At 71.8% G+C, this 83,874-nt stretch carries 80 protein-coding genes and 2 pseudogenes (1 of these 82 only partly in view); 40 read left to right on the top strand and 42 right to left on the bottom strand.

The window, feature by feature from the left end; genetic code table 11:
• A partial coding sequence (locus AC0IWM_RS19100; RefSeq protein ID WP_471757529.1) for a dTDP-4-dehydrorhamnose 3,5-epimerase family protein occupies positions 1-326 on the bottom strand: 326 nt, incomplete at its 3' end.
• A gap of 239 nt (positions 327-565) precedes the next feature.
• Here AC0IWM_RS19100 and AC0IWM_RS19095 point away from each other — a divergent pair.
• Positions 566-1,135, top strand: coding sequence for a hypothetical protein (locus AC0IWM_RS19095; protein WP_471757527.1), 570 nt, complete (start codon positions 566-568; stop codon positions 1,133-1,135).
• A gap of 18 nt (positions 1,136-1,153) precedes the next feature.
• On the opposite strand, the gene hpxZ is transcribed toward AC0IWM_RS19095, so the two are convergent.
• The 6 genes from hpxZ to AC0IWM_RS19065 all read right to left on the bottom strand — a co-directional run bounded on the left by hpxZ (position 1,154) and on the right by AC0IWM_RS19065 (position 6,495).
• The gene (gene hpxZ / locus AC0IWM_RS19090) at positions 1,154-1,534 is read right to left on the bottom strand and encodes an oxalurate catabolism protein HpxZ (RefSeq protein WP_471757525.1); all 381 of its coding nucleotides are present in this window, start codon (positions 1,532-1,534) and stop codon (positions 1,154-1,156) included.
• 11 nt (positions 1,535-1,545) lie between these two features.
• Positions 1,546-2,970 carry an AtzE family amidohydrolase gene (locus tag AC0IWM_RS19085; protein ID WP_471757523.1) on the bottom strand — a complete coding sequence of 475 codons (1,425 nt, stop codon included), beginning with the start codon at positions 2,968-2,970 and terminating at the stop codon, positions 1,546-1,548.
• The gene (locus tag AC0IWM_RS19080; protein WP_471757522.1) at positions 2,967-3,167 is read right to left on the bottom strand and encodes a DUF4089 domain-containing protein; all 201 of its coding nucleotides are present in this window, start codon (positions 3,165-3,167) and stop codon (positions 2,967-2,969) included. Before AC0IWM_RS19080 ends, AC0IWM_RS19085 begins: the two co-directional genes overlap by 4 nt.
• 59 nt (positions 3,168-3,226) lie before the next feature.
• Complete coding sequence (locus tag AC0IWM_RS19075; RefSeq protein ID WP_471757520.1) at positions 3,227-4,843, bottom strand: regulator; 1,617 nt, start codon at positions 4,841-4,843, stop codon at positions 3,227-3,229.
• Between the two features lie 72 nt (positions 4,844-4,915).
• On the bottom strand, positions 4,916-5,590 hold the full coding sequence (locus tag AC0IWM_RS19070; protein WP_471757518.1) for a cysteine hydrolase family protein: 675 nt from the start codon (positions 5,588-5,590) through the stop codon (positions 4,916-4,918).
• A 164-nt stretch (positions 5,591-5,754) separates the two neighbouring features.
• Positions 5,755-6,495, bottom strand: coding sequence for a GntR family transcriptional regulator (locus AC0IWM_RS19065; RefSeq protein WP_471757516.1), 741 nt, complete (start codon positions 6,493-6,495; stop codon positions 5,755-5,757).
• 333 nt (positions 6,496-6,828) lie between these two features.
• On the opposite strand from AC0IWM_RS19065, the gene AC0IWM_RS19060 reads away from it, so the two are divergent.
• The 9 genes from AC0IWM_RS19060 (at position 6,829) to xdhC (ending at position 18,757) form a co-directional block, all read left to right on the top strand.
• The gene (locus AC0IWM_RS19060; protein ID WP_471757549.1) at positions 6,829-7,803 is read left to right on the top strand and encodes a hypothetical protein; all 975 of its coding nucleotides are present in this window, start codon (positions 6,829-6,831) and stop codon (positions 7,801-7,803) included.
• An 86-nt stretch (positions 7,804-7,889) separates the two neighbouring features.
• A complete protein-coding gene (locus AC0IWM_RS19055) occupies positions 7,890-9,251 on the top strand; it encodes an 8-oxoguanine deaminase (protein WP_471757514.1) in 1,362 nt (453 codons plus the stop codon).
• Positions 9,252-9,255: 4 nt separating this feature from the next.
• Positions 9,256-10,857 (top strand): ABC transporter ATP-binding protein, encoded by a 1,602-nt coding sequence (locus AC0IWM_RS19050; protein WP_471757512.1) that lies wholly within the window; start codon positions 9,256-9,258, stop codon positions 10,855-10,857.
• Complete coding sequence (locus tag AC0IWM_RS19045) at positions 10,847-11,923, top strand: ABC transporter permease (RefSeq protein WP_471757510.1); 1,077 nt, start codon at positions 10,847-10,849, stop codon at positions 11,921-11,923. The genes AC0IWM_RS19050 and AC0IWM_RS19045 overlap by 11 nt, the downstream gene beginning before the upstream one ends.
• Entirely contained in the window at positions 11,920-12,846 is a 927-nt protein-coding gene (locus tag AC0IWM_RS19040; protein WP_471757508.1) for an ABC transporter permease, read from the top strand. The genes AC0IWM_RS19045 and AC0IWM_RS19040 overlap by 4 nt, the downstream gene beginning before the upstream one ends.
• Before the next feature lie 32 nt (positions 12,847-12,878).
• Entirely contained in the window at positions 12,879-13,955 is a 1,077-nt protein-coding gene (locus tag AC0IWM_RS19035; protein WP_471757506.1) for a BMP family ABC transporter substrate-binding protein, read from the top strand.
• 137 nt (positions 13,956-14,092) lie between these two features.
• A complete protein-coding gene (gene xdhA / locus AC0IWM_RS19030) occupies positions 14,093-15,589 on the top strand; it encodes a xanthine dehydrogenase small subunit (RefSeq protein ID WP_471757504.1) in 1,497 nt (498 codons plus the stop codon).
• Entirely contained in the window at positions 15,582-17,942 is a 2,361-nt protein-coding gene (gene xdhB, locus AC0IWM_RS19025; RefSeq protein ID WP_471757502.1) for a xanthine dehydrogenase molybdopterin binding subunit, read from the top strand. Before xdhA ends, xdhB begins: the two co-directional genes overlap by 8 nt.
• Positions 17,943-17,962: 20 nt before the next feature.
• Positions 17,963-18,757, top strand: a complete 795-nt coding sequence (xdhC, locus tag AC0IWM_RS19020) for a xanthine dehydrogenase accessory protein XdhC (protein ID WP_471757500.1) — start codon at positions 17,963-17,965, stop codon at positions 18,755-18,757.
• 16 nt (positions 18,758-18,773) lie between these two features.
• On the opposite strand, the gene AC0IWM_RS19015 is transcribed toward xdhC, so the two are convergent.
• The 3 genes from AC0IWM_RS19015 to uraD form a co-directional block, all read right to left on the bottom strand.
• On the bottom strand, positions 18,774-19,025 hold the full coding sequence (locus AC0IWM_RS19015) for a hypothetical protein (RefSeq protein WP_471757498.1): 252 nt from the start codon (positions 19,023-19,025) through the stop codon (positions 18,774-18,776).
• A 39-nt stretch (positions 19,026-19,064) separates the two neighbouring features.
• Positions 19,065-19,292: a hypothetical protein gene (locus AC0IWM_RS19010; RefSeq protein ID WP_471757496.1), complete on the bottom strand. Its 228-nt coding sequence runs from the start codon at positions 19,290-19,292 to the stop codon at positions 19,065-19,067.
• Between the two features lie 131 nt (positions 19,293-19,423).
• Positions 19,424-20,305 carry a 2-oxo-4-hydroxy-4-carboxy-5-ureidoimidazoline decarboxylase gene (gene uraD, locus AC0IWM_RS19005; protein WP_471757494.1) on the bottom strand — a complete coding sequence of 294 codons (882 nt, stop codon included), beginning with the start codon at positions 20,303-20,305 and terminating at the stop codon, positions 19,424-19,426.
• A 166-nt stretch (positions 20,306-20,471) separates the two neighbouring features.
• On the opposite strand from uraD, the gene AC0IWM_RS19000 reads away from it, so the two are divergent.
• Positions 20,472-20,876 (top strand): hypothetical protein, encoded by a 405-nt coding sequence (locus AC0IWM_RS19000; protein ID WP_471757492.1) that lies wholly within the window; start codon positions 20,472-20,474, stop codon positions 20,874-20,876.
• On the opposite strand, the gene AC0IWM_RS18995 is transcribed toward AC0IWM_RS19000, so the two are convergent.
• Positions 20,867-22,831 (bottom strand): alpha/beta hydrolase domain-containing protein, encoded by a 1,965-nt coding sequence (locus AC0IWM_RS18995; RefSeq protein WP_471757490.1) that lies wholly within the window; start codon positions 22,829-22,831, stop codon positions 20,867-20,869. The two genes, AC0IWM_RS19000 and AC0IWM_RS18995, sit on opposite strands and share 10 nt — an antisense overlap.
• A gap of 236 nt (positions 22,832-23,067) precedes the next feature.
• On the opposite strand from AC0IWM_RS18995, the gene AC0IWM_RS18990 reads away from it, so the two are divergent.
• The 3 genes from AC0IWM_RS18990 to AC0IWM_RS18980 all read left to right on the top strand — a co-directional run bounded on the left by AC0IWM_RS18990 (position 23,068) and on the right by AC0IWM_RS18980 (position 25,863).
• Entirely contained in the window at positions 23,068-24,372 is a 1,305-nt protein-coding gene (locus tag AC0IWM_RS18990) for a nucleobase:cation symporter-2 family protein (protein ID WP_471757547.1), read from the top strand.
• A gap of 34 nt (positions 24,373-24,406) precedes the next feature.
• Complete coding sequence (pucL, locus tag AC0IWM_RS18985) at positions 24,407-25,249, top strand: factor-independent urate hydroxylase (protein ID WP_471757488.1); 843 nt, start codon at positions 24,407-24,409, stop codon at positions 25,247-25,249.
• 362 nt (positions 25,250-25,611) lie between these two features.
• The gene (locus tag AC0IWM_RS18980) at positions 25,612-25,863 is read left to right on the top strand and encodes a hypothetical protein (protein WP_471757486.1); all 252 of its coding nucleotides are present in this window, start codon (positions 25,612-25,614) and stop codon (positions 25,861-25,863) included.
• Between the two features lie 42 nt (positions 25,864-25,905).
• Here the strand turns inward: AC0IWM_RS18980 and AC0IWM_RS18975 are convergent, their stop codons facing one another.
• From AC0IWM_RS18975 to puuE, 7 genes and pseudogenes are all read right to left on the bottom strand, one after another.
• Entirely contained in the window at positions 25,906-26,385 is a 480-nt protein-coding gene (locus tag AC0IWM_RS18975) for a flavin reductase (RefSeq protein WP_056471228.1), read from the bottom strand.
• Positions 26,386-26,477: 92 nt separating this feature from the next.
• On the bottom strand, positions 26,478-27,257 hold the full coding sequence (rutD, locus tag AC0IWM_RS18970) for a pyrimidine utilization protein D (protein WP_471757484.1): 780 nt from the start codon (positions 27,255-27,257) through the stop codon (positions 26,478-26,480).
• A gap of 9 nt (positions 27,258-27,266) precedes the next feature.
• Positions 27,267-27,656 carry a pyrimidine utilization protein C gene (gene rutC / locus AC0IWM_RS18965; protein WP_471757482.1) on the bottom strand — a complete coding sequence of 130 codons (390 nt, stop codon included), beginning with the start codon at positions 27,654-27,656 and terminating at the stop codon, positions 27,267-27,269.
• 243 nt (positions 27,657-27,899) lie between these two features.
• Positions 27,900-28,652, bottom strand: coding sequence for a pyrimidine utilization protein B (gene rutB / locus AC0IWM_RS18960; RefSeq protein ID WP_471757545.1), 753 nt, complete (start codon positions 28,650-28,652; stop codon positions 27,900-27,902).
• Positions 28,652-29,752 (bottom strand): pyrimidine utilization protein A, encoded by a 1,101-nt coding sequence (gene rutA, locus AC0IWM_RS18955; RefSeq protein WP_471757480.1) that lies wholly within the window; start codon positions 29,750-29,752, stop codon positions 28,652-28,654. Before rutA ends, rutB begins: the two co-directional genes overlap by 1 nt.
• A gap of 253 nt (positions 29,753-30,005) precedes the next feature.
• Positions 30,006-30,656: an HTH-type transcriptional regulator RutR gene (gene rutR / locus AC0IWM_RS18950; protein WP_471757478.1), complete on the bottom strand. Its 651-nt coding sequence runs from the start codon at positions 30,654-30,656 to the stop codon at positions 30,006-30,008.
• Between the two features lie 18 nt (positions 30,657-30,674).
• Positions 30,675-31,565: pseudogene (gene puuE / locus AC0IWM_RS18945) on the bottom strand (allantoinase PuuE); the annotation flags it as partial.
• 219 nt (positions 31,566-31,784) lie between these two features.
• Between puuE and AC0IWM_RS18940 the strand changes: the two are divergent.
• From AC0IWM_RS18940 to ureG, 5 genes are all read left to right on the top strand, one after another.
• A complete protein-coding gene (locus tag AC0IWM_RS18940) occupies positions 31,785-32,405 on the top strand; it encodes an urease subunit gamma (protein WP_056471139.1) in 621 nt (206 codons plus the stop codon).
• Positions 32,406-32,409: 4 nt separating this feature from the next.
• Positions 32,410-34,137, top strand: coding sequence for an urease subunit alpha (ureC, locus tag AC0IWM_RS18935; protein WP_471757476.1), 1,728 nt, complete (start codon positions 32,410-32,412; stop codon positions 34,135-34,137).
• A 166-nt stretch (positions 34,138-34,303) separates the two neighbouring features.
• Positions 34,304-34,846 (top strand): urease accessory protein UreE, encoded by a 543-nt coding sequence (locus tag AC0IWM_RS18930; protein ID WP_471757543.1) that lies wholly within the window; start codon positions 34,304-34,306, stop codon positions 34,844-34,846.
• Positions 34,839-35,513, top strand: a complete 675-nt coding sequence (locus AC0IWM_RS18925; RefSeq protein ID WP_471757474.1) for an urease accessory protein UreF — start codon at positions 34,839-34,841, stop codon at positions 35,511-35,513. Before AC0IWM_RS18930 ends, AC0IWM_RS18925 begins: the two co-directional genes overlap by 8 nt.
• Before the next feature lie 20 nt (positions 35,514-35,533).
• Positions 35,534-36,151: an urease accessory protein UreG gene (gene ureG / locus AC0IWM_RS18920; protein WP_200930031.1), complete on the top strand. Its 618-nt coding sequence runs from the start codon at positions 35,534-35,536 to the stop codon at positions 36,149-36,151.
• 87 nt (positions 36,152-36,238) lie between these two features.
• On the opposite strand, the gene AC0IWM_RS18915 is transcribed toward ureG, so the two are convergent.
• The 8 genes from AC0IWM_RS18915 to sfnG all read right to left on the bottom strand — a co-directional run bounded on the left by AC0IWM_RS18915 (position 36,239) and on the right by sfnG (position 44,448).
• Positions 36,239-37,924: a methyl-accepting chemotaxis protein gene (locus AC0IWM_RS18915; protein ID WP_471757472.1), complete on the bottom strand. Its 1,686-nt coding sequence runs from the start codon at positions 37,922-37,924 to the stop codon at positions 36,239-36,241.
• A 216-nt stretch (positions 37,925-38,140) separates the two neighbouring features.
• A complete protein-coding gene (locus AC0IWM_RS18910; RefSeq protein WP_471757470.1) occupies positions 38,141-38,881 on the bottom strand; it encodes a molybdopterin-dependent oxidoreductase in 741 nt (246 codons plus the stop codon).
• A complete protein-coding gene (locus AC0IWM_RS18905; RefSeq protein ID WP_471757468.1) occupies positions 38,874-39,614 on the bottom strand; it encodes a cytochrome b/b6 domain-containing protein in 741 nt (246 codons plus the stop codon). The genes AC0IWM_RS18910 and AC0IWM_RS18905 overlap by 8 nt, the downstream gene beginning before the upstream one ends.
• A complete protein-coding gene (locus tag AC0IWM_RS18900; protein ID WP_471757466.1) occupies positions 39,611-40,198 on the bottom strand; it encodes an SAM-dependent methyltransferase in 588 nt (195 codons plus the stop codon). The genes AC0IWM_RS18905 and AC0IWM_RS18900 overlap by 4 nt, the downstream gene beginning before the upstream one ends.
• Before the next feature lie 12 nt (positions 40,199-40,210).
• Positions 40,211-41,422 carry an acyl-CoA dehydrogenase family protein gene (locus AC0IWM_RS18895; protein WP_471757541.1) on the bottom strand — a complete coding sequence of 404 codons (1,212 nt, stop codon included), beginning with the start codon at positions 41,420-41,422 and terminating at the stop codon, positions 40,211-40,213.
• A 114-nt stretch (positions 41,423-41,536) separates the two neighbouring features.
• Positions 41,537-41,818 (bottom strand): hypothetical protein, encoded by a 282-nt coding sequence (locus AC0IWM_RS18890; RefSeq protein ID WP_471757464.1) that lies wholly within the window; start codon positions 41,816-41,818, stop codon positions 41,537-41,539.
• Positions 41,819-42,016: 198 nt separating this feature from the next.
• On the bottom strand, positions 42,017-43,276 hold the full coding sequence (locus tag AC0IWM_RS18885) for an SfnB family sulfur acquisition oxidoreductase (RefSeq protein ID WP_471757462.1): 1,260 nt from the start codon (positions 43,274-43,276) through the stop codon (positions 42,017-42,019).
• A gap of 44 nt (positions 43,277-43,320) precedes the next feature.
• Positions 43,321-44,448 carry a dimethylsulfone monooxygenase SfnG gene (gene sfnG, locus AC0IWM_RS18880; RefSeq protein WP_471757460.1) on the bottom strand — a complete coding sequence of 376 codons (1,128 nt, stop codon included), beginning with the start codon at positions 44,446-44,448 and terminating at the stop codon, positions 43,321-43,323.
• Between the two features lie 580 nt (positions 44,449-45,028).
• On the opposite strand from sfnG, the gene AC0IWM_RS18875 reads away from it, so the two are divergent.
• The 3 genes from AC0IWM_RS18875 (at position 45,029) to AC0IWM_RS18865 (ending at position 47,878) form a co-directional block, all read left to right on the top strand.
• Entirely contained in the window at positions 45,029-45,451 is a 423-nt protein-coding gene (locus AC0IWM_RS18875; protein WP_471757458.1) for a response regulator, read from the top strand.
• 197 nt (positions 45,452-45,648) lie between these two features.
• Entirely contained in the window at positions 45,649-46,995 is a 1,347-nt protein-coding gene (locus AC0IWM_RS18870; protein WP_471757456.1) for an L-serine ammonia-lyase, read from the top strand.
• Between the two features lie 508 nt (positions 46,996-47,503).
• Positions 47,504-47,878: a hypothetical protein gene (locus AC0IWM_RS18865; RefSeq protein ID WP_471757454.1), complete on the top strand. Its 375-nt coding sequence runs from the start codon at positions 47,504-47,506 to the stop codon at positions 47,876-47,878.
• A gap of 81 nt (positions 47,879-47,959) precedes the next feature.
• On the opposite strand, the gene AC0IWM_RS18860 is transcribed toward AC0IWM_RS18865, so the two are convergent.
• A complete protein-coding gene (locus tag AC0IWM_RS18860; protein ID WP_056478182.1) occupies positions 47,960-48,757 on the bottom strand; it encodes a lytic murein transglycosylase in 798 nt (265 codons plus the stop codon).
• 275 nt (positions 48,758-49,032) lie between these two features.
• Here AC0IWM_RS18860 and AC0IWM_RS18855 point away from each other — a divergent pair, with 275 nt between their 5' ends.
• On the top strand, positions 49,033-49,170 hold the full coding sequence (locus AC0IWM_RS18855; protein ID WP_471757452.1) for a hypothetical protein: 138 nt from the start codon (positions 49,033-49,035) through the stop codon (positions 49,168-49,170).
• Positions 49,171-49,183: 13 nt separating this feature from the next.
• On the opposite strand, the gene AC0IWM_RS18850 is transcribed toward AC0IWM_RS18855, so the two are convergent.
• On the bottom strand, positions 49,184-49,414 hold the full coding sequence (locus tag AC0IWM_RS18850; protein ID WP_056478179.1) for a hypothetical protein: 231 nt from the start codon (positions 49,412-49,414) through the stop codon (positions 49,184-49,186).
• 214 nt (positions 49,415-49,628) lie between these two features.
• On the opposite strand from AC0IWM_RS18850, the gene AC0IWM_RS18845 reads away from it, so the two are divergent.
• The 4 genes from AC0IWM_RS18845 to AC0IWM_RS18830 all read left to right on the top strand — a co-directional run bounded on the left by AC0IWM_RS18845 (position 49,629) and on the right by AC0IWM_RS18830 (position 54,156).
• Positions 49,629-50,936, top strand: coding sequence for a lytic murein transglycosylase (locus AC0IWM_RS18845; protein ID WP_471757450.1), 1,308 nt, complete (start codon positions 49,629-49,631; stop codon positions 50,934-50,936).
• Between the two features lie 98 nt (positions 50,937-51,034).
• Positions 51,035-51,874 carry a glycosyltransferase family 32 protein gene (locus tag AC0IWM_RS18840; protein ID WP_471757449.1) on the top strand — a complete coding sequence of 280 codons (840 nt, stop codon included), beginning with the start codon at positions 51,035-51,037 and terminating at the stop codon, positions 51,872-51,874.
• Between the two features lie 31 nt (positions 51,875-51,905).
• Entirely contained in the window at positions 51,906-52,928 is a 1,023-nt protein-coding gene (locus tag AC0IWM_RS18835; RefSeq protein WP_471757447.1) for a glycosyltransferase family 4 protein, read from the top strand.
• A gap of 115 nt (positions 52,929-53,043) precedes the next feature.
• Complete coding sequence (locus AC0IWM_RS18830; RefSeq protein WP_471757445.1) at positions 53,044-54,156, top strand: NHL repeat-containing protein; 1,113 nt, start codon at positions 53,044-53,046, stop codon at positions 54,154-54,156.
• Positions 54,157-54,160: 4 nt separating this feature from the next.
• Here the strand turns inward: AC0IWM_RS18830 and AC0IWM_RS18825 are convergent, their stop codons facing one another.
• Positions 54,161-55,084, bottom strand: coding sequence for a LysR family transcriptional regulator (locus AC0IWM_RS18825; protein WP_471757443.1), 924 nt, complete (start codon positions 55,082-55,084; stop codon positions 54,161-54,163).
• Positions 55,085-55,270: 186 nt separating this feature from the next.
• Here AC0IWM_RS18825 and leuC point away from each other — a divergent pair, with 186 nt between their 5' ends.
• Both leuC and leuD read left to right on the top strand, forming a co-directional pair.
• Positions 55,271-56,719: a 3-isopropylmalate dehydratase large subunit gene (gene leuC, locus AC0IWM_RS18820; RefSeq protein ID WP_471757441.1), complete on the top strand. Its 1,449-nt coding sequence runs from the start codon at positions 55,271-55,273 to the stop codon at positions 56,717-56,719.
• Positions 56,720-56,721: 2 nt separating this feature from the next.
• Positions 56,722-57,330, top strand: a complete 609-nt coding sequence (leuD, locus tag AC0IWM_RS18815; protein ID WP_471757439.1) for a 3-isopropylmalate dehydratase small subunit — start codon at positions 56,722-56,724, stop codon at positions 57,328-57,330.
• A gap of 24 nt (positions 57,331-57,354) precedes the next feature.
• On the opposite strand, the gene AC0IWM_RS18810 is transcribed toward leuD, so the two are convergent.
• Complete coding sequence (locus AC0IWM_RS18810; RefSeq protein ID WP_471757437.1) at positions 57,355-58,452, bottom strand: branched-chain amino acid aminotransferase; 1,098 nt, start codon at positions 58,450-58,452, stop codon at positions 57,355-57,357.
• 255 nt (positions 58,453-58,707) lie between these two features.
• On the opposite strand from AC0IWM_RS18810, the gene AC0IWM_RS18805 reads away from it, so the two are divergent.
• From AC0IWM_RS18805 to AC0IWM_RS18795, 3 genes are all read left to right on the top strand, one after another.
• Positions 58,708-59,154, top strand: coding sequence for a MarR family winged helix-turn-helix transcriptional regulator (locus tag AC0IWM_RS18805; protein ID WP_471757539.1), 447 nt, complete (start codon positions 58,708-58,710; stop codon positions 59,152-59,154).
• Positions 59,155-59,257: 103 nt separating this feature from the next.
• Positions 59,258-60,664: an alpha/beta hydrolase gene (locus AC0IWM_RS18800; protein ID WP_471757435.1), complete on the top strand. Its 1,407-nt coding sequence runs from the start codon at positions 59,258-59,260 to the stop codon at positions 60,662-60,664.
• Positions 60,661-62,211, top strand: coding sequence for a GMC family oxidoreductase (locus tag AC0IWM_RS18795; protein ID WP_471757433.1), 1,551 nt, complete (start codon positions 60,661-60,663; stop codon positions 62,209-62,211). Before AC0IWM_RS18800 ends, AC0IWM_RS18795 begins: the two co-directional genes overlap by 4 nt.
• 64 nt (positions 62,212-62,275) lie before the next feature.
• Here the strand turns inward: AC0IWM_RS18795 and AC0IWM_RS18790 are convergent, their stop codons facing one another.
• The 3 genes from AC0IWM_RS18790 to AC0IWM_RS18780 form a co-directional block, all read right to left on the bottom strand.
• Positions 62,276-63,154 carry an SDR family oxidoreductase gene (locus tag AC0IWM_RS18790; RefSeq protein ID WP_471757431.1) on the bottom strand — a complete coding sequence of 293 codons (879 nt, stop codon included), beginning with the start codon at positions 63,152-63,154 and terminating at the stop codon, positions 62,276-62,278.
• Between the two features lie 95 nt (positions 63,155-63,249).
• A complete protein-coding gene (locus AC0IWM_RS18785; RefSeq protein ID WP_056478157.1) occupies positions 63,250-63,453 on the bottom strand; it encodes a hypothetical protein in 204 nt (67 codons plus the stop codon).
• Positions 63,454-63,538: 85 nt separating this feature from the next.
• Positions 63,539-65,344, bottom strand: a complete 1,806-nt coding sequence (locus tag AC0IWM_RS18780) for a glycoside hydrolase family 15 protein (protein ID WP_471757429.1) — start codon at positions 65,342-65,344, stop codon at positions 63,539-63,541.
• A gap of 311 nt (positions 65,345-65,655) precedes the next feature.
• On the opposite strand from AC0IWM_RS18780, the gene AC0IWM_RS18775 reads away from it, so the two are divergent.
• Genes AC0IWM_RS18775 through AC0IWM_RS18760 form a run of 4 tightly spaced genes read left to right on the top strand, consistent with a single transcriptional unit; the run spans position 65,656 to position 70,897 of the window.
• Positions 65,656-65,889 carry a hypothetical protein gene (locus AC0IWM_RS18775; protein ID WP_471757427.1) on the top strand — a complete coding sequence of 78 codons (234 nt, stop codon included), beginning with the start codon at positions 65,656-65,658 and terminating at the stop codon, positions 65,887-65,889.
• A 2-nt stretch (positions 65,890-65,891) separates the two neighbouring features.
• Entirely contained in the window at positions 65,892-66,530 is a 639-nt protein-coding gene (locus AC0IWM_RS18770; protein WP_471757425.1) for a TetR/AcrR family transcriptional regulator, read from the top strand.
• Positions 66,527-67,765 carry an efflux RND transporter periplasmic adaptor subunit gene (locus AC0IWM_RS18765; RefSeq protein WP_471757423.1) on the top strand — a complete coding sequence of 413 codons (1,239 nt, stop codon included), beginning with the start codon at positions 66,527-66,529 and terminating at the stop codon, positions 67,763-67,765. Before AC0IWM_RS18770 ends, AC0IWM_RS18765 begins: the two co-directional genes overlap by 4 nt.
• 48 nt (positions 67,766-67,813) lie before the next feature.
• A complete protein-coding gene (locus AC0IWM_RS18760; RefSeq protein WP_471757421.1) occupies positions 67,814-70,897 on the top strand; it encodes an efflux RND transporter permease subunit in 3,084 nt (1,027 codons plus the stop codon).
• A gap of 40 nt (positions 70,898-70,937) precedes the next feature.
• Here the strand turns inward: AC0IWM_RS18760 and AC0IWM_RS18755 are convergent, their stop codons facing one another.
• From AC0IWM_RS18755 to AC0IWM_RS18740, 4 genes are all read right to left on the bottom strand, one after another.
• Positions 70,938-72,260, bottom strand: a complete 1,323-nt coding sequence (locus AC0IWM_RS18755) for an MFS transporter (RefSeq protein WP_471757419.1) — start codon at positions 72,258-72,260, stop codon at positions 70,938-70,940.
• 109 nt (positions 72,261-72,369) lie between these two features.
• Positions 72,370-73,302, bottom strand: coding sequence for a hydroxymethylglutaryl-CoA lyase (locus AC0IWM_RS18750; protein ID WP_471757537.1), 933 nt, complete (start codon positions 73,300-73,302; stop codon positions 72,370-72,372).
• Positions 73,303-73,310: 8 nt separating this feature from the next.
• A complete protein-coding gene (locus tag AC0IWM_RS18745; RefSeq protein ID WP_471757417.1) occupies positions 73,311-74,504 on the bottom strand; it encodes a CaiB/BaiF CoA transferase family protein in 1,194 nt (397 codons plus the stop codon).
• 153 nt (positions 74,505-74,657) lie between these two features.
• Positions 74,658-75,566 carry a LysR substrate-binding domain-containing protein gene (locus AC0IWM_RS18740; RefSeq protein WP_471757415.1) on the bottom strand — a complete coding sequence of 303 codons (909 nt, stop codon included), beginning with the start codon at positions 75,564-75,566 and terminating at the stop codon, positions 74,658-74,660.
• 722 nt (positions 75,567-76,288) lie between these two features.
• On the opposite strand from AC0IWM_RS18740, the gene AC0IWM_RS18735 reads away from it, so the two are divergent.
• Positions 76,289-76,837: an acyl-CoA thioesterase gene (locus AC0IWM_RS18735; protein WP_471757413.1), complete on the top strand. Its 549-nt coding sequence runs from the start codon at positions 76,289-76,291 to the stop codon at positions 76,835-76,837.
• 88 nt (positions 76,838-76,925) lie between these two features.
• Here the strand turns inward: AC0IWM_RS18735 and AC0IWM_RS18730 are convergent, their stop codons facing one another.
• The 4 genes and pseudogenes from AC0IWM_RS18730 to AC0IWM_RS18715 form a co-directional block, all read right to left on the bottom strand.
• On the bottom strand, positions 76,926-77,705 hold the full coding sequence (locus AC0IWM_RS18730; RefSeq protein WP_471757411.1) for a response regulator transcription factor: 780 nt from the start codon (positions 77,703-77,705) through the stop codon (positions 76,926-76,928).
• 786 nt (positions 77,706-78,491) lie between these two features.
• Positions 78,492-78,749, bottom strand: coding sequence for a hypothetical protein (locus AC0IWM_RS18725; protein ID WP_471757409.1), 258 nt, complete (start codon positions 78,747-78,749; stop codon positions 78,492-78,494).
• A gap of 126 nt (positions 78,750-78,875) precedes the next feature.
• Positions 78,876-79,517, bottom strand: a pseudogene (locus tag AC0IWM_RS18720) (DUF4142 domain-containing protein).
• Between the two features lie 276 nt (positions 79,518-79,793).
• Positions 79,794-80,036 carry a hypothetical protein gene (locus AC0IWM_RS18715; RefSeq protein ID WP_471757407.1) on the bottom strand — a complete coding sequence of 81 codons (243 nt, stop codon included), beginning with the start codon at positions 80,034-80,036 and terminating at the stop codon, positions 79,794-79,796.
• Positions 80,037-80,038: 2 nt separating this feature from the next.
• On the opposite strand from AC0IWM_RS18715, the gene AC0IWM_RS18710 reads away from it, so the two are divergent.
• Positions 80,039-80,386 (top strand): hypothetical protein, encoded by a 348-nt coding sequence (locus tag AC0IWM_RS18710; protein ID WP_471757405.1) that lies wholly within the window; start codon positions 80,039-80,041, stop codon positions 80,384-80,386.
• 92 nt (positions 80,387-80,478) lie between these two features.
• Positions 80,479-81,897: a phosphatase PAP2 family protein gene (locus AC0IWM_RS18705; RefSeq protein WP_471757403.1), complete on the top strand. Its 1,419-nt coding sequence runs from the start codon at positions 80,479-80,481 to the stop codon at positions 81,895-81,897.
• A 40-nt stretch (positions 81,898-81,937) separates the two neighbouring features.
• On the opposite strand, the gene gcvA is transcribed toward AC0IWM_RS18705, so the two are convergent.
• Positions 81,938-82,822: a transcriptional regulator GcvA gene (gene gcvA / locus AC0IWM_RS18700; RefSeq protein WP_471757401.1), complete on the bottom strand. Its 885-nt coding sequence runs from the start codon at positions 82,820-82,822 to the stop codon at positions 81,938-81,940.
• Positions 82,823-82,916: 94 nt separating this feature from the next.
• Between gcvA and AC0IWM_RS18695 the strand changes: the two genes are divergently transcribed.
• On the top strand, positions 82,917-83,874 hold the 5' portion of the coding sequence (locus tag AC0IWM_RS18695; RefSeq protein ID WP_471757399.1) for an MFS transporter. The gene runs 278 nt beyond the window's last position; only the first 958 of its 1,236 coding nucleotides appear in the window; it begins with the start codon at positions 82,917-82,919; the stop codon falls past the right edge of the window.

The raw sequence follows: 83,874 nt of genomic DNA, 5'->3' as shown, positions 1-83,874 counted from the left end.
TCGCCGGCTTGCGCATCGAGGCGCACGGCCACGTGCCGGCCGAAGGTGGGCGAGGCGCGGCGCAGGTCGACGGCGACATCCAGGATGGCGCCGGACAGCACCCGGATCAGCTTGGCCTGGGCCATGGGGGCGCGCTGGAAGTGCAGGCCGCGCACGGTGCCGCGGGGGGCGGAGAAGGACTGGTTGTCCTGGATGAAGACGTCCGCGATGCCCGCCCGCGCCAGGATGTCGGCCCGGTAGGTCTCCGAGAACCAGCCGCGTTCATCGCCGAAGCGCGTCGGCACCACCCACCGCACCGCCGGAATCTCCGTCTCGATCACCTGCATGCCGGAAAGACCTCGAAGGCGTGGACCTGATCCGTCCTTGGCAGGTCTCGATCCCGAGCTGTCAAGGGTCGCAGCAGGCTGTTCGACGTCGATCCTATCTCCACGGCAATCGGAGGTCGAATGCGATCCCGGGCGCGCGCCCTGTTTCCGACACAGGACCTCGCGACACCAGACGACGTTCGACGTTGATGGACCTCTCAACCCCCGGGCATCGGGATCGGCCCGGACGGAAAGTACCGATGATCGCCATTCAGATCACCGCCGGAACCTTCGGCCCTGGGCCGGGATCCTACGAATTCGGCGTCTTCGGCTTGCCCGACGGAAGCCTGCGGGGGGTCGAGGACCTCGAGGCCCTGGTCCTCGCGCCGCCTGAGCGGCAGGCACCGCGGCGCAGCGGCATCGCGCGGGGCTTGCGGGAGGCCCTGGCGGCCACCGGCCCTCTGCCGAACCCGCTGGGCCTCGCCGCTGCCGTCGCGCAGGCCGGCCTCGACGTCCTCGGCGGCGACGCGCGGCCGGCCTGGTCCGTCGAGATCCGGTTCCGGGACGGCGCTTCCGCGCTGGTCTTGACCGACGCCGAGACGGCGGCGCAGATCGAGCGGGACCGGGAGGTGGTTCGGCGTGCCGGCCTGCGCCTGCCGCCCCTCGCCATGGCCCCGTCCGGGACGGAGGCCCCGACGCATGAGGCGGACGGGGAAGGCACCCCGGCCGATGCCTCCGCGCCCGATGGACAGAGCCTCGCTGCGCTCTTCGCCTACGAGAAGCGCGGGGGACGCGTGCGCCGCCTGTCCAAGGCGCTCGACGGCGCCTGATCCGCCGCCGCCGACGGATCAGCCCTCGATGACGCTGACATGGGCGGCGACCACCTTCCAGCCGTCGGGAAAGCGGATCCAGGTCTGGCTCTGGCGCCCGATGCGGCCCGGCGCGCCCGGCCGGGTGAACAGCGTCATGGCGATCCCGGTATCGGCACCGTAGGTGGTGATGACCGTGTCCCTGAGCGCGCGGGCCAGGCCCTCGGGCGAGCGCGCCCGGCGGAAGGCCCGGATCGCGTCCATCCCATAGAGGTTCTCACCTCCGCCGTAGCGGATCGTCCGCGGATCGTCGTGGAACAGGGCCTCCAGGGTCGGCACGTCGTTGCCCACCAGGGCCGCCTCGTAGGCCGCGAAGGCGGCCTCCACCTCGGCCTTCACGGCCGGATCGTCGACGATCATCGCGGCCTCGCTCACAGGTTCGCCACGGGGGCCCGGACCACACCGTCTCGCTCCAGCTGGTGGGCCACCCGCAGGGCGTGGTCCTCGCGCCAGGGGGCCGCGACGACCTGGACGCCCAGCGGCAGCCCGTCGTCGAGGCGCACCGGCACCGCCACCACCGGCAGGCCGATGAAGGAGATCGGCTGGGTGAACACGCCGATATTGGCCCGCACCGGTAGGGTCACCCCGTCGAGGACGAAGCTGGTCTGCCCCGAGCGGGGCGCACGGCACGGGGTGGCGGGCGCCAGGATCACGTCGACCTCGCGGAGCAGGTCGAGCACGGCGGCCCGGTACCAGCGGCGGAAGCGCTGCGCCCGCTCGACCAGCGGGGCGGGGATCATGGCCCCGGCGATCAGCCGGTCGCGCACGGCCGGGTCGAAGTCGTGCCCGCGCGTGCGCAGGCGGTCGAGATGGAGGGCCGCCCCTTCCGCCGCCGTGATGAGGTAGGCCGCCGCCCGGGCGCGGGCCGCCTCCGGGATCTCGACCGTGCGCGCGGCGCCGAGGGCCCGGGCGACGGCGGCCACCGCCGCGAAGGCCTCGGGGTCTCCGCCGCGGGCGAAGTAGCCGCCCGCCACCGCGACGCGCAGGCCGCCGAGGCCCTCGCCGAGGCCGGGCAGGACCGGCTCGGCGGCCCGCGTCGTCGCCACGGGATCGTCCGGGTCCGGCCCCTGCATCGCGTCGTAGCCGAGGGCGAGGTCCGTGACGCTGCGGGCCATGGGGCCGAGATGGTCGAGGCTGCCGACGAAGGGGAAGCTGCCCGCCCGCGTCAGGCGCCCGTAGGTGGGCTTGAGGCCGAAGCAGCCGCAGAAGGCGGAGGGCACCCGGATCGAGCCGTTGGTGTCGGAACCGAGCGCGATCGGCACCAGGCCGGCCCCGATGGCGCCCCCCGAGCCCCCGGACGACCCCCCCGACATGCGGCCGAGATCGTGCGGGTTGCGGGTCGGCCCGTCATGGACGTTCTCGCCGGTGAAGTCGTAGGCGTACTCGCCCATGTTGAGGCCGCCGACCAGGATCGCGCCCGCCGCCTCCAGCCGGCGCACCAGGGCGCCGTCGCGGGCCGCCGGGGCGCGGTCGCGGTTGATCTTCGCGCCGGCCCGGGTCGGCAGGCCGGCGATGTCGAACAGGTTCTTGACCGCGAAGGGCACGCCGGCCAAAGGCCCCGCCGGCTCTCCGCGGGCCTGGGCCGCGTCCAGGGCTTCGGCGCGGGCCCGCGCGCGCTCCGCCAGCACGTCCGTGAAGGCGTTCACCGCGCCGTCGACCCGCGCGATGCGCGCCAGGGTCGCGGCGACGTTCGCGGCGGCGGTCGTGGTTCCGTCGCGAAACGCCGTCGCCAGCGCCTCGGCCGTCAGCGTGCTCGGATCGGGCCGCTGGTCTGGCATCGTGTCCGAACCGCTCATGCTTCGTAGACCGGGGCGGCGTCCGCCTCGTCGGGCAGGGGAAACGCGGCCACGTGGTCGGCCGCCGCGCGCAGGACCGCGAGGTTGCTGCCGATGGCGCCGACCCAGGCCGGATCGAGGGGAATGGCGAGCAGCCTGGCCGCCGCGTCGATGTAGGCGTCGAGGCCGCCGGGCGGCGGGTCGTTGGGCTCCGACATGGGCGTCCTCCCGAAATGTCCCTCCGCGTGGCCGGACTCCCGGCCGCGCGGAGCGGCGTCTATTCTGCCGGCACGGCGGCGTGTGTCGAGGGCGGCCCGGCGGGTGCGGCCGCCGTGGAGCGCGCCGCGGCGTAGAGCAGGGCCGCCACCATCGCGTACGCAAGCGCCAGGCCGGGCGTCACCGCGATGCCGACGGCGGGGCCGTGCATGAAGCCGAAGAAGGTGAGCGCCGCCCCGGCGAGGGCGAAGGCGGCCGCCTTGGCGAAGTCGCGCTCGATGATGAACACCGCGATGGCGCCGAGGATCAGCCCGCCGAGGATCGCGCCCTCGCCGAGGACGCCGAGGCCCTCGTAGAGCACCCCCGCCTGCCCCAGCTTGGCGAGGCCCACCGCCGCCGCGCTGGTGCCGGCCGCGCCCAGCGCCCCGTCGATCAGGGTCTTGGCCCAGGCGGCCAGGTGCGGCGCGAAGGCGAGCACGATGGCCGGCGCGTGGGAATGGGGCGTCTCCTGGAAGGCCTGCGCGCCGATCAGCATGCCGATGTAGAGCAGGATCGGGGCGATCGCGACCACGGGCACGAGGCTGGAGAGCAGCGAGACCAGGTTGAGCCAGCACAGGAGCAGGACCACCGCCCCGGTGGCGAAGGAATAGCCGATGCGCCCGCCCATCGCCTTCCAGCCGGGATGGCCGATATAGACCGCGTTGATGAAGGGGTTGCCCATCAGGCAGCCGATCAGGCTGACGACGCCGTCGGCCGTGAGCACGCGGGTGGTGGGATAGGGGTCCCCCGCCACCTCGGCGCTCTCGACGTTGTCCATGGCCTCCACGAGGTCGTAGATGCCGAACGGGATCGCGGTCACGAGGATGATCCCGATGAAGTCGAACCCCGAGAAGACGTGACCGACGGCGGGCAGCGGCACCGAGAAGCCGATGCCCTGGAACGCCGCCGCCAGGCCGGGGCCGCTGACGCCGCCCATATCGAGGCCGAACAGCTTGGCTCCCCAGGCCACCACCATCCCGAACAGGATCGCCACCAGGCCCGCCGGCAGGCGGCCCGGGTAGCGCAGGCCCCCGAACCAGGCGAGCAGGATGATCGCGAAGGCCACGACGCCGATCACCGGGGTGGTGATGAGCTCGAGGGCCGGGCGCATGGCGATGAAGGTGACGGAGACGCCGGCCAGCGTGCCGAGCAGCGCCGCCCGCGGGGTGATCCGACGGATCACCGGGGCGGCGAATCCGCCGATCATCAGGATGAAGCTCTGGATGAAGACCCAGGCGAGGCCCGCCTCCCAGGCCTTCAGCGGATCGCCGGTGGCGAGCTTGATCGGCAGCATGATCACGAAGACCACGATGAACATGTGCGGCACGCTGATGCCCGACGGCAGCGCGCAGACGTCGTCGCGCCCCGTCGCCTTGGCGAGCCGGTAGGCGAGCCAGCCGTAATAGGCCGTGGAGAGGCAGAGCATCAGCCCGATGGCCGGCAGGATGCGCCCGAAGGTGATCGCGTCGGGCATGCCGAGCACGAAGCGCAGGAGTCCGGTGAGCACCAGGAGGTTGACGAGGATGTTGGTGCCGAAGCCGAAGAAGGCGTTCCAGTCGCCCGGCACCCAGAGCCCCGGACGGAAGCTCCCACCGATGCCGGATGCCGCCGGCCCCGTCCCGTGTGTGTCCGCCGCCATGACCTGGGTCCTTCCTTGGTGTGCCGCTCCCGCGTGCCTGGACATCGTGTCGGTCGGGCGCCGGACCCGTGCTCAGCGCGCGGCGCCGAGGACCGCGATCACCGCCGACGAGGCGGCGACCCAGCCGAAGATGCCGCCCTGTGCGGCGATCATCGCGAGGCCGACCCGGTGGAATTCGGGAAAGTACGAGGCGCACCCGTCCCCGATCGCCACGCAGCGATAGCCGCGGTCGTTGCCCTCGCGGATCGTCGTGTGGACGCAGACCTCGGTGGTGACCCCGCAGACCAGCAGGGTGCCGATCCCGCGGGCGGCGAGGACCGCCCCGAGATCGGTGGCGTAGAAGGCGCCCTTCCCCGGCTTGTCGATGACCACCTCGCCCCGCATCGGCGCCAGTTCGGGGACGATGCCGTGGCCCGGTTCGCCCCGGATCAGGATGCGGCCCATCGGACCCGGCGCGCCGATCCGCGCGGAGGGCTCGCCCCGCTCCAGCTTGGCCGGCGGCGCATCGGAGAGGTCCGGCTTGTGGCCCTCCCGTGTATGCACGATGAGGAGTCCGGCCCGGCGCGCGGCGGCGAGGACGGCGCGGATCGGCGGCACGGCCGCCTGGAGCAGCGACACGTCGTTGCCCAGGGTCTCGCCGAAGCCGCCCGGCTCCAAGAAGTCGCGCTGCATGTCGATGATGACCAGCGCCGTGGTGGCAGGATCGATGGGCAGGGGGGCGGGTTCGGCCGCGAGGATCTGGGACATGCCGGGGCACCGGGTCGGAGGGTCGTTCCCGGCGACGGGCGTGCAGAGGCTGCGCCCGACCGCGAATCTGCCCCGATCATGTATGCACCGGTGCCGCGCGACACGCCCAAATTATGCCCGATCCTGCCTCGTTGTCCGGCAGGCTGCGACATTCGACGGCGCGCTCAGCGGCGCAGCCGCTCCAGGCTGAAGCCGGCCGGTTCGCCGGCCGGACGCTTCCGCCGGTCCGGGGCCTCGCGGGCCGTCGCACGGTCCTGGGCCGGGACCGCGTCCACGGTCTCGAACGCGTCCTCGACGATGCTCATGTGGATCAGCATGGTGGCGTTCGCCGCGGACGCATCCCGCGACAGCACGGCGCGGACGACGGCACCGTGCTCCGCATGCGAGCGGTGCAGGCGCCCGGGCGCCCGGAACTGCGCCCGCCGATAGGGCGTGAGGCGCTGCCGAAGGGAGATGGCGATCTCCTCCACCACGCTGTTGTGCGCGCCCGTGTAGAGGGCGCCGTGAAACGTCTGGTTCGCGTCGGCGTAGCCCTCCCGGTCGCCCGCCTCGGCGAGGCGGCCCATCGCCTCGTGCAGGTTCTGCAGGGCGGCCCGCTCGGCGGGGGTCATGCTCAGGGTGGCGAGGCGCGCGCAGGTCGCCTCGACCTCGCCCATGGCGATGAAGAGCATGTCGAGTTCGTCGGGCGTGATCGTCCGCACCGTGGCGCCGATGCGGGGGCGAAGGTCGATCAATCCGGTCCCGCTGAGCAGGCGCAGGGCATCGCGCACCGGCGTGCGCGAGACGCCGAAGCGCCTGGCGAGGACCTGCTCGTCGAGGTGAACGCCCGGTGCGAGGGCTCCTGCGAGGATGTCGCCGGCGATCGCGTCCGCCAGGCGTTCGGCACGGGTTTGGGACGCGGGCACGGGCTCTCGATGGACTCGCCTTCGCGGCCACGAGGCAAGCCGGAGGTCGTGGACGCATCCTAGTGCGGGTTTCGCGAAGCACCAGGGCGCTGCGCCGGCGGATGCGGCGATTCGGCCCCGGCCCCGCGTGGTTCCGGCGGCTCCGGCCCCGAAACGGGGAGGCCGCCCCCGCCTCCGCCCGGGCGCGGCCGATGCGATTGTTGCAGATTTGTCCACGGCGCGAACCAACGCCCGGACGGCTCGCGCGCTGGCATACCGGTTGCTGCGGGGCACTCCCGACGGGCAAGCAAGCCTCCGGGGGACGACATGACCATCACGAAGTTCGCTCTGCCCATGGCGGCCGTGGCCCTGTGCCTCTCCGCCCTCGCGCCGGCCGCCGGTGCCGATCTGAAGGCCGAGAAGGCTCCGGTGGCGCCCGCCGAGGTCCCCTCCGCGTTCTTCCTGTTCTCCGACACGCAGGTGAGCTACCGCTACCAGTTCCCGGCGGCCAGCCCGGGCAGCCAGGTCCAGCGGGCCGATGGCAGCTTCCGCAACCAGGACGCGCCCAAGCACATCCTCAACATCTCCCACGCCGATGCCTGGGAGTACGGCACGAACTTCTTCTCCCTCGACATCCTGAAGTCGGGCGCCCAGTTCCCGGCCGGCAGAACCGACGGCTTCGGGGTGCCGACCTTCTACGATTACGGGAACACCGAGGCCTACGGCCTCTATCGCGGCACGCTGAGCCTGAACGCTCTCACCGGCACCAAGGCCTTCGTGGTGCCCGGGATCGTCAAGGACGTGTCCCTCGCCTTCGGCTTCGACGCCAACGCGCAGAACGACGCCTTCGGCTCGAAGAAGCGCGACGTGGTGGGGGGCTTGAACTTCGCCTTCGACGTGCCGGCGGGATTCCTCAACGCCTCGGTGCACGCCTACAAGGAGTGGAACCGCAACGGATTCAACGTGGCGCCCAACCGCGACGTCAGCTTCGACGTCGTGCCGGAGTTCGAGATCGTCTACAACTTTCCGCTGACCTTCACGGGCCTGCCCCTGAGCATCGCGGGCTTCAACAACATCGTCCTGCCCAAGGGACGGGGCGTGAGCGATCCGGGGGCGTTCGCCTTCAATCCGAAGACGGGCCTGGAGTTCCTGTCGCGCACCAACCTGGTTCTCGACGTGGGCAAGCTGATCTACGATCAGCCCAACCGGGTCGATGTGTTCGTCGGGTTCCAGTACTGGCACAACAAGTTCGGCAACATCGAGCGCTTCAACTTCAAGGGTACCGAGGAGAAGAGCTTCCTGGCCGGTGTCGCCTTCCACGTGCTGTAGGAGGGGGCCTCGCATCGACCGATCCTCGCTCGCCATGCAGGATGTCCGCGCCGGCGCGCGCGGACCTTGAGGAGAAGACGGACAGAATGGTCGAAGCCAGCCCATCGAAGCGTCTCTGGATCCGCAACCCTCTGGCGATCCTGGCCCAGGATTCCGGCGGCGGAATCGTCGTCGAGGGCACCCGCATCGTCGAGCGGGTGCGGGCGGGCGCGGCGCCCGCCGCCCCGGTGGACGAGACCTTCGACGCCGCGCGCCACGTGGTCATCCCGGGCCTCGTCAACACCCACCACCACTTCTTCCAGACGCTGACCCGCGCCCATCCGGTGGCGATCAACAAGCCCCTCTTCCCCTGGCTGAAGGCGCTCTACACCGTCTGGGACCGGATCACCCCGGAGGCGTTCCGGCTGGCGACGCGGCTGGCCTACACCGAGCTCCTGCTCTCCGGCTGCACCACGGCGGGCGACCACCACTACCTCTTCCCCAAGGGGCTCGAATCCTCCGTCGACATCCAGGTCGAGGAGGCCGGGCCGCTCGGCATCCGCGCCTTCGTCACCCGCGGCTCCATGAGCCTGTCCGAGCGCGACGGCGGCCTGCCCCCCGAATGCCTGACGCAGGACGACGACACCATCCTGGCCGACAGCGAGCGGGTCCTGCGCCTGTTCCACGACCCGAAGCCCGGCGCGATGGTGCAGATCGGGCTGGCCCCCTGCTCGCCCTTCAACGTCACGAAGCGTCTGATGCGCGAGAGCGCGGCGCTGGCGGACGCCCACGATTGCCGCCTGCACACCCATCTCGGCGAGACGCTCGACGAGGACCGCTACTGCGTCGAGATGTTCGGCCAGCGCCCGGTGGACTACCTGGAGGAGGTGGGTTGGATGGGGCCGCGCACCTGGCTCGCCCACGGCATCCACTTCGACGATGCCGAGGTGGGGCGCCTCGGGGCGGCCGGCGTCGGCGTGTGCCACTGCCCGACCTCGAACATGACCCTGGCCTCGGGCCAGTGCCGGACCTGCGAGCTGGAGGCGGCCGGTTCCCCCGTCGGCCTCGGGGTCGACGGCTCGGCCTCCAACGACAGTTCGAACCTGATGGAGGGCGTGCGCCACGCCCTGATGATCAACCGCCTGACCTACGGGGCCGAGGCCGTGACCCATCTCGACGCCCTGCGCTGGGCGACGGAGGGCTCCGCCGCCTGCCTCGGGCGCAGCGACATCGGCCGGATCGCGGAGGGCCGCGAGGCGGACCTCGCGCTGTTCACCCTCGACGAACTGCGCTTCTCCGGCGCGCACGATCCCCTGGCCGCCCTGGTGCTCTGCGGCGCCCACCGGGCGGACCGGGTGATGGTGGCGGGCGCCTGGCGCGTGGTCGACGGCCAGCCCCTGGGAATCGAGACCGGGCAATTGCGCGAGGCCCATACCCGCCTCGCCCGCACGCTGTTCGGGACGCTCTAGGGTGGTGCCCGTCGCGCCCCCGGGACGGACGGAGGGGCCGACGCCCCTGTTCGGCGCCTACGGCATCGTCAAGCGCTTCGGCGACTTCACGGCCAATGACGGGGTCGATCTCGAGATCCGTGCGGGCGAGATCCACGCCCTTCTGGGCGAGAACGGGGCCGGCAAGTCGACCCTGATGAAGATCCTGTACGGGCTCCTGGAGCCCACCGAGGGGGTGGTCACCCATCGCGGCGACGTGGTGCGTCTGGCCAACCCGGAGGCGGCCCGGGCGCTCGGCATCGGCATGGTGTTCCAGCACTTCTCCCTGTGCGAGAATCTCACCGTCGCCGAGAACATCGCCCTGGTGATGCCCCCGACCCCGAGCGGAGGGACCCTGAAGGCCCGCATCGGCGCGGTCGGCGCCACCTACGGCCTGCATCTCGATCCCGACCGTCCGGTCTGGTCGCTCTCGGCCGGCGAGCGCCAGCGCATCGAGATCATCCGCTGCCTGCTGCAGGACCCCAAGCTCCTGATCCTCGACGAGCCGACCTCGGTGCTGACGCCGGGCGAGGCGGAGCTGCTGTTCACCGTGCTGGAGCGCCTGCGGGACGAGGGCCGGGCGCTCCTCTACATCTCGCACCGGCTCGACGAGGTGCGCCGGCTCTGCGCGCGCGCCACCATCCTGCGCGGCGGCCGGGTGGTGGGCACCTGCGATCCGCGCGCCGAGACCGCCCGCTCGATGGCCGCCCTGATGGTGGGCGCGCAGGTGGGCGAGGTGAAGCCGCCCTCGGGGATGCCGGCCGGGCCCGAGCGCCTTATCCTGTCCGGGCTCACCCTCGCCGCCCCGGGCCTGCACGGCACCGCTCTCGACGGCGTCTCGCTCACCGTGCGCGGCGGCGAGATCGTGGGCATCGCGGGCATCGCCGGGAACGGCCAGGCCGAACTGTTCGATGCGCTCTCGGGCGAGGCCCTGGCGCCCGAGCCCGGGATGGTGCGGTTCGACGGCGTCGCGTCCGGGCGCCTCGGCATCACGGCCCGGCGGCGGGGCGGAGCCGGATTCGTGCCGGAGGAACGCAACGGCCACGGCGCGGCCCCGACCCTGAGCCTGTCCGACAACGCCATCCTGTCGCGCCACGCGACGGCCGGCTTGAGCCGCTTCGGATTCCTGCGCCGCGCCGCCGCGAAGGCCCTAGCCCAGGCCGTGATCGGCGCCTTCGACGTGCGCAAGGCCGGACCCGACCCCGCCGCCGGCACCCTGTCGGGCGGCAACCTGCAGAAGTACCTGATGGGCCGCGAGATCCTGGCCGAGCCCGGCATCCTCGTGGTCAACCAGCCGACCTGGGGGGTCGATGCGCTGGCCGCCGCCCATATCCGGCAGGCGCTCCTCGATCTGGCCGGGCGCGGCGCCGCCGTCCTGGTGATCAGCCAGGACCTCGACGAATTGTTCGAGATCGCCGGGCGCATCGCCGTGCTGCACGACGGCGCCCTGTCGCCGGCCGTGCCGGCCGCCGAGACCACCCGCGAGACCCTGGGCCTGCTCATGGGCGGGGGGGAGCCGGTGCCCCCGGCCCCGCCGCCGGCGGCGGTCACCCCGGACCTCGCCCGGGAGCCGACCCATGCGCATTGACCTGACGCCGCGCACCGACCGCTCGGCCCTGATGGACGCGCTCTCGCCCGTCCTGGCCTTCGCCGCCGCCCTGGTGGTCGGGGGCCTCGTGGTCGCCGCCATGGGCCGCTCCCCGGCCGCCGCCTTCGTCACCTACTTCGTGGCCCCCTTGAGCGAAGTCTGGTCCCTGCAGGAGGTGGCCCTGAAGGCGGCGCCCCTCGCCCTCATCGCCACCGGCCTCGCCTTCTGCTTTCGCGCCAACATCTGGAACATCGGCGCCGAGGGCCAGTTCGTGGTCGGCGGCCTGTTCGGCGGCTGGATCGGCGTCGCCACCCACGGGGCTGCCGGCAACACCCTCTGGGTGCTGCCCCTGATGCTCGTCGTCGGCACGGTGGCCGGCATGCTCTACGGGCTGATCCCGGCCCTGCTCAAGGTCCGCCTCGGGGTCTCCGAGATCCTGACCAGCCTGATGCTGGTCTACGTCGCCGAACTGCTCCTCGACTACATGGCGCGCGGTCCCCTGCGCGATCCGGCCGGCTTCAACTTCCCCCAGAGCGTCACCTTCGATGACGCCGCCCGCCTGCCCTACCTGATGGAGGGCGACACGCTGCATGCCGGCGTGGCGATCGCCCTCGCCGCCATCGTCGTCGCCACCCTGGTGCTCGCCCGCACCCTGTTCGGCTTCTCCGTGCGGGTGGTGGGCGCCAGCCCCCGCGCGGCGCGCTTCGCCGGCTTCAGCGACGCCCGCCTGACGCTCGCGGTCTTCGCGGTTTCCGGGGGCGCGGCGGGGCTCGCCGGGATCGCCGAGGTGGCGGGCAAGATCGGCCAGCTCCAGCCCTCGATCTCGCCGGGCTACGGCTTCACCGCCATCATCGTGGCCTTCCTCGGCCGGCTCTCCCCGGTGGGAATCCTGGTGGCGGCCCTCGTCATCGCGCTGACCACCATCGGCGGCGAGGGCGCGCAGATCGACCTGAAGCTGCCCCTCGACCTGACCCGGGCCTTCCAGGGCCTTCTGCTCGCCCTGGTGCTCGGGGCCGACGCCCTGTCGCGCTATCGGGTCCGCCTCGTGCCGGGAGCCGCCGCGTGAGCCTCGACATCGTCCAGATGGTGCTCGTCACCATCGTCGCCGCCGCCACGCCGCTGATGATCGCGGCGCTCGGCGAACTCGTCGCCGAGCGCGCGGGCGTGCTCAACCTCGGCGTCGAGGGCATGATGGTGCTGGGCGCGGCCACCGGCTTCGCGGTGGCGGTGGAGACCGGCTCGACGCTGGTGGGCGCCGCCGCCGGCGCCGGGGCGGGCCTCGCCCTCTCGGCCCTGTTCGGCATCCTCACGGTGGTGCTCAGCGCCAACCAGGTCGCCTCCGGCCTCGCCATGACGATCCTCGGTCTCGGGCTCTCGGGCCTCGTCGGCGCCTCCTATGTGGGCCTGAAGCGCGAGCCGGCGCCGCATCTCCGGATTCCCGGCCTCACCGACCTGCCCGGCATCGGCCGCCTGCTCTTCGGGCAGGACGGCTTCGTCTACCTCGCCTTCGCGCTGGTGGCGGGCGTGGGGTGGTTCCTGTGGCGGACCCGCGCCGGACTGATCCTCCGGGCCATCGGCGACGACCACACCGCCACCCATGCCCTCGGGCTCAAGGTCCGCAAGGTGCGCTTCCTCGCCGTGCTGTTCGGGGGCGCCTGCGCGGGTCTCGCAGGGGCCTACCTGTCCCTGGCCTACACGCCGTTCTGGGCGCCCGCCATGACGGCCGGGCGCGGCTGGATCGCCCTCGCCCTCGTGGTCTTCGCCTCCTGGCGCCCCCTGCGGGTGCTGGCCGGCGCGATGCTCTTCGGCGGCGCCACCGTGCTCCAGCTCCATGCCCAGGCCGCCGGCCTCGGCCTGCCGGGACAGGCGCTCTCCGCCCTGCCCTACCTGGCCACCATCCTGGCCCTGGTCTTGCTCTCCCTCGGCAGGCGGCAGGGCGGCTCCCTCGCCCCGGCGGCCCTCGGCCGGGTCTTCACCCCGCACCGCTAGGCGTGCGTCACACCTCGAAGGACATCGGATCGATGCGGATTGTGCAGTGTGCCCTGTTGGCCGTTCTCGCCCTCGGGATCGGTGGAGCGCAGGCGCAGGAGAAGAAGCCCGGCGAGAAGCTGAAGGTCGGCTTCGTCTATGTCGGCCCGGTGGCCGATTACGGCTACTCGTTCCAGCACGACCAGAGCCGCAAGGCCCTGGCGGCGGCGCTCGGCGACCGGGTCGAGACCAGCTTCCTCGAGAACGTGCCCGAGGCCGACAGCGAGCGCTCGATCGAGAGTCTGGCCCGCTCCGGCCACGGCCTGATCTTCACGACCTCGTTCGGCTTCATGGAGCCGACCCTGAAGGTCGCCAAGAAATTCCCCAAGCTGAAGTTCGAGCACGCCACCGGCTACAAGCGCGCGGCGAACGTCTCGACCTACTCGGCCCGGTTCTACGAGGGCCGCTACATCTGCGGCGAGATCGCGGGACGGCTCTCGAAGACGGGCACGCTGGGCTACATCGCCTCGTTCCCGATCCCCGAGGTGGTGAGCGGCATCAACGCCTTCATGCTCGGCGCGCAGTCCGTGAACCCCAACATCAAGCTCAAGATCGTCTGGGTGAACACCTGGTTCGACCCGGGCAAGGAGGCCGAGGCCGCGAAGGCCCTGCTGGCCCAGGGCGCCGACATCCTGTCGCAGCACACCGATTCCGCCGCGCCGTTGCAGGAGGCGGAGAAGCAGGGCAAGCTCGCCTTCGGACAATCCTCCGACCAGATGCGCTTCGCCCCGGAGGCCCAGCTGACCTCCATCGTCGACGACTGGGACGGCTACGTCATCCAGGAGGCCAAGGCCGTCCTCGACGGCACCTGGAAGAGCCACGACACCTGGGGCGGCATCAAGGACGGCATGGTCGTGCTGGCGCCCTTCGCCAACATGCCCGACGACGTGAAGGCCAAGGCCGAGGCCAGCAAGAAGGCGATCGCGGACGGCACGCTGCACCCGTTCCACGGCCCCGTGGTCAAGCAGGACGGCACCGAGGTGGTGAAGGCGGGCGAGAACGCGCCCGATCCGATGATCCTGGGCATGAACTGGTACGTGAAGGGCATCGAAGACAAGCTGCCGCAATAGGCGGATCGAGAACCCTCCCCCCTGCGCGGGGCAGGGAGGTCGCGGAAGCGGACCGGGAGCGGGGGGACGTCTCCGGCCCCGGTGCTCCCCTCTTCCGCTCTGGGGAGAGGGATCCGCGTTCCACCATGAGAGGCCGCATGAGACACGCCATCCGCTTCCTCCTCGGCCACGAGGCGCGCACGATCGAGGCCTGCGACCCGACCCTGACCGTGCTCGACTGGCTGCGCGGGTCCGAGCGGCTGATCGGCACCAAGGAGGGCTGCAACGAGGGCGATTGCGGGGCCTGCACGGTGGTCGTGGTGCGTCCCGAAGGCCCGGTCGGCGCCGAGCGCCTGCGCTACCGCACCGTCGATGCCTGCATCACCTTCCTGGGCATGCTCGACGGCTGCCAGCTCCTGACCGTGGAACACCTGCGCGCGGCCGACGGGACCCTGCACCCCGTGCAGCGCCTGATGGTGGAGGAGCACGGCTCGCAATGCGGCTTCTGCACGCCGGGCTTCGTGATGTCGCTCTTCGCCCTGACCAAGGACCTGCCCGCGGCGGCCGGTGAGGTCTGGGTCTCGCCGAGCCCCATCGACGACGCGCTCGCCGGCAATCTCTGCCGCTGCACCGGCTATGCCCCCATCGTGCGCGCCGCCGAGCGGGCGCTGGCCGCTCCCGAGGCGGACGCCTTCGACGCCGCCCACGCCGACACCCTCGCCCGGCTGCTGGCCCTGCGCGACGACGAGACCGTGGCGGTCTCCGGGCCGAAGGGCCGCTTCCTGGCGCCCGCCACCACCCCCGCCCTCGTGGATCTCGTGGCCGAGCATCCGGAGGCGACGATCGTGGCCGGCGCCACCGATGTCGCCCTCTGGGTGACCAAGGGCCTGCGCGTGCTCGACCCGGTGATCTGGCTCGGGCGGGTGCGCGACCTCGCGACCATCGCGCGAACGCCGCAGGGCCTGCGCATCGGCGCGGGCGTGACCCTGGCGGCGGCCGGCGCGGCCCTCGCCGGACTGCACCCGGATCTCGGCGAGCTGTTCCGGCGCCACGGCGCGGCCCAGACCCGCAATGCCGGGACGCTCGGGGGCAACATCGCCAACGGCTCGCCCATCGGCGACGCGGCGCCCGCCCTGATCGCGCTGGGCGCCACGCTCCACCTCGCGAGCCGGAGCGGCACCCGCGACCTGCCGCTCGAAGACTTCTTCGTCGCCTATGGCCGGCAGGATCGGGCCGCCGGCGAGATCGTCACCGGCTTAACCGTCCCGGCGCTGCCGCGGGGCGCGCGCTTGGCGGTCTACAAGGTCTCGAAGCGCTTCGACGAGGACATCTCCGCCGTGCTCGGCGCCTTCCGCCTGACCCTCGACGGCGGCCTCGTCGCAGAAGCGCGCATCGCCTACGGGGGCATGGCGGGAACTCCGAAGCGGGCCGCGCAGGCCGAGGCCGCCCTGGTGGGCCACCCCCTCGACGCGGCCATGGTCCCGGCCTTCAAGGCGGCGCTGGCCCGGGACTTCACCCCGCTCACCGACATGCGGGCCTCGGCCGCCTACCGCCTCAGGGTCGCCGGCAACCTCATCGAGCGCCTGATCCACGAGGCCGCGCCGCGGGCGCCGGAGACCCGTCTGGCTCCCGTCGGAGCCCTGGCCCATGCCTGATCGCGCGCGCCCTGCCCCCAGGGCGGACGACCGGATCGCGGGCGGGGCCCACACGCCGCGCATCCACGACAGCGCGGCGCGCCACGTCAGCGGCTCGGCGGTCTATATCGACGACATGGCCGAGCCGGCCGGCCTGCTCCACGTCTGCCTGGGACTCAGCGAGCGCGCCCATGCCCGCCTCGCCTCGGTGGACCTTTCCCGGGTGCGCGCCGCGGAGGGCGTGGTGGCGGTGTTCACGGCCGCCGACGTGCCCGGCGTCAACGAGATCTCCTCCTCGCACCGGGACGACGAGCCGATGCTGGCCGACGACACGGTGTCCTATCTCGGCCAGCCGATCTTCGCGGTGGCGGCCCTGACCCGGGACGCCGCCCGCCGCGCCGCGCGCCTCGCCGTCATCGCCTACGAGGACCTCACCCCCATCCTGACCTACCGGCAGGCGCGGGCGGACGGAACGCTGGTCTGGCCGCCGATGACGCTGGCGCGCGGCGATTCCGACGCGGTCCTGGCGGAGGCGCCCGGCATCGTCCGGGGCCGCCTCGCCATCGGCGGCCAGGAGCATTTCTACCTCGAGGGCCAGATCGCGCTGGCGATCCCGGGCGAGGACGACGAGGTCACGGTCCACACCTCGACCCAGCACCCTTCCGAGGCCCAGGCCCTCGTCGCCAAGGTGCTCGGCACGGTGAATTCCGCCGTGACGGCGGAGGTCCGCCGGATGGGCGGCGGCTTCGGCGGCAAGGAGAGCCAGTCGAACCTGTTCGCCTGCGTCGCCGCGCTGGTCGCCAAGAAGACCGGCCGCGCCGCCAAGATCCGGCCCGACCGCGACGACGACATGGTCATCACCGGCAAGCGCCACGATTTCGAGGTGGACTACCTCGTGGGCCACGACGCGGACGGCAAGATCCTCGCCGTGGACATGCAGCTCGCCGCCCGCTGCGGCTGGGCCGCCGACCTGTCCGGGCCGGTCACCGACCGGGCGCTGTTCCACGCCGACAATTGCTACCACTACCCGGCGGTGCACCTGACCTCGCGGCCCTACCGCACGAACACCCAGTCCAACACCGCCTTCCGGGGCTTCGGCGGACCCCAGGGCATGGTGGCGGCCGAGCGGGTGATCGAGGAGGTGGCCTATGCCTGCGGCCTCGATCCGCTCGAGGTGCGCAAGCGCAATTTCTACGGCACCGAGACCGACAACGTCACGCCCTACCACCAGACGATCTCCGACAATTGCATCCGGGACCTGGTGGGCAAACTCGAAGCGGATTGCGACTATGCCGGCCGCCGCGCCGCCCTGCACGCGGCCAACGCGACGAGCCCGGCGATCAAGCGCGGCATCGCCCTGACGCCGGTGAAATTCGGCATCTCCTTCACCTCCACGGCCTACAATCAGGCCGGCGCCCTGGTGCACATCTACAACGACGGCTCGGTGGGCCTGAACCACGGCGGCACCGAGATGGGCCAGGGGCTCTACGTCAAGGTGGCGCAGGTGGTGGCCGAGGAATTCCAGATCGACGCGGACCGCGTGCGCATCACCGCGACCACGACGGGCAAGGTGCCCAACACCTCGGCCACCGCCGCCTCCTCGGGGGCCGACCTCAACGGCATGGCGGCCCGCGCCGCTGCCCAGACCCTGAAGGGGCGCCTCGTCGCCTTCGCGGCGGAAGCCTGGAGCGTGCAGCCCGAGACGGTGCTGTTCCTGCCCAACCGGGTCCGCGTGGGAAACCAGGAGATCGCCTGGGGCGAGCTGATCCACAAGGCCTACCTCGCCCGCATCCAGCTCTCCGCCACGGGCTTCTACAGGACGCCGACCATCCACTGGGACCGCGACGCCGGCCGGGGCCACCCGTTCTACTACTTCGCCTACGGCGCGGCCTGCGTGCAGGCGGCGGTGGACACCCTGACCGGCGAGTACCGGATCGAGCGGGCCGACATCCTCCACGATTGCGGCCGCTCCCTGAACCCGGCCGTGGACAAGGGCCAGATCGAGGGCGGCTTCATCCAGGGGCTCGGCTGGCTCACCACCGAGGAATTGTGGTGGGACGGCAAGGGCGCCCTACGCACCCACGCGCCCTCCACCTACAAGATCCCGGCCTGCGGCGACCGCCCGCGCATCTTCAACGTGGCGCTCTACGAGAACGAGAACCGCGAGGAGACGATCTACCGCTCGAAGGCGGTGGGCGAGCCGCCCCTGATGCTCGGCATCGCCGGCCTGCACGCCCTGTCGGACGCGGTGGCGAGCGTCGCCGGCCATCGGCACTGTCCCCGCCTCGACGCGCCGGCGACGCCCGAGCGCGTCCTCGACGCCGTCGACCGGATGCGGGCGCTGGCCGAACACGCCCCATCCGCGCAGCCGTGAGTTCCGGCCCCTCGGAGACTTTGTCGGAGGTTCTGGCGACCGCCCTCGCGCTGGGCGAGCCGGCGGCCCTCCTCTCCCTCTCGGAGGCGCTGGGCTCGACGCCCCGGGAGGCCGGCACCGCCATGCTGGTGATGCCGGACCGCGTCGCCGGCACCATCGGGGGCGGTACCTACGAGTGGGCGGGCATCGCCCGCGCCCGGGAACTCCTGGCAGCGCACGCGGTCGAGGCCTCCCTGCGCATGCCGCTGGGGCCCGAGACCGGTCAGTGCTGCGGCGGGCACGTGACCCTGGCGATCCGCCGGGCCGATGCCGAGACGCTCGCCGCCTTGCAGGCCGGGGAGGCCGAGGGCGCGGCGCAGGCGCCCCTGGTGACGATCTACGGCGCCGGCCATGTCGGCCGCGCCCTGGCTCTGGCCCTCGACCCGCTGCCGTTCCGCACGCGGATCGTCGACGAGCGCCCCGAGGAGATCGCGCGGGTCTCGGGAACGCGCGTCGCGCGCATCGTCGGCTCCGCCAGCGCCGCGGCGGAATCGGCGCCCCCGGGGGCCGCCCATGTGGTGGTGACCCACAGCCACACCCTCGACAGCCTGATCTGCGCCAGCCTGCTGGAGGCGAACACCTTCGCGTATCTCGGCCTGATCGGGTCCGCCACGAAGCGGGCGACGTTCCTCTCGGCCTTCCGGGCGATGGGCCTCGACGAAGCGGCGCTGGCCCGCCTCGTCTGCCCGATCGGGGGGCGCCAGGTGCGCGACAAGCGCCCCGCCGTGATCGCCGCCCTGGTGGCGGCCGAACTCATCGCCGCCTTCGCGGCCTGACTTCGCGGCCTGAGCGTCAGGGACGCGCGGGCGGGGCCTCGGTGCCGCGCGCGGGCATGTCCTCGGCCGGAACGCCGCCGGCCGGGGGCGGGACCGGGATCGCTTCGCCGCTGCGGATCGCCTCCGCCTCGTTGCGCGGGCCGGCCCGGCCCTCGGTTCCGCCCGGCGCGGTGGCGCCCTCCATGCCGGCCGGCGCGCCGACGCTCTGGGCCAGGACCGGGCCGGCAAGGCCGAGGGAGAGAACGAGAAGGCTGAGGACACGGGTCATGCGGTCTTGTCTCCGGAGGGCCGGCGGGTCGGGGACGATTCAGCGGTGGCGGCGGTGGGGCATCGTCCTGTGACGGGCCTTGTGGCGCTGGCGCAGGGCGGCCCGTCCGCGCAGGCCGCCCGGGGCGGTGACCCGGGGCTGGCCGCCCGGCGCGATCAGCGTGCCCTGGGCTCGGGCGGCCGGGGCGAGCGCCAGGAACCCGATCGCGAGGAGCGCGGCGGCGGCGCCGCGCCCGATCAGGCTCCGGACCGAAAACCAATGGATCAAGGCCCGTCCTCCCCGCGTCTCGCCCGACCGGCCGTCGATCAGGTTGCACGCAAAGAATATGCCGGAGCCGGCTGGAATCGCAGGGTTTTGCGGGATCGGCGTGACGCGGGCGATCTGGGAGCCGACGGCGCTCAACTGCCGCGGTAGGTCTGGTAGCTCCACGGACTCGCCACCAGCGGCACGTGGTAATGCCCCTCCGGATCGGCGACGCCGAAGCGCAGCGTCACGATGTCGAGGAAGGGCGGCTCGGGCAGATCCGGGCAGCTGGCGCGGAAGTGATCGCCGATGCGGAAGCGCAACTCGTAGGCGGCGATCGGCACCGGGCGGCCGCCGATCAGCGGCGCGTCGGTGCGCCCATCGGCATTGGTCACGGTGCGGGCCACCAGGGCGGTCTCGGTGTCGGTCACCCACTCGTGGAGTTCCACCGGGACGCCCGGCGCCGGCCGGCCCGCGACGGTGTCGAGGATGTGGGTGGAGATCCGGCCCGTGACGCGGGGTGCACCCGGCCCGCTCACCAGGGCGCAGAGGCGGAGGGCGGCGATGCGGAACACCTCGGACAGGGCGGTCCGGCGCTCCGCCTCCGGATCGGCGGCGAGGCGCGCCTGGAAGGTTCGCAGCAGCGAGGCGCGGCCGTGTCGCTTGATGCAGAGGATGAAGGGAAACCCGAAGGTCCGGCCATAAGCCGCGTTCAGGGCCGCGAACCGCTCGTACTCCGCCTCCGACAGCCGGTCGAGACCGGCGCCGGCCTGCTCCGCCAGGGAATCGGGCGCGATGGTCCCGGCGCGGGCGGCGCGTCCGGCGAGCTCCGGGTGGTTGGTGAGGAGCGCGTGGCGCGCCGCCTCGGGCGCCGCCTCCACCGCCCCCTGCATCGCGGCGAGCAGGGCCTCCACCGTGGGGAACGGCCGCTGCGCGGCGACGGCCTCGGCGACCCAGGGCGCGTGCTCGAACACCGCCCCGAGGGCGGCGACGACATCCCCGCGCGGGGCCTGGTTCAGGTCGTCGAGGGTCGGCATCGTGATCCTTCCTGCGCGGGGCCGGCGGCCGGGTGGGCATAGCAGGCAACGGGCCATCCGGGGCCGGCTTCCCGCCGCGCATGGATCGCCAGACGCGCGAAAATGTGGTCTGGGCGGCGATCATCCCGCCCGGCCGATGGGCGCCCGACAGGCAGCAAGACCAGCCATGATCCGCAAGACGCATCTCCCGCCCGACGCGACGCTGATCCAGGTCGCGGGCGACCTGGCCGAGCCCGAGGCGTACCTGCGCCGGCTCCTCGGGAACATGCGCTTCTGCCAGAAGCGGCACGGCGACGCCCTGGTGCGGATCGGGGTCACCGGCAAGGGCAGAGGATCGGGCAAGGGAGCGGGCCTCGCCCCGTCCTACCGCATCGACTACCGGGTCGACGGCGTCGAGACGGTCTTCAACGGCTTCGGCGGCAGCTCGCACAGCGCCTTCACCGAGACCAATGTCCGCGAGACGAACTGGAGCCGGGGATCCGCGACGATCCAGGAGGTCCAGCGCCTCTACGACGACCTGCGCAAGGAAGACCTGCGCAAGGGAGCGCCCCGCGCATCGGATCAGGGTTGAGCCTCCGCCGCGCGGACCGCGGCGACGAGACGCTCCGCGTCCTCCCGCAGGAGCAGCCGCTCCGCCACGAGGCCGTCCGCCGCACGGGCGAAGGCCGCCGTGCGGTCGCCCCGGTCCGGGTAGCGCTCGGCCAGTGAGCGGCGCGGGTCGCCCTTCGCCTCGCGCTCGGCCCGGGTCTCGGCCAGGGGCAGGCGGCTGCCCTCGCGGTCGCAGAGCTCGCCCGCCGGGAAGGGCTCGGCGTAGAGGTTCCACCCGGTCTGGGTCGCGAGCGGCGCGGCGACGTCGGGCAGGCGGATGCCGGCGATGTCGTGGCCGTCGGCATCGACCTTCGGCACCAGGGGCCGGTACTGCGGACCGCTCTCCGGATGGGGATCGACGGCGCTCGCGAAGCGGGCGATCGCGTTCGGGGCATCCGGCAGGCGCAGGCCCGGAATGTAGGGGAAGCCCGTCTCCGCGGCCGGCACCAGCGTCCCGTCGGCGAGATTCGGCACGCGGCTCGGCGGCGGTGCGACCCCGCGGGAGACCCATTCCTCCAGGGCGACCAGGAGGGCGCGCAGGGCCGGGGCCGGGCTGAGCGTGTTGCGCGGATGGAGGCACGGCCCGCGGCCCGCGTTCAGGCCGGCGCGCCCGTAGTGAAACCCGCTGGAGACGAGATAGGCCCGGGCGGTCTCCGGCAGGGCGGTGTCGCTTCGGCCCAGGGGATCGGTGGTGAGGAGCGAGGCCCCCTTCTGCCAGTACTCGGTGCTGGTGTTGACCTCCATCAGCAGCGGGTCGAACCCGTCCCCGCGCAGCAGCGAGCCGGTCCGGCCCGTCACCGGATCGTGCTGGGGAGCGGCCGAGAAGGGAAAGGCGTTCTCAGGGTAGAGGTGGTCCTCGTGCTGGGTGTTGGTGCGCGAGGGCTGGCCGAAACGGGCGTTCAGGTACACGCCGCCGATGCCGGAGATGTGCAGCAGCATCCCGTCGAAGACGCGCCGGCCGTCCTCGTCCTGGTTGAAGCCCTGATGCACGTAGTCCCGCAGGAAGCGCCCGCTCTGCGAGATGCCGAGCGCCACCGCGTGGCGGATCGCGCCGCCCGCCGGGTTCCCGGGCGAGGCCGGCCCGCGCAGATGGGCGACGACGTCCCGGGTGGCGGCGAACCCGATGCCGAGCACCTTCGGGTTCGCCGCCGGGTAGGTCAGGGTGTAGAGCGTGCCGGGCTCCGGCTTGACGGCCGCGGGCAGGAGGCGGAGTTCCCCGGGCCCGGCGAAGGTCCAGGCGCCGTCCGGGACGGGGCGCGGCGTGTCCGCCTCCCGGCGGCGAACGGTGAGGCGGGCGCCCGCCCTGTCGGTGTTCGCCGCCTTGAAGGTCAGGAAGAACGGCGCCTCGGGCGGCCCCCGGGTGGCGCTCACGAGCTCGTCGCGCACGGTCTCCACGATGGGCGCCCCGCCCTGGGTCGCCACCGGCACGTCGATCGCCATGCCGCCCTGCTGGCGCAGGGCCTCCGCCTCCCAGCCCGACCAGACCACGGTGTCGCCCCGGCGCAGGACCAGGGCGGTGCCCGCATCCTGGGCGGTGCGCGGATCGTTCACTGCCTGGGCCGCCTGCGGCGGCGCGTCGAGGACCCAGTTGAAGAGGAACTTCCGGCCGCGGTTGAGCACCTCGTAGAGCAGCGTGCCGCTGGCGCGGGCCGGATCCTTCGGCCGGAGCATGAAGAAATCGGTGCTGTATTCCACGAGCCCGCGCGCGTTCCGGGGCGCCCGTACGAGGTCGACGATGCCGGCGTTGCGCGGGTCGGCCGGGTCGAGCTCCCCGCGCGCGACGCCGATCACCCGCTCGTAGGCGCCGGCCTCGCCGAAGCTCTGGCCGTCGGCGAAGGGCTCGACGGTCCGGATCTCGAGGGCGGTGACCCGGGCGAGGGCCGGCTGGCCGAGGCCCGCGCAGAGGAGCGCTCCCGCGAGAGCGGTGATCCTGATCATGTCCCTGTCCTCGCCCGACCAGCGTCAAGCCGCGCTGTTGGGCCGGATCTTACACCGGAGCGCTGCGCGGTCGAGGGCGCCCGCGCCCCCGGAACGGCGGCCGGGGATGGCACGTGGCTTGCGGACTTCGGGAGCGGCAGCCCCACGGGGCTCGCGGGACGGGAGACCGACGCGTGGATCACGGCTCTGCTCAGACCATCCCGGCCGCGCCGGCCGCCCGGGTGCCGCCGGTGGCCATGGGCCTGCTCGGCCTCCAGCACGTCCTGGTGATGTATGCCGGGGCCGTCGCGGTGCCGCTCATCGTCGGGCGCGCCCTCAAGCTGCCGCCCGAGCAGGTGGCGATGCTGGTCAGCGCCGACCTGTTCGCCTGCGGCCTCGCCACCCTGATCCAGAGCTGGGGCCTGCCCGGCATCGGCATCCGCATGCCGGTGATGATGGGCGTGACCTTCGCGGCGGTGACGCCCATGATCGCCATGGGCACCAACCCCGCCCTCGGGCTCGCCGGCATCTACGGCGCGGTCATCGTCGCGGGCCTGTTCGCCCTCCTCGCCGCGCCCCTGGTGGGACGCCTTCTGCCCCTGTTCCCGCCGGTGGTGACCGGCACCGTCATCCTGGTCATCGGCATATCGCTGATGCGGGTCGGGGTGAACTGGGCCGCGGGCGGGGTCGGCAACCCGCGCTACGGGGCCCTGCTCTATCTCGGCCTCGCGCTGTTCGTCCTCCTCGTCATCCTGGCCCTGACCCGGTACGCCCGCGGCTTCGTCGCCTCGGCCTCGGTGCTCATCGGCATCGTGGTCGGCATGGCGGCGGCGGGCGCCTTCGGCCTCGTCGACCTGTCGCGGGTGGCGGCCGCGCCGTGGTTCGACCTCGTGCACCCCCTCGCCTTCGGGATGCCGAAGTTCGACCTGGTGGCCAGCCTCACCCTCTGCCTCGTCATGGTGGTGGTGATGATCGAATCGACCGGCATGTTCCTGGCGCTCGCCGAGATCACCGGCGAGACCGTGGACGAGAAGCGCCTGATCCGCGGCCTGCGGGCCGACGGCCTCGGCACGATGCTGGGCGGAGTGTTCAACACCTTCCCGTACACCTCGTTCTCGCAGAACATCGGCCTCGTCGGCATCACCGGCGTGCGCTCGCGCTGGGTCACGGTGATCGGCGGCGTCGTGATGCTGGTCCTCGGCCTGATCCCGAAGCTCGCCGCCCTGGTGGAGGCGGTGCCGCAATGCGTCCTCGGCGGGGCCGGGCTCGTCATGTTCGGCATGGTGGCGGCCACGGGCACGCGCATCCTCGGTGCGGTGGATTTCGCCGGCAACCGCAACAACCTGTTCGTGGTCGCGGTGTCGGTGGGCTTCGGGCTCATCCCCCTGGTGGCGCCCGCCTTCTTCAAGCAAATGCCCGACGTGCTGCATCCGCTGCTGGAATCCGGCATCCTGCTGGCCGCCCTGTCGGCGGTGACCCTGAACCTGTTCTTCAACGGGCTCGGCAGCCGGGCCAGCGCCCGGGCCGAGGCGGCCCGCCTCGCCCACGCCGCCGAGGCGTGAGATCCTCGCATCCCATCACCGGAGGAGACCCATCATGGCGCTGACGAAGGCACGCTACGGCAAGGGCCGCGTGCGGGTGCTCCGGCTCGCCCGGGCGAGCACGCGCCACGCGGTGCGCGAGCTCGCCCTCACGGTGCTGCTGGAGGGCGATTTCGGGGCGGCCTGGACGGCGGCGGACAACCGCCAGGTGATCGCCACCGACAGTATCAAGAACATCGTCAACATCACGGCGGCCCAGTACGTCGAGGCCGAGACCGAAGCCTTCGTCGGACACGTCGCCGCCCTGTTCCTGGAGCGCTACCCGCAGGTCGCCGCCGTCACCATTGAGGCTCTGGAGACGCGCTGGCTGCGCCGGGCGGTCGACGGCGCGCCGCATCCCCACACCTTCACCCTCGACGGCAACGGCCAGCCCTTCGTCCGGCTGGTGGCCGACCGGGACGGGTCGGTGCTGCAATCGGGCCTGCGCGGCTACACCCTGATGAAGACCACCGAATCCGGCTGGTCCGACTTCGTCGACGACGCCTTCCGCACCCTGCCGGACACCGACGACCGCATCTGCGCCACCAGCATGGACGCGACCTGGACCTGGACCGCGCCGCCGGACGATCCGGTGGCGGCCAACGCGGCCATCCTCGACACGCTGATCACGGTCTTCGCCACCACCTACAGCGCCGGCGTCCAGGACAGCATGTACCGGATGGGCGAGGCGGTGCTGGCGGCCCGCCCCGACATCGCCGAGCTCCAGTTCGCGATGCCCAACAAGCACTACATCCCGATGAACCTCGCGCCCTTCGGCATCGCCCATGGCGGACAGGTCTTCCTGCCCACCGACGAGCCCCACGGCCAGATCGAGGCCACCATCGGCCGCGCCGGCTGACGGCCGGCCGTCCGGGGACGAGGCGAAGCGCCCGATTCCGGTCTGCCTGTGCGCGTTTCTCGGGCCGCGTGAGGGCGGACGCGTGTGCCGTGCCGCACCTGCCGCTCCAAGATCATGCCAACGCGCCGCGAAGGCTGCGGGAATAAGAGGCATTCGCGCAAGGGCTTGATCGAACGCGAGAAATTATAGGACGACAGATCTGGGCCTCGCGACTGGCCGGGCTATTGCCGGCGTAACCACGCTTCATTGCACAGTCGGCAAGCATTCTCTGTTGTTTCATGCGGCGGACATGCACAAATTCTAGGAACTCGGCGGGTGCGCCTCGCGTCTCCACGGCACCCGTTCAATCCAGGATGACCGCCATGATCCATCGCCGTCTCACCGCCGCCCTCGCCGTCGCCCTGGGCCTGTCCGCCTCGGGGGCCCTCGCCCAGAGCTACAATGCCCCCGCCGGCATCCCCGCCGCCGTGGCGCCGGGTGGCCTCGAAGGGCAGGCTGGCGCCCGCAATGTCCACGAACTGCGCGACGGCCGCGCCCGGGCCGCCGTTTCCCAGGGCTACCAGGACGAGATCAGCACCGGTTCGGTCCGCGCCCGCCGCGGCGACCGCTGGTAGGCCTCGCCTCGGCGCGGCCGGACCGCTGCGGCGGACCGGCCCTCAGGCGGCGGCCTCCCGCGGGGCCGCCGCGCCGAGCGGCACCGTGTGATAGCCCCGGTCGGCGTAGACGAGCCCGTGCCCGTCGCCCGGCTCGGCGAGGCCCACGACCTCGCAGTAGAGCACGTCGTGGGTGCCCACCGGGTGACGGCCGACGATGCGGCAATCGAACGCCGTCAGCGCGCCGAGAAGGGCCGGCGCGCCGGTGATCAGGGTGGTCCAGGTGCCGGCCTCGAAGCGCGCCGCCATTGGGGTCCGCCCGCCGAAAGCGGCGGCGACCCCGGCCTGGTCGTGCGCCAGGGTGTTCACGCAGAGGCCTTCGTTGGCGCTGACCGCCGCGTAGGCGGAGGACGACCGGTTGATGCAGACCAGCAGCGTCGGCGGCCCGTCGCTCACGCTGCACACCGACGAGGCCGTGAAGCCGGCCCGGCCCCCCGCGCCGTCGGTGGTGACGAGGTGGACCGCGCTGGCCACGCGCGCCATGGCGCCGCGGAAGGCGCCGGGCGCGACGGCACAGGCGTCGGCCTCGACGGATGTGGGCGCCGCCTCGCTCGGCCTCGTCTGGCTCACGGTGATCACTCCTGTCGGTCGAGGAACGCCACGAGCGTCCGGTTGAAGGCATCGGCGCGGGTGACGCTGTGTGCGTGGCCGCCGCTGGGGACCCGGTCGAGGTGCGCGTTCGGCAGGCCGCGCGCAAGGTCCTCCGAGCACAGATAGGGCACCAGGACGTCGTCATCCGCTGCCATCACCAGGGTCTCGTGCCCGATCGCCTCGAGATCCGCCGTCAGGTCGAAGGCCTCGAGGGCGGCGATCCGGGCGAGCACGGTCTCGCGGCCGGGGAAATGCGCCAGGGCATGCGCCTCGTCCTCCGCCACGCGGGCCGCGTTCTGCGAGAGCCACGGCGCCGGGTAGAGGAAGATCGCCTGGGCGCGGACATACGCCTCCGGGCTCTCGGCCAGCAGCACCTTGCGGGCGGCAAAGCAGCGCTTCGTCGCGGAATCCGCCCTCGCCCAGCCGTTGACCACCGCGAGGCGGCCGACGCGCTCCGGATGGGTGCGGGCGAGTTCGAGGCCGATCAGCCCGCCGAGGGCGTGCCCGACGACGTCGCAGCGGGCGACGCCGCAGGCCTCCATCACCGCGAGGGCGTCGCGGGCCATGGCGGCGATGTCGTGTCCGGGTTCGAGGGGGCCGCCGGAGCGGCCGGTGCCGCGATGGTCGTAGGTGACGACGCGGAACCGCTCGGTCAGCGCCGCCATCTGCGGCGCGAAGTAGGCGGCCGAGCCGCCGAGGCCCGGCGACAGCAGCACCGTGCGGTCGCCGGTACCGTGCACGGCATGGTGGATCGCGCTGCCCATCGCGAAGCCTCAGGCCCCGCCCACATGCGCCACGGAGGCGATCTCCACCAGGGCGTCGGGCTTCACGAGCCCGCACTGGATGCAGTAGCGCGCCGGCTTCTCGCCGGGGAAGTACTCGGCATAGACCCCGTTGATGGCGGCGTAGTCGGCCCAGTCCTTGAGGAAGACGTGGTTGAAGGTGACGTCGTCCATGGTGCCGCCCGCGGCGGTGACCACGCCCTTGATCGTCTCCAGCACGTGCCGGGTCTGAGCGGCGGCGTCGCCCGCGTGGACGACGTTCGCGTCGGCATCGAGGGGCAGCGTGCCCGAGACGTAGAGCACGCCGTCCGCCAGGGTGCCGGGCACGTAGGGCGCCAGCGGCTTGCCGGTGCCGGGCGGGATGATCACGGTCTTGGGCATCGTCGGGGACTCCTGGAGGGCGACTCGATCGGCCCGGACATCGGCCGGGCTTGGCGGTGGCGGGACGCGCGACGGGGCACTCATGCCCCTTGCCGGCGCGCTGCTTCAGACGTTCTTCTCGGCCGTCCGGACGAACCCCGCCCGAGGGCCTGTCCTTCCCCCCGCAGAGGGGAGTGGGACACGCGCGGTCCGCCTCCACGCTCGGGAGCGGACAGGCCCCCGCGCGAGGACGGATCGACCGCCCTATTCCGCGGCCTCCGTCCGTCGAAGGTCCGGCCCGAGAGCCGCCTCGAAGGCGGCGACGTCCGAGACCCAGCCGAAGAAGGTCTCGATGTTGGAAAGCGCCCCCGCCTGCAGGGCCGGCGGACCGGCCTGATGGGTGGCGTCGGCCAGTACGATGCCGAAATATTCGAGGAAGAAGCCGTCGCGCAGGGTCGATTCCACGCAGACGTTGGTGGCGATGCCGGTGAAGACCAGGGTGCGGATGCCGGCCGCGCGCAGCAGGCTGTCGAGCTGGGTGTTGTAGAAGCCGCTGTAGCGCGGCTTGCCCAGCACGATGTCGCCGTGTTCGGGCTTGAGGGCATCCACCAGGGCGTAGTCCCAGGTGCCCTTGGCGAGGAGGCGTTCGTTCATGCCGGGCCGGGCCCGCATGGTCTTGAGGGCGTTGGACTTGTGCCAGTTCGGCGAGCCCGGTCCCCCGGCCTCGACGTAATCCGGGTCCCAGCCGTTCTGGAACCAGACGATCCGGATGCCGGCCGACCGCGCCGCCCGCACCGCGCGGGCGATCTGCTCGACCACCGGCCCGGTGCCGGAGACGTCGAAGCCGGCGAGATCGAGGTAGCCCCCCTTCGTGGTGTAGGCGTTCTGCATGTCGACGACGATGAGCGCGGTGGCGCTCGCGTCGAAGGCGATGGGCTCGGGCCGGGCCGCCAGGGTGAGGCTCCCCTGGCGCCCAGCCGCGTCGGTGTAGCCGGCGGGCTTGGCCACCGTCTCCATCACGCCACCTTCGCCATCGGCTCGGCGCTGGGCACTACGTGCGCGCGGCTCGTCATCAGGGGCTGGATGCGGGTGCCGTAGGCATCGAGGCCCTTCAGGAAGTCGTCGAACACCAGGAGCACGCCCTCGGTGCCGGGCACCGTCGCGACCGCGTCGAGCATGCGCGCCACCTCGGCGTAGGAGCCCACCAGCGTGCCCATGTTGATGTTCACGGCCGAGGTCGGGTCGGCCATCTGGCGCACGTTGGTATCGGCCCCCGACTTGGTGTCGGCCGCGCCCTGGACCCCGAGCCAGGCGATGGCCTCCTGGTCGGCTCCGGCCTTGTAGTGCTCCCAGGTGGCGCGGGCGGCCTCGTCGGTCTCGTCGGCGATGATCATGAACAGCACGTAGGAGGAGACGTCGCGGCCCGTGGCGGCTTTCGCCGCCTCCAGGCGCTCCACCGTGGGGGCGAAGGCCGTGGGGGTGTTCACGCCCTTGCCGAAGCAGAAGTTGTAGTCGGCGTATCGCGCCGTGAATTCCATGCCGGCCGCGGACTGGCCGGCGCAGATGATCTTCATGTCGGCCTGCGGGCGCGGGCTGAGGCGGCAATCCTCCATCTGGAAGAATTCGCCCTTGCGGTCGCAGACGCCGGTCTCCCACAGGTCGCGCAGCACCTGGGCGTATTCCGAGAGGTACGCGTACCGGCGTGAAAAGTACTCGTCCCCCGGCCAGAGGCCCATCTGCGAATATTCCGGCCGCTGCCAGCCGGTGACGAGGTTGAGGCCGAAGCGCCCGTTCGAGATCGAATCGATGGTGGCGGCCATCCGCGCCGTGATGGCGGGGGGCATGCACAGGGTGGCGGCCGTGGCGAACAGCTTGATCCGGCTGGTGACGGCCGCCAGCCCCGCCATCAGCGTGAAGGATTCGAGGTTGTGGTCCCAGAACTCGGTCTTGCCGCCGAAGCCCCGCAGCTTGATCATCGACAGCGCGAAGTCGAGGCCGTAGCCCTCGGCCTTGAGGACCACCTGCTTGTTCAGCTCGAAGCTCGGCTTGTACTGCAGCGCGTTCTCCGAGAGAAGCCAGCCGTTGTTTCCGATCGGGATGAAGACGCCGACATTCATGGCAACCTCGCTCGCACGGGCCTGGCCCGGATAAAGACAAGACTTTGAGAAAGCGTGACCCGGACAGTTCAAGTCCAGGGATCGTCGAACACGGTGCGGAGACTGTGAATCGCCCCCGGCTGCGATGATCCAATCCCATTCGGACCGAATGGTCAAACTCTCGCGGGCGGTTTTGGGCCGCTTGCCTAAACTCTCTCCGTTCTGCCGGCCGTTTGGGCGCTCCCTGCCCAGGCCGGGGGCGGCGTTTCGGGGGTCAGCGCAGGCCGAGGCCGGCCAGGATCAGGGCCTGGGTGCTGGCGACCACGCCTTCGAAGAAGTCCGGGTCGTCGAGCCCGCGCCCGGTCACGGCATCCACCTGCACGGCGAAATCGGCATAGTGCTGGGTGATCGCCCAGATCGAGAAGATCAGGTGGTGCGGGTCGTGCGGGCCGATCCGGCCGGCCGCGCTCCAGCCCCGGATGATCGCGGCCTTGGCCGCGACGAGGTCGCGCAGGGGTCCCTCGAGCTCCGGCCGCAGCAGCGGCGCGCCCTGGACGATCTCCAGGCAGAACAGCCGCGAGGCCTGGGGTGCGTCCCGCGACAGGGTGAGCTTGGCGCGGATGTAGCCCCGGAACGCCGCGGCCGGCTCGCTGTCGGCATCGAGGGACTGGAGGGGATCGAGCCAGACCGCAAGCACCCGGCGCAGCACCGCGACGTAGAGCGCCTCCTTCGAGGGAAAGTAGTAGAGCAGGTTGGTCTTCGAGAGGCCGGCGCGCTCGGCGATGCCCTCGACGCTGGCCCCGTGCAGCCCGAGGCTCGAGAAGACTGCGAGCCCGGCATCGAGGATGGCTTCCCGTCGCGCCTCGCCGTCCTTGCGGCGGCGGCGGGCGGGGGGTGGGGCGGCGTCCCTGCGGATCTCTCTCATGGCGGAGCCTCAGGCCGGCGGGTGGTGCCGGATCCAGTGCTCGGCGATGTCGATGCGGCGGGCGACCCAGACGTGGTCGTGGGCGGCGATGTGGTCGAGGAAGCGGACCAGGGCGCCGATCCGCCCCGGCCGGCCGACGAGGCGGCAATGCAGGCCCACCGACATCATCTTGGGCGCCTCCGCGCCCTCTTCGTAGAGCGCGTCGAAGGTGTCGCGCAGGTAGGTGAACAGGTGCTCGCCGGTGTTGAAGCCCTGGATCGCCGCGCATTTCATGTCGTTGGCGTCGAGGGTGTAGGGCACCACGAGGCCCCGGCCGCTGGGCTCGTCGATCCAGTACGGCAGGTCGTCGGCGTAGGAATCAGCGAGATACGTCATCCCGGCCTCGATCCCGAGGTCCAGGGTGTGGGGCGAGGAGCGCCCGGTATACCAGCCGCGCGGCCGTTCGCCCGTGATCTCGGTGTGGATGCGGATCGCCTCGTCCATGTGCGCCTTCTCCTCGGCGCGGGTGAAGTTCCGGTAGTCGATCCATTTGAGGCCGTGGCAGGCGATCTCCCAATCGGCCTCCCGCATGGCGGCGGCGACATCGGGATGGCGGGCGAGCGCCGTGGCGACCGCGAAGGCGGTCACGGGGATGTTGCGCGAGCGGAACAGCCGCCAGAGCCGCCAGAACCCGGCGCGCGAGCCGTACTCGAACAGAGATTCCATGCTCATGTGGCGCTGGCCCGGCCAGGGCTGCGCCCCGACGAGCTCCGACAGGAAGGCCTCGGAAGCCGCATCCCCGTGCAGGATGCAGTTCTCCCCGCCCTCCTCGTAGTTCAGCACGATCTGCACCGCGATGCGCGCCCCGTCCGGCCAGCGCGGATGCGGCGGGTTGCGGCCGTAGCCGACGAGGTCGCGGGGATAGGTCAACGGCCGGCCCTTGGCTTGCGACGAAGATCGGCTTCGCTGTTCGGCCGGGGAGCCGCGTCCTGTCAACCGGCGGGCGGGCCGCGGGGCGCTTGCGCTCGCTCGCCAGGGATGCATCCATGCGCGCCGCGTCGCCGAGGCGCGGCCCCGCCGCGCACGGTCCTTGCCTTCCCCCGAGACGTCCGCGTCAGAGACGTCCGCGCCCAAGCCCCGAGGTTCCCCGTGCTCCTGACCCCACGCGAAAAGGACAAGCTCCTCCTCGCCATGGCCGCGCAGGTGGCCCGCAACCGGCTCGGCCGAGGCGTGAAGCTGAACTACCCGGAGGCGGTGGCGCTGATCAGCGACTTCGTGGTCGAGGGCGCCCGCGACGGGCGCTCGGTCTCGGACCTGATGCAGGCCGGCGGGCACGTGCTGACGGCCGAGCAGTGCATGGACGGCATTCCCGAGATGATCCACGACATCCAGGTCGAGGCGACCTTTCCGGACGGCACCAAGCTCGTCACCGTGCACCACCCGATCCGGGGGGCGGCCTCGGCCGAGGTGCCCGGCACCGTGACCACGCTGCCCGGCGAGATCGTCTTCAACGCGGACGCGCCGCGCACCCTGCTGAGCGTGTCCAACGTCGGCGACCGGCCGATCCAGGTCGGCTCGCACTACCACTTCTACGAGGTCAATCCCGGCCTGACCTTCGAGCGCGAGAAGGCCCGGGGCCAGCGCCTCGACATCGCGCCCGGAACGGCGGTGCGCTTCGAGCCCGGCGTGACCCGCGACGTGGTGCTGGTGCCGCTGGGCGGAGGCCGCACCGTGTACGGGTTCCGCGGCGACGTGATGGGAGCGCTCTGACACCATGGCCACCCTGCCCCCCCGCGCCGCCCTCCCCCGCGCCGCCTATGCCGACATGTTCGGCCCCACCACCGGCGACCGCATCCGGCTGGCCGACACGTCCCTGGTGATCGAGGTCGAGCGCGACCACACCACCTACGGCGAGGAGGTGAAGTTCGGCGGCGGCAAGGTCATCCGCGACGGCATGGGCCAGTCCCAGTTGACCAACCAGGACGGCGCTGTCGACACCGTCATCACCAACGCGGTGGTCCTCGACCATTGGGGCGTGGTGAAGTGCGACGTCGGCCTCGTGAAGGGCCGGATCGCCAGGCTCGGCAAAGCCGGCAACCCGGACATCCAGTCGGGCGTCGACATCGTGGTCGGCCCCGGCACCGAAGTCATCGCCGGAGAGGGCAAGATCCTCACGGCCGGCGGGTTCGACAGCCACATCCACTACATCTGCCCGCAGCAGATCGACGAGGCCCTGTGCTCGGGCGTCACCACCATGCTGGGCGGCGGCACCGGCCCGGCGCACGGCACCTTCGCCACCACCTGCACCCCCGGCCCATGGCACCTCGCCCGGATGATCGAGGCGGCGGAATCGTTCCCGATGAACCTCGCCTTCGCGGGCAAGGGCAACGCCGCGCGGCCCGAGAGCCTCGTGGAGATGATCCGGGCCGGGGCCTGCGCGCTGAAACTGCACGAGGATTGGGGCACCACGCCCGCCGCCATCGACACCTGCCTCACCGTGGCCGACCTCCACGACGTGCAGGTGATGATCCACTCCGACACCCTCAACGAATCCGGCTTCGTCGAGGACACGATCAAGGCCTTCGCGGGCCGCACCATCCACGCCTTCCACACCGAGGGCGCGGGCGGCGGCCACGCGCCGGACATCATCAAGGTGGCGGGGCTCGCCAACGTCCTTCCCTCCTCGACGAACCCGACGCGGCCCTACACGAAGAACACCATCGACGAGCATCTCGACATGCTGATGGTCTGCCACCACCTCGACCCGGCCATCCCCGAGGACCTCGCCTTCGCCGAGAGCCGCATCCGCCGCGAGACCATCGCGGCGGAGGACATCCTGCACGACATCGGCGCCCTCTCGATGATGTCCTCGGACAGCCAGGCCATGGGCCGGGTCGGCGAGGTCGTCATCCGCACCTGGCAGACGGCCGACAAGATGAAGCGCCAGCGCGGCGCGCTGCCCGGCGACACGAGCGGCAACGACAACCTGCGCGCCCGCCGCTACGTGGCGAAGTACACGATCAACCCGGCGATCGCGCACGGCGTCTCGGCGCATATCGGCTCGGTCGAGCCGGGCAAGCTCGCCGACCTCGTGCTGTGGACGCCCGCCTTCTTCGGGGTGAAGCCCGACCTCGTGATCAAGGGCGGTGCCATCGCCACGGCGCCCATGGGCGACCCCAACGCCTCGATCCCGACGCCCCAGCCGGTGCATTACCGCCCGATGTTCGGGTCCTTCGGCCGGGTGCCCTTCGCCACCGCCCTGACCTTCGTCTCGAAGGCGGCGATCGAGGACGGCCTCGGCGAGCGCCTCGGGCTGCAGAAGCGCCTCGTCGCCGTCGAGAACGTGCGCGGCGGCATCTCGAAGAAGAGCATGCTCCTCAACGACGCCACCCCGACCATCGAGGTCGACCCCGAGACCTACGATGTCCGCGCCGACGGGGAACTGCTGGTCTGCGAGCCCGCCGACGTGCTGCCGATGGCGCAGCGGTACTTCCTGTTCTGAGCGAGGGTGGCTCCGCCGCGGGGGAGCGCCCTTCCGGAGACACCGGCCCCTGTCCCGGGGCGCCCATCCTGGACGAGGATTTAAGACCCTGGCCGCCTCGAACCCGACCCCGCAGGACCCCGCCGCCTCAGCGCGCGAGACCATGCTGAACGCTCCTTCCCCAGCCCTGATCCGCGCCACGAAGGTCCTGCGCCGCGACGCGCTCGCCGGCGAGATCGTCGACCGCATCGTGCTCGACCACGGGGACCGGCACCGCCGGCGCATGGCGATGCGCACCGTCGGCGGCCTGGCGTTCCTGCTCGATCTGCAGCAGCCCGCGATCCTCGACGACGGCGACGCCCTGGTGCTCCAGGATGGCCGGCTCGTCTGGGTCGAGGCCGCGCCGGAGCCTCTGCTGGAGATCCGCGCGCCCGACGACCACGCCCTCAAGCGCCTGATCTGGCACATCGGCAACCGGCACATCCCGGCCGAGATCGGGGCCGACGCGGTGTATATCGGCTTCGACCACGTGCTCGCCGAGATGGTGCGGGGCCTGGGCGGCAGCGCCGAGGCGGTGGAGCGCCCGTTCCGGCCGGAGGGCGGGGCCTATGCGGGCGAGGCCGCCGGCCATCACCACCACGGCCACGCCCATCCCCACGACGCCCATCCCCACGACGCCCATCCCCACGACGCCCAGTCCCACGACGGACATCACCACGACCATGATTGAGGCCCTGCGCCTGATGGCGTGGCTGTCGCCGGGCTATCCGGTGGGCGCCTACGCTTATTCGCACGGGCTCGAGGGCGCGGTGGAGAGCGGCGAGGTCGGCGACGAGGCCTCGCTGACGGACTGGCTCGCCGACGTGCTCGAACACGGCTCGGGCCGCAACGACCTGATCCTCCTGGCAAAGGCGCACGCGGCGGCGCTCGCCGGCGATGCGCCGGCGCTGGCCGAGGTCAACGACCTCGCCCTGGCGCTGGCCCCCTCGCGCGAACTGCATCTGGAGACGAGCCAGCAGGGCCGAAGCTTCCTCGACGCCACCGTGGCGGCCTGGGGCACGCCCGGGCTCGCGGCCCTCGCGGCCGGCCTCGACGGCGCGGTGGCCTATCCCGTCGCCGTCGGCCTCGCGGCGGGCGCCCACCGCATGGCGCCGGCCCCGGTGCTCGCCGGCTTCGGCCTCGCCTTCCTGCAGAACCTCGTCTCGGCGGCCCTGCGCTGCGCGCCGATCGGCCAGAGCGCGGGCACCCGGGTCATCGCCGCCCTGACGCCGCGGGTGACGGCGCTCGCCGGCACGATCCCGGGCCTGACCCTCGACGATCTCGGCAGCGCCACCCTGAACCTCGACCTCGGCTCGTTCCGGCACGAGACCCAGTATTCGCGCATCTTCCGCTCCTGAGGATCTGTCTTGAGGACCCTGTGATGACCTCTCCCAACGGCCCCCTCCGCGTCGGCATCGGCGGCCCCGTCGGCTCCGGCAAGACCGCCCTGATGGAGCAGCTCTGCAAGCGCTTCCGCGACACCTACGAGATCTGCGCGATCACCAACGACATCTACACCAAGGAGGATGCCCGCCTCCTCACCGTGGCCGGCGCCCTGCCGGAGGAGCGGATCATGGGCGTCGAGACCGGCGGCTGCCCGCACACGGCGATCCGCGAGGACGCCTCGATCAACCTCGCGGCGGTGGCCGAGATGCGCCGGCGCTTCCCGAAGCTCGACCTGATCCTGATCGAGTCCGGCGGCGACAACCTCGCGGCGACGTTCTCGCCGGAGCTCGCCGACATCACCCTCTACGTCATCGACGTGGCGGGGGGCGAGAAGATCCCCCGCAAGGGCGGCCCCGGCATCACCCGCTCGGATCTCCTCATCGTCAACAAGACAGACCTCGCCCCCCTGGTGGGAGCGGATCTCGGGATCATGGAGGCGGACACGAAGCGCATGCGCGGCGCCCGGCCCTACGTGTTCGCGTCGCTCCGCGACGGCCACGGGGCGGATGCCATCGCGCGCTTCGTGGTCGAGGCCGGCGGCCTGAACTAGGGCGTCGGCCGAGCCCGAAACGCCGAAGGGCCCGGCTTACTCCGGGCCCGTCCCGTGCCGAGGGTCGTGCGGCCTCGGGCGAGGCCCTCAGGCGGCGCGCACGGTGGCGAGGAAGCGCTGGACCTCGGCGCTGAGATGCTCGGACTGGCGCGACAATTCGGAGGCGGCGCCCAGCACCTGGGCGGCGGCCGCGCCCGTCTCCTCGGCCGCCCCGGCCACGCCCGCGATGTTGGTCGTCACCGCCCCCGTGCCCTGCGCCGCCTGGGCCACGTTGCGCACGATCTCCTGGGTCGCCGCCCCCTGCTCCTCCACCGCCGCCGAGATCGAGGTGGCCACGCCGCTGATCTCGCGGATGCGCGCCGCGATCCCGCCGATCGCCTCCACCGCCTGGCCCGTCGAGCCCTGGATCTGGGCGATCTGCCCGCCGATCTCCTCGGTGGCCCGCGCCGTCTGGTTGGCGAGTTCCTTCACTTCCGCCGCCACCACCGCGAAGCCCCGCCCCGCCTCGCCGGCCCGCGCCGCCTCGATGGTGGCGTTCAGGGCCAGCAGGTTGGTCTGGCCGGCGATCGAGGTGATCATCGTCACCACGTCGCCGATGCGCGCCACCGCCGTGTTGAGGGTCTGCACGAAGGTCGCGGTCTGGGCGGCCTCGGCCACGGCGGTCTGGGCCATGGCGGCCGAGTTGCTGACCTGGCGGCCGATCTCCTGCACCGAGGAGCCGAGCTCCTCGGCCGCGGCCGCCACCGTGTTGACGTTCGAGGCCGCCTCGTCGGCGGCCGCGGCCACGCTGGTGGACTGGTTGGCCGTTTGGGTCGCGGTGCCGGCCATGCTCTGGGCCGTGGCCTGCAGCTCGGTGGCCGAGCTCGTCACCATGCTGATGATGCCGCCCACCGCCCCCTCGAAGCTCTCGGCCATCGCCCGCATCGCCGCCTTGCGCTGCGCCTCCGCTCCGGCCCGCGCCTGGACCGTCTCCGCCTCAAGCTCGCGGGTCTGGATGAGGTTGTCCCGGAACACGCTCACGGCGGCGGCCATGTCGCCGATCTCGTCGCGGCGGGTCCGGGACGGAATGTCCACGGCGGTGTCGCCGCCGGCCAGGCGGCCCATGGTGCGGGTCATGCGCTCGATCGGACGCGCGACGCCGAACAGGCTGAACAGCATCGCGCCGATGGCGGCCACCACCGAGATCGCCATCGCGATCCAGGCCGTGAGCATGGCCGAGTCGGCGCTGGCCATGCTCGACGCAGTGCTGCGCTCGGCCCCGTCCCGGTTGAAGTCGACGGCCCGCTGCAGGGCCCTGATGGCGCCGTTGTTCAGGTCGGCCATCTCGGCGCTGGTGGTGAGCGCCAGGGCGTCGGCCTTCCGGCCCGCGTTCATGAGGTCGATGACCCTCTGCTGGCCCTCGATGTAGCGCATCCACAGGGGCGTGAAGGCGTCGTAGATCGCCTTCTCCTCGGCGGAGCCGATCAGCGGCTCGTAGGTCCGGCGCAGGCCGTCGAGGGTCTTGAGGGCGGTCTTCAGGCCCGCCTCGTTCTCCGCCAGCGCCTGCGGCGTCTCCGAGGCGACGACGAAGCGGTACAGCTTCACCCGCACGTCGCGCGTCGCCGTGCTGATCGTGTTCACGACGTTGACGGAAGGAAGCCAGTTCGTGGCGACCTCCTTCACCTCGCGCTCGATCGTCCTGAGCTTCACGACGCTGACCACGCCCTGACCCGCCGCGGCGACGCCGAGCAGAGTTATGGAGCCGATCAGGATGGATTTCAGAGACACGCGCATCGTTATGGGACCGTCCGGATTTGAATTCCGACCGGAGGAAACAGCTTCATGTTTAACACGGCGTTATCGAACGGACATGAAACGTAACGATGACTGGTTGGTTCTGTTTCCAACGATCGATACCGCTGGAGCGGTTACGTACCCATCGGGGCGTTCAACGATGACCGGACCTCGCTATACGATCCGGGGACTCGCGGTTACGGCCGCCGCGGGACGTCAGATGCCCGCGTACCAGGGGAAGCCGAGCTCGGCGACCATGCTGCCGCGGCCCTTGCCGAAGCCGTCGACCCGTTCCACCGCCTCGATGCCGCTGACGTACTTCAGGCTCTTGTAGCCGAGCTGGCGCTCGACCCGCAGGCGGACCGGCGCGCCGTGCGCCACCGGGAGGTCACCGCCGTTCATGCCGTAGGCCAGGATCGTCTGCGGATGGAGGGCGTCGAACAGGTCGTAGCTGTCCCACCAGCCGTCGACGCTGCGCACCACGACGAAGCGCGCCGCCGGCTTCAGCCCGACCTGGGCGAGGAGATGGGCCAGGGGCACCCCGGTCCAGCCGCCGATGGCCGACCAGCCCTGCTCGCAGGAATGCAGGGTGATCTGGGTGCGGGCGGGCATCGCCTTCAGGTCGGAGAGCGAGAAGGCGCCGGGCCTGTCCACGAGGCCGCTGACCGGCAGCCACCAGTCCGAGAAACCGATCGCCTTCGAGCGCCGGTAATCCGGGTTGTCGGGGTCGGTGGTGTTGATGGTCGGGAACACCGCCGAGATCGATTCGGGTCCGAACTCGCGCACCAGGGGCTGGTGGCGCTGGAGCCAGCGCTGGACCGCGAAGGTCAGCCCGTTGCTCCAGTCGTAGGGGGAGGCGAGCCGCGACAGGGCCGGGGCATCACAGCCGCCGAGGAGGCCGACGCCGATCAGGCTGCCCGAGCCGGTGAGGAGGCGGCGGCGCGAGAGGTCACGCATCGGGAGTCTCCGTCAGGGTCTTCCGAGTGGTCTCCGGGGGAACGCGGAAGCGGCCGGTAATCATCGCGCGCATCAGGTTGCCCACGCCCCCGACGAAGACCTGCGCCACGTGAACGATGAGGAAGAGCACGAGCAGGCAGGCGACGAGGAAGTGCAGCGTGCGCGCCGATTGCCGGCCGCCGAACAGGGCGAAGAGCTCCGGATAGGCGGTCGTGACGCCCGGGGACATGGTCAGCCCGGTGAGCACCATGAGCGGAAACAGCACGAACAGGACGACGAGATAGGCGAATTTCTGCAGGGCGTTGTAGCGCAGGGCCTCGCGCCCGCGCGCCGGTTTCAGGCGGGCGTGATCGGCGATCTCGCGGGCGAGGTGGCGCGGGGCCAGCTGGTCGCGGTCCGGCACGAGGTCGCGGGCGAAGTGGCCACCCACGAAGGCGACGATGAGGTAGACGATCCCGTTGAGGACGAGCACCCAGGCGGCGAGGAAGTGCAGGTTGCGGCCCCAGCCCGTCTGCTCGAGGTTCAGCGGCAGCGGCAGGTCGAGGGCCGCCGGCGCCCCGTTGGCCCCGGTCTCGCCCCAGAACAGCCGCGGCAGGGCGAGCAGGATCGCGACGCCGCTGACCGCGAGAGCCAGGAACGCGACGGCGTTGAGCCAATGGGTCAGGCGCACCCAGGCGGCGTGCCGGTGGACCAGGGACGGGCCGGGCTCCTCCGCCCTCGGCGTCCGGCTCACGCGGGCGCCCGCAGCACGTCGAGGCGGTAGCGCTCGGTGCGGCTCCGGTGGCCCGGCTCAAGATGGCCCCGGGTGAATCCGATCAGCGTCTCGACCGCCGCGTCGGCGCTCAGGGGGAAGTTCGTCTCCCCCAGCCAATGGACGAGGACGACCTCGCCGCCCGGGTTCAAGGCCGCCGCGAGGTGTGCGGCGATGCGGGCGAGATCCTCGAGCGTGAAGAAGTACAGCACCTCCGAGAGCACCACGAGGTCGAACCGGCCGGGGGGCCACGCTTCCGGCACCGCCGCGCGCAGGAAGCTGACATGCGGGCACGGGGCGCAACGGGCCCGGGCGGCGTCGAGGGCGGTGTCCGCTACGTCGATGGCGAGCAGGGCCGCGCAGCGGTCGGCCAGCCGGCGGCTCAGCACGCCGATGGAGCACCCGACCTCCAGGGCCTGCGCGTAGGTCTCCCGGCCCAGGGCGGCCAGGGTGGCGTCGTACTTGGCGTGTTCGTAGGGGCTGGTGGCGAAGTCCCACGGATCGGGGTTCGCGGCGTAGAGCTCCGTGAAGTAGTCCGGCGGCAGCGTGTGCGGGGAACGTGGCATGGACGTCAGCGCCTACAGATCGGCCGTAACCTCGTCAGGCATAGGCACCCCGGCGGGGTTGCGCCAGAGGAGGTCCGCCGGCCGGCCCTCCGCGAGAACGTGGGCCGCCGCGCTGGTCAGGGCCCGGTCGGGGCCGGGCTGGCGCAGGTAGGTGGCCAGATCCCGCGCCAGCCGCTCCAGGGGATGCGGGCTGAGGAAGCCCGCGAGCCCCACCGAGCGCTGGGCTCGCTCCAGGACGTCGAGCCCGGCCCGCTCCACCGCGAGGCGGGTGAGATTGACGTAGGCGATCACCCGGTCGGGCTCCGCCTCCGGGTCGGCGGCGAGGCGCGCGGCGTGCCCGACGAAGAGGCGGGCGCCCTCCACCGCGATCGCGGCCTCGCCGAGGCGGGCCGCCTGGTGCGGGTCGCCCCCGCGTCCGGTGGTCCGCAGATGCGACCGCAGGGCGTCGAACACCGCCTCGATGCCGCCCAGCTGCACGGCGGCGAAGCGCCAGGCGCCGCCGGAGAAGTGCGGCTCGGAGAAGTAGTCGTCGGGGCCGCCGATGAAGCTGCCGGAGCCGGCGGGCAGGCCGGTGAAGTCGAGGACGCCCGAGGTCGAGGCCCGCATCCCCTGAGCCCGCCAGCCGGACAGGTCGGCGCGGGTGCCGGGCTCCAGATCCACCACGAGCATCTGCTGGCGGCCGTCCGGCCGGCGCGCGGTGACCAGGGGCCGGGTCACGGCCCCGGCACCGGAGGCGAAGGACTTGACCCCCGCCAGGATCCACGTCTCGCCCGCCGGCTCGAGTCCGAGGTCGCCGACGTCCTGGAGGCTGAGGCCGCCCGCCTGGGGCTGCGTGTTCCAGACTCCGAAGAGGTGTCCGGCACGGACATCCGCGGCCAGGCGCTCGGCCACCGCCGGCTCGGCGTAGCGCAGCACCAGGGCGAGGGCGTTGACGTGTCCTTCGTAGAGCCGGCCGAGGGCGAGGCTGCCGCGCCCGACCTGCGCCAGGAGATCGGCCAGGACCGGCGCCCGGTGGGGCGCATCGAGGCCGGCGCCGCCGAGCGCCACCGGCAGGGGCGCCGCGAGCAGGCCCGCCGCATGGGCGTGGGCGACATCCTCGGCCGGAAACCCGCCGTCGCGGTCGAGGCCGTCGGCCCGTTCGGCCGCGAGGCGCGAAACCGCGCGTGCGGCGGCCGCGATCCGTGCGCGGCTGGTGTCGATGCAGTCCTGCGGAAGGGCATTCATCATCGAGACATGGATCACGGACGCGCGACCGCCAGGGGCAGGTTGCGTACCAAACCGACCTGTCCCCGCGTCAAAGCGCGTCGGCGCCCGTCCCGATCGGCGGCCGATGGCGCGTTAGCGAGGCTCGGAGACCGTCTCGCCGCGTGAGTTCGCGCGTCCGGCACGCAGGTCGGCGACCATGGCGCGGACCATCCCGCTCACGGTCAGCACGGAGAAGGCGCCGATGGCCACCATGAGGGCGGCCCCCACCAGCATCTTGGCGGTCTCGATATCCACGGTTCCGATTCCCGAATACAGTTCTGCTTCGCCGCATTCCGCGACGAAAACCATGACGACCATCTTAAGATGGGCGGCTTTCTTGGAATTGAGCAGATCCGCACGAGGAAACGCTGCCATGCGCCGGTCGGCCCACGGGCGGTGCGGCCGCGCACGCCGATACGCCGGGGTTCTGTGGAGGTGCGATCCTGTTGGCGTCAGGATCGGCACCGGCTGGACGCCCGCGGGCCTCCGGTGTCCCGGCCGGCAGGTCCGGCCGTTCAGGAGAACCGACACCCGGCTCCGCTTCGTCCCACAGCCGCCTTCGACCCCACACCCTCAGCTCCAGGCGTGGAAGGGCGGATTCACCCCGTTCAGGGCGTGGTTGCCGATGATCGCGTATTTCCAGCGCACGGGGTCGTGGAGCGTGTGGGTGCGGGCGTTGCGCCAGTGCCGGTCGAGGTTGTGCTCGGCGAGCGTCGCGCGGGTGCCGGCGAGCTCGAACAGGGTGTTGCTGGCGCTGAGCGCCACCTCCGTGGTGAGCACCTTGGCCTCCGCCACCGCGAGCTGCGCGGCCGCCACGGTGTCGGCGTCTGGGGCCGCCACGGCGGCGTCGAGGGCGAGGCCGGCCCTGTCGAGCAGCGCCTCGGCCGCGTGCAGGCGGATCGTGAGGTCGCCGACGATGCGGATGGTGTGGGGGTCGTCGGAGGCCCGCTCCAGCCCGCTGTCGATCCAGGGGCGGGACTTGGTTCGCACGAAGGCGATGGTCTCGGCGAGCGCCGCCCGGGCGATGCCCGCATCCACGGCCGCCTGGATGATCTGGAAGATCGCCCCGTCGGCACTCGGGCGTTCGTAGCCCTTCCAGGCCGGCACCAGGTGCGTCCTGGGCACGCGCACGCCGTCGATCTGCACGGTGCCGCTCGCGGTGGTGCGCTGGCCGAAGCTCGACCAGTCGTCGATCACGGTCAGGCCGGGCGCGTTGCGCTCGGCGATCGCGTACCAGGCCCGGCCCTCGCCATCGAGGGCCACGATGGGTACGAGGTGGGCGAGCAGCGCGCCGGTGGCGTAGAACTTCGTGCCGTGCACCACCACGTGGTCGCCATCCTCCACGAAGCGGGTCTTGAAGTCGGCGGCCCGCGGCGTTCCGATCTCCGAGAAGGCGTTGCCGAAGCGGGTGCCGGCCAGGACGAGGCCGAACAGCAGCGCCTTCTGGGCCTCGTCCGAGACCGTGTCGATCGACGCCACGATGCCGAGGTGGTTCTGGGCGATCTGCCCGATGGACGGGTCGGCCGCCGAGACGATGGCGATGACCTGCGCCAGGATCCGGTAGGACAGCCCCGGCCCGCCATGGGCCCGCGGCACGTTGATCGACCACAGGCCGCTCTGCGAGAACGCGTCGAGCTCGGCCAGGGGACGGCGACCGGTGCGGTCGCGCTCGGCGGCGCCGGCCCCGAATGCCTCCGCCAGGGCCTGGGCGACGCGCAGGGCCTCGGCCGCGTCGCGGATGACGTGGGCCGGCGCGGCCGGGCGCTCGGGACCGGGCGCGCCGGCGGGCCAGCGATAGGTGTCCCGCGGAGGCGGGCTGACGGCGATGTTCATGCGGTGTCTCCGGATCGGGTGACGAGAGCGGGGCGCGGCGCGGCTCAGGCCGCCTGCGCGCGCTCGCGGCGGGCCGCCTCCAGGGCACGAACCCGCGGGATCACGTGTTGGCCGAAATACGCGACCTCCTCCTGGAAGTGCAGGAAGGCGAGGAGGGCGAGGTCGACGCCGGCATCCTTGAGCGCCACGATGCGCTCGGCGATCTGGTCCGGCGTGCCGATCAGGTTGGTCTTGAAGCCGTCGTTGTACTGGACGAGGTCCTCGAAGCTCGACTTCGCCCAGTTGCCCTCGCCCTCCGGCGAGGCCTTGCCGGCGTTCTTCGCCTCGTGCCCGAAGGCCTTCACGGCGTCCGGATCGGCGTGGTCGATGATCTCCTGGAGGACGGCGCGGGCCTCCGCCTCGGTCTCGCGCGCGATGACGAAGGCGTTGACGCCGACCTTCACCGCGTGGCCGTTGGCGCGCGCCTTGGCCTGGATGTCGTCGACCTGGACCCGGATGCCCTCGGGCGTGTTGCCGTTGGTGAAGTACCAGTCCGAGACCCGGGCCGCCATGTCGCGGGCCGCGCGGGACGAGCCGCCCTGGAAGATCTCCGGCTGCGGGTCGGCCGGCTTCGGCTTCAGGGTGTAGTCGCTGTAGCGATAGAAATCGCCCCGGAAGGTGAAGTTGTCCTGGGTCCAGATTCCCCGCAGGGCGCGGATGAACTCCTCCGAGCGGCGGTAGCGCTCGTCGTGGTCGAGCCACGGCTCGCCGATGGCGCGGAACTCGCCCGAGAACCAGCCCGAGACCACGTTGATGGCGATGCGCCCCTCCGTGAGCTGGCTGATCGTGGCGATCTGCTTGGCCGCGAGCGTCGGGTTCCAGGGACCGGGCAGCAGGGCGGCGATGACCTTCAGCTTCGAGGTGGCGGCCAGCAGCGCGTGGCTGAAGGCGACGGATTCGTGCTGGTACTCGGCGCCGTAGCCGGCGGTGAAGCGGATCTGCGTCAGGGCGTAGTCGAACCCGGCGGCTTCCGCGATCTGCGCGAGGCGCCGGTTGTACGGCGCGTCCCAGCCCGTGCGCTGGGGGATCTTGCTGATGACGAGGCCGCCCGAGACGTTGGGCACCCAGTAGGCGAAGCGGATCGGTTCGCCCCCGTCGCGGAGTTCAGGTTGAAAGCCCATGATCACACCCATGCGTTCCGGCAAGACGCACAGGCCATGCGTCCCGGTTTTCGAATTCGACCAATTGAATACAAAAGGCGGAGCGCTCACATCTCTGTGAAGACTGACTTAATACGCGCCTGTGCCCCGGTTTGTCGTTGCGGCCCTAGAATTGCGCGATGTTGTGCTGGCGTCAAAGGAAGCAAACGGCTTTTTTCGGCTGGAAGGGGAAAGCTCTTTCTCCCGATCGTGGGGTGTGGCCGAAGGTTTGCCTCACGCGCGTCGAACGGGGCGCAGGGCGCCGATCCGACCCGCCGGCGGGGCGTCGCGGGGCCGTCTTCCCCGGTGCGGTGCCCTTATTAAGGGCGCCCGGATGCCGCGAAATCCAGTCGACGCGGCCAAAGTGCTAGTTTCGCCGTCTTTTCGGGCATGTCGATGCTGATAAGGTGAGCATCCGGGTGAAATTGCTGATCTCTTCAGCTTGTCTCCAGAATTGCTGTTGCCTCATGAAACCGGTCGTTTAAGGACGCGTTAACTGGTCGCTTCTACGGTCGCACCACCGTCCATTTGAAAGCCGAAGCGCTCGATATCGGTTCACCCAGGAAGTTCGTCCATGATGGCCGCGTCCCGCCAACCGCTCGTGGTTCTCCTCGCCGGAGACGAATTGACCCGCTCCATCACCACGAGCTGCCTCGAGATGTCGGGCTACGACGTGCTCGGCGCGCGTACCGCCGGCGAGGTCGAGAGCCTGCTTCTGGCGCAGACGGGCCAGCGCCGCGTCGATGTGCTGGTGACCGATGCCGACGTGCGCGACACCGTGGACGGCCTCTCGCTCGCCGGGGTCGCCCGCTGCCTCGATCCCGCGGTGGGCGTGGTCTACACCGCCCGCTCCCTGCGCCGGCTCGACGGCGAAACCCTCGAGCCGGGCGCCCTGCGCCTGCGCACGCCCTATCACGGACACCAGCTCGTGGCCCTCGTCGCCGAGCTGCTGGCCCCGGCCGCCGACCGGACCGGTTACGACCGCGCGGCGGCCTGAACGGATCCGGATCGCTCCGGCGGACCGGTCCGCCCCTCGCATCCGATGCGGTGGCGCGGATAGGGGGATGCGCGGCCTCGGCCCGGCGGTGTATCAGGCAAGGTCCTGACGTCCCGGCCGACCCCCGCCCCCGTCTCGAACAGCCGGTGACGCGGGGCCTGCCCCGGGCATCCGTGCCTTCCGGAACGCGAGAGCCGATGATCAGCGCCTTCGACCTCTTCAAGATCGGGATCGGCCCGTCGAGCTCGCACACCGTCGGCCCGATGGTGGCGGCGCTGCGGTTTCGCACCCGGACCGAGCGTCTGCCCGGCCTCGCCCGCATCCAGGCCGAGATCTTCGGCTCCCTCGCCTGGACGGGGCGCGGGCACGGCACCGACACGGCGATCTTCCTCGGGCTCCTCGGGCACGACCCGCGCTCCATCGACCCCGACGCGGTCGCCGGCCTCGTCGCGGCGCTCGGGGCGGGCAAGCGGCTCGGCCCCTCGGGGCCGGCCTTCGACCCGGCCGCGGACCTCGCCTTCAACTTCACCGACGTGCTGCCGCTGCACACCAACGCCCTGCACTTCCGCGCCCTCGACGGCGCCGGCGCGGTCCTCGACGCCGAGACCTACTATTCCGTCGGCGGCGGCTTCGTGGTGACCGAGGCCGAGGCCGCGCCGGGCGCCGAGACGGACTGCCCCCTGCCCTACGCCTCTGCGGCCGGCCTCCTCGCCCTGTGCCTGAGGGAGGACCGCACGATCGCGCAGGTGCAGTTCGCCAACGAGTGCGGTTCGCGCGACCCCGAGGCGGTGGAGGCCGGCCTCGACGCCATCCGAGACGCGATGTTCGCCTGCATCGATCGGGGCCTGCGCCAGGACGGCGAGCTGCCCGGCGGCCTCAAGGTCCGCCGCCGCGCCAAGCGCCTGCACGACGACCTCACCGCCGGCCGCCTGCGCAACGCGCGCGCGGCCCACGAGATCGTCGACTGGATCAGCCTCTACGCCCTGGCGGTGAACGAGGAGAACGCCGCAGGCGGGCGCGTGGTGACGGCGCCCACCAACGGCGCGGCCGGGATCGTGCCGGCCGTCCTGCGCTACGCCCGCGACTTCTGCCCCGACTGGTCGGAGGCCCGCGCGCGGGAATTCCTGCTCACCGCCGCGGCGGTGGGAGGCCTGATCAAGACCCGCGCGTCGATCTCCGGCGCCGAGGTCGGCTGCCAGGGGGAGGTCGGTTCGGCGGCCGCGATGGCGGCGGCGGGTCTGGCGGCCTTCCTCGGCGGCAGCCCGGCCCAGGTGGAGAATGCCGCCGAGATTGCGATGGAGCACCATCTCGGCATGACCTGCGATCCCATCGGCGGCCTGGTCCAGATCCCCTGCATCGAGCGCAACGCCTTCGGGGCCAACAAGGCGGTGGTGGCCGCTTCCCTGGCCCTGCGCGGCGACGGCATCCACCGGGTCAGCCTCGACGAGGTCATCGAGACCATGCGCCAGACCGGCCACGACATGCAGGCCAAGTACAAGGAGACCTCCCTGGGTGGTCTCGCGGTGAACGTCGCGGCCTGCTGACGGATCGAAAATTAAGGAACTGCCGAGTTCCTTATTCGCCGGGCTCGACGCTCCGCATCGATCTCCGTCGCCCGATCGACTGCCGCTCGCTCGCTGAAACCCTGCGCGTTCAAGCTTGAGCATTGGCTCCGACGGCCGAACAGGCGTCGTTCCGATCCGAGAATATGGAACGCAGCGGTTCCGATAGGGTTGTCATGCGCGAGGGGGCTACCGGACGGCGGATGCGGCCAGCGCGAGCGGCTCGCCTTCGATCCGTCCTGTCGAGACGCGGGACACACATCATGACCTTCGCGACGCCGACCACCGGGATCGCCGGCTCCGGCCCGAGGCGCGACCGGGCGCCCGTCCGGGACGCCGCCCCGTCCTGAGAGTCCTGTCGCGGACCGCCTCCGGGCGTCCGCCTTCCGATTCTCTCCGAACTCCGCCCGACCTTCAGTCGGCGCTGCCCAGCGCCCGGCGGGCTCGTCCTCGCCCCGTTCCGACCCGAATTCCCCACCGGAGACCCGCCATGCGGATTTTGACGCTCGCCCTGCTCCTCGGAGCCTTCCCCGTCATCACGCCCCTCGCCGCCCAGGACCTGACGGGTCCCGGACACACGCCGCGCCCGGCCCTGCTCATCCATGGGCATTACTGCGGCCCCGGCAACGACGGCATGGACATCACGCCGATCGACGCGCTGGATGCGGCGTGCCGCAGTCACGATGCCTGCACGCCCGACGGGGGCCTGCCCTCCTGCGGCTGCAACCGCGCCCTCAAGCGCGACGCAGGCCGGGTGGCGGCGAGCCCGCGCCAGCCGCAGGACCTTCGCGCGCTCGCCGGCCTCGTCGCTGGCGCGACCGACATGATGCCCTGCAGCGACGACATCGCGGGGCTGCGGCCCTGAGGTCGGCCGCCGCACGCGGGTTCGCCGGAGACCGGGACCGACCCGGGCCTCCGACCCGGGCCTGACGGATCGCGGTCCGGTCTATCGGCCGTCGATGCGCTCGCCGAGCAGCGCGATGGCGCGCTGGTAGACCGAGGCGGCGTTCCAGCCCTGGATCGCGGCGAAGTTCGGCTCGCCCGGCTGGTAGCCGGCACCGGCGCGCCAGCCATGGCCCTTGAGGAAGTTCGCCGTCGAGTTCAGGGCGTTGGCCGTGCCGTCGAGGCTGCCGCCGACGCCGTAGTTCAGGACGTTCCTGGGCAGGAACTGGGTGTGGCCGACCTCGCCGTGGGCCGCGCCCCGGGTGCTCGGGGTCAGGACGCCGCGATCCACCAGCGTGAGGGCGGCGTAGAGCTGGTCGGTGAAGTAGGCCGAGCGGCGGCAATCATAGGCCAGGGTCGCGACCGCCGAGAGCGTGTTCACGTTGCCCTTCACCGCGCCGAAGCCCGTCTCCATGCCCCAGATCGCCAGGAGCGGGCCGGGCGGCACGCCGTAGCGCTGCTCGATCGAGTCGAACAGGGCTGCGTTCTGGGCCTTGAGGGCGCGGCCGCGCGACACGATGGTGTTGCCGCCGCGCTTGGCCAGGAACTGGTCGAGGGAGAGCTTGAAGCTCTTCTGTCCGCGATCGGCCGAGATGGTCGCCGTCGAGTAGGAGGTGCCCATCAGCGCGGAGAGGCTCGCGGCGCTGGCCCGGCCGCGCGCTTCCTCGGCGAATTCCCGCTTCCAGGCCTCGAAGCCGGCCGCGCTGTTGCCGCACTGCGCCGCGTTCGCCGCGCCCGTCGCACAGACGAGCGCCGCGAAGGCCGCCGCGATCCACGGCGTCCGATACCCACGTCCGATCATGTCAAAACTCCCTGGCCGTGCGACGCCGTTCGGGGGGCCGCACGGATCGATGACTTCCCCTTGCGCGGAGCAAGGCGACAAACGCGACCGTGAGTCGAGCCTCATTGCGGCAATTTTGGCTGCGATCCGTCCCATGGCCCTCACTTCCCCGCGTTTGGTTACGCAGAGATGTCCGGATGCATCGCCGGACCTGACATCCGGTTCGGCACTGCAGCGGCCCATCCCGTGCAGTTCAGCCCGAGACGAACATTGAACCGTCCCGGGCCACACCGCTCATGTCCCGCTTCAAGACATTCCGTAGCAATCCGAACCAACGGCCGCCGCTGGTGCTGGTCCTCGTCCTCTGTGCGACGGCCCTGCTCCTGTGGTGGCCGATCTTCGTGCTCAGCCCGACGGTGGTCTGGTTCTGGTGAGGGGATGGTGCCCTCAGGCGCCGTCGCTGCGCACGCGCAGGTAGGCGCCGAGCAGGTAGCCCGCCTGAACCGCGGTGAGGTGCGCGAACAGCACGAGCAGGCTCACGACGGAGACGTCCCACCGGGCGATCCAGACCATGCCCGAGAGCGCGACCACGAGGGCGGACAGGCCGACGGCGACCGTAGCCCGGCAGGTGAGGCCCACCGCGATCCCACTCAGGAACAGGATCAGCGCGACGAGCATCGGCACCCTCTCGCGCGGTCGGGCAGATCGCGGCACCGCATGGTCGTCCTCCCTGGCCCGACAGCGAACGCGCCGCGCCGGCCTTGCAACGGTCGGTTGATGCAGCCGGCAGGCGATGGTTCCGCCGACGCGGTTCATCGTGGCGAAGTCCCGCTTCCGCCTCCGGGCTCCCGCCGCTAGGGTCCCGACGGGGCGGCGCAAGAAGGAAACCGGCATGGGGTGGCGGCAGCGACGCTTCGGGGCTCCCATGCGGCGCGCCGCCGCGATTGCATTCCTGATGGCCCTCGGTCCGGCCGCCCTGATCCCGGGCGCGGTCGAGATCGTGTCGGCCGAGCCGTCCGCCCCCGCCGGAGGTGCCGTAGCCGGGGCCGACGCGCAACCCCTCGCCTTCGCGCACTGCACCGGGGCGGTCGCTGCCGAGGCCGAGGCACGCGGCGTCCCGGCCGGGGTGACGGACCGCCTGCGCGCCCTTTCTCCCGATGCCGAGGTGGCGGCGGCGCCCCAGGGTCAGGCGGAGTTCGTGAAGCCGATCTGGTCCTACCTCGACGCCAACCTCACCGAGACGCGGATCGCCGAGGGCCGGCGCAAGCTGGCGGAGTGGTCCGCGACCTTCGACGCCATCGAGGCCCGCTACGGCGTCGACCGCTTCATCCTGGCGGCGTTCTGGGGTGTCGAATCCACCTACGGCAGCGTGCTCGAGGATCCCGGGATCGTCCGTCCGGTCCTGCGCTCCCTGGCCACGCTGGCCTGCAGCGAGACGCCGCGGGCGCCCTACTGGCGCGCCGAGCTGATCGCCGCCCTGGAGATTCAGGCCCAGGACAAGGGGCCGCCCGGACCGCTCACCGGGTCCTGGGCCGGGGCCATGGGCCACACCCAGTTCATGCCGACGGTCTACCAGGCTTATGCGGTGGATTTCGACGGCGACGGCCGGCGCGACATCTGGACCTCCGTGCCGGACGCCCTCGCCTCCACGGCCAACTACCTCACGGCGATGGGCTGGCATTCCGGCGCGCGCTGGGGCAGCGAGGCGCGCCTGCCCGACGGGTTCGACCTCGCGCTCGCCGACGAGACCACGGAGCGGAGCATCGCCGCCTGGAAGGCGCTCGGGGTGGTCCCGATCCAGGCTCTGGCGGAGGACGACACGGCGACGCTGATCCTGCCGGCCGGCGCCCGCGGACCCGCCTTCCTCCTCCAGCCGAACTTTCGGATCATCCTGCGCTACAACACCGCGCTGGCCTACGCGCTCTCCGTGGCGCACCTGTCGGACCGCCTGCGGGGCGAGGCGGGCTTCACCCGGGATTGGCCGCGCGGCGACGCGATGCCGAGCGCCGGCGACGTCCGGACGCTCCAATTGCGCCTGGCCGAGCGCGGGTTCCCGGCGGGCGCGGCCGACGGCAAGATCGGCCCCAGGACGCGGGCGGCGATCCGCGCCTACCAGGCGGCCAACGGCCTGCCTCCCGACGGCTACGCCGACGCCCCGCTGCGGGAGCGGATCCTGGCCTCTTCCGAAACCAAGCCCTGATCCGCGCGGATTTAGCGGTGGTCGCGCCCGGGGCGCCGCGATAGAGCAGCCCCGGTGATCCGGGGACCGCGCGATGGCGAGAGGGGCGTGAGGGGGGAATGAGTCGATCCGCGGCCACGTCCGCTCCCTCCGGGGGACCGTCCCCGCTCCGGACCATCGTCACCTACTGGGAAGGGCCGGTGACCTGGCTCGAACGGCTCAGTGCCGCCTCGATCGTCGCGGCCGGGCACCCCCTGCACATCTATTCGCACGACGTGGCGGCCCTGCGCGCGCAGGGGCTGCCGGGGACGGTGATCGATGCCCGCGAGGGGATCGGACCGAACCTCATGGCGGACCTCTATCGCAGCCGCGGCGTCCTCGCCTTCTACGCCGATTACCTGCGCCTCAGCCTGATCCGCGACGGCAAGGGCATCTGGTCGGACCTCGACTGCATCTTCCTGCGCCCCCTCGAGACGCCGGACGGGGCGGGGGCGTACCTGTTCGGCTGGCTCAACGCGAGCCGTCTCAACAACGCGATCCTGTCGGCGCCGCCGGATTCCGAGCTCGTGTCCCGCTACTGGGACGCGATCTCGAGGGTGCCGATCCGCGCGCCCTGGGCCACCGGCCACATCCGGGTCAAGCGCCGCCTGGAACTGCTGATCGGCAAGCGCATCCCGTTCCACCCGGAGCGCCTGGCGATCGGCCCCCGCGCCCTCACCTACTTCGTGCGCAAGCTCCGCCTGGAGGGCCATGCCCGGGCGCGGGAGGTGTTCTATCCCCTCGGCGACGACGATGCCTACCGCCTCGCCGAGGCGGACGACCGGGCGGCGCGGGCACTCATCGTGCCCGAGACGGTGTCGGTGCATGCCTGGCGCGGTAAGCTCTGGTCGATCGGGCTCGACGCCCCGCCCCCGGCCGCCTCCTGGCTCGGCCAGCAGGCCCGGGGCCTCGGCCTCTGACCGGCCGGACATGCGATCCTTGGAGATGTCGATGCGTCGGGTCCTGTTCATCTGCGCGACGCCGGTGGCCTTCGGCCTCGACACGCCCCCCGAGATCGGCCTCGGCGGCATCGAGAGCACGAACATCGCCCTCGCCCGCGCCCTGGCCCGGCGCGGCTGGATCGTGACCCTGGCCACGCGCCGGAGCGGGACGGTGGAGCGCGACGGCGTCCGCAACATCCCCCTCGCGGAGGCGGCGGCCTGCGAGGCCGACGCGGTCGTCACCAGCAACGACCCGCGCCCCCTCCGCGCCCATCCGGGCCGGCGCGGCATCGTCTGGGTCCACAATCCGCTCAACGTCGAGAAGGCCGTGCGGAAGGGCTATCTCATGCCTTTCCTGACCCTGCGCCCGGAGGCCGTGTTCGTCGGCAGCCTCGCGGCGCGGATCATGTCGCCGCTCTACCCGTTCCGGCGCCGCCACGTCATCCCGCACGGGGTCTCGCCGGTCTTCCGCACGCCCGAGCCGACGCGGGGCCGCAGCCGGGACTTCGTCTACGCGTCGCAGCCCCAGCGCGGCCTCGACCGGATGCTGCGGCTCTGGCGCAGCTCGGCGCCCCTGATCGCCTCGGGGGCGAAGCTCCACGTCTTCGGCTCGGAACAGCCGGACTCGCCCGACGATCGCGGCCCGGTGGTGTTCCACTCCCGGCGGGGTGCCGTCGCCCTGGCGGCGTTCTACGGCGACGCGCGGGCCATGGTCTGCCCCGGTTCCCCCGACGAGACCTTCTGCCTCGCGGCGGCGGAGGCCCAGGCCATGGGGCTGCCGGTGGTGACCGCCGGCATCGGCGCCCTCGCCGAACGGGTGCAGCACGGCGTGAACGGCTGGGTCGCCAGGACGGACACGGCCTTCGCCGAGGCCGTCGTCAGCCTCGCCACCCAGGACGACCTCTGGTCGGAACTCAGCGCCGGCGCGCTCCTGCAGCGCCGGGCCCTGACCTGGGAGCGGGCGGCGATCCTGTGGGAGGCCGTCCTGCGGGAGGCCGTCCCACGCAGGCGCCTGACGCGCCGGGCCGGGTGACAGATCCGGGTCGGCGACACGCCGCAGCCCCTCGGCGACTGGACGCCCTCCCGCCGGCCGCGAATACTGTGTGCACGTCACGGTCGGCAAGACCGGACGGCATCGGGAGGAAAGCATGAGGCTTCGGCTTGGTCTGGCCGCGCTCGCGGTCGCGTGGGCGGGCGTGGCGTCCGCGGACCCGTTGACGTTCCAGGTCGATCCGGCCTGGCCGAAACCACTGCCGAACCAGTGGATCATGGGTCAGGCCTCGGGGGTCGCCGTCGACGCGCAGGACAACATCTGGGTGGTGCAGCGCCCGCGCACGCTCACCGACGACGAGAAGGCTGCCAGCCTCAACCCGCCGCGCACCAAGTGCTGCCGCCCCGCGCCCCCGGTGCTGGTGTTCGATCAGGCCGGCACCCTGATCCGCAGTTGGGGCGGCCCCGGCGAGGGCTACGACTGGCCCCAGAACGAGCACGGCATCCACATCGACCACAAGGGCTTCGTCTGGCTCGCCGGGAACGGCGAAACCGACGGGCAGATCCTGAAGTTCACCCCCGAGGGCAAGTTCGTGCTGCAGATCGGCAAGCAGGGACCCCAGACCAACAGCCTCGATACCAGCCGGCTCGGCAAGCCCGCCGCCATGCAGGTCGACCCCGAGACCAACGAGCTCTACGTCGCCGACGGCTACTTCAACCACCGCGTCATCGTGTTCGATGCCGAGACGGGCGCCTTCAAGCGGATGTGGGGCGCCTACGGCAAGCCGCCGACCGACGAGACCCTGCCGGCCTACGATCCGGCGGCGGCTCCGGCCCAGCAGTTCCGCAACCCCGTCCACTGCGTGCAGATCGCCCGCGACGGCCTGGTCTACATCTGCGACCGGACCAACGACCGGGTCCAGGTCTTCCGCCGCGACGGCACCTTCGTGAAGGAGTTCTTCGTCGAGAAGAACACCCGGGCCAACGGCTCCGTCTGGGAGCTGGCGCTCTGGCCCGACGCCGACCAGAGCTACCTCCTCAACGCGGACGGGGCCAACAACGAGGTCCGAACCCTGAGCCGCGAGACCGGCGAGGTCCTCGGCGCCTTCGGCCGCAACGGCCGCATGGCGGGGGACTTCCACTGGGTCCACAACCTCGCGGTGGACAGCCGCGGCAACGTCTTCACCACCGAGGTCGACACCGGCAAGCGCGCTCAGAAGTTCCTGTTCCGGGGCGACATGATCCTGCGCAAGCGCGCCGCCCTGCCCTGATCCTTCAGCTCCCCGCCCGATCGGACCCGCTCGCCACCGCCGTCCAGAGGCGTTCGGCCGGCGGGCTCTGCCGGGCGCGGGCGCGGCAGAGCCGGATCTCGATGGTGATGTCCCGCTCGGGACCCGCGGCCCGCACCAGGGTGCCGCGGGCGAGGTCGTCGGCCACCAGGCTCATCGGCGCCCAGGCGAGACCCCGTCCGTCGCGGGCCATGGCCACCAGCACCGAGGCGAGGTGGGAGGTGAAGCTCGGGCCGAGCCGCGCGCCGCTCTCCTCCACCGCCCGCGTGGCCGCCAGGATGCGCCCGATCCCGGATTCGCCGCTGAAGCCGAGGAGCGGAACCGGGGTGCCGGAGGTCTCCGACAGGGAGAACAGCGGCGTCGCCGCGCCGGGGACCGGCGCGCTCACCGGCAGGAGCCGGTCGGTGCCGACGGGCAGGCTCCGGAACGGCTCCGACATCAGGAAGCTCGCCGCGGCCGGATGGTGGTGGCAGAGCAGGAACTGCGCCTCGCCGCGCAGCATCACCTGCTCGCAGGCGGCCATGTGGGCCGCCGTGAGATGCACGGTGGCGCTGAAGGATTCGCGCGCCTCCAATGCCCGCAGCCAGGGCGGGAAGAAGGTCAGCGACAGCGCCTGGGTCGCGGCGAAGCGCAGGGTCTCGGCGGCCGCGTGCCCGGCCGCGCGGGCGGCTTCCCGGCCCTGGTAGAGCCGGCGCAGGGTCTCCTCCGCCACCGGGCGGAAGCGCAGTCCCGCCGGGGTCAGGGTCACGGGCTGGCTGTCGCGGTCGAAGAGCGGGCCGCCGACCCAATCCTCCAGGGCCCGGACCCGGCGGCTGAAGGCCGGCTGGGTGATGCCGCGCTGCTCGGCGGCCCGGGAGAAGTGGCCGCCATCGACCAGGGCCAGGAAATCCTCCAGCCAGGCGGAATCCATCGCGCTCGCGCTCTCAGGGGTTCGGGTCTCGGGCCTTGCCGGAGGGCGGCAGAATGCGAGGGGGCCGGCGGAGGGTCAACCGGCCGAGCGGCACGGCATCACCTGATGCCGCATCGGCATTGGCCTCCCGGTCCGGGATCGGGTTAGATTCCGGGACACCTCTTCCGCGTAGTCGAGAGCCGATCGATGCAGGCCCGCACCCTCTACGACAAGCTTGTGGACGCCCACACCGTGTGCCGCCTCGACGCCGCCGAAGGCCCCGGTGCCAGCGTCCTCCTCTACATCGACCGCACCGTTCTCAACGAGTACACCAGCCCCCAGGCCTTCAGCGGCCTGCGGGCCGCCGGGCGCCGGGTCTGGCGGCCGGAGGCCGCCCTGGCGGTGGTCGACCACGTCAATCCCACGGCGGCCCGGCGCGTCGCCGCCATGCCGGATCCCGGCGGGGCGCGGCAGGTCGAATACTTCGACGCCAACTGCCGGGATTTCGGGATCGAACTCCTCGACGTGCTGCACCCGCTCCAGGGCATCGAGCACGTGGTCGCCCCCGAGCAGGGCTTCGTGCAGCCCGGCATGATCGTGGCGGCGGGCGACAGCCACACCACCACCTACGGGGCGCTCGGCGCGCTGGGCTTTGGCATCGGCACCTCGGACATCGAGCACTACCTCGCCACCCAGACCCTGGTGTACCGCCGGATGAAGACCCTGCGGGTCACGGTCTCGGGCATCCTGGCGCCGGGCGTCACCGCCAAGGACGTGGTCATGGCCCTGATCCGCCGGATCGGCGCCGACGGGGCGACGGGCTACGCCGTCGAGTTCGCCGGTCCCGCGATCGAGGCCCTGTCCGTCGAAGGGCGCATGACGATCTGCAACATGGCGGTGGAGTGCGGCGCCCGCGGCGTCGTCATGGCCCCCGACCGGACCGTGCTCGACTACCTGGCGGACAAGCCCCGCGCGCCGAAGGGCGCCCTCTGGGAGGCCGCCGCGGCCCATTGGCTGACCCTGCGCAGCGACGACGCGGCCGTGTTCGACCGGGAGGTCGCCCTCGACGCCGCCGCGATCGAGCCCATGGTGACCTGGGGCACCAGCCCGGACCAGGCGGGTCCGGTCAACGGCCGAGTGCCCGATCCGGCGGCCGAGCCCGATCCGGCCCGGCGCCGGGACATGGCCCGGGCGCTGGCCTACATGGATCTCGCGCCGGGCACGCCCCTCGCGACCATCCCGATCCAGCGCGCCTTCATCGGCTCCTGCACCAACGCCCGGCTCTCCGACCTGCGCGAGGCCGCCGCCCTCGTGCGCGGCCGGCGGGTCGCGCAGGGGGTCCAGGCCATGGTGGTGCCCGGCTCCTCCAGCGTGCGCCGGGCCGCGGAGGCCGAGGGCCTCGACCGGACGTTCCTCGATGCCGGCTTCGAGTGGCGCCAATCCGGCTGTTCGATGTGTCTGGCCATGAACGACGACGTGCTGGCGCCGGGCGAGCGCTGTGCCTCCAGCACCAACCGCAACTTCGAAGGCCGCCAGGGCGCGGGCGGGCGCACCCACCTGATGAGCCCCGCCATGGTGGCGGCCGCGGCCATCGCCGGCCACCTCACCGACAGCCGCCGCTTCGCGCCCGAATACCGCCTCGCGCCGGAGACCTGACCATGCAGCCCTTCACGATCGTCGCGGGTCCGGCCGCCGGCCTGCCCGGCGCCAACATCGACACCGACGTCATCATGCCCAAGCAGTTCCTCAAGGGCATCGACCGGGAGGGCCTGGGCGAGGCCACCTTCCACGACCTGCGCTACGTCGGTCCGGGGCAGCCACGCCCGGACTTCGTCCTCAACCGGCCCGAATGGCAGGGCGCGCGCATCCTCGTGGTCGGACCGAATTTCGGCTGCGGCTCGTCGCGCGAGCACGCAGTCTGGGGCCTGCTCCAGGGCGGCATCCGCGCGCTCATCGGCACCAGCTTCGCCGGCATCTTCGCCGACAACGCCGCCAATAACGGCCTGCTGCTGATCGAGCTGGCGCCCGGGCCCCTCGCCGAACTCGCGGCCCGGGCGGCGGACCCCGGGGCCAACCGCATGACGATCGACCTGCCGGCCCAGACCATCATCACCACGGACGGCACGGTGCAGCGCTTCGACATTCCGGCCCGGCGCAAGGATCACCTCGTCCGCGGCCTCGACGCGATCGGCGCCACCCTCGACCACGCGGACGCGATCCGGGCGTTCCAGGCCCGGCACCTCGCGGCCCGGCCCTGGCTCGCCTGAGCCGGGCTTCGGAAGGCGGCCGGCTCAGTACACCCGCGTGACCCAGCCGTGGGGATCGGGGGCGTTGCCGCGCTGGATGTCCACGAGGGTCGAGCGCAGGCGCTTCGTCACCGGACCGGCGACGTTGTCCGAGACCGAGAACTCGCCATCCGCGCTGCGCACCGTGCCCACGGGGGTGACCACCGCGGCGGTGCCGCAGGCGAAGACCTCTCGCAGGCGTCCGCTGGCGGCGTCCGCCTTCCAGTCGTCGATGGAATAGGGCCGCTCCGCAACGGCGATGCCGTCGGCACGGGCCAGGGTCAGGATCGAGTCGCGGGTGATGCCCGACAGGATGGTGTCGCTCAGCGGCGGGGTGACCATCGAGCCGTCGTCGAAGACGAAGAAGATGTTCATGCCGCCGAGTTCCTCGACCCAGCGGCGCTCGATCGCGTCGAGGAACACCACCTGGGCGCAGCCATGCTCGACGGCCGCGGCTTGCGCGCGCAGGCTGGCGGCGTAGTTGCCGCCGCACTTGGCCGCCCCGGTGCCGCCGGGCGCCGCGCGGGTCTGGTCCTGCGAGACCCAGACCGTGACGGTCTCGGAGCCGCCCTTGAAGTAGGCGCCCACCGCCGAGGCGATGACGAGATAGAGGTATTCCGAGGACGGCTTGACCCCGAGGAACACCTCGCTGGCGATCATGAAGGGGCGCAGGTACAGGCTGCCGCCCTCGCTCGACGGGATCCAGTCGCGATCCGCGCTGACGAGCTGCTTGACCGATTCGACGAAGACGGCGTCGGGCAGGGGCGGCATCGCCAGGCGCTCGGCCGAGCGCCGGAAGCGCAGGGCGTTGGCCTCCGGCCGGAACAGGGCGGCGCCGCCATCGGCGGTGCGGTAGGCCTTCAGCCCCTCGAAGATCTCCTGGGCGTAGTGCAGAACCGCCGCCGCCGGATCGAGGGAGATCGGCGCGCGCGCCTCGACGCGGGCATCGTGCCAGCCGCGCCCATCGACGTAGCGGATCGTCACCATGTGGTCGGTGAACACCCGCCCGAAACCGGGATCGACGAGGAGCTCGGCCCGACGCTCCGGCGGGACGGGCGAGGCATGCGGCTGCGTGGCGAAGGAGAGGTCGTCGGGGGCGCTCATCGTCAGTCCTTACTTACGTCTCGTCGGATCAATCAAGGGCCGGTGCGGCGCCAGCCACGGCGCGGGCCGCCGGGGGCAGCCGGACGACGAGACGTGTGCTGGTGCCCTGATACGACGATGTCCGCTTGCGATCAAACGGCTTGCATCCTAATAATGCGCAAACGAAAAGAGAGCCGGGCCGCCCAGGCGCCGGTGCTCGCAGGAGCCTCGTGCGTGTCGCCCCGAAAACCGCCCGCGGACCCGCCGCCTGCCGAATTGCCGCCTGTCCGGAGCCTGGATCAGCTCCGCCTCGCCTACACGCACACGCTGCTGCTGACGGGTCGGCACTGGCGCCGCGCTGCCAACGCCGTGATGGAGGCGCACGGCCTCTCGGACGCCACGGCGGTTCCGCTGATCATGATCGCCCGCCTCGACGGCGCCCCGCGCCAGAACGCCCTCGCGGAGGCCGTCGGCATCGAGGGCCCGTCGCTGGTGCGCCTCCTCGACCAGCTCTGCGAGGCCGGCCTCGCGATCCGCCGCGAGGATCCGACCGACCGCCGGGCGAAGGTGCTCAGCCTGACGCCCGCCGGCACGGCCGTGGTCGCCCGCATGGAGGCCGACCTCGCCCGGCTGCGCGCCGAGGTCTTCGCGGAGGTCGGCACGGCCGATCTCGAGGCGAGCCTGCGCGTCTTCGCGGCTCTGCAGGCCTCCGCGCCCCGCTGACGGACGCGCAAGCCGCGCAGGCGTTCGTTCCGCGCCCGGGCTGCTGCCGAACGCCGCGTCCCCGATGACTTGAAGAGACGACGCGGCGCGCTCTTTCGGGCCTATGCCGATCAAATCATCCGACCGCCCGATCTTATATTGCCTACATTACCTCGGCGGCAGTGCCGGGACTTTCGAGATGGTGTCGCAACACGTCGCGGATGCGGTGACCTGCGTCGCCCTCGACCTGCCCGGCTTCGGCGCGGACGGCGCCATTCCCGGACGAGACGTCGCCGCGATGGCCGACGGCGTGGCCGCCCGGATCCGTGCCGATGCGCCGGGCCGGTGGATGCTGGCCGGCAACAGCATGGGCGCCAAGGTCGCCCTGGCGGTGGCCCGCCAGGCGGAGGATGGCGTATCCGGCCTCGTAGGCCTGGCCGGACTGGTGCTCATGGCGGGCTCGCCGCCCTCCCCCGAGCCCATGGCCGAGGAAAGGCGCGCCGCCATGATCGCCTGGATCGACGCCGATCCCGCGACCCGGCAGCGGGAAGCCGAGGCCTTCGTCACCGCGAACGTCGCCGCGCCCCTCGACCCGGATCGGATGGCCCGGACGGTGGCGGATGTCCTGCGCGCCGGTCCCGCGGCCTGGACGCTCTGGCTCACCTCGGGCAGCCGCGAGGATTGGTGCGCCCGGATCGGCGTGCTGCGCAGCCCCGCGATCATCCTGGCGGGGACCGAGGATGCCGATCTCGGCCCGGCGGCCCAGGCCGCGCTGACGGCGCCGCATCTCGCTCATCACCGCCTCGTGCCCCTGGCCGAGACCGGGCACCTCATTCCCCTGGAGCGCCCCGAGGCGGTGGCCGAGGCGGTGCGGAGCCTCGCGGCCGGAGCGATCGCGACGGGAGCCGAGGCTCCCTCGCTCCCGGACGCCTATGCGGCCCTGATCCGGTCGGACCGCGTGAACGCCCGCCTGCGCACGGCCCTGCTGCAGCGGGCCGAGCCGGACGACCCGGCCTACCGGCCCCGAGCCCTCGATCCCGTCGGCCTCGCCATCCTGCGGGCCGCCTGCGCCCGGGTGCTGCCGCAGGACGGCGCAGGGACCATCGATTTGGCGGCCCGCATCGACGCGCGCCTGGCGAGCGGGGCGGGGGACGGCTGGCGCTTCGCCCGGCTTCCCCCCGACCCGGAAGCCTACCGGCGCGCCCTCAGGACCCTGGACGCCGCCGCCCGCGCCGCGCACGACGCGCCCTTCGTCGCCCTCGCGGCCGAGGCGCAGGATGCGATGCTCGGAAGCCTGGAGAGCGGTGCGGTCTCCGGCGACCTCGACGCGGAGCAGATGGGCTTCTGGTTCGAGGATCTGCGCGCGGACGTGGCCCGCACCTACCTCGCCCACCCCGTCGCATTGGCCCGCATGAACTTCAGCGGCATCGGCGCCGGCGGCGACACCGACCCCCTGCCCGGCTTCCACGCGGTCGGCATCGGCCGACGTGAGGCCTGGGAACCGAACGGCCCCGTGGAGACCGCCCGATGAACCTCGACGCGATGCGTCGCCACGCAACCTCCGAGACCGTCGACGCGGTGGTGATCGGCACCGGCGCCGGCGGCGCGCCCTTGTTGGCGCGCCTCGCCCAGGCGGGTCTCTCCTGCGTCGCCCTGGAGGCGGGGCCGAACTTCGACCCGAAGGGATTCGCCTTCGACGAGACCCTGGCCGACGAGATCTACTGGACCGAGGAGCGGCTCAGCGGCGGCTCGACGCCCGAGGCCTTCGGCGGCAACAACAGCGGCACCGGCGTCGGTGGCTCGACCCTGCACTGGGGCGCCTTCACGCCCCGGGCCGACGCCCGGGACCTGCGCCTCCACACCGAGACCGGCGAGGGCGTCGACTGGCCCCTGGACTATGCCGAGCTGCTGCCGTTCTACGAGCGCGTCGAGGCCTTCATCGGTGTCTCCGGCCCGGCCGCCTATCCTTGGGACGAGACCCGCGCCTATCCCTTGGGTCCCGTCGCCCGCAACGCCCCGGCCCAGGCCATGGCGAGCGCCTGCGCGACCCTCGGCGTACGCTGCGCCGACGCGCCGGCGGCCGTGGTCTCGCGCGCCTTCGCCCAGGAGCACGGTCCGACCCGGCCCGGCTGCATCAATTGCGGCTACTGCCATCAGGGTTGCCGCACCGGCGCCAAGACCAGCATGGACGTCACCTACCTGCCCCTCGCCGTCCATCACGGGGCCGAGATCCGGGCCGAGGCCCGGGTCCACGGCATCGAGCGCGCGAAGGACGGCCGGGTGACGGCGGTCATCTACCGCCAGGGCGGCATCGATCGTCGCCAGCCCTGCCGCAACGTCTTCCTCTGCGCCGGCTCGGTGGAATCCGCGCGCCTCCTGCTGCATCTCGACCTCGCCAACGGCAGCGGCCAGGTCGGGCGCAACTACATGGGGCACGTCGCCACCCAGGTCTGGGGCACCTTCGAGCCCGAGATGCGGATGAACAAGGGCTATCCCTCCTCGCTGATCACCGAGGACATGATCCGGCCGGCCGACGCGGACTTCGCCGGCGGCTACCTCGTCCAGAGCCTCGGCGTGGTGCCGCTCACCTTCGCCAATTCCCTGGCGCGGGGCCGCAAGCTCTGGGGCCGGGCCCTGGCCGACCAGCTCGCCCGCTACAACCACATGGCCGGCATCGGCATCAACGGCGAGACCCTGCCCTGCAACGCAAACGTGCTGACGCTCTCCGACGAGGTCGATGCGCTGGGCATGCGCAAGGCCGCGATCAGCTTCGGCTACAGCCGGAACGAGGAACGCCTCAACGCCCACGCGACCCGGTTCCTGAACCGGGTCTGGGAGGCGGCCGGGGCCACGGACCTGTGGACCCTGGAGCGCGTCGCCCACACCATCGGCACCTGCCGCATGGGCCGCGACGGCGACACCGCGGTGGTCGATCCGTTCGGCCGAACCTTCGAGGTCCCGAACCTCTGGGTCTGCGACGGCTCCACCTTCCCGAGCTCGCTCGCCGCCAACCCGGCCTTGACGATCATGGCGTTGAGCCTGCGCAGCGCCGAGGCGTTCCTGAAGGCTGGGCGCTAAGCGATCGGCACGTCTCAGCGGCGATGGGTCGAGGCTGTTGCCCCGGCCACGGGCGTGGGTTTCATCAATACATCGGCGTCCCGCCCGTGACCGGCACCAGCGCCCCGGTCATGTAGCTGCCCTCGCGCGAGGCGAGGAGCACGTAGGCGGGGGCGAGTTCGGCCGGCTGGCCGGCACGGCCCAGCGGCGTGTCCGCGCCGAGGGATTCGATCTGCTCGGGGCTCTTCACGATGGGCTGGATCGGGGTCCAGACCGGGCCAGGGGCGACGCAGTTCACCCGGATGCCCTTGGGCGCCAGCAGGTTGGACAGGCCGATGGTCAGGCTCGCGATGGCGCCCTTGGTGGAGGCGTAGACCAGCATGGTCTTGTCGGCGACCTTGGCCTGCTGGCTCGTGGAGTTCACGATGGCCGAGCCCGGCTTCATGTGCGGCACGGCCGCCTGGGCGAGGTAGAGCATCGCGAAGACGTTCGCGCGGAACGACCCCTCGAGGTCCTCCGGCGTCACGTCGTCGAGATCCTCGTTGACCACCTGCGCGGCGGCGTTGTTCACGAGGATGTCGAGGCCGCCGAGTTCGGACACGGTCCGCGCGACGAGGTCGCGGCAATGGGCCGGGTCACGCAGGTCGCCGGGCAGGAGCAGGACGCGCCGGCCCGCCCTGCGCACCCATTCGGCGGTGTGCTCGGCATCGGACTGCTCGACCGGCAGATACGAGATCGCCACGTCGGCGCCCTCGCGGGCATACGCGATGGCCACCGCCCGGCCGATGCCGGAATCGCCGCCGGTCACCAGGGCGACCCGGTCGGTGAGGAGTCCCTTGCCGACGTAGCTCGTCTCGCCGTGGTCGGGGGCCGGACGCATCCGCGAGGTCAGGCCCGGCCGCTCCTGCTGCTGGTCGCCGGGGAAGGGCGGCCGCGGGCCGGCGTCGCGGGGATCGATGCTCATCGGCTTGAGGGCCTTCCGGGGCTGTCTTCGGGGCTGGTCTTCGGCGGTTGTCTTCGCGCGGAAGGGACCCGCCGGGTGGCGGGTCCCGGACGTCGTCAGGCGTCCGCGTCGTCGGCCTCAAGGATGGTCTCGAGGTCGCCCGTGAGGGCATCGAGCTGGTCGGAGGTCGCCCGGATCTTGAACCGGGTGCCGTCCTCGGCCTCGACCGCGATCTCCACGTGATCGTCGACCCGGGCCGCCAGGGCCTGCTTGAGGGTGTAGGTCGTCACGTCCGTCGTCTTGTCCGTGGCCTTGGCCATGCTGCCGTCTCCTCTTGTGGTCTCCGGCAACGCGGCAGGGTGGGGGTCGGATCTGCGACCGATGCTCCCGCCGAATGCCGCAGCCTCAGAGGCTGAGGCCCGACAGGGTGGCGGCGGCTTGGATCAGGGCGAGGTGGGTCAGGCCCTGCGGCAGGTTGCCGAGATAGGCGCCGGTCGCCGGGTCGGCCATCTCCGAATAGGTGCCGGAATTCCGGTCGAGGGCCTTCACCAGGGCCTCGAACGCCGCCTGCGCCTCCTCCGGCTCACCGAGAAGGGCCTTGGCCTCCACGAGCCAGAACGTGCAGGCGAGGAAGCAGCCCTCCTCCGCCTCGGCGCCCGTGTAGCGGTAGTGGTAGGGGCCGCGCCCCAGCTCCCGGTCGATGGCCCGGCAGGTGGCCGCGAGGCGCTCGGGGTTGCCGAACCGGAAGCGCACGGCCAGCGCCAGGGAGGCGTCGAGCTTCTCGGTGCCGGGATGCATCACGTAGGATTGCTTCGCCTCCGACCAGCAGTTCCGGTCGATCCACTCCGCGACCCGGTCGCGGGCGCGGGCCCAGCGCTCGCGGCACGTGCCCGGCAGATGTCCGCCATCGGCGAGTTCCACCGCCCGGGCCAGCGCCTGCCAGCAGCTGATCTTGGAGCCCGTATAGTGCTCGGCATCCGGAAGCTCCCAGATGCCCGCATCCTTGAGCTTCCAGGATTCGGCGCATTGGTCGGCGAGCTGGGCGAGGAGCGCCCCGGTGCGTAGGTCGAGCATGTTGCCGTCGGCGACGAAGCGCTCGGCGGTCTCGAAGATGTCGCCGTAGATGCCGTGCTGGTGCTGGCTCGTGGCGGCGTTGCCGGTGCGCACGGGGCGCGAGCCGCGATAGCCCGGCAGGTCGATGTCCCGCTCGCCGGGCACGCACCCGCCGTCGAGGGTGTAGAGCACCTGCGCCCCGTGCTCGCCGATGTGGCGCATCAGCCAGGACAGGGCCGCGTTGGCCTCGGCCTGCGCGCCGAGGCGCAGGAAGGCCTTGATGACGTAGCCGGCATCGCGGATCCAGGCGTAGCGGTAATCGTAGTTCTTGGAGCCGCCGATGCCCTCGGGCAGGGAGCTGGTGGCCGCCGCCGCGATGGCGCCGGTGGGCGAGTAGAGCAGCAGCTTCAGCGCCAGGGCGCTGCGCTCGACGGGCTCGGCGTAGCGGCCTCGATAGGCGAGACGCTCGGTCCAGTCCCGCCATTCCTGGCACGACACGTCGATGCGCCCGTCGATCTCGTCGATCGGTGCCACCACCAGGGGCTGGTTCTCGGCCGCCACGATGGCGACGATCTCCCGCTGGCCCGCCCGCACCTCGACGAAGCCCGCGATGGCGTGATCGTTCTCGGTCTCGATCCGGACGCCGTCGCTGGTGCGGAACAGGCCCATCATGCCGGCGACGTGGAAGGCGGTGCCATTGCTGTTGCCCGAGAGGTAAGGGGCGGCGGTGTCGCCCCGCGTGCCGAACACCAGCGCGACCCGGAAGCGCACGTGGCCCTCCAGCCCCTCGATCCGGCGGGCGAGTTCCGCCCAGGGCAGGCGCCCGGCCGGGCCGCTGTTCAGGCTCTCGGTGAGGCGTGCCCGTCCCGTCTTCGTGGTGAAGACGGTCTCGTGGACGTTGCTGCCGTCGCGGTAGCCGATCTCGGCCGTGAAGGGCTCCTCCGGCGTGATCGCGAAGTAGCCGCCCTCCTCCGGGCTGAGCAGGCGGTCGAACAGCGGCGGCGAATCGAGGTTGGGGCAGCACCACCAGTCGATGGAACCGTCGGCGCCCGAGAGCGCCACCGAGCGGCCCTCGCCGATGGCCGCGTAGCCCTCGATCGGGAGAAATCCGTCGATACGGGTGACGGGACCGCCCGCGCGGGGAAAGGGCTTCAACACGGTGAGGACGGCCTCGGATGGGGAGCGGACGACGCCGGCTGGGGCCGGGCGCGACGCGGCGAGCCGAGGCCTGCGTGTCGCGAACATCCGGACCGGGCCGACCGGGTCCTCCACTGGGGGTCTGCTCGAACCCCTGTCGCCCTCGGCCGTTCCGATTCCGGCTTGCTTCACGTTGACACGTCGGCGCCGCTCTGAGGCTGGCCCTGTGGCGCCACGGCCGCACTGCCGTGCTCCTGCGCACCCCGAGAATGAACGCTCATTGACCAGTGAATGAACGTTCAATACGATGATGGGGTCGGTTGGAGGATGCCATGCAGCGCACCCACGAGGATGTACCGTTCCAGGCGCTGGTGCGGAAGGCGCGGGCCCTTTGGGCGCCGGAGCACCTGCTGCTCGGGGCCGTGCTGGTGCTCGGCTGGGCCGCCCTGATCGCCTGGACCGGCAACGGTTCGGTGGGCTGGCAGGCCCGCCTCTGCGCCGACGCGGACGCCGTGATCGCCGCCTGCCGGGTGGTCGCGCCGGCGTCGGATGGAAAGGTCTCCTGACGATGGCCTCGCCGGTCGGCAGCCTCATCGACGCCCGCGCCAGCCAGGCCGCGCGCCGGGAACAGATCCTCGACGCTGCCAGCGCCTGTTTCGTGCGCCACGGGTTCCACCGGACAACGATGCAGGACCTCGCCCGCGAGGCCGGCATGACGGCGGGCAACTTCTACCATTACTTCCGCTCCAAGGAGGCCCTGGTGATGGGCCTCGTGCAGCGCGAGCGCGAGGGGGGCGCCCTCCTCGTCACGCAATTGCAGCGCGAGGGCGACCGGCGCAGCGCGCTGTTCGGGGTCCTGGAGCAGTATTTCGGCACCCTCACCCGGGACGAGGCGATCCTGCGCCTGGAAATCTGGTCGGAAGGAACCCGCAATCCGGCCATTGCGGATCTGACCGAGGCTTCGGAAACGGAAACCCGGACTTGGTTCGAGGATACGTTCGCGGCGCTCGCCACGTCGCCCGCCTGCGAGCCTGCAGCCCTCTACGCCCTGCTGGCGCCCCAGATGACCGGGGTCGTCGCCAGCCGGGCGATCCTGCCGGATTTCGACATGGCCGGCGCCGTCGCGCAGATCCGCGCCCTCATCGAAGCCGGGCTCGACGGCCGGCTTCCCGCCATCCCCGAGGCCGCCCCGGAGTTCCATCGATGACCGATCCGCGCTTCGTCCTCGGAACGGCCCTGCTGGCCCTCGCCCTTGGGCTGCCGGCCCCGCCGGTGCTGGCGAGCCCCGCCCCGGCGCCGGCGAAAGCCGATCTCGTGCCGACGATCAGCGTGGTCGATGCCAAGCGGCGGGAGATCGTCGAGTCGGTGGTCGTCACCGGCACCCTGGTCCCGCGCGACGAGATCCTGGTGACGCCCGAGATCGAGGGCTACCGGGTCACCGAGGTGCTGGTCGAGGAAGGCGCGCGGGTGGCCCGCGGCCAGGTGCTCGCCCGCCTCTCGCGCGACCTGATCGACCGCCAGCTCGCCCAGCAGGCGGCACTGGTGGAGAAGGCCGAGGCCGCCGTGCCGCAGGCCCAGAGCAGCATCGAGCAGGCGGAGGCCGCCGAGACCGAGGCGCGCCTCTCCTATGAGCGGGCCCAACAGCTCCTGAAGACCGGAAACGCCACCGCGGCCGTCATGGAGGGCCGCACCGCCAGCCTGCGCCAGGCCGAGGGCAAGCTCGCCTTCGCCCGCAACGGCCTGCGCATCGCCCGGGCCGACCTCGCCCAGGCCCGGGCCGTCCTGGAGGAACTGAACCTGCGTCTCGCCCGCACCGAGATCCGCGCGCCGGAGGCCGGCATCGTCAGCCGCCGCACCGCCCGCGTGGGCTTGGCCGCCTCGGCCTCGGCCGAGCCCCTGTTCCGCCTGATCGCCCGGGGCGAGATCGAACTCGAAGGCGAGGTCATCGAGACCAAGCTGCCGCAGCTGCGCGAGAACGCCCCGGCCTGGATCGACCTCGGCGACGGCGTTCGCCTGACCGGCAGCGTACGGACCGTCTATCCGGAGGTCGACCGCGCGACCCGCCTCGGCAAGGTCCGCATCCGCCTGGAGCCGGACCCGCGCCTGCGCATCGGCACCTTCGCGCGGGGCGCCGTCGAACTCGCCCGCACCCGCGGCGTGACCGTGCCGCAGGCCTCCGTGCTCTACGGCGGGGGCAAGCGCAGCTCCGTCCTCGTGGTCGCCGACGACGTGGTCGAGGCCCGCGAGGTCCGCACCGGCCTGTCCGACGAGGACGACATCGAGATCCGCGCCGGCCTCGCCGACGGCGAGCGGGTGGTGGCGCGCGCCGGCAGCTTCCTGCGCGACGGCGACCGGGTCCGCCCGGTGGCATTGGCCGTGCCGGAGCCGGCCGTGGCCGCCGCCCCCTCCCCGCGCGAGACCGCCGAGGCCGGCACGCCCTGACCGGGTGCCGCCTCGCCTCCTGAGAACAAGGCTTCACCGAGTCGCCGCATGCGCCTGAACATCTCCGCCTGGGCGATCCGCCACCCGATCGCGCCCCTCGTGCTGTTCCTGGTGCTGATCGTGCTCGGCCTCGTCAGCTTCCGCAGCCTCGCGGTCACGCGGATGCCCAATGTCGACGTGCCGATCGTCTCGGTGACGATCACGCAGAGCGGGTCGGCTCCCGCCGAGCTCCAGACCCAGGTCACGAAGTGGGTCGAGGATTCGATCGCCGGCGTGCGCGGGGTCAAGCACATCACCTCGGCGATCACGGAAGGCTCCTCCGTCACCACGGTGGAGTTCCGCCTGGAGGTGAACACCGACCGGGCCGTCAACGACGTCAAGGACGCGGTCTCGAAGATCCGCATCAACCTGCCCCGCACCATCGACGAGCCGGTGATCCAGCGCGTCGAGATCACCGGCCTGCCGATCCTGATCTACGGCGTGAAGTCGCCCGGCATGACGCCGGCCGAATTGTCCTGGTTCGTGGAGGACAAGGTCGCGCGCTCCCTCCAGGGCGTGAAGGGCGTCGGCGGCGTCGAGCGGGTCGGCGGCGTCGCCCGCGAGATGCGCGTCACCCTGCTCCCCGACCGCCTGCTGGCACTGGGCATCACCGCGGCCGACGTGAACCGGCAGCTGCGCCTGACCTCCGCCGACATGGCGGGCGGGCGCGGCGAGGTCGGTGGGCGCGAGCAGTCGATCCGGACGCTGGCCGCCTCGCGCTCGCTGCGCGACCTCAAGGCCACCTCCATCGTGCTCCCCGGTGGCCGCAAGGTCCGCCTCGACGAGCTGGCGACCCTGGAGGATTCCATCGAGGAGCCGCGCACCTTCGCGCGCTTCAACGGCGAGCCGGTGGTGGCCTTCGCGGTCTCGCGCGGCTCCGGCGCCAGCGATGCCGAGGTCGCGGCCGGCGTCGAGAAGCGGATCGCCGAGTTCAAGACCGCCTTTCCCGACATCCGGTTCGAGACCATCGACTCCTCGGTGGCGGCCACCATCGGCTCCTACGATTCGGCGATGCACACCCTGATCGAGGGGGCGGCGCTCGCCGTGTTGGTGGTCTTCCTGTTCCTGCGCGACTGGCGCGCGACGCTGATCGCCGCCATCGCCCTCCCGCTCTCGGTCTTCCCGACCTTCTGGGCGATGGACGCCATGGGCTTCACCCTCAACGGGATCAGCCTGCTCGCCATCACGCTGGTGACGGGCATCCTCGTCGACGATGCCATCGTGGAGATCGAGAACATCGTCCGACACATGCGGCTCGGCAAATCGCCCTACCGTGCGTCCATCGAGGGCGCCGACGAGATCGGGCTCGCCGTCATCGCCATCACCGCGACCCTGATCGCGGTGTTCGCGCCGGTCTCGTTCATGGGCGGCATCGCGGGCCGCTACTTCATGCAGTTCGGTCTGACCATCGCGGTCTCGGTGTTCATGTCGCTCCTGGTGGCGCGCCTGATCACGCCGCTGCTGGCGGCCTACTTCCTGCGCGACCACGGCCATGAGGAGACGCGCGAGGGGCCGGTGATGCGCGCCTATGGCCGCCTCGTCGGCTGGTCGGTGCGCCACCGCGTCGTCACGCTGATCGTGGGCCTCGCGCTGTTCGCCGGCTCGCTCGCCTCCACCGGTCTGCTGCCCTCGGGGTTCGTGCCCAAGCAGGACAATGCCCGCACGCTGTTCATGGTCGAGCTCGCGCCGGGCGCGCGGCTCCCCGACACCGTGGCGGTGTCCGACCGGGTGGTGGCCCGCATCCGGGCCCTGCCCGAGGTGGTCTCGGTCTTCGTCGATGGCGGCCGGCAGGCCGGCGGCAAGAAGGAGACCCGGCTCGCCACCCTCATCGTCAACCTGACGCCGAAGAGCCAGCGCGGCCGCAAGCAGGCCGCCATCGAGACCGAGATCGCCGGCCTGCTCGCGGAGGAGCCCGACATCCGCTCCTGGACGCTGCGCGACGGCGGCCAGCGCGACCTCGCCCTCGTCGTCGGCGGCCCCGACGTCGACGTGGTCACGGAGGTCGCCGCCCGGCTTCAGCGCGACATGGCGGCGATTCCCCACCTCGTCTCCGTGATGTCGACGGCGCCCCTCAACCGCACCGAGGTCCGCATCCGGCCGAAGGAGGCTGCCGCCGCCGATCTCGGCGTCTCCACCGACGCCATCGCCGAGACCGTGCGGGTCGGCACCATCGGCGACATCGGCCTGAATCTCGCGAAGTTCAACGCGCCCGACCGCCAAGTGCCGATCCGGGTGCAGCTGCCCGAGAGTGCGCGGGGCGCGGTCTCGCGCCTCGAGAACCTCAAGGTGCCGGCCAAGAACGGCGCCGCCGTGCCGCTCGCGGCCGTCGCCGACATCGAGCTCGACCAGGGGCCCGGCGCCATCGAGCGCTACGACCGCGTGGTGCGCGTGGCCGTGGAGGCCAACATGGAGGGCTCCGACGCGCTCGGCTCCCTCATCGCCCAGGCGCTGGAGACCCCGACCGCGAAGAATCTGCCGCCGGGCGTCACCATCCGGCAGACCGGCGACGCCGAGATCATGGCCGAGGTGTTCTCCGGCTTCCTCATGGCGATGGGGGCCGGGATCATGATGGTCTACGCCGTGCTGGTGCTGCTGTTCGGCTCGTTCCTGCAGCCGCTCACCATCCTGTTCTCGCTGCCGCTCTCCATCGGCGGCGCGATCCTCGGCCTGCTGATCCTGAACATGCCGATCTCGATGCCGGTGGTGATCGGCATCCTGATGCTGATGGGGCTGGTGACGAAGAACGCCATCATGCTCGTCGATTTCGCCGTCGAGGAGATGGCCCGCGGCGTCGACCGGGTCACCGCCATCGTGGATGCGGGCCGCAAGCGGGCGCGGCCCATCGTGATGACCACCATCGCCATGGCGGCCGGCATGGTGCCCTCGGCCATGGCGCTCGGCGTCGGCGGCGAGTTCCGGGCGCCGATGGCCGTGGCGGTGATCTCGGGCCTGATCGTCTCGACCCTGCTCTCGTTGGTCTTCGTGCCGGCGGTGTTCCTGCTGATGGACAGCCTCGGTGCCGTCCTCGGCCGGGTCTTCGGCCGCTTCGTCGGTGCGACGGACGAGGCGCCCCTGCCCCTCCCCCACGCCTGAGGCGAGGCGGGGCGCCCCCGACCAGGGGCGCCCCGACGGGTCAGTCGAGGCGGTCGCTGCGGCGCAGCTGGGCCGGCAGGGCGAACAGGCTGATCGCGGCGGCGGTCAGGCACAGGCCGGCGATCACCCAGATGGCCGGGGTGGTCGATCCGGTGAGATCCTTCACCCAGCCCACCATCACCGGGCTGACGATGCCGCCGAACTGCCCGAGGGTGTTGATGAGGGCGATGCCGCCGGCGGCGCCGACGCCGGTGACCAGCTTCGGCGGCAGGGTCCAGAAGGTGGGGATCGAGGCGACGATCCCGGTCCCGACCAGGCAGAGGGCCAGCATCAGCGGCACGATCTGCCGGTCGAACAGGCCGGCGCCGAAGAAGCCCAGGGCCGCCGCGATGGCGAGGCCGGCCACGAATTTCGGCCGGTTGCCGGAGGCGTCGGACAGCCGCCCGATCGCCACCATGCTGATCGCCCCGCAGATGTAGGGCAAGGCCGCCAGGAGCCCGACCGTCCCGGTGCTGGCGCCGCTCGCGGTGCGGATCAGGTCCGGCCCCCAGAAGTTCAGGCCGTAGGAGCCGATCTGGAGCAGGAAGTAGATCAGCCCGACCTTGAGGAAGCCGGGGCTGCGGATGGCACCCAGGAGCGAGTGGTCGCCGATGCCGCGATTGGCCTCGGCGATCTGGCTCGCCACCAGGGTCTTCTCGGATTCGGTGAGCCAGCGGGCATCGGTGACGCGGTCGTCGAAGCGGCTCATCACCAAGGCGCCGAGGAGCAGGCAGGGCAGGCCGCCGGCGAGGAACAGCCATTGCCAGCCGGCCAGTCCCGCGACGCCGTTGAGCGAGGTCAGGATCAGGCCCGAGAACGGGGCGCCGAAGATGCCCGAGAAGGCCGAGGCCACGAACAGCATCGAGGTGATGCGCCCCCGCCGCGAGGCCGGGAACCACAGGGTGAGGTAGTAGAGGATGCCGGGGGCGAAGCCCGCCTCCATGGCGCCGATCAGGAAGCGCAGGGCGTAGAAGTGCCATTCCTGGGTGATGAACACCATGGCGGCGGTGGCGAGCCCCCAGGAGATCATGATCCGGGCGATCCAGCGCCGTGCGCCGACCCGGTACAGGATCAGGTTCGAGGGCACCTCGAAGATGACGTAGCCGACCACGAACAGGCTCGCGCCGAGGCCGTAGGCGGTGTTGCTGAAGCCGAGGTCGCTCTGGAGCTGGAACTTGGCGAAGCTGATGTTGATGCGGTCGAAGAAGGCGAACAGGTAGCAGACCATGATCAGCGGCATCAGCCGCCAGGCGATCTTCCGGTAGGTGGCGGCTTCGCTGGTCTCTGCGGGCACGCCGAGGGCGGCCGGGGCGGCGAGGGTCATGGGGTCTCTCCCTGGAGGCGTCTCGATGGGGCGCGCCGCCCTTGGTCGGGCGATCTTGCAGATTCGGGCGGTCTCTTGTGTTCGGGCGACCTCGGGCCGAGGCCGCGCGTCAGGCCGCGATCCCGGGCGGCGGCGGGTGGAGCTCGCCGGGGCGGCCGGCCTGGGCCACCTGCCCCGGGACGGAGTGCCCGACGAGGGCGGGCAGCCCGCGCGCGAGGGCGATCAGCGCGTCGAGGTCGAGGCCGGTGGGAATGCCCATCTCGTGGGCCATGCTGACGAGGTCCTCGGTGCAGATGTTGCCGGTGGCGCCCGGGGCGAAGGGGCAGCCCCCGAGGCCGCCGAGGGCCGCGTCGAAGCGTTGGGCGCCGGCCGCCCGCGCCGCCAGCACGTTGGCGAGGCCGAGGCCGCGGGTGTTGTGGAAATGGAGCGTCAGCGCCTCCGCGGGGACGATCCGGAGGGCACGGGTCACGAGGGTGCCGACCTGGCGCGGATTGGCCATCCCGGTGGTGTCGGCCAGGGTGATGCCGTCGATCCCGAGGGTGCGGTAGCGCTCGACGATGCCGAGGACCCGCTCCGGCGGCTGCGCGCCCTCGAAGGGGCAGCCGAAGGCGGTGGCCACGGTGGCGTTGAGGCGCACCCCGGTGCCTTCGGCCGCCGCGACGATGCGGGCGAAGGCGTCGAGGGAAGCCTCGCGGGTCAAGCCCATATTGGCGCGGTTGTGGGTCTCGCTCGCCGACATCACGAGGTTGAGCTCGTCGGCGCGGGCCGCGAGCGCCCGCTCGGCACCCTTCAGATTCGGCACCAGGGCGACGTAGAGCGTGCCCGGCCGCCGCGTGATCCGCGCCAGCACCTCGGCGGCGTCGCGCAGGGCCGGGACGGCCTTGGGCGAGACGAACGAGGTCGCCTCGATCCGGCTGAAGCCCGCGGCCGAGAGGGCGTCGATCAGCGCGACCTTGTCGGCGGTCTCGACGAAGGCGGGCTCGATCTGCAGGCCGTCGCGGGGCGCGACCTCTTGGACGATCAGGGGCGCGTCGTCGCCCATGTTGCGGCTCATGCCACCGCTCCCGTGTTCCGCAGGGCCGCGATCGCCGCCGCGTCGTAGCCCAGATCCGCCAGCACGGCGTCGGTATGGGCGCCGAGCGCCGGTCCGGACCAGCGCACCTCACCGGGCGTGCCCGAGAGCTTGGGCACGATGCCGGGCATCTTCACCGCGGTGCCGCCGGGCAGCTCGGTCGCCAGGATCATGTCGCGGGCCTGGTAGTGCGGGTCGGCGACGATGTCGGCCACCGAGTAGATCCGCCCGGCGGGGACCTGCGCCGCCTCGAGGGCCGCTAGCGCCTCCGCGATGCTGTGCGACCCCGACCACGCCGCGATGGCCGCGTCGAGCCTCGCGGCCTGGGCCGAGCGGCCGTCGTTGCTGCGCAGGGCCGGGTCGTCGGCGAGGTCGGGCCGGCCGATCGCCTGCATCAGGCGCCGGAAGATCGGGTCGCTGTTGCCCGCGATGACGACGTAGCCGCCGTCCTGGGTCGGGTAGGTGTTCGAGGGCGTGATGCCCGGCAGGGCGCCGCCCGTCCGGGTACGGACCTCTCCGAGGAGGTCGTATTCGGGGACGAGGCTCTCCATGACGTTGAACACGCTCTCCACCAGGGAGACGTCGATGACCTGGCCCTTGCCGCCGGCGGTCTTGACGTGGAGGAGCGACATCAGCGCCCCGATGACGCCGTGCAGGGAGGCCAGGGTGTCGCCGATGCTGACGCCGACGCGGGCCGGCGGGCTGTCCGGGTCGCCGGTGGTGAAGCGCAGGCCGCCCATCGCCTCGCCGATGGCGCCGAAGCCCGGACGGTCGCGGTAGGGTCCGGTCTGGCCGTAGCCGGAGATGCGGACCATGACGAGGTTGGGGTTGAGGGCGGAGAGGTCCGCCCAGCCGAGCCCGAGCTTCTCCAGGCCCCCGGGCCGGAAGTTCTCGATCACCACGTCGGCGCTGGTGGCCAGGGCGCGCACCACGTCGGCGCCCTCCGGCGATTTCAGGTCGACGGCGATGGACTTCTTGTTGCGGGACTGGAGGTACCACCAGAGCGAGGTGCCCTCGTGCAGCTTGCGCCACTTGCGCAGGGGATCGCCCTCCCCCGGCGCCTCGACCTTGATCACCTCGGCGCCGAATTCCGCCATGAGGCGGGCGGCGAAGGGGGCGGCGATGAGCTGTCCGAGTTCGAGAACGCGGATTCCGGCGAGCGGTCCGGCCATGAACGATTCCTCCGGCATGAACGATTCCTCCGGGATGTGTCGGCGATGGTCTTCGGCCATCGTCCTGTTGCCCCATCGATACCCGCGAAGGGCGGACGAGGGCCAACCGTCTTTCGGCCATGACCGTTCGCGTCCGGAGAACGGCCGCGGGTTTCAGGCCGCGTCGGCGGTGAGGCTGGCGACGAGGAGACTCGCCGCCGGGGAGAGCGCGCCGGGACGGGTGACGATGCGCAGCTCACGCTGCGCCCAGGGGTCGGTGAGGGGGATCGCGGCGAGGTCCATGGCCTTTCCGAGGAGGGCGAAGACCCCGAGCGGCACCACGCCGAGTCCCATATCGGCCTGGGCCATGCGCAGGACCGCATCGAAGCCCGGCACGTGGACGCGCAGGCGCAAGGGACGGCCGATGCTCTGGGCCTCGCCGCGCACGCTGGCATAGATCGAGCTCTCAGCGTGGAGCCCGACGAAGTCGTGGTCGAGGGTCTCGCGGAAGGCGAGCGCGGGGCGATCCGCCAGGGGGTGGTCGGGCCGCATGACGACGACGAGGCTGTCGCGGCGGTAGAGCACGCTGTGCAGATCCCGGGCCGGGATGCTCCCGGAACAGATGCCGAGCTCGGCCAGACCCGCCTCGACACCGGCCACCACGCCGCCGCTCGGGCGCTCCTCCAGGCTGATCTTGATGGTCTCCTGGCGCGCCAGGAAGGCGCGCAGGTCCTCGGGAAGGAATTGCACGATGGCCGACAGGTTGGCGAACATCCGCACGATGCCCCGGACGCCCTTGGCGTGCTCGGCGAGCTCCACCACGATCTGCTCGACGTCGTGCAGCATGCGCCGGGCGTGATGGAGCAGGGTCTCGCCGGCCGGAGTCATGACCATGCCCCGGGCCTGGCGCGTCATCAGCTGGACGCCCAGGCTCTGCTCCAGCTCGACCAGGCGCTTGCTGACGGCGGACGGGGCGATCGCCGCACGCCGGGCCGCCTGGGTCAGGGTGCCGTCCTCGCACATCGCCACGAACAGGCGCAGCGTCGTCGGATCGAGGCGCCGCAGGAGCGTCGGGGCCAGCATGTCCATCCCTCTCACCGGCCCCGACCGGCGCGCGTCGCGCCGAAGGCCCCGGCGAGACTACAGCGCCGAAGGGCGCGATGGACCAGCCCGGCGACGGCTTTCGGCCCGGAGCGGCGTCTCCCTCGGCGCCGGGACAGGGAGCCGAGGGACCTGCGCCGGGACTCCTCCCGCTCGCGCGGGCGCAGCAGCGCCTCGCCTTCGCGCTCCAGGGGCAGCGAAGGGCCCCAGCTGCTCGAGGAGCCGACCCTCGTCCGCCGTCGGGCCTGCCGCCAGCGCATCTCCGGAGGGCCGGCCACCTACGGGTTCGGGAGCGCCGGCGCGACCACGACCAACCGCCCGCACGGGGGTCGCGAGGTCAGGACCGCGCTGTCGACGCCCCAGACCACCGGGCCGCCGGGGCACCGCCGTCGATGGCGAGGGGGGGCGCCCGCTCGTGCGACGTGAGCGAGCGTCGCGAAGAACGCGGCGAGGCTGTGACGAGATCGGCGATGACGCATGGATGCTCCGGAACGCGATGTTGCGGAATAGCTGCCCAAGGGCCGAGAATAGGCGTCGGCGGAGCGTCCGAGCCCGCCCCGGTTGCGTCGAAGCGGCGCCCACGCGGCGGCGCCCATTGAGCGATCCCCGTTTCGACGGCGCGGTTCCCGGCGGTGCCGGAGGCTGGCGCAGGCGCCGGGGTTCTGCCAATCCGGACGTGCCGATAGCCCCGATCCAGGACCCCCATGAACCTCTGGCTGCGTCTCCTCTGGCTCGTCGCGACCGCGTGGCGGCGGCCGCGACTCGCCCTGCCCTTCGGAGTCTCCCGCCTCGGCTTCCGGGTCTGGCCCCACGACCTCGACACGTCGCTGCACATGAACAACGGGCGCTACTGGACCCTGATGGATCTCGGCCGGGCCGATCTCATGCTCGCCTCCGGCCTGTGGCGCTCGGTGCTGCGCCGGCGCTGGACCCCGGTGGTGAGCGCCGGCCAGATCCGGTTCCGCCGCGAGCTCCGGCCGTTCCAGGCCTTCGACCTGGAGACCCGACTGGCGCATTGGGACGAAGCCCGCTTCGTCATCGAGCACCGCTTGGTGATCCGGAAGACCGGCACGGTCGCGGCCATCGCCCTGGTGCAGGCGGGGCTCTACGACCGTCGGCGGCGCAGCTACGTACCGATGCGGAACCTGCTCGCGGCGATCGGCATCGCGGCCGAGGCGCAGCCGATGCCCGCCGAGGTCGAGGCCTTCCTGGCCGCGGAGCAGGCCTTGCGGGGAACGACCGCATCGGCCTGAACGGCCTCCGGAGCTTCGGACGCAGCCGCGGCCCTCCATGGGCGGGCTCGATCCTCCGGATGCGGGCGAGGCGGTGCCCGGCCCCGCGTCAGGAGGTCTGCGGCGGGGCCGGTGGCTGCGCGGCGCTCGCGGGCTCGGCGGAGGGACGCGCGTGGAACCAGGCCCCGCCGAGCTGGGGCGCCCAGGACACCACGCCATTGGTGTTGACCAGATAGGCGAGCTCGGTGCGGTTCTTGGCCTGGAGCTTCTTCATGATGTTGCGCACATGCACCTTCACCGTGTTGGTGCACATGTTGAGTTCGTAGGCGATCACCTTGTTCGGCTTGCCGATCTGCAGGACGCTGAGCACGGCCGCTTCACGCTCGGTCAGCCGGATCGACCCGCGTCCGCGCGCCTCCGCGGCCGGGCGCGTGGGGGGCGTGCAGAGGATGCCGGACGGAACGAAGCAGCCGCCCGCCAGCACCAGCGCGATCGCGCTCTGGGCGACCTTCACGGAACTCGTCATCGGGATGAAGCCGCTCAGGCCGCGCCGCATCGCCTCCGTGACTTGGTGGTATTCCTCGATCTCCGACAGCAGGATGACCGGGACGCCGGGGCTGGCCGTGGCGAGCATGTCCAGCTCGCCCTCCATCTGCGCGATGCTGCGGTGGGTCGCCGCGATGACGATGGCCGAGGCCGGCGGACGCTCCCTGGCCTCCTTCTGCCAGAGCTCGACGGTGCAGAAGCCCAGGACGTGAGGAGCGCCGGCATTCTTCTGGATCTGGGAGATCAGACTTTCTCTGAACAGGATCCGGGGGTCGATGACGACGACAGTCGACTTTTCATCGCTCGCAACGGAAGCGCCCGGTTCGATTGCGGCGAGTGACATAGCGTGGTCTCCCCCTTGCGATCATTCACGTGGGCCCGACTCGCTGGCGATCCCGAGATTCGAAGACAGCCGACACGATAATTTGCTCAGTTACAACGCTGACCAATTGATTACAACCCGTTACTTAAGAAGTAATCCGGACTTCACTTTTGATAACATCTACGTACTTTTTTTGACTGTCGAGGAGCGTCGGGTTGCGGGGCTGCGTTCGATCCACGTTTGAGTTCAGACTTCGGATTACGGATCAAGATCTTGTGAACGACCGGCCAAGAACCGGTTCGGTCACCGGAAGGCAAGTTCCAGACCTCGCTACGCACCCCAGTCGGCACGACCCCGATCGGACAGGTTTCACGCGACGCTCCATCGCGGATCAACCCAGGGGCGGCGGTCACCACCCATGGCTCGCAGGAGGCGCCAGCCCGGAGGGCGCTCCCTCGAGGGCGACATGGATCGGGGCGTTGCCGCGGCCCGCGAAAGGCCGCCTTCCTGGCGCGGTGAAGGGCACGCGATGGACCGTGACGGTGCCGAACGACCGAGTTCGTCTCTCTCCGTGCCGGTGGCTTCGACGGCAGGGTTACCGACGCGCGGGCGTTCCGTTCGCCGGATAGGATGGGCGGAAGCAGGACGGGGCGTTCCGCACGGTTCTGGCATACCAGACCCGCGCCAAACGAAGTGGTCTTGCCGCGGGGACCCGGTAGGAAGAGGGACGCTTTCCTCCCAAGGCGAACACCTCACCCGCCCGGCTCCGGCCGCGGCGGGTTTCTTGATGTTCGGTTCCGTGCCGCCTCAGGATTTCGGGCGCGGCCTGTCGGTCTTGGCGGGCCGCGGCCTGACCCGGGCGTACCGGTCCGCGAGTGGCCGCGGACTCGGGCGCCGCAGGCGCATGTCGCCGAAGTAGTCGTTCCCGTTCGGGCCGAAGGACCCTCCGGCCACCACGTCCGGCGCGTCGGGCAGGCCCATCAAGGTATCGAGGGGACCCGCCGACGCCGCGGCAGCGTAGAGCGAGGCAAAGAGAAGAAGGCCGGCCGCCGGTGAGTAGCGCATCGTCGGACCTTAACCGGTCCTGCTGCACAGATCCTTAAGGCGGATCCGGACTCGTCGGGCCTCGGTGTTCTCGAGAGGGGCGCGATCGGTCCTCGTGACGGCCGCCGCGCCCGGATGGTGTCAGCCTCAGCCAGCCTGGCTGCCCATCATGCCCTGCATCTTGGTGAGCTGTGAGATGTGAAGCCGGATGAGCGGAATGGCTCCGCGGGCTATGGTGCGGAGCTGAGGATCTTCCCCGGTCTCCGCGTAGGAGCCGTGGATCGCGTAGGCCTCCTGGTGTCCCTGCCGCGAGGCGTTGACGAAGGCGGCGTCGTATTGCGGGCCGGGCTGCAGCCCGGACAGCTGCGACAGGATCTGCGCCTTCTGCTCGTCCGAGGTCAGGCCGTCCGGCGGGCGGGCGCCGAGGGCGCCCCTCGCCGCCCGCGACCGCGAGGGGCGCCGCCACGAGGCCGCCGATCAGTCCACCTGGGCCGGGATGCGCGCCGGCCGCCGCGGCTGCATGCCACCGGTATAGGGCGCGAGCTTCCTCAACAGGTTCACCTGCTCGACCAGCTCGGCCCGGGAGAACTTCTTCACGCGCGGATTGCTGGTCTTGTCGAAGGTGTCCCACGCCGCGTTCTCCAGGAACAGGCCACCCTTGGTCGCCATGTAGTGGTAGACGGGCGTCGGGATGGTGCCGGCCGGCGTCGGCTGCGCGACCGCCGTGCGGGTGACGGCGAGGGCCGCGGTGGCCGTCAGCATGCTGACGATGAAATCGCGACGATGCATCGGGGTGCGCCAGGCGAAGGGGGGGCACCCGGGCAGCGGCGCACGGCTTAGGGCACGTCACCGGGAACCGGTTTTTCGGAAGCGATGTTCCCGGACTTGCGTCGCTCTGTGAAGCGCCTGTCCCAAGTCTTGCGGAATGTCAGATCTTGCGGAATGCGAGATCTTGCCAGGAACCAAGTCTTGCGGAACACTGCGGAAGATGCCGGAGAAACCTCTTCGGCTCCTCCGGTTCCTGTCCTGTCCAGGCCCGATGCGGCGGGTGCCCGGCCCTGCGCCTCAGTTCTGTTGCGGTGCCTGCTGGCCGCCGCCCTGCTGCTGATTCTTCTTGTTCGCCTTGCTGTGCCCGACCGCGCAGCCGGCGGCGGCACCCATCTTCCCATGCCCGGCCATGTGCCCGGCGGCGCCGCCGACGATGGCGCCCTTGATGCAGCCCTTGGCTTCGGCCGTGCCCGCGAGGGCCGTGGGGCCGAGAGCGAGGCCGAGACCGAGGCTGACGGTACAGGCGAGACTGGTCTTCATGGATGGATCCTCCGGTTGTCGTCAGCCGCCAACCGGGGGCGGGTGCCGAGGGTTCCGGCCGGGGCGCGGCGCGAAAGGGTGTGGTCAAGGACGGGTTCGCCCATTGCCGGCAACCGTTCGTCCGCCACATGAGGCTCATGGCCAGCGATCTTGAGCATGAACGGCATCGCCGTCCCGAGGAGATATCCCTGCCGACCCTGAACGAGGCCACCCGGCTTCGTCTCGGCCGCCAGCTGCAAGCCCTCTACGAGCCTGTCATCGACGAGCCTCTCGACCCGCGTCTGGCCGAGCTGATGCTCCAGCTCGACGCGGATCGGGACTCGTCGGTCGGTCCTGGCCGTTCGGCCTGAGCGGTCGACGGCCCCGCGCGCCTGACGCCACCATGTCACGCAATGATCCTATGAACGGCAACGAAGCGACGGCGAGCGGCGGAGGCGATGCCATGGCGAAGACGCTGAGGACCTGGACGACGGCCCTGTGCCTGCTCGCGCCCCTTCCCGCCGTCGCGCAGTCGGCCCCGAACCTCACGGCGCTGGGCGGACTCGCACCCGTCAGCATCCTGCGGGGGAGCGAGGCGGGGCGGGCGGCCCTCGGCGCCAACCTGGCCGTCACCGGAGCGATCCAGTCCGGGACCGCCAAGACGCCGCTCCTCCTGCCGCTGGCCGAGCAGCGCCAGCTCGCCCTGCGCGACGCCTTCATCACCGACGGCAATGCGACGGAACTCGCCGACGGCCTCGGCAGCAGGCTCGGCGGCGTGTACCAGGCCAAGGCCCGCTACGCCGTCGACGAGACCTTCACCAACGTGGCGCAGTCCGTCGCCGACCTCCTCGGCTACACCAACAACGTCGCCAAGTCCGACTCGAACGCCGGCAAGTACTTCTTCGCCAACGCCACCACCAACGGCAAGGCGCCGGTCTCGGAGACCGCTGCCAACATCCTGACGGAGCGCGGCGGCACGGTGGACGTGTTCGGCAAGGCCTACGACCGGCCGGCCGGCACGCCGGGGGGCGACCTCTTCGGCAATGCGCGCCCGTTCCAGACCCTGCCGAGCCTGTTCGCCTATCGGGGCACCGATTACTTCGGCCGGCCGTCCCACAGCCTGGACTGGCTGCGGGGCCCAGGGCAGAACCTGACCGACAGTCCCTCCTATCCGAGCGGCCACACCACCTACGGCTACACCGAGTCCGTGGTGCTCGCGGTCCTGGTGCCGGAGCGCTACCAGCAGATGATCGCGCGCGCGGCCGAGTACGGCACCAATCGCATCATTCTCGGGGCGCACTACGCCATGGACGTGCTGGGCGGACGGGCTGTCGCCCTGCACGCGGTCGCCCATCTCCTCGCCAACGACCCGGCCTATGTCGGTCAGATCCGCCGCAACCCGGCCGTGGTCAACGAGATGAGCCGCTCGACCAACACGGCCGTGGCCGTCACCGATTACCGTGCGGCCCTCGAGGCTGCCCGCACCGACCTGACCACCGTCCTGAAGGCGGAATGCGGCGACACCGTCGCCGCCTGCGCGGGGGCCGATACCGGCCGCTTCCGCGATGCCGCCGCCAACGCGGCCCTCTACGAGGCGACCCAGACCTACGGCCTGCCCGTGGTGCATCCCGAGCGGGTGGGGGCAGTCGAGGATGTCGGCCGGGTCGCCCCGGAGGCCGGGCACCTGCTCACCGCCGCCTTCCCGGCGCTCAGCCTCGCGGAGGCCAACGCGATCCTGACCGAGACGCAGGGTCCGGGCGGCGGATTCCTGGACGACGGATCGGCCTTCGGCATCTATGCCCGCCTGAATCTCTACGCGGCTGCCGGAAAGGCCGCCGCCCTGTCCGCCACAAAGCCGGCCCCGTCTCCGACCGCCCGCTGAGACGAGCGGTCGGATCCCGCCGGGAGGCAGGCCCCGTACCTCACGGACCAGCCGCCGCGACGAGCCAGGCGCAGAACGCCCGCACGGAGGGATCGTCGGCGCGCGTCTCCGGCACGTAGGTGAAGTAGCTCCGCGCCGGCAGGGACGGCCCGGCGAAGGGGCAGGTCAGCCGACCGGCGGCGATGTCGTCGGCGATCAGCCGCTCCGGCCCCATCGCCACGCCGAGACCGTCCAGGGCGGCCTGGAGCGTGAGGTAGAAATGCTCCAGCGTCACCGAGGCCCGCGGCTCCAGGCCGGGGACGCCGGCGGCCTCGAGCCATTGCGGCCAGACCTGGGGCAGCGTCGCCGCGTGCAGCAGCGTGTGGTCCCGAAGCTGCCCCGCCTCCGTCAGGGGGAGCCGCCGCAGAAGGGCGGGACTACAGACGGGCAGCCGGCGCTCCGACAGGAAGGGCCGCCCGATATGGGCGGGCCGCAGGTCGGGACCGCCCCGGATGGCGACGTCGAAGGGCTCGGCCAGGTTCGCCAGGGGCACGTTCGACGTGGTCAGCCGCACTTCCACGGCAGGGTTGGCGCGCTGGAAGGCGGAGAGCCGAGGGATCAGCCAACGCAGGGTGAAGGTCGCCAGGGCGTTCACGTGCAGCAGGCGCGGCCGTCCGCGCTCCACCTGGCGCGTCGTCGCGAGGGCGATTCGGTCGAGGGCGGCGCCGATCTCGGCGAGGTAGCTTGCCCCCGCCTCCGTCAGGACCACGCGCCGGTTGTGGCGCTCGAACAGTGGCTGGCCGAGCCAGGCCTCCAGCGCCTGGACGTGACGGCTCACGGCCCCGTGGGTGACGCGCAACTCCTCGGCGGCCCGGGTGAAGCTGGCATGGCGCCCGGCGGCCTCGAAGGCCTTCAGCGCGTTCAGGGGCGGCAGGCGGCGCAGCACGGATCAGGTTTCCTCACGCGAGCGTCAGCATAAGGCGTTTGTCAGCCGCGGACGAGCGGGCGATCCTGCGTCGGCAAAACAGGGTCGTTCGCGCATGCCGCCCACACAGGTTCCGACCGCGTCCTCAGGAGTCTCCGCCGTCGATGCCCTGCCCCGCCCGGAGGCGCGGCGGACCCTGGCCGCCGTCGGCCTCAACCACGCCCTGCACGACGGCTACACGGATCTGATCTACGTGCTCCTGCCGGTCTGGCAGGCGGAGTTCGCCCTCGGCTACGCCGCCCTTGCCCTGCTGCGCAGCCTCTACAACGGCGCGCTCGCCGCCCTGCAGATGCCGGCGGCAAGGCTGGCCGAGCGCTTCGGTGCCCGGACGGTGCTCATCCTGGGGACCCTGCTCAGCGCAGGTGGCTACGCGCTGGCCGGCTTCTCCGGAAGCCTGGCCGGCCTCTGCATCGCCCTCACCCTCGGCGGCATCGGCAGCAGCACCCAGCATCCCCTGGCCTCCGCGGTGATCGCCCGCGCCTATGGCGGCTCGGCGCGCGGACCGCTCGGCACCTACAACTTCACGGGCGACCTCGGAAAGGCCAGCGTGCCGCCCCTCGTCGGGCTCCTGCTGACGCTGACGGACTGGCGCACGGCGCTCTGGCTGATCGCCGTCCTCGGCGTCGTGGTGGCCATCGGACTCCGGCGCATGCTGCCGCGTGATCCCGCGTCACGGGACGAGGTGCCGGATCGGCCGCGGTGCGCCGCCGGTCCCGATAGTACCGGAAGCGCTGGCTTCGGCCTGCTCGTGGCCATCGGCCTTCTCGACAACGCCGCACGCCCGGCCTTCCTGCTCTACCTGCCCTTCCTGCTTCAGGAAAAGGGCGCCGGCCTGACCACGGTGGGCTTCGCCCTCTCGGCCGTCTTCATCGGAGGCGCGCTCGGCAAGGCCGTCTGCGGGCGGTTCGGCGAGCGCTTCGGCGTGACGCGGACCGTGATCCTGACCGAGACCGGCACGGCGCTGGCGATCCTCGCCGTGATCGTGCTCCCGCTGGTGCCCGTCCTGGTGCTCC

The organism is Methylobacterium sp. AC433, from assembly GCF_979253015.1.
The sequence above is the reverse complement of the archived record's forward strand: the minus strand, read 5'-3'. Positions and strand labels throughout refer to the sequence as shown.

Bases quoted from the DNA above. Each gene is read 5' to 3' on its own strand.
- AC0IWM_RS18725 (WP_471757409.1), bottom strand. From the start codon at position 78,749: ATGCGCTACTCACCGGCGGCCGGCCTTCTTCTCTTTGCCTCGCTCTAC.
- AC0IWM_RS18795 (WP_471757433.1), top strand. From the start codon at position 60,661: ATGAACCTCGACGCGATGCGTCGCCACGCAACCTCCGAGACCGTCGAC.
- AC0IWM_RS18790 (WP_471757431.1), bottom strand. From the start codon at position 63,154: ATGAGCATCGATCCCCGCGACGCCGGCCCGCGGCCGCCCTTCCCCGGC.
- AC0IWM_RS19035 (WP_471757506.1), top strand. From the start codon at position 12,879: ATGCGGATTGTGCAGTGTGCCCTGTTGGCCGTTCTCGCCCTCGGGATC.
- AC0IWM_RS18760 (WP_471757421.1), top strand. From the start codon at position 67,814: ATGCGCCTGAACATCTCCGCCTGGGCGATCCGCCACCCGATCGCGCCC.
- AC0IWM_RS18900 (WP_471757466.1), bottom strand. From the start codon at position 40,198: ATGCCACGTTCCCCGCACACGCTGCCGCCGGACTACTTCACGGAGCTC.
- AC0IWM_RS18995 (WP_471757490.1), bottom strand. From the start codon at position 22,831: ATGATCAGGATCACCGCTCTCGCGGGAGCGCTCCTCTGCGCGGGCCTC.
- AC0IWM_RS18750 (WP_471757537.1), bottom strand. From the start codon at position 73,302: ATGGGCGACGACGCGCCCCTGATCGTCCAAGAGGTCGCGCCCCGCGAC.
- AC0IWM_RS18735 (WP_471757413.1), top strand. From the start codon at position 76,289: ATGAACCTCTGGCTGCGTCTCCTCTGGCTCGTCGCGACCGCGTGGCGG.
- AC0IWM_RS18875 (WP_471757458.1), top strand. From the start codon at position 45,029: ATGATGGCCGCGTCCCGCCAACCGCTCGTGGTTCTCCTCGCCGGAGAC.
- rutB (WP_471757545.1), bottom strand. From the start codon at position 28,652: ATGGAGACGGTGGCCAAGCCCGCCGGCTACACCGACGCGGCTGGGCGC.
- ureC (WP_471757476.1), top strand. From the start codon at position 32,410: ATGGCCACCCTGCCCCCCCGCGCCGCCCTCCCCCGCGCCGCCTATGCC.
- AC0IWM_RS19000 (WP_471757492.1), top strand. From the start codon at position 20,472: ATGATCCGCAAGACGCATCTCCCGCCCGACGCGACGCTGATCCAGGTC.
- AC0IWM_RS18855 (WP_471757452.1), top strand. From the start codon at position 49,033: ATGTCCCGCTTCAAGACATTCCGTAGCAATCCGAACCAACGGCCGCCG.
- AC0IWM_RS18785 (WP_056478157.1), bottom strand. From the start codon at position 63,453: ATGGCCAAGGCCACGGACAAGACGACGGACGTGACGACCTACACCCTC.
- AC0IWM_RS18730 (WP_471757411.1), bottom strand. From the start codon at position 77,705: ATGTCACTCGCCGCAATCGAACCGGGCGCTTCCGTTGCGAGCGATGAA.
- AC0IWM_RS19055 (WP_471757514.1), top strand. From the start codon at position 7,890: ATGGTCGAAGCCAGCCCATCGAAGCGTCTCTGGATCCGCAACCCTCTG.
- AC0IWM_RS18765 (WP_471757423.1), top strand. From the start codon at position 66,527: ATGACCGATCCGCGCTTCGTCCTCGGAACGGCCCTGCTGGCCCTCGCC.
- pucL (WP_471757488.1), top strand. From the start codon at position 24,407: ATGGCGCTGACGAAGGCACGCTACGGCAAGGGCCGCGTGCGGGTGCTC.
- AC0IWM_RS18710 (WP_471757405.1), top strand. From the start codon at position 80,039: ATGGATCCTCCGGTTGTCGTCAGCCGCCAACCGGGGGCGGGTGCCGAG.
- rutR (WP_471757478.1), bottom strand. From the start codon at position 30,656: ATGAGAGAGATCCGCAGGGACGCCGCCCCACCCCCCGCCCGCCGCCGC.
- AC0IWM_RS18925 (WP_471757474.1), top strand. From the start codon at position 34,839: ATGATTGAGGCCCTGCGCCTGATGGCGTGGCTGTCGCCGGGCTATCCG.
- AC0IWM_RS18705 (WP_471757403.1), top strand. From the start codon at position 80,479: ATGGCGAAGACGCTGAGGACCTGGACGACGGCCCTGTGCCTGCTCGCG.
- AC0IWM_RS19045 (WP_471757510.1), top strand. From the start codon at position 10,847: ATGCGCATTGACCTGACGCCGCGCACCGACCGCTCGGCCCTGATGGAC.
- AC0IWM_RS18800 (WP_471757435.1), top strand. From the start codon at position 59,258: ATGCCGATCAAATCATCCGACCGCCCGATCTTATATTGCCTACATTAC.
- AC0IWM_RS18715 (WP_471757407.1), bottom strand. From the start codon at position 80,036: ATGAAGACCAGTCTCGCCTGTACCGTCAGCCTCGGTCTCGGCCTCGCT.
- AC0IWM_RS18835 (WP_471757447.1), top strand. From the start codon at position 51,906: ATGCGTCGGGTCCTGTTCATCTGCGCGACGCCGGTGGCCTTCGGCCTC.
- AC0IWM_RS18830 (WP_471757445.1), top strand. From the start codon at position 53,044: ATGAGGCTTCGGCTTGGTCTGGCCGCGCTCGCGGTCGCGTGGGCGGGC.
- AC0IWM_RS18860 (WP_056478182.1), bottom strand. From the start codon at position 48,757: ATGATCGGACGTGGGTATCGGACGCCGTGGATCGCGGCGGCCTTCGCG.
- AC0IWM_RS18840 (WP_471757449.1), top strand. From the start codon at position 51,035: ATGAGTCGATCCGCGGCCACGTCCGCTCCCTCCGGGGGACCGTCCCCG.
- AC0IWM_RS18975 (WP_056471228.1), bottom strand. From the start codon at position 26,385: ATGGCGCGCGTGGCCAGCGCGGTCCACCTCGTCACCACCGACGGCGCG.
- AC0IWM_RS18810 (WP_471757437.1), bottom strand. From the start codon at position 58,452: ATGAGCGCCCCCGACGACCTCTCCTTCGCCACGCAGCCGCATGCCTCG.
- AC0IWM_RS18870 (WP_471757456.1), top strand. From the start codon at position 45,649: ATGATCAGCGCCTTCGACCTCTTCAAGATCGGGATCGGCCCGTCGAGC.
- AC0IWM_RS18885 (WP_471757462.1), bottom strand. From the start codon at position 43,276: ATGAACATCGCCGTCAGCCCGCCTCCGCGGGACACCTATCGCTGGCCC.
- AC0IWM_RS18825 (WP_471757443.1), bottom strand. From the start codon at position 55,084: ATGGATTCCGCCTGGCTGGAGGATTTCCTGGCCCTGGTCGATGGCGGC.
- AC0IWM_RS18850 (WP_056478179.1), bottom strand. From the start codon at position 49,414: ATGCTCGTCGCGCTGATCCTGTTCCTGAGTGGGATCGCGGTGGGCCTC.
- leuD (WP_471757439.1), top strand. From the start codon at position 56,722: ATGCAGCCCTTCACGATCGTCGCGGGTCCGGCCGCCGGCCTGCCCGGC.
- rutD (WP_471757484.1), bottom strand. From the start codon at position 27,257: ATGGGCAGCGCGATCCACCATGCCGTGCACGGTACCGGCGACCGCACG.
- AC0IWM_RS18895 (WP_471757541.1), bottom strand. From the start codon at position 41,422: ATGAATGCCCTTCCGCAGGACTGCATCGACACCAGCCGCGCACGGATC.
- xdhB (WP_471757502.1), top strand. From the start codon at position 15,582: ATGCCTGATCGCGCGCGCCCTGCCCCCAGGGCGGACGACCGGATCGCG.
- rutA (WP_471757480.1), bottom strand. From the start codon at position 29,752: ATGAATGTCGGCGTCTTCATCCCGATCGGAAACAACGGCTGGCTTCTC.
- AC0IWM_RS19015 (WP_471757498.1), bottom strand. From the start codon at position 19,025: ATGACCCGTGTCCTCAGCCTTCTCGTTCTCTCCCTCGGCCTTGCCGGC.
- AC0IWM_RS18915 (WP_471757472.1), bottom strand. From the start codon at position 37,924: ATGCGCGTGTCTCTGAAATCCATCCTGATCGGCTCCATAACTCTGCTC.
- AC0IWM_RS19095 (WP_471757527.1), top strand. From the start codon at position 566: ATGATCGCCATTCAGATCACCGCCGGAACCTTCGGCCCTGGGCCGGGA.
- AC0IWM_RS18740 (WP_471757415.1), bottom strand. From the start codon at position 75,566: ATGCTGGCCCCGACGCTCCTGCGGCGCCTCGATCCGACGACGCTGCGC.
- AC0IWM_RS19070 (WP_471757518.1), bottom strand. From the start codon at position 5,590: ATGTCCCAGATCCTCGCGGCCGAACCCGCCCCCCTGCCCATCGATCCT.
- xdhA (WP_471757504.1), top strand. From the start codon at position 14,093: ATGAGACACGCCATCCGCTTCCTCCTCGGCCACGAGGCGCGCACGATC.
- AC0IWM_RS18775 (WP_471757427.1), top strand. From the start codon at position 65,656: ATGCAGCGCACCCACGAGGATGTACCGTTCCAGGCGCTGGTGCGGAAG.
- uraD (WP_471757494.1), bottom strand. From the start codon at position 20,305: ATGCCGACCCTCGACGACCTGAACCAGGCCCCGCGCGGGGATGTCGTC.
- AC0IWM_RS18770 (WP_471757425.1), top strand. From the start codon at position 65,892: ATGGCCTCGCCGGTCGGCAGCCTCATCGACGCCCGCGCCAGCCAGGCC.
- AC0IWM_RS18845 (WP_471757450.1), top strand. From the start codon at position 49,629: ATGGGGTGGCGGCAGCGACGCTTCGGGGCTCCCATGCGGCGCGCCGCC.
- AC0IWM_RS19075 (WP_471757520.1), bottom strand. From the start codon at position 4,843: ATGGCGGCGGACACACACGGGACGGGGCCGGCGGCATCCGGCATCGGT.
- AC0IWM_RS18755 (WP_471757419.1), bottom strand. From the start codon at position 72,260: ATGACCCTCGCCGCCCCGGCCGCCCTCGGCGTGCCCGCAGAGACCAGC.
- AC0IWM_RS18890 (WP_471757464.1), bottom strand. From the start codon at position 41,818: ATGGCAGCGTTTCCTCGTGCGGATCTGCTCAATTCCAAGAAAGCCGCC.
- AC0IWM_RS19060 (WP_471757549.1), top strand. From the start codon at position 6,829: ATGGCGGCCGTGGCCCTGTGCCTCTCCGCCCTCGCGCCGGCCGCCGGT.
- AC0IWM_RS18865 (WP_471757454.1), top strand. From the start codon at position 47,504: ATGCGGATTTTGACGCTCGCCCTGCTCCTCGGAGCCTTCCCCGTCATC.
- rutC (WP_471757482.1), bottom strand. From the start codon at position 27,656: ATGCCCAAGACCGTGATCATCCCGCCCGGCACCGGCAAGCCGCTGGCG.
- AC0IWM_RS18910 (WP_471757470.1), bottom strand. From the start codon at position 38,881: ATGCGTGACCTCTCGCGCCGCCGCCTCCTCACCGGCTCGGGCAGCCTG.
- AC0IWM_RS19080 (WP_471757522.1), bottom strand. From the start codon at position 3,167: ATGTCGGAGCCCAACGACCCGCCGCCCGGCGGCCTCGACGCCTACATC.
- AC0IWM_RS18745 (WP_471757417.1), bottom strand. From the start codon at position 74,504: ATGGCCGGACCGCTCGCCGGAATCCGCGTTCTCGAACTCGGACAGCTC.
- sfnG (WP_471757460.1), bottom strand. From the start codon at position 44,448: ATGGGTGTGATCATGGGCTTTCAACCTGAACTCCGCGACGGGGGCGAA.
- AC0IWM_RS18980 (WP_471757486.1), top strand. From the start codon at position 25,612: ATGATCCATCGCCGTCTCACCGCCGCCCTCGCCGTCGCCCTGGGCCTG.
- leuC (WP_471757441.1), top strand. From the start codon at position 55,271: ATGCAGGCCCGCACCCTCTACGACAAGCTTGTGGACGCCCACACCGTG.
- AC0IWM_RS19085 (WP_471757523.1), bottom strand. From the start codon at position 2,970: ATGAGCGGTTCGGACACGATGCCAGACCAGCGGCCCGATCCGAGCACG.
- hpxZ (WP_471757525.1), bottom strand. From the start codon at position 1,534: ATGATCGTCGACGATCCGGCCGTGAAGGCCGAGGTGGAGGCCGCCTTC.
- AC0IWM_RS18990 (WP_471757547.1), top strand. From the start codon at position 23,068: ATGGGCCTGCTCGGCCTCCAGCACGTCCTGGTGATGTATGCCGGGGCC.